Genomic DNA, 109,732 nt, shown 5'->3' on the forward strand with positions numbered 1-109,732 from the left:
AGCTGACACCGAAGGTGTCATCCCGGGGCGATGCGCAGCATCGAACCCGGGATCTCGCGCTACAACTTCGAGATTCCGGGTTCGCGCTATCGCGCGCCCCGGAATGACGAGCCAGAATCAAATGCCACGTCCCTCATGCAGGGACGTGGCATTTGTACATTCGCCTCTCCCATGCGACAGACGTTCATCCGCCATTCAGCCGCCGCCGGCTGATATCGGCCGATCTCGCCTCGCGTTTCTCACCGGGACTTCCTCGTGACTTTTATCGTGGCTTGGCGCCGCTTCGCGTTCGCGCTTCCGCTGCTGGCGTTGCCGCTGGCCGGCGCGAGCGTGGCATCTGCATCCGATACAATCGAACTCGCGCAGGTACAGCCGCAAGCGCAGCCGGCACCCGCGCCCTCCCCGACGCCATCGGCCTCGCCGACACCGGCCGCGGAGGCGCAGCCCGCCACCGTCGAGCCGATCGGCAACGTCGCGACCGTGACAGGAATCGCGACCGTGATCCGCGACAAGAACTCGTACCCGCTGAAAGTCCGCGACGACATCTATCTCAACGACACCGTGCAGACCTCGTCGAAATCCTCGCTCGGCATCACCTTCAACGATGCGACCACCTTCAATCTCTCCGCCAGCGCAAAAATCACCATCGACAATTACGTCTATGAGGACGGCGGCAAGCAGAATTCGGCGATCGTCGACATCGGCAAGGGCACGGTCGCCTTCGTCGCCGCGGCGGTGGCGAAGACCGGCGACATGAAGATCACGACGCCGACCGCGACGCTCGGCATCCGCGGCACCACCGGCGTCGTCGACGTGCCGGAAGGCGCAGCCGCGAGCAGCGCCAACAACGTCAACATCAAGCTCTATCCCGATGCCGACGGCCGCGTCGGCCACATCGACGTCGACGACCGCAGCAGCGGCACGCGGCTCGGCGCGCTGACGCAAGGCGCGAGCGGCTTTGCGATCCGCCCCGGCGCGGGCGCCGCCGGCGCCATGCGCTTCGCCGCGGTGCCGATCACGATTCCACCGCAGCAGATCGCGCGCGACCGCGGCTTCGTCAGCCAGGTGCATCTGGCGCAGACCACGGGGCGCCAGATCGTCACCGAGCAACGCGACTTCCGCCGCGCCAATCCCGGCGCGAGCAGCCGCATTCCGCGCCCGCTCCAGCCGCCGCAGCAGCAGCAATTGCGGCCGGCCACCCCGCCGGGACAACAGCGGCCGAACGGCCAGCCGGGGCTGAACAACCGTCCAGGTCAGCAGCAGCCGGGCGCGCCGAACCGCCAAGGAACGCAGCCAGGCGCGCAGCCGCCGCAGCGGCAGGGTCAAGGCGGCGCCGTGCAGCCGGGCACGCCGCGCGCCGGCCAAGGTCAGCAGCAAGGTGCGGGGCGTCCGGCTGGCGCGCCGCGCAGCGGACCAGGCACGCAGCCGGGCGGTGCATCGCAGGCGCAACCGCCGCACGGTGGACAGATTCCGGCGCGGCCCGGGGCAGCGACGCCGCCTCAACCGGGCGGAACGCCGCAACCACAAACGCCGCGCACCGGATTGCAGCCCGGTCAGCCGCCTGCAGCCCAGCAACCAGGCGGCATTCAACGCCAGGGCGGATTCCAGCAGCGCCTGCCGGGCGCGCAGCGCCCCGCAGCACCGCGCAAGCCGGCGCCCGCTCCGAGGGAGAAGAAGGAGCGGCGGTGAAGTCTAGCGTGTGCGTCGACGCGCTCGGTGCGCTCCCTCGCCCCGCTCTTGCGGGGAGAGGTGAAAAGCGAGCTCACGCCTCGCCGCGCAGCCACGCTCTCACCTTCTGCAGCAGGCCATGCCGCAGTTCGTCGACGGAGGCGGCTTCGGCCGGTGTCAGGGTCTGCAAGGCGGCGTCGACGTCGTCGCGTGCGAGCGGCGGTGTCGCGTCCGCATCCGCCGGCGCGAGCCCGGCGGCAGCGATCGCGATCGGTCCGATCTGCACCAGGAAGGCGCGCTCATATTCACGCGACAGGCGCGCGATCGCATCCTCCAGCGTCAGCCAGTCGACCGCCTTGATGTCGTTCATCAGCTTGCGGACCGGCCCGCCCTCGGCCTCCATGCGCCAGAAGTGCACGGCCTTGGAGCGCCCGCCAGACTGGTAGACGAGTGTGCCCAAAAATTCGTGGATGGCGACGTCGTGGCCGGTCTCCTCCAGCACCTCGCGGTGTGCGGCTTGCTTTGGCGTCTCGCCGTCGTCGAGCTTGCCCTTGGGCAAAACCCATTCGTTACGCTTGCGCTGACGCACGACCGCAACCAGCGGCGGCGCGCCCCGCCGCAACACAATACCACCCGCCGCCAGAACCGGCGCCCGCGCCATCGAAAAGTCTCGCCGTGTCGAACCGTCCCCGCGGACGATATAGGCGGCGGAGACGGCGGATTGAAGGCTAGTTTTTTCTCAACAGTGCTTGACCGGCGTGGATGCGCGTGCCCTCGGCGATGCCGTCGCAGAAGGTGAAATCGCCGGGCGCCAGGATGATGATGGTCGAGCCGTGCTCGAACCAGCCGAGCTCCTCGCCCTTGGTCACATTGACATCGCAGGGAAAGTTGACCGGCCCCCTGGTCTGCGCATTCAGCACCATGTCGAGGAAGTGCAGCCGGATGCTCGCGACCAGGATGGCTGCAACCGGCACCAGTGTCACGGCCTCGCCGGTCGACAGATGGGTACGGATCACTGCGCGCTCGTTCTTGCAGAACAGACGCTCGACCCGCTTCAGCGCGATCGGGTTGACGTTCCAGACGTCGCCATGGATCAGCGTGACGCGTTCGATGTGTGCATCGTAGGGCGCGTGGAAGCGATGATACATGCTCGAGGTCAACCGCAGCGTGACGAAGCTTCCGTTGCGGTGCTGATCCACCAAAGCAGAATCGCCGAGCAGGTCGAGCAGCGAATAGGGCGCGCCCTTGACCTGGAACAGCTCGGTGTCGGCGATCCGGCCATGGGCGCCGACGATGCCGTCCGACGGGCTGGCGACAATGCAAGGGTCCGGATCAAAGGGCCGCAGGCCCGGCTTGAGCTCCCGGGTGAAGCAGTCGTGCAGGCTCTTGAAATGGGTCTTCTTCGCCTCCGACAAATCGAGGTCGGAGAATAGCTTCCACAGCGCGATCGAGAAGTCCCGCACGAGCGGGTTCTCGATCTTGGAGAACCAGCCCATGAAGCGGGTCAGCGCGGCGCGGGGGATGCGGTTGGTCAACAGGAAGTTGAGGTCTTCCTGCTGGGTGAAAGAGGCGATGAGGGCTTTGACTGTCATGAATCTGTCAGCTCGCAGTATTAGCGCTTGTTGTCATGGAAACGACACTCCCGATTCTCTCATTTTCCGTGGCCGCCGCAGCGTCCGCTGCCGCCGCCTTCCCGAAGATCAAGGCGCGGATCGAACTCTCCCGCGCCAAGCACCGGTCGCTCGCCGGACACTCCAAGATGTCGCGCCGGGTGGCGCGGCTGCTCCCGTTCTACGAGTTCGAAGGCGACAAGTACTTCGGCTGCGACGGCGCGCCCGCAAACATCGTGGCCCAGCGCAAGGACGCCTTTTTCCGCCTCGCCAAGCTTTACGCCGAGCGCTACCCCAAGGGCCGCGCGATGACGAAGGAGGCGGCGGAGACGATCTCCGACCTGAACTTCACCGAGACCTACCGCGTGCCGTTCCAGTTCTCGCGCCTGGTCCGCGAGCATCTGGGCACCTCGACCTTCATGGAATCGTCCAGCGGCGTCACCGTCACGGATGTCGACGGCAACACCTCCTACGACCTCACCGGGTCCTACGGCGTCAACATCTTCGGCAACGACTTCTACAAGGAGTGCATCGAGGGCTCGGAGAAGCGGGCGCACGCGCTCGGTCCGGTGCTCGGGCCCTACCATCCGGTCATCCTCGAGAACGTACAACGGCTCTGCCAGATCTCGGGCCTCGACGAGGTCTCGTTCCACATGTCCGGCACCGAGGCCGTGATGCAGGCGGTGCGGCTCGCGCGCTACCACACCAAGCGCACGCATCTGGTCCGCTTTGCCGGCGCCTATCACGGCTGGTGGGGCGACGTGCAGCCCGGCGTCGGTAACCCGATTCCCGCGCACGAGACCTACACCCTCGCCGAGATGTCGGAGAAGACGCTGCACGTGCTGCGCACGCGCAAGGACATTGCCTGCGTGCTGGTCAACCCGTTGCAGGGCCTGCATCCGAACGGCAACGCGCCCGGCGATTCCTCGCTGGTCGACAGCTCCCGCGGCGGCAACTTTGACCGCGCGGCCTACACTGAATGGTTGAAGAAGCTGCGCGAAGTCTGCACCGAGCGCGGCATCGTGCTGATCTTCGACGAGGTCTTCGTCGGCTTCCGTCTCGCTGCCGGCGGCGCCCAGGAATATTTCGGCGTCAAGGCCGACATGGTGACCTACGGCAAGAGCCTCGCCGGCGGCCTGCCGGTCGGCGTGGTCTGCGGCAAACGCGAGCTGATGCGCCGCTTCAACGACGATCGCCCGGCCGATATCTGCTTCGCCCGCGGCACCTTCAACTCGCATCCCTACGTCATGACGGCGATGGACGAGTTCTTGAGCCGGCTCGCCAGCCCGAACTTCCGCGCCATCTATGACGGGCTGGACGCCACCTGGAACGGCCGCGCCCAAAAGCTCAACCAGATGATGACGGACGCCGGCCTGCCGGTGCGGTTCGCCAACTTCTCGTCGATCTGGACGGTGAAATACACCACGCCGTCCCGCTATAATTGGATGCTGCAATATTACCTGCGCGCCGAGGGCCTGTCGCTGAGCTGGGTCGGGACCGGCCGGCTGATCTTCAGCCTGAACTACACCGACGCCGATTTCACCGAAGTCGCCGAACGCTTCGTCCGCGCCGCCGAGAAGATGAAGGCCGACGGCTTCTGGTGGCATGACGGCGTGCTCACCAACAAGAATATCAAGCGGCAGATTTTGAAAGAGATGCTGGCCAAGCGCTTCGGGCGCTGAGGCCGGTTCTCTCAACACAGCCACCGTCATTCCGGGGCGGTCCGCAGGACCGAGCCCGGAATCTCGAGATTCCGGGTTCGATGCTACGCATCGCCCCGGAATGACGGCGTTTGCGGCGCCGCTCGATCCAATCTCCCCGCACGCGGGGAGAGGCGAAGGAAGCACCGCGTTCGGAGCCCCCAAGACGTGGATGCCCGGCACAAGGCCGGGCATGACGCAACCATCGGACATCGGAGTGCTTGCTGTGAGGCGCGCGCTCAGGCGTGCTGCTCTTCCAGCGTGGGCTCGCCGATCAAGCCCAGCGTGTGCTCGGGATTGAGGTGCAGGCCCGGATCCATCAGCTCGCCGCGCATCAGCGCCAGCGGAGCGCTGCGATAGAGCATCAGATCGTGGAAGGGGTCGGTCAGGATCTTGGTCATCCAGACGAGGCCGGTCTCGACGTCGCGGATGAAGAACAGGTGCACGGTGCGGAACAGGAGGCCGCCGCCGCCGATCACAAGCCAGATCTTGGCGACCTGACGCATGAAGTCGGTCGCGCTGGCCCAGGGCGTGAACAGGCCGAACAGCGTGGGATCGACAACCAGCACCAGCGGCGACAGCGCCCAGATCGCCATCAGCACCACCTTGCGCTGAAGGTTGTAGCCGACCTTGATGTCTTCCTTGTACTCGTGCGTCGCCTGGTTGATGTGGTCGTAATCGTGCGGTTCGAAGAAGAAGTGACCGGCCTGGCGCGAGGTCATCGAGACCAGCCAGCCGACCAGCGCCGAGACCATGGGATCGACGAACAGCCAGACATAGGCAAACAGGAAGCTCAGCGCGCTGACGAAGTGCAGGCTCTGGTTGATGCGGCTGTGGTGATAGTAGCGATGGTCGTCCCAGCGCTGGATCCGCAGCTGCTCGAGATAATTCTTGATCATGCTCTCCCCCAAAATGCTTTCGGGTACGGGATTTACAGGGATTCGGTGTACGCCGTGTGACATCATCATTTTGTCATGTGACGATGTGCAGCGGCGCGATGACGCACGCAACGCGTGAGCGGGAGCTCAGGCCGCCTTGGCGACGTCCACCTTGCGGAAGCGCACCAGCGAGAAATGGCCGAGCGGCGGAATCAGGCGGCGCTCGGCGAGCTCGATGCCGTTGGCGCCGGCGAGCCACTTCACATAGCGCGACCAGGCGAACTCGGCGGTGCGGAAGCCGAGCGGACGCACCACCGGCTGGAGCTTCTGCTCGATGAAGCGGCGCATGCCGGCGTCCGCGCTGACGCGGGTGAGGATGATCAGCTCGCCGCCGGGACGCAGCACGCGGGCGAATTCGTCGAGCGCGGCCTCCGGATTCGGCACCGCCGTGACGACGTACTGCGCCATGACGACGTCGAAGGAATTGTCGGGGAATTCGAGCTTCTCGGCGTCCATCACCGCGAGGCCCTCGACGTTCTTCAGCTTGCCCTCGGCGACGCGCTGGCGCGCCTTGTCGAGCATCGCTTCCGAAATGTCGGTGCCGAAGATGCGCAGATGCGGCGCGTAGAGCGGCAGCGAGATGCCGGTGCCGACGCCGACCTCGAGCACACGGCCGCCGATCTTGTTGGTGGCCGCGATCGCCGCCTGCCGGCCCTTGGCGAACACGCCGCCGAACACGAGATCGTAGACGGGCGCCCAGCGATCGTAGGCCTGCTCGACCGTACCACGGGTGAGGTCGAGCTGCTGGGTGCCGTCAAGGTTCATGATCTTAGCCATCGATGAGGTTCTCGCTGTGGGTCAAAGGGTCGATCAGCCGCGCACCGGCCGCCGCGCCATGCGAGGCGAGGCGCGCAGGATGCGGCTGGGCTGGAGTGAGGTGAGGTTTCCGACGAACTGGCGCGCACTGTTTTCCCAGGAGCGCTCCAGCGCGAAATTGCGGCAGGTCTCGCGCGACATGGTCAGTGCGCGCAGGCACGCGGTGCGCAGATCATGGTCGATCGCACCGATCGGATGATCGGCAATGACATCCTTCGGGCCCGTCACCGGAAACGCCGCCACCGGCGTGCCGCAGGCGAGCGCCTCGAGCTGCACCACGCCGAAGGTGTCGGTGAGGCTCGGGAAGACGAAGACGTCGGCGGCGGCCAGATGCGCGGTGAGGTCTGCGCCCTTCTTTTCGCCGAGGAAGACGACGTCCGGATATTTCTTTTCGAGCTGCGCCTTCTGCGGGCCGTCGCCGACGACGACCTTGGTGCCGGGAAGATCGAGCGAGAGAAACGCTTCGAGATTCTTCTCCACTGCCACGCGTCCCATCGTCATGAAGATCGGACCGGGCAGGTCGAGCCTGGCCGGGGAGTCCGGGTGGAACAGTTCGGTATTGACGCCGCGCGTCCAGAACCCGAGCCGCTTGAAGCCGCGCTCGGAGAGCTCCTGCCGCAGCGACGGCGTCGCCACCATGGTCATGGCCGCGGCATCGTGGAAATGGCGCAGCACGGCATAGCCGGCGGCGGCGGGAATGCCGGTCCGCACCGAGACGTATTCCGGAAAGCGCGTCGTATAGGATGTGGTGAAGGCGAGCCGGTTGCGGCGGCAATAGGCCCGCGCCGCCCAGCCGATCGGGCCTTCGGTCGCGATGTGCAGGGCTTCCGGCGCAGCCTTCTCGATCCGCCGCGCGATCTCCTTGCCGCTCGGCAACGCGATCCGCAGGCCCGGATAGGTCGGCAGCGGCCATGACGGAAAGCCGTCCGGCGTCAGGAAGTCGATCTCGACGTCGAGCGCCTTGGCGGCAGCGGTCAGCGAGGTCAGGGTCCGGACCACACCGTTAACCTGCGGATGCCAGGCGTCAGTCGCGATTAATACCCGCATGGGGAAATCCCGAGAGTTTGATGATTCTCGGCTTACGACCATCAACCACGGATATTTCAGGCGTGTGACGTCATATAAGTGTCCGCCCGCTGTTTTGTTCGTTAACGAGTCCGCGCGGCCACGAAACTGTCATGAAACAATCCTTGCCGCGACGAAACCGTTTTCGGTTTTCCGCGCAAACGTCCCGAAACTTTTTGCCGTTAGTGATTTAGGCAACGGAGCACCGGTAGCGGTGCCGCGGTGAGCAAAAACACCGAGCAAACAGGGGCGATCAAATGTTCAATCTGGGCACGTTCAAGACGTATTCGCGCGCCGTTGCTTTGAGCGCAATGGCTGTTACCGCAATCGCATTCGCCGGCCCGGCCAAGGCCGCGCCCGTGCAGCTTTTCCCCTTCTTCCAGCCGCTGCCGCCGATGGCGGCGCCGCAGCCGATCCAGCCCTATCAGCCCTACCAGGCGACGCCTTACCAGGCAGCTCCCTCCGAGGACCAGGACGCGGTCGAGATGCCGGCGCGCTTCCGCCGCCAGACCGTCGCCTACGCGACGCGCGAGGCGCCGGGCACCATCATCATCGATACGCCCAACACCTATCTTTATTATGTGCTCGGCAATGGTCAGGCCGTCCGCTACGGCATCGGCGTCGGCCGCGACGGCTTCACCTGGTCCGGCGTGCAGTCGGTGACCAAGAAGGCCGAGTGGCCGGACTGGACCCCGCCGCCGGAGATGATCGCCCGCCAGCCCTATCTGCCGCGCCACATGGCCGGCGGCCCCGGCAACCCGCTCGGCGCCCGCGCCATGTATCTCGGCGGCACCATCTACCGCATCCACGGCACCAACGCGCCCGACACCATCGGCAAGCACGTCTCCTCGGGCTGCATTCGCCTGACCAACGACGACGTCACCGACCTCTATTCCCGCGTCAACGTCGGCACCAAGGTGATCGTGCTGCCGATGACGGAACGCCGCGCGGATCTCGGCGCCGCCACGCGATAAAGCGACAGGACATTCTGACGCAAACGGCCCCGGAACCCACCGGGGCCGTTTTCGTTTGCATCATGCTCTCCGGGCGACCTCGCCTCGAGCAGCGTGAGCGCGATCCTCATGGAGGCGCAGATGCGATCGGTCCGGCAAACGTCGCCAAGCCCATGGCTGCGCTCGATCGCCGGCGCCGGAGCATTGACGCTGCTCCTGTTCGCGCACTCCTCGCTCGCCCAGCAGCCGGCGAACGACGAGGCAGCTCAGCAGGCGTTCAACAATTCCTGCCGCACGTGTCACTCGGTGAAGGAGGGCGACAATCGCCTGGGCCCCAACCTCAGCAAGATCGTCGGACGGAAGGCAGGCTCGCTGCCCGACTACAACTACTCTCCGTCGATGAAGGAAGCCGGCTTCGTCTGGGACAAGGACAAGCTCACCCGCTTCATGGTCAAGCCGGATGAAGTCGTGTCGGGCAACAAGATGCAGCCCTATGGCGGCGTCTCCGCGGACGAAGCGCCCAAGGTTGTTGCGTATCTGCAATCCGTGGCCGGCCAGCCATAGGATCACTGCCGGTCATGATCCCGCAGCCTCATATCGTCGCTCGACATGGAACGATTTCGCCGTGATCAGCCAGGCGTCATTGATACGGTGATACGCCAGATAGTCGACATACTGGAGCACATCGATCCGGACCCGGACCTTCACCAGCGCTTGTACGGGCGATGCCAGATCGATCAGCAATATCTCCTGAAGGCGCGGTGCATCTCTGGATTTCGGCGACGGGGTCGCCGCCAGCATCGTCCTGTAGTCATGAGCCGGCAATGTCCGCAATTCGGCGTCGCGACATCCGTGGAGCTGCGCGGTCGCCGCAAAGACGCGATCGAACTGCGACACGTCGTTGTCGTACATCAGCGTGAAGTAGCGCGCGACAGCCTCCAGCAGCGGCGCAACGGTCGGGCTTTCGGTCATGGCTCACTCCATTGGTGACGGGGTCGGCGCAATCCATCCCATGGAAAGCGGAGGCATGTCCTTGCGAAGTGAGCTAGTCTTGCCGCTCCCGGCGCAACATTGCGCCCTCTTCGATCAAACGGGATGCGCTTTATGCCAAAATGCGAGCTGGATGCGATCGACCGGCGCATCGTCGCCGAACTCCAGACCAATGCGCGACTGAGCAATATCGAACTGGCGGATCGGGTCGGCCTGTCGCCCTCGCCCTGCCTCCGCCGCACGCGGCGGCTGGAGCAGGACGGCTATATCGACGGCTACCGCGCCTCGCTGCGGCGCGGCCGCATCGGGCTCGGCTTCTCGGCCTTTCTCGGCGTCAAGATCAACGGCCACGCCAACCAGCAGGCGCTGGCGTTCGAGCACACGGTCGTGGCGATGCCCGAAGTGGTCGCCTGTCACCTCGTGTCCGGCGAGGTCGACTACCTCCTCGAAATCGTGGTGCCCGAGCTCGAGGACTACCAGCGCTTCCTGGTCGACAAGCTGCTCAATCTGCCCATCGTGCGCGAGGTTCGCAGCAGCATCGCGATCCAGACGCTGAAGGCGGGTGCGCCCCTGCCCCTCTCGCATTTGGCAGCACCATGACGCAGGCAATTCTCCGATATCGCGACAGCATCGCAGAACTTCAGGGCGTCCTCGTCACCGACGCAGCCGCAACCGCCCGAGGTCCGGGCATCGTCCTGTTCCCCGACGCCCGCGGCATCGGCAGCCATGCGATCGCATGTGCGGAGCGGTTGGCCGGACTTGGCCTTGTCGTGCTGGTGGCCGATCTCTACGGCGGCGGCAGAACGGCTCCCGACGTGCCGCAGGCGATCGAGTTGATGAACGGTTTGCGCGCCGACACCGCGCGCTGGCGCGAGCGGGCGGAAGCGGCGCGCACCGCCCTGGCGGGGCAGCAGGCGGTTGACGCCACGCGGCTCGCCGCCATCGGCTATTGCTTCGGCGGCACGACGGCACTGGAGCTGGCGCGGACCGGCGCCGATCTCGCGGCCGTCGTGAGCTTCCATGGCGGTTTCCCGAACGAGCGGCCGGAGGATTCAGCGAATATCAAGGCCAGGGTGCTGGTGTGTCACGGTGCCGCCGACGCCCTCGTATCCCTCACGCAGCTCGCCAATTTCGAGCGGGACATGCGCGCGACCGCCGTCGACTGGCAGGCTCATGTCTATGGCGGTGCGGCGCATTGCTTCACCAATCCCGAGCTCGTTGGTCAGGACGTGCCGAACCATGCCTATCACGAAGCGGCCGAGCGCCGCTCCTGGGCCGCGATGCTCAGCCTGCTCGAGGAAGTCTTCGGGCTGAGACTGCGCTAGCAGATCCCGATGGACGTCACCGCCCGCCGCGGCCTCTCCGCTCCGACATCAGCCTCAGCCACGCCGACGCATGAAACGCACTCATCAGGAGATACATCGGGACCATTCCGCCGAGAGACAATCCGCCTCCGGCGGAGCAGAGCATGTCCGCCGGGCCGCCGCCGAGCACGGCCGTCAGCACGGCCATGATCGCGAAGGTCGGCGTGGCCGCGAGCGCCAGCCATCTGGCGAGGCGATGCGCGGCCACACGGCTGGTGCCGGCGGCCGCGCCGACGGAGCAGATCTCGGTCACGCGCCCGCCTCGCGGAGCGCCTTCTCGCCGGCGTCCGACACCTCGACCCACCGCTTGTCGGGCGCCGCACCTTCCGCGTAGCTGTCGTGCCAGTTCCACCATTTGTAGGTCGGGGTCTGCGGATAGCCTTTCGGCGAGTCCTCCCAGACCTCCTGCCGGCCGAGCGGCGTGATGTCGAGATAGTTCCAGGTGCCGCCCATCTGCTCGTCGCCGCGGCTCTTGACCAGATACGTGCGGAAGATGCGGTCGCCGTCGCGATAGAACACGTTCGTGCCGTGCCATTCGTCCACGCCGAAATCGGCGTCAAAACTGTCCGTGACGGTGACCCATGGCATGGTCCAGCCCATCCGCTTCTTCAGCCGCGCGATATCCGCCTGGGGCGCACGCGAGGCGAAGACGAGCGTGGTGTCCCGCGCGTTCAGGTGCGAGACATGGGCGACCTGATCGGCCACCATCGAGCAACCGCGGCACGCCTGATCGGGCCAGCCGAACACGCCCGGCTCGAAGAAGGCCCGGTAGACGATCAGCTGCCGCCGGCCCTGGAACAGATCGAGCAGACTGATCTTGCCGCCGGGCCCCTCGAACGCATAGGTTTTGTTGACGGCCATCCACGGCATGCGCCGGCGCTCGGCGGCCAGCGCGTCGCGGGCACGGGTATGCGCCTTTTCCTTCACGAGCAGTTGCTGACGGGCTGCCTCCCAGTCCTGCGGCGACACCACCGGCGGTGTTTGCATGGCGGCCTGTCCGTTAGTTCCTGCGTTGTCTGCTGAAGTCATCATCGCTCTCCAAACCTGTTGCCTTGGCGGTCGTTCCGCGTTGCGCTACGACGGACGCGGAACTGCCCGCCACTCACCGCACATTGTCGGCCGTCAACGATTTCTGGCACCAAGCGGTTGCGCGGTGGGAGTAACAAGTGTGGCGGGATTTGAATGGAATCGCTGATCACGGCTGCCGCGCGCGCGCTCGAAGCCGGCGATCCGCTCGGCGCCTTGAACCGTGTTGCGTTGCGCAACGATGCACCTTCGCTGGCGCTGCGCGGGATCGCGATGGCACAGCTCGGCGATCTCGCGAAGGCGAAGTCGCTGCTGCGAAGCGCGGCGCGCGCCTTCGGTCCGCGAGAGGCCGTGGCGCGCGCAAGATGCGTGGTGGCCGAAGCCGAGATCGCGCTCGTCTCACGCGACCTGAACTGGCCGGTGAAAACCCTCGCAGCCGCGCGGGCGACGCTCGAAAAACACGGCGATCTCGTCAATGCCGCCCATGCCGGTCACATCGAGGCCCGGCGCCTCCTCCTCGTCGGGCGCCTCGACGAGGCCGAGCGTACGCTGGCCGAACTCGGCGCATCACCACTGCCGCCTGCATCCCAGGTCGTCCGCGAGCTCGTGGTCGCCGGCATCGCGATCAGGCGGCTCAGATCGAAAGACGCGCGCGCGGCGCTCGACCGCGCGGCCAACGCGGCGCGGTCAGCCGGGATTCCGGCACTCACGGCCGAAGTCGAAAGCACGAGCCTCGTCCTCGACACGCCCGCGGCGCGCCTGATTGCGCGCGGCAAGGAGCATCCGCTGTTGCTTGGACAAGTCGAAGCGCTGGCGGCGTCCGAGGCGCTTGTCGTGGACACGTTCCACCACACCGTTCGCAAGGGAGGCATCGTCGTGTCGTTCGGAACCCGGCCGGTGCTGTTCGCGCTCGCCCGCCCCCTGGCGCAGGCGTGGCCCGCGGACGTGTCCCGGGAGGCGCTGATGACCGCGGCATTTCAGGCGAGGCACGTCGATGAATCGCATCGCGCCCGGTTGCGGGTCGAGATCGGGCGGCTCCGCGCGAAGCTCAAGCCTCTCGCCGATGTGAGCGCGACGAAGCAGGGCTTTGCGCTGACACCGCGCAAGACGCGACAGGTTCTGGTGCTGGCACGGCCGGTCGAGGAGAAGCACGCTGCCGTGCTCGCCGTCCTCTCCGACGGCGAGCCGTGGTCGAGCTCGGCGCTCGCGCTGGCGCTTGGAACGAGCGCGCGTACGGTGCAGCGGGCACTCGACGAGCTGGCCCGGTCGAACAAGGTGCAGTCCTTCGGACACGGGCGGGCGCGGCGCTGGATCACCCCGCCCGTCCCGGGTTTCCCGACAGGCTTGTTACTCCCCGGACCGCTCCTGAAGACGTAAGGTGGCATCACCACACAGGGATCGAGCACATGAAACGTTCAGCCGCCGAGATCGTCAGGGAGTACGGGCCTTTCGCGGGCGTCGAGGCCGTGCATGGCGTCACCTATGACGGCGCCCATGTCTGGTTCGCATCCGGCGACAAGTTGAATGCGGTCGATCCGGACAGCGGCAAGATCGCACGCTCGATCGATGTCGCCGCACATGCGGGGACGGCATTCGACGGCAAGCACCTGTTCCAGATCGCCGAGGACCGCATCCAGAAGATCGACGCCGCGACCGGCCAGGTGCTCACCACCATCCCCGCACCGGGCGGCGGTGGCGACTCCGGACTGGCCTGGGCGGAGGGTTCGCTCTGGGTCGGTCAATATCGCGAGCGGAAGATCCATCAGATCGATCCGGAGACGGGGACGGTTCTGCGCACCATCGAAAGCAAGCGCTTCGTGACCGGGGTGACCTGGGTCGACGGCGAGCTCTGGCACGGCACCTGGGAGGGCGACGACAGTGACATCAGGCGGATCGACCCGGAGAGCGGCAAGGTGCTGGAGCAGCTCGACCTGCCCGCAGGGACGATGGTCTCGGGGTTGGAGTCCGACGGCGGCGACCGCTTCTACTGCGGTGGCGGAGATCGCGGCAATGTGAGAGCGGTCCGCCGTCCCCGGCGCAGCTAGGCCCGCGATGACGGCCGGAATAAGCGGCAACGGCACGGCCGCAGCCGTTAACCCATTCGCCCCAATTCCACCCCACCGGTGCGCTCTAGCGCCCTCCTCGCCCGCCCTGTAAAATCCATCCCCGGGCGGCCTGGGGGATCGATGCGTCTGACGTTGAACTTGAAGACTATCCTGATCGCGGTCGTGGTGATTGCGGCGTCGTTTTTCATCAGCCTGAAAGCGATGGACTGGCTGTCGCCGCGGGGGACGACCTCCGCGCCGCCGGTCGCGCAATTGCCGCCGCTGCCGCCGGCCTCGAAGAGCTCGATCGTGGTCGCGCCGGTCGCGATTGCGATCTCGGCGATCCGCGAGCAGGCCGAAAAGGCCGCGCCGCGCAATTTCGCCGGGAAGGCCGACAACCCGATCTCGCAGATTCTGGAGAACGCCGACATCGGCTGGTCCGCCGTGCGCGGGCCGATGGCGGCTGCCGGCGACAAGGACGTGCTGACCATCTCGACTCCGCTCACCGGCAAGCTGAACGTGACGGGCTCGCTGTCATCGAAGGCGACCGGCGCGCTCGGCGACGCGCTCAGCGGCGTGCTCGGCGGCGTGCTCGGCGGCGACGCGGCGAAACGGATCGGCGCCGTCAACATCAAGAACCTGAATGCCAGCGCCGAGATCAAGGGCAACGTGGTCGTCACCTCGCGCCCGAAGCTCGCGGCGAACTGGCATCTCGAGCCCAATCTCGGTGCCCAGGTCAATCTCGGCGACACCAACCTCTCGGTCGCCGGCGCCAAGGTCAACGTGCCCGCACAGGTGAAGCCGCTGATCGACAAGACGGTCGGCGAACAGCTCAACGTGGTCTCCGAGCGCATCCGCAACGATCCGTCGCTGCGGGAGAATGCGAAGGTGCAGTGGGCCAAGGCGTGCCGCTCGATCCCGCTGCAAGGCACGGGATCTACCGCCGCGCTGCCGCCGCTCTGGCTCGAGATGAAGCCGGTGCGGGCGATCGCGGCGCAGCCGCGTGTCGACGCACAGGCCGTGACCTTGCTGCTCGGCCTGGAGGCCGAGACGCGCGTCACGACGACAGCGACCAAGCCGGACTGCCCGTTCCCCGACAAGATTTCGATCGTGCCGCCGACCGGCACCGGCGTGAGCATCGGCGTGCCGATCGACGTGCCCTTCACCGAGATCAACAAGCTCATCGCCGCGCAGATGGTCGGCCACACCTATCCCGAGGACGGCTCCGGCCCGGTCGACGTCACCGTGAAGAGCGTCAACGTGATCCCGTCCGGCGACCGGCTCCTGATCTCTCTGCTGGTGCGTGCCAAGGAGAAGACGAGCTGGCTCGGCCTCGGAGCGGAAGCCACCGTGCACATCTGGGGCCGGCCGATGCTCGACCAGGCGCAGCAAACGCTGCGGCTCGCCGACATCCAGCTCGCGGTGGAATCCGAGGCCGCCTTCGGCCTGCTCGGCGCGGCGGCGCGCGCCGTGGTGCCGAAGATGCAGCAGGCGCTGCTGCAGAAGGCGACGCTCGACCTGAAGCCGATCGCCGCGAACGCCCGCGAGAAGATCGCCGCCGCGATCGCCGACTACCAGAAGAGCGAGGACGGCCTCAAGGTCGAGGCCAAGATCGACAGCCTGACCCTCGCCGACATCGCCTTCGACTCCAAGACGCTGCGCATTGTCGCCGAGGCCGGCGGCTCGCTGAACGTGTACGTGACGAAGCTGTCGGGGATGTAGCGCGCCCTCACGCGCCGGGCCCGTGCGCGCGTCGCTTGCACCGCTGGCATTCTCATCGGAGGATGCTAAGCTGTTCGTCGCAACCTCGGACGAGGTCCTGACAGCACTGTAGCTGATAACGCGAGGATGATATGGAAGCCGGCATGGTCACGCCTGCGCCGGCACTGGTGCGCTTTTCCGGCATTCAGAAGACCTACGATGGCGAGCACCTCGTGGTGAAGAACCTCGACCTCGACATCAGGAAGGGCGAGTTCATCACTCTGCTCGGCCCGTCCGGCTCGGGCAAGACGACCACGCTGATGATGCTGGCTGGCTTCGAGGTTCCGACCCATGGCGAGATCTACCTCGCCGACCGGCCCATCAAGAACGTGCCGCCCCATAAGCGCGACATCGGCATGGTGTTCCAGAACTATGCCCTGTTCCCGCACCTGACAATCGCGGAGAACATCGCCTTCCCGTTGTCCGTTCGCAACACGAACAAGGCGGAAGCGCAGGAGCGCGTCAGGGCCGCGTTGCGCATGATCAAGATGGAAACCCTGGCGCACCGGCGGCCCGGGCAGCTGTCCGGCGGTCAGCAGCAACGCGTGGCGCTGGCCCGCGCGCTGGTTTTCAATCCGCAACTCGTGCTGATGGACGAACCCCTGGGCGCCCTGGACAAGCGCCTGCGGGAGCAGATGCAACTGGAGATCAAGCAACTGCACGAGACGATGGGCATCACCGTCGTCTATGTCACCCACGATCAGAGTGAAGCGCTCACCATGTCGGACCGCATCGCCGTGTTCAACGACGGCATCGTGCAGCAGATCGACAGGCCCGACGCGCTGTATGAGCATCCGGTGAACAGCTTCGTCGCCCACTTCATCGGCGAGAACAACGTGCTGGCCGGCACCGTCGAGACGATCGAGAAGGAATATTGCCGCGTCGCGCTGGCGGGTGGCGGCGCCGTGACCGCACGGGCGGTCAACGTATCAGGCGCGGGCGCATCGACCTCCCTGTCGGTGCGGCCGGAGCGGATCGCCATTGTCCCGGATGGCACCTCCAGCGAGGGACCCAACCGACTGCCGGCCAGGGTGCAGAACACCATCTATCTCGGCGACCACGCGCTGGCCGTGCTCGATGTCGCCGGCAACGGGGAGTTCATGGTCAAGCTTCAGCCGGGAGCGCATGACAGTCTGAGACCTGGCAACCTGAGACATGGCAACCTAAGACCTGGCAACCTAAGACCTGGCGAGAACGTATTCATCACCTTCCGTCCCGAGGACTGCCTGGCCCTCGATCCCGTCTGATCCGGACCGGCATCGATCAACCTCAACGCAACGCTCATGAAGAAGGAACAAGGACCATGCTGAAGCGCAAGATTGGCAAGATTGCTCTCGGTTTCGCCGCGGCGTTCAGCGCCAGCGCTGCGCTGGCGACGCTCGCGCAGGCGCGTGACCTCACCGTCGTGTCGTGGGGCGGCGCCTATCAGGATGCCCAGAAGAAGGTCTATTTCGAGCCGTTCAAGAAGGCAGCCGGTGTTGCGATGAACGACGAGTCCTGGGACGGCGGCGTCGGCGTGTTGCGCGCCAAGGTGCAGGGTGGCGCCGCCACCTGGGACGTCGTGCAGGTCGAGAGCGACGAACTGGCGGTCGGCTGCGAGGAAGGCCTGTTCGAGAAGCTGGATTATTCCAAAATCGGCGGCGAGGCCGCCTATATCCCGCCGTCGGTCAATCCCTGCGGCGTCGGCGCCATCCTCTACGATTTCGTTCTCGGCTACGACAAGGACAAGCTGAAGGACGCGCCTGCCGGCTGGGCCGACTTCTTCGACACCAAGAAGATTCCGGGCAAGCGCGCCTTGCGTCAGGGCCCGAAGACCACGCTGGAGATCGCCCTCATGGCCGACGGCGTTCCGCCGAAGGACGTCTACAAGGTGCTGGCGACCGACGAGGGCGTCGATCGCGCGTTCAAGAAGCTGGACACCATCAAGGGCGACCTCGTCTGGTGGAAGGCCGGCGCCCAGCCGCCGCAATTGCTCGCCTCCGGCGAGGTCGCGATGACCTCGGTCTACAACGGCCGCATCGACACCGCGAACAAGAACGAGAAGAAGAATTTTGGCATGGTGTGGGACGGAGCGCTCTTCACCCTCGACAGCTGGGTCATCCTGAAGGGCAGCCCGAACAAGGACGCGGCCTACAAGTTCCTGGACTTCGCAGGCAAAGCGGAGAACCAGTCAAAACTGTCGGAGAACATTGCCTATGGCACCTCGAACAAGGACGCAGCCGCTCTGCTCGCGCCCGCCGTTCTGAAGGACCTGCCGACGGCGCCTGACAACATCAAGAACGCGGTCGAGATCAACGTTGGCTTCTGGCTCGAGAACATCGACCGCCTGACCGAGCGCTTCAACAAATGGGCCGCGAAATAACGCGTCCCGCAAGGCTCGACCCAAGGCTCGACCAATGACGAATGCGCGCTTGACCGGCGCCGATGCATCGACCGAAGTGCCGCTCAAGCGCCGATTGAGGCGTGCGGAGCGGACACGCCAGGTCAAGGCATTGGCGCTGGTAGCACCGCTTCTCGTCTTCCTGCTCTTCACCTTCGCAGGCCCGATCGCCGGCATGCTGTGGCGCGCCGTCGATGACCGGGAGGTGCGTCAGGTTCTACCTCAGACAGTCGCCGCTCTCGCGAGTTGGGACGGCAAGGACCTGCCGGACGAAAAGGCCTACGCGGCGCTGGCAAGCGACATCCTGGCGGCGCGCGCTTCCGCCACCATCGCCATCGCGGCCAAGCGTCTCAATTACGCACTCAACGGCTTCCGCACGATCCTGACCAGCACGGCCCGCAATCTGAAGGCGCAGCCCGAGCGAGGGGCGGCCAAAGAGACGCTCGGCAAGATCAACCCGGCCTGGCGCGAACGCGCCACCTGGACCACGATCAAGGACGCCAGCGGCCCGGTGACCGGCTTCTACCTTCTGGCGGCGCTCGACCTGACGCGGAACGTGGACGGCGCGATCATCGCAGCCCCGGCGGATCAGGCGATTTACCGCAACATTTTCGCCCGCACCTTCCTCATCAGCCTCAGTGTCACGGTACTCTGCCTGATCCTCGGCTTCCCGGTCGCTTACCTGCTGGCGACGCTGCCACCCGGCCGGTCGAACCTGCTGATGATCTTCGTCCTGCTGCCGTTCTGGACGTCGCTTCTGGTCCGCACATGCGCATGGATCGTGTTGTTGCAGAGCAAGGGCGTCGTGAACGACAGCCTGCACTGGCTTGGCATCATCGACGAGCCGTTGCGCCTGATCTACAACCGCTTCGGTGTCTGCGTGGCCATGACTCACGTTCTCCTGCCGTTCATGATCCTGCCGCTGTACAGCAGCATGAAGGCGATCTCGCCTGCCTACATGCGTGCCGCCGCCTCGCTCGGTGCGCCACCACACACCGCCTTCCTGCGGATCTACCTGCCCCAGACGCTGCCCGGCATCGGCGCGGGAGGCCTGCTCGTCTTCATCCTGGCGCTCGGCTACTACATCACACCGGCACTCGTCGGGGGCGCCGCCGATCAAATGATGAGCTACTTCATCGCGCTCTATACGACCGAGACGGCCAATTGGGGCCTTGCCTCGGCGTTGGGGGCGGTGCTGCTGCTCGCCACTGTTCTGCTCGCTCTCGTCTACGGCAAGCTGGTGCAGGGACAGCAGGTCACGGGAGGAATGAAGAATTGAGCGATCATTCTTCCCTCCGCACGCCCAGCCAGCGCATCGCGTGGACCGCGACCATCATCGTCTCCACGCTGGTGTTCATCTTCCTGATCGCGCCGATCCTTGCGATCATGCCGCTGTCCTTCAGCTCGGGCTCGTACCTCACCTATCCGCTGCCGGGCCTCTCCTTGCGCTGGTACGACGACTTCATCAACTCGCCGCGCTGGATGAATTCGCTGAAGAACAGCATGATCATCGGCGTTGCCTCGACCCTGCTGTCGATGGTGCTTGGCACGCTGGCCGCGCTGGGGCTGGCGCAGTGGAAGAGCCGCTTCAAGCCGCTCGTGCTGGCTTTCGTGCTGTCACCGGTCGTCGTGCCCGGCGTCATCACCGCGGTCGGTCTGTATTTCTTCTTCGCGCCGATCGGACTGACCGGCAGTTATCTCGGCTTGATCCTGGCCCACACCGCGCTGGCGACGCCCTTTGTGGTGATCACGGTCGGCGCGACGCTGCAAAGCTTCGACACCAATTTGGCACGCGCCGCCGCCTCGCTCGGCGCCTCGCCGCTTTATGCGTTCCGCCGCGTGATCCTGCCGCTGATCCTGCCCGGCCTGGCGTCGGGTGCGCTGTTCGCCTTCGCGACCAGCTTCGATGAGGTGGTGATCGTGCTGTTCATGGCAGGTCCCGAGCAGCGCACCCTGCCGCGCGAGATGTTCAGCGGCATCCGCGAGAACATCAGCCCGACCATCACGGCAGCGGCGGTGATCCTGACCACGGTATCGGTCATCCTCCTCGCCACCCTGGAAGGCCTGCGCCGCCGCAACGAACGGCTCAAGGGCAGCAGCGCCTGACCGGTGGTGTAACTTCTTCCTCTCCCCGCTTGCGGGGAGAGGCGAAGGAAACACCGCCGCCCCCTGCTTATTTCTCCACCCCCTCACGCATCTTTGGCTTAGCTGCCGCGACCGTTTGTCGCTAGAACAGTCCCCGCAACAAAGCCCAAACAACAACGCAAAGGGAGAAAAACAACATGCAAAAACTCATCGCCGCGGTTGCGGCCGGTCTCGCTCTCGCTGCTTCCAGCGGCGGCGCGCAGGCGCAGATTTCCGACAATGTGGTCAAGATCGGCGTGCTCACCGACATGTCGAGCCTCTATGCGGACGCGACCGGCAAGGGCTCGCTCGCCGCGGTGCAGATGGCGGTCGCCGATTACGGCGGCAAGGTCGCCGGCCTGCCGGTCGAGGTGGTCGCCGCCGACCACCAGAACAAGCCGGACGTCGGCGTCAATATCGCGCGCAACTGGTACGACAACGACAAGGTCGATGCGATCTTCGACGTGCCTACCTCCTCGGTGGCGTTGCCGATCTCGGCGCTCACCCGCGAGAAGAACAAGATCAACATCAATTCCGGCGGCGGCTCATCCGACATCACCGGCGTTGCCTGCTCGCCCAACACCGTGCACTGGACCTATGACACCTATGCGCTGTCGAACGTCGCCGGCAAGGCGATGGTCAAGCGCGGCGAGGACACCTGGTTCTTCATCACCGCCGACTACGCCTTCGGCATGGCGCTGCAGCGCGATGCCGCAAACGTCGTCAAGGAAAGCGGCGGCAAGGTGCTCGGCGAGGTGCGCCATCCGCTCAACTCGTCGGACTTCTCCTCCTTCCTGCTCCAGGCCCAGGCCTCGAAGGCCAAGGTGGTCGCGCTGGCCAATGCCGGCGGCGACACCACCAATGCGCTGAAGCAGGCCGCCGAGTTCGGCCTGACCCAGGGCGGCCAGAAGATGATCGCGCTGTTGCAGGAGATCACCGACACGCATTCGCTCGGCATCAAGGCGACGCAGGGCCTGATCGTCACCGATGCGTTCTACTGGGACATGAACGACGAGACGCGCGCCTTCTCCAAGCGCTTCAACGAGAAGGTCGGACACATGCCCACCATGATCCAGGCCGGTCTCTACTCGGCGACGATGCACTATCTGAAGGCGATCGAGGCGATCAAGAGCGACGAGGCGCCGAAGGTGATGGAAAAGATGCGCGCCACGCCGGTCAACGACTTCTTCGCCAAAAACGGCAAGATCCGCATCGACGGCCGCATGGTCCACGACATGTATCTGTTCGAGGTAAAGAAGCCCGAGGAATCCAAGGGCGAGTGGGACCTCTACAAGCTGATTGCCACCGTCCCCGGCGACGAGGCGTTCCGTCCGCTCGACAAGGGCGGTTGCCCGCTGGCGACGCACTGAGTTTCTTCTCCCTCTCCCCGCTTGCGGGGAGAGGTGAAGCAGGCACGACAGCGCGCCCGGTGAAAACCGGGCGCGCGTCGTTTAAGTCGTCAGACGAACCGCATTACTCCGCATACTTGAACTCGGGCATGTTCTTCAGCTCGTCCTTGGACGCATTGAACACGGCGTGGTCCGGATACCACTTCGACGAAGGCGTCACGGTGGTCGTCGTGGACTTGTCCATGCCGGTCGCAGCACCCGTGGTCGTGGTCGCCGGCTTGGCGTTCGGGTTCGTGCCGGTGCCGGTATAAGCAACGGCCTCATTGACGAACTTCAGCTTCTCGAAGGGCACGGCGACCAGATGCTCGCCCAGGCCGAGGAAGCCGCCGACGCCGATCACCGCGATCTTGATATCTCCGTTCTTGTCCATCAGGAGTTCGTTGATCGAGCCGATGTTCTCGTTGGCGTCGTTATAGACCTTGAGGCCCGACATCTTCGAAGCACGCCACTGGCCAGACGCCGAGGTGGTGGTCGTCGTTGCAGTGGCTGCGGTCGGTGCCTTGTCGGTGGTGGCGGTCGGTGATTGTGCGAACGCAACGGTCGCAAGCAGCGCGGTGCCGGCAAGGCCGGCGGCGATCGATTTCATCAACATGTTGTCCTCTCCTTCGACAGAAAACTCGTGTGGAGAGAACCGCGCCGAACAAGGGCAGTTCCTAAGTCGCGGCAATTTCGCTGCGTAATGATGGCGCTGCACTGCGACGAAGGTTCCGCGGGAACGTTCGAGATGCACGGTTCCCCGCCGGCGATGATGCCCTGGGAAGAAGCATCATCGCGGCGAGGACCGCGCCGACCCGCGTCGCTCAGGTCAGCTCTTGTAGTCGATCAGAAGCGCCGAGAAATCCGCACTGCTCGACGAGCTCGTCGAACTGCCGTTGGCGCCGTAGGACGAAGTCGACGATTGCGACTGTTGCAGCGCCTGGAGAAACTGCTGGAGGATCTCCGCCGTGGTGGACTCGCTCGACGTGCTGCTGGTCTGGTCCGTGGACGACGACGAATCCGAAGAGCTGTCATCCGGCGGCGGGCCGGGCGGAGGGCCGCCGGCGCCGCCGGGACCGCTGGCGAAGGCGGACTGAAACACGCCCTTGAGTTGTTCGGCCTGATCCGAGGTCAGCGTTCCGTTCGAGACCTCGTTGGAAATGAGGTCGTCGATCTTCGACTTCATGTCGTCCTTCGAGGGCCGCGTGCCGCTCGACTGGTCGCTGGACCGGCTCTGCTGGAGCGCTGTGTCGATGTCGGTCAGCGCCGTCGAGAGCGCGGACTGGTCCGACGACGAGATCGTGCCGGCGGAGACTTCCGATTGCAATTCCTGCTGCAGCCGCTGCAGCGGCGACTGGTAGTTACCGGCGGAGGCCGCCGAAATCGAGGTCATGATGGCTCCGTGGGTTTTGCGGGGTTTCCTGTGTGACCACGCCACGGTATGGTTAACGGACTTAACGAGACCTTGCCGCTCCACGGCCCGGCTATTGCAGGGTGTTGCGAGAGGTCACCCGGAAACAATCTGAAACAAAAATCTTCGCCATTTGGCCCGAATCTTGGACAAACAAAGCTCATGGCCATTCCCAGTCCCAACATCCTGGTCGTCGAGGACGACCGCGAAACCCGGACGTTGATTGCGAAGTACCTGCGCAACAACGCCTGCAACGTCACCGCCGTGAGCGACGGCCGCGAGATGTCGCGCGCCATGGCCGACCATCGCGTCGACCTGATCATCCTCGACGTCATGCTGCCCGGCGAGGACGGCTTGAGCCTGTGCCGCAAGGTGCGCTCCGAGACGCAGACGCCGATCATCATGCTGACCGCGCGCGGCGAGGACGTCGACCGCATCGTCGGCCTCGAGATGGGCGCGGACGACTATCTGCCGAAACCGTTCAACCCGCGAGAGCTGCTCGCGCGCATCAACGCGGTGCTGCGCCGCCAGGCGTCGGCACAGGCCGCAAGCTCGATCGAGGGCGCCTCTACGCTCGCCTTCGAGGGCTGGCGCATCGACCTGCGCCTGCGCGAATTGCGCAATCCCGACGGCGCGCGCGTCGCGGTGACCAGCGCCGAGTTCGATCTGCTCAGGACGTTCTGCGAGCGGCCCGGCCGCGTGCTGTCGCGCGACAGCCTGCTCGACCTCACGCAGGGGCGCAACACCGGCTCGTTCGAACGCTCCATCGACGTGCTGGTCAGCCGCATCCGCCGCAAGATCGAGCCCAATCCGCAGGATCCGACCATCATCAAGACGGTGCGCTCCGGCGGCTATCTGTTCACGCCGAGAACTGAAGCGGTTGCGGCCTCCCTGAGCAGCTAAAGGGGCGCCGACGATGAAGCCGTTCGGGTTCTTCCACCTCAAGGGTATCGGCGGGCAGATCGCCGCGCTGGTTCTGGCTTCGACCGTCGCGCTGCATCTCGTCGTCACCACCGCCTTCCTGATCAGCCGGCCCGACCGTTCGGACGCGCCGCCGGATGGCGCTCGTCAATTGACCGATGCCGCGCTGCTGCTCGGCTCGGCCGACGCCGGCGAGCGGCCGCGCCTCATCGCGGATCTCGCGCGCGCCTTCCCGAAGCTCAACATCGAGACGCCGGCGCCCGGCACTGCGAGCGTCGTCCAGGAGAGCGAGAGCCAGCACCTGCACGGGATCCGCCGCCACCTCGGCCGCGGCTACAAGGTGGTGCAGCTCGACCCCGAGGGCGGCACGCACCGCATCGGCGTGCAATTGCCCGACGGCACCATGATCGCCGGCCGTGTCGAGGGCGGGCCTCGGCCGTGGTTCTGGGGCGCGCCGTGGCTGATGACGCTGATGTCCGCCTTCATCTGCGTCACCGTGCTGGGCCTGTGGGCCGCGCGGGCGCTGACCGCGCCGCTGTCGTCCTTTGCCAGGGCCGCCGAAAATTTCAGCCTCGACGGCGCCGCCGAGCCGCTGCCCGAGCGCGGCCCGGAAGAGATCCGTTCGGTCGCGCGCGCGCTCAACCGCATGCATGAGCGGATCGCGCGGCTGATGTCGGATCGCACCAGGATGCTCGCTGCGATCAGCCACGATCTGCGCACGCCGATCACGCGGCTTCGCTTACGCGCCGAATTCATCGAGGACGAGGGCAACCGCAAGCGCATGCTGATCGATCTCGACCAGATGCGCTCGATGCTGGAATCCGTGCTGTCGCTGCTCCGCAACGACCGCAAGATCGAGGCAGTGACGCTGGTCGACATCGCGAGCACGCTACAGCTGATAGCCGACCAGTTCGGCGACATGGGCCATGTCGTGCACTATGAAGGGCCGGCCTCGGCGACGGCCGCCGCGCGGCCTGACGATCTGCATCGCGGCGTCACCAACCTGGTCGAGAATGCGGTGCGCTTCGGCGCCGAGGTGACGATCCGCCTCGACGTCGCCGGCACAAAGCTCACCATCGACGTCGAGGACGACGGACCCGGCATCTCCGATGCGCGCAAGCAGGAGATGCTGGAGCCGTTCGTGCGCGGCGACGAAGCGCGCACCATGGACGAATCCACCGGCTTCGGGCTCGGCCTGTCGATCGCGCACGCGATCGCGCTCGCCCATGGCGGCGATCTGTCGCTGCACGACCGCGAGCCGCACGGGCTGATCGTGCGGATGCAATTGCCGGTGTGGCAGCAGCCGCGGCTGGCAGCCTGATGCGCCTCACCTCTCCCCAACGGGGAGAGGCGAAAGAAATCGCGATGTAACCAGCGGCTCAGGCCGCGAGCGGCGGGTGCTCGACTGCGGATTGATCAAAGATCGCCACCGCCTCGAAGCGATAGTTGCAGGCCCGGCATGTCCAGAGATAGGAGATGCGTCCCTCGCCCGCCTCGATCCAATCGGGTTTTGGGATCGGCGTGCCGCATTGCGCACAGGGATTTTGTCTGGGGATGTCGCCGATGTGTGCCTTCGCCACGTTTGTTTTTGTCATGGCACCTCTCCCGATTTGCCGCGCTTACATACTCGCTTTCGCGTCTGCGCGCGAATAGACAGGTTTGCTGTCGCGTGGTTGCTTATCCGCCTGAAGGAAGCCTACGACAGCTTTGCGTCGTAACAGCGGCTCGGCGCCGCAAAATCGCGAGCGGCGGCGTTTGGTCACATCATCGCCGCGTTCCGGAGTCCTAACGGCAGCCGGGCGCAGGTCACTCAGGGATATCTGATGAAAATTTTACGCGTTGCCGCGTTCATCGCGGCCGGACTGATGTCGCCGCAGACTGCATTCGCCGGCGAAGCGGACTATGCCGAGATGGTCGCCGCCCATGCGCGCGCCAACGGCGTGCCGGAGGCGCTGGTCCACCGCGTCATCATGCGCGAGAGCCGCTACCAGCCGCAGCTGATCGGCCATGGCGGCACCATCGGGCTGATGCAGATCAAGCTCGCGACCGCCCGCGGGGTCGGCTACACCGGCGATGCCGCGGGCCTGCGCGACCCCAATACCAACCTCACCTATGCCGTGAAATATCTCGCCGGCGCCTATCGCGCCGCCAATGGCGACCACGCCCGAGCCGTGCGTTATTTCGCGGGCGGCTATTACTACGTTGCAAAGCGCCAGCGTCAGGAAATGGTGCAGCAGGCCAGCAACGAGACGTGGTTGGAGCCGAACGGCAATCCGCAGCCGGTGTTCGGCACAGCCCCGCACCGGAAGCTCGCCCAGCGCGTCCGCAACGCCCGGGCGCAGGTTCCCGGGAACATGCGTTGACACCAGCCGTCACTGGCCTACATTAGAGCCGTTCCGAGGGGTGCTCCGAGGAGGAGCTGAGATAYCGCTAAATGGGCAAGACCGCCCAGGACCGCGGTGACCCTTTGAACCTGATCCGGGTCATGCCGGCGAAGGGACAGGGATGTTGCAGACCACCAAGCGACCGGATTCCCCGGTATCCATCATCGGCGCAGGCATTGCGGGAGCCTGGCAGGCGCTGCTCTTCGCGCAGGCCGGCCACGCCGTGACGCTACACGAGCGTGGTGACGCCGCAATGACCGACGCCACCAGCCATTGGGCCGGCGGCATGCTGGCGCCTTATTGCGAGGCGGAGGTTTCCGAACCAATCATCAGCCGCCTCGGCCTGCGCTCGCTCGACATCTGGCGCCGCGAGCTGCCGGACACCCCGTTCAACGGTTCCCTCGTCGTCGCCCATCCGCGCGAGCGCAACGACTTTGAGCGCTTTGCCCGGATGACCGAGGGCCATCGCCGGCTCGATGCCGCCGGCCTCGCCGAGATCGAGCCGTCGCTGGAGGGCCGCTTCCGCGACGCGCTGTTCTTCCCGGCCGAGGGCCATGTCGAGCCGCGCCGCGTGCTGCCGAAGCTGCATGAGCGCATCCTTGCTGCCGGCGGCACCATCAAGTTCGAAAGCGACGTCAGCGCCGCCGATCTCGACGGCCTCGTGATCGACTGCCGCGGCCTTTCCGCGCGCGACCAGCAACCGGCCCTGCGCGGCGTCAAGGGCGAGATGATCCTGATCGAGAGCAGCGAGGTGGAGCTGGCGCGCCCGGTGCGGCTGATCCATCCGCGCTGGCCGCTCTACGTGATCCCGCGCGAGCAAGGCCTGTTCATGCTCGGCGCCACCTCGATCGAGGCCGAGGACACCGGCGTCAGCGTCCGCTCGGCGCTGGAGCTTTTGGGCGCAGCCTATGCCGTGCATCCGGCCTTCGGCGAAGCGCGCATCGTCGAGTTCGGCTCCGGCCTTCGCCCCGCCTTCCCCGACAATCTGCCGCGCATCGCGGTGCAGGGCCGCAACATCGCGGTCAACGGGCTCTACCGCCACGGCTTCCTGATCGCGCCGGCGCTCGCCGAGTTGACGCTTGCCTTTGTCGAGCGCGGCCAGATCGACAACGAGGTGATGCAATGCGCGTGATCGTCAATGGCGAGCAACGCGAGGTGAACTCGGTCAGCGTGGACGCGCTGCTCAGCGAGCTCGACTACGAAGGCACCCATTTCGCGATCGCGCTGAACTACGACGTGGTGCCGAAGAGCCGCTGGGCCGAGACCAGCCTCAAGGCTGGCGACGAGATCGAGATCATCACGCCGCGGCAGGGAGGGTGAGGTGATGGCAAGCTCTCTCCATTCGTCGTCCCGGCGAAGGCCGGGACCCATAACCACCGCGCTTCATTGGGACGGAAGGTCTCTGCCACCCTGCCTCAAGCCACATCACGCGGTATGGGTCCCGGCCTTCGCCGGGACGACGGCTATCTCTGAGGAGACACCCTCGCCATGGTGACCTTCTACGGCAAGACCTTCGCCTCCCGCCTGCTGATCGGCAGCGCGCTCTATCCCTCGCCCGCAATCATGCAGGCGGCGATCCGCGCCTCCGGCTCGAACATCGTCACGGTCTCGCTGCGGCGCGAGGCCGCCGGCGGCAAGACTGGGGACGCGTTCTGGAATCTGATCCGCGAGCTCGACGTCACCGTGCTGCCGAACACCGCCGGCTGCCGCAGCGTGCGCGAGGCGGTGACGACCGCAAAGCTCGCGCGCGAATTGTTCGGCACGTCCTGGATCAAGCTGGAAGTGATCGCCGACAACGACACGCTGCAGCCCGACGTGGTCGGCCTGGTCGAGGCCGCCACCATCCTGATCAAGGACGGTTTTGAGGTGTTCCCCTATTGCACCGAGGATCTCTCGGTCGCCAACCGCCTGGTCGATGCCGGCTGCAAGGTGGTGATGCCGTGGGCCGCGCCCATCGGCAGCGCCAAAGGCATCACCAACCGCGACGCGCTAAAACTGTTGCGCGAGCGGCTGCCGGACATCACGCTGGTGGTCGACGCCGGCATCGGCGCGCCGAGCCATGCGGCCGCAGCGCTCGAGCTCGGCTATGACGCCGTGCTGCTCAACACCGCGATCGCCAAAGCCGCCGATCCCGTCGCGATGGCAAGCGCCTTCCGCCTCGGCTGTGATGCCGGCCGCACCGCTTACGAAGCCGGGCTGATGAACGCCCGCGATTTCGCCTCCCCCTCCACCCCTGTCGTTGGGACACCGTTCTGGCATGCCGTATCCTGATCGCTTCTATCCCGTCGTCGACAGCCTCAATTGGGTCGAACGCCTGACCAAGCTCGGCGTCGGCACGATTCAATTGCGCGCGAAGGATCTCGACGACGCGCAGGCCTTGCAGATCGTCACCGACGCGCTGGCGATCACGAACGGCACGCAGGCCAAGCTGGTCGTCAACGACTATTGGCGCGCGGCGATCGTCGCCGGCGCAAGATATCTGCATCTCGGCCAGGAGGATCTGGCCGACGCCGACCTGAAATCCATCCGCGAGGCCGGCCTGTCGCTTGGCGTCTCCACCCATGACGACGCCGAGCTCGCGACCGCGCTCGCCGCCAAGCCCGACTACGTCGCGCTCGGCCCGATCTTCTTCACCACGCTGAAGTCGATGCGCTTCGAGCCGCAGGGCATTGCAAAGATCACGGAATGGAAGAAGCGCATCGGCTCCATCCCGCTGGTCGCGATCGGCGGCATCAAGTTCGAGCACGCCGCGGAGATCTTTGCCGCCGGCGCGGATTCCATCGCCGTCGTCAGCGACGTCACGCAGAATGCCGACCCGGATGCGCGGGTGCGGCAATGGCTCGGCCTGTCCGCGGAGGCGGCGTGATGCGCCCTCTCTCCACTCGTCATTGCGAGCGCAGCGAAGCAATCCAGAGTCTCTCCGCAGAGACAGTCTGGATTGCTTCGTCGCAAGGGCTCCTCGCAATGACGGAGCAAGATTTCACCGCCGTCGCTCAAACGCACGCACACCAGAATTAACCGGAGGATCCCATGAACATCCGCTCCAACCCCGACAAGACCGTCCCCGCCGTCACCACCGGCCCGCTGCCGTCCTCGCGAAAGATCTTCGCATCGCCCGATGCCGCGCCCGACCTGCGCGTGCCCTTGCGCGAGATCATCCTCTCCGAAGGTGCCGGCGAGCCGAACCTGCCGGTCTACGACACCTCCGGCCCCTACACCGATCCCAGCGTCACCATCGACGTCAACGCCGGCCTGCCGCGCAACCGCAAGGCCTGGGTGCTGGAGCGCGGCGGCGTCGAGCAATATGAAGGCCGCCAGATCAAGCCGGAAGACAATGGCAGCGTCTCCGCCGACAAGGCCGCGCGCGCCTTCTCGGCCTATCACCAGCCGCTGCGCGGCCTCGACGGCCACAAGATCACCCAGCTCGAATTCGCCCGGGCCGGCATCATCACCAAGGAGATGATCTACGTCGCCGCGCGCGAGAATCTCGGCCGCAAGGAGCAGCTTGAGCGCGCGGAGGCAGCCCTTGCCGACGGCGAGAGTTTTGGCGCCTCCGTGCCCGCCTTCATCACCCCGGAGTTCGTCCGAGCTGAGATCGCGCGCGGCCGCGCCATCATTCCCTGCAACATCAACCACTCAGAGTTGGAGCCGATGATCATCGGCCGCAACTTCCTCACCAAGATCAACGCCAATATCGGCAACTCGGCGGTGACCTCGTCGGTCGAGGAAGAGGTCGAGAAGATGGTGTGGGCGATCCGCTGGGGCGCCGACACCGTGATGGACCTCTCGACGGGCCGCAACATCCACACCACCCGCGAATGGATTTTGCGCAACGCGCCGGTGCCGATCGGCACCGTGCCGATCTACCAGGCGCTGGAGAAGTGCAACGGCGATCCGGTGCAGCTGACCTGGGAGCTCTACAAGGACACGCTGATCGAGCAGTGCGAGCAGGGCGTCGACTATTTCACCATCCACGCCGGTGTGCGCCTGCAATACATCCACCTCACCGCCAACCGCGTCACCGGCATCGTCTCGCGCGGCGGCTCGATCATGGCGAAGTGGTGCCTGGCGCATCACAAGGAGAGTTTTCTTTACACCCATTTCGACGAGATCTGCGACCTCATGCGCAAGTATGACGTCTCGTTCTCGCTCGGCGACGGCCTGCGCCCGGGATCGATCGCCGACGCCAACGACCGCGCGCAGTTCGCAGAGCTGGAGACGCTCGGCGAGCTCACAAAAATCGCGTGGGACAAGGGTTGCCAGGTCATGATCGAAGGCCCCGGCCACGTGCCGATGCACAAGATCAAGATCAACATGGACAAGCAGCTCAAGGAGTGCGGCGAAGCGCCGTTCTACACGCTCGGGCCCCTGACCACCGACATYGCGCCCGGCTACGACCACATCACGTCAGGCATTGGCGCGGCCATGATCGGTTGGTTCGGCTGCGCCATGCTCTGCTACGTCACGCCGAAGGAGCATCTCGGCCTGCCCGACCGCAACGACGTCAAGGTCGGCGTCATCACCTACAAGATCGCCGCCCACGCCAGCGATCTCGCCAAGGGCCACCCGGCCGCCCAGCTCCGCGACGACGCGCTCTCCCGCGCCCGTTTCGACTTCCGCTGGAGCGACCAGTTCAACCTCGGCCTCGACCCCGACACCGCCAAGAACTTCCACGACGAAACCCTGCCGAAGGAAGCCCACAAGGTCGCGCATTTCTGCTCGATGTGCGGCCCGAAATTCTGCTCGATGAAGATCACGCAGGACGTGCGGGACTATGCGGCGACGCTGAACGACCCGAACTCGATCGGCATGTCGCTGAGCGGCACCGCCGAGGACGGCATGAAGCAGATGAGCGCGAAGTTCAAGGAGATGGGGTCGAGCGTTTATCTGGATGCGGAGAAGGTGAAGGAGAGTAACCGGGTGTTGTGAGGGCACCCGCCTCGTCATGCCCGGGCTTGACCCGGGCATCCATCCGAAAATGAAAGGCCGGGCAGATAGCCCGGCTTTTTTTTGCGAAACTTCGCTTCAAGAAACCGTCTTCTTCAACAACGGCTGATCCTCTTTGACAGCGGACGAGCATTCCGCTTCCCAGGGGAAACGCCGATTGACGTCCTGCCAGATGACCTGGAGGCAGGGGAATGCGCGCCGCGATTTCCGGTAGAACCAGATCGCTGTGCCGAGATACTCAGGGTAGACCCCGAATGGCACCTGCCAGAAGCCGAGCTTGTAGCCGTTCTCCAGCATCTCGTCGGAGATATCGCCATCGACGAATTTATGCCCTGCCGCGACGCGATCGCGGATAAGGTTGATGATGGCTTGCGCGTTTTCGCCGCTTTGGCCGAAGATGACGAGTTCGGGGTGGCCATAGTTCAGAAACAGGCCGATTGAAAATGCAAACGGCGGATTGGCATCGGGTATTCCTACGATATGGCAGCCATGGTTGCGGACGTTACGCAAAATGACCTTGTCGGCTTCGTGCTCGGGCTCGGGCCACTCGAACTGGTCTTGCATCTTCACCCCGACGAACCTGATGGGCAGTTCTTAGTCACCTTGGCTCACCCTACAACAGCAAGCGTAGCCCGGATGAGCGTAGCGACATCCGGGGTCTTTGTCGTCCCGCATATCGCTCCGCTCATGCGGGCTACAGCCGCGGATAATTGACTTGCCCGACACCTCCCTCCACCGCCTCCCCGACCAGCTCCGCCCCGACCTCCGCCTGGTCTTCGTCGGCACCGCCGCCTCTACGCGCTCGGCCGAGGTCGGGCACTACTACGCCCATCCCGGCAATCGCTTCTGGCGCGCGATCCATGAGGCCGGGATCACGCCGCGGCGCTATCAGCCGGGCGAGTTTGCCGCGCTGCTCGATCTCGGGATCGGCTTCACCGATCTCTCGAAGTCCGGTGCCGGGATGGATCACCAGATCGCGGCTGAGACGATCGACGTGCCGGGGTTCAGGGCCAAGATCGAGAAGTATCGGCCGCGGACTATTGCGTTCACGAGCAAGAAGGCTGCGAGCTTGTTTTACGGCAGGCCGTCGAGCGTGATTGCGCTGGGGCGGCAGCCGCGGGATGGAAGCCTGCCGGAGATATTCGTGCTCCCCTCGCCGTCTGGCGCGGCGTCCGGGCATTGGACGTTGGAGCCGTGGCGCGAGCTTGCGAAGTGGATCGGTTCGTAGGGGGCCCCGCACTCAGTTGTCGTCCCGGCGTAGGCCGGGACCCATACCGCGAGGTCTGTCGGTGGCGATGAAAGTCGTACCGGACCACCAGTCTTCGCCAAACCACTCCCTGGGGTTATGGGTCCCGGCCTTCGCCGGGACGACAGCGGGGGTTTGGCAGCACGGTGCGCTCTACCCAGCGCCCAGAAAAACGCGAGAGCTTGTCGGAATCTCTGCCGGTGGTTCGTCCTCCGGGTACAAAGCGCGAAAACCGGATGCCCGTCGCGCCGGCACCACGCACCACCCGGAGCCTCCCGATGATCCCCACCATCACAGCCTTCGAAAACTCGCCTGACCGCGGCAGGGGACAGGCGCGCGACATGCGGGTGCGCTGGGCGCTCGAGGAGGTGGGCCAGCCTTACGACGTCCGCCTGGTGTCGTTCGGCGCGATGAAGCAGCCCGCGCATCTTGCGCTGCATCCGTTCGGGCAGATTCCGACCTATGAGGACGGCGACCTCGCCTTGTTCGAGTCCGGCGCGATCGTGCTCCACATCGCGGAGCGCCATGCCGGGCTGCTGCCTGACGAGGCGAATGCGAGGTGCCGCGCGATCACATGGATGTTTGCCGCGCTCAACACGCTGGAGCCCCCGATCGTCGAGCTCGGAATGGCCATGCTGTTCGAGCGCGACAAGAGCTGGTACGCGGCGCGCCTGCCTATGCTGCAGGATCGCGTCCGTATCAGGCTCGGCGAATTGTCCCGTCGGCTGGGCGGTGCCGAGTGGCTCGACGGCGCGTTCAGCGCCGGCGACCTCATGATGGTGACGGTGCTGCGCCGGTTGAACGCATCGGGCCTGTTGAACGAATATCCTGATATCGCCGCCTATGTCGCCCGCGGCGAAGCGCGGCCGGCGTTCAGGCGCGCGTTCGAGGCGCAATTGGCGGTGTTCACCGCCGCATCACGTTCGTAGGGTGGGTTAGCCCCGCGGCTGCGCGAAGCGCAGTCCGCGCGGCGTAACCCACCGCTTCTCTCTCACAACATCGACTGCCGCCGTGGCGTGGTGGGTTACGCCTTGCGCCGTCACGTGTTGACGGACTGCGTTTGTGAACGGCTAACCCACCCTACGCACCGTCCCCATTGCGTCCGCCCCAGCGCCCCTGCATGCTGGCCTCCGCAACACGGAGGAGCCCGCCCATGCTGACGCTCTACTCCTACCCAAAGCTGTTCGGCGTCGCCGACAACAACGGCTACGGCCTCAAGGTCTACGCTTTCCTGAAGCTCGCGGGCGTGCCGTTCGTCCATGAGCACATCTTCGATGCCTCCGCCGCGCCGCGCGGCCAGCTGCCCTATGTCGTCGACGACGGCGAGACCATCGGCGACAGCGAGACGATCATCGCGCATGCGATCGCAAAATACCGCCTGACCATCGATGCGGCGTTATCAGCGGAGCAGCGCCGAACCAATCTCCTCGTCACGCGCATGCTCGACGATCTCTACTGGGTGATGTCCTATTCGCGCTGGAAGGACGAGCGCTTCTACCCGGCGTTCCGCGACGCGTTCATTGCGCAGCATCCGCAGATCGACGCGGCCGGGTTCGAGCAAGCGAAGGCCTACAATTCGCAGCGCTATCATTTCCAGGGCATCGGCCGCTACGCGCCCGATCAAGCCTATGCGCGGGGCCTCGCCGATTTGCAGGTGCTGGCCGAGATCGTGCCCGCAACGGGCTTTGTCCACGGCGCGGCGCCGACCAGCTGTGATGCCGGCATCTACGGCTTCATCGCCAACATTTTCTTCTTTCCGATCCCGACGCCGCTGAAGGTCTTCGTCGATGCGCAGAAGAATCTCGTCGCGCATTGCGAGCGGATTCATGCGGCGGTGAGTGGATCGTAGGGTGGGTTAGCGCAGCGTAACCCACCACTTCTGTCACCGCGGACACCAAGAAGGTGGGTTACGCCCAACGGACTGCGCTTCGCGCAGCCGCTGCGCTAACCCACCCTACGCAGCGCTACCGCATCGTGATCGCGAGCCCGCTGAGATCCGCATTCGCCATCAGGCCGACCTGCGTGCCCGTCAGCTCCAGCACCGCGCCCTTCTGGTTGGTCAGCACGATGGCACGGGCGCCGCGGCCGACCGCGAGGCCAGCACCGGCGGCGCCGTAGACGCCGGCCACGTCCGAGGGACGGTTGATGTTGGAGACGCGGCCGCGCAGCACGGTCTTGGAACCGCCGAAGACGAGGCCGTAATCGAGCCCGCCGGTCGAGAGCGAATAGGAGCGGCCGCGGAAGTTCAGCACGCCCGAGCCGCCGGAACCGCCGATGATCCAGCCCGCCTTGTAGATCGTCAGCGTCACCGTGCCGCCGTCGGCCTGCGCCGCGGTCGAGAGGCCGGCAAGGGCGGCGATGGCGACCAGCGCGGCGCGCAAGGTGGATGCGATCTTCATGGGGCGTCTCCGGGGGCTATTTTTCAAGGGTGGAATCGAATCAGACGAGGCAATCTACCCGATCGATCGCGGCGGCAACATGATGGGATGGGCGGGAGTCGTGGTCTGTAGCAACACACTCAACTGTCATCGCCCGGCTTGACCGGGCGATCCAGTATTCCAGAGACGGCGGTGGTTGAACCGAGAAGCCGCGGCGTACTGGATGCCCGGTCAAGCCGGGGCATGACGGCGGAGTTTGGCGCGACAGGACGCTCAACCACCACCATGCCATTCTGCCCCTGTTTTGCCCGACGGAGCAAAGGATTGTTTTGCTTTTCCCGAATTCAAAGAAAGATCAATGATTTCTGCTCGATGCCTACTGTGCATGGGGTTGTTTTCGCATTTTTGTTTCCACCCCCCCTCTCCGAATGCCGATTGCAAGTCCCTCGCATGTCGCTACGCTCATGCGCCTCAGCCCTTCGTCCGAGGTGGACCCCATGCCGATCCAGCATTTTGCGCCCCCGCCGCATGTCAAGGCGCCGCCGCTCTCCTTTGCCGCGCGGGTCGGCGACCTCCTGTTCATCTCCGGTATTCCCGGCTTCGATGCCAAGGGCGCGCTGCCCGACGGGTTCGAGGCCCAGTTCGCCAATGTCGTCGTCAACATCAGGCGCGTGCTGGACGAAGCCGGCGCCACGATGCGCGACCTCGTCAAGGTCAATGTGCTCCTGACCCGCGCCGCCGACGTCGCCGCGATGAATGCGCTCTATGCCGGCGCGTTCGGCCCGCCGCCCTATCCCGCACGCACCACCTGCGTGGTGCAGGCGCTGCCCGACCCGAAGATGCTGATCGAGATCGAGGCGGTGGCCTCGCTGGCGAAGTGAGCCACTGCTTGCGCGTGTGACTTGCCGGGCACGCGGCCAAACCAAGTGCCCGCCCCACTCTGACATATCCGTGAAACGGCCGCTCCTCGGCTTGCAAAGGACCTGCTTTTACCGCACGAATTTTCGGGTCACCCTTCCCCCACAGGAGATATTCATGCGTCGCGTTCTCGCCCTCTGTGCCGTTGCCGGCATCGCCACCTCCGTGTTCGCCGTGCCCGCGTCCGCGGCGCCCAGCTATTACGTGATCCGCTGGGACAACACCGGCATCTGCCAGGTCTGGAACGAGGACCTGAAGTACAAGCCGTTCCAGTGGGGCGTTTCGACCTACAAGGTCGTCAGCAAGCCGCAGCCCACCTTCACCGCGGCGTCGGATCTCCAGATCAAGCTGCGCGCGGATCGCCGCTGCACGCTCTGAGCCGGTTCACGGCAGATCGAATTCGAGGGCGGGTTGCGCGAGCAGCCCGCCCTCATTTTTTGCGGGGCAGCCGTATTTTTCGGCCGGATTTCGGGCATTTCCTCCAAGCCGGCTTTGAACCTGTCGCCGCCTGCGGCCTACTCACATCTTGTCCGGGGCGCACCCCAAGCGTCCCGCACCACCCCTCCCCATCATTGTCGGGAGGCGCATCACATCTTTCATTTGAGGAGCTGATCATGCGTCGTATTTCCGTGCTGTGCGCTGTCGTGGGTCTCGCCGTCACCGCCTTCGTCGCCGCGAGCCCGGCCGAAGCCGGCTATCACCTGATCCGCTGGCAGGACACCGGCTTCTGCCAGGTCTGGGACGAGAGCATTCCGACCACGCCGTGGCCCTCCGACTACGCCCGCGTCAGCGCGACCGTTCCGACCTTTCTCGATGCGCTCGTGCTGAAGGACCAAGCGTTGAAGGGCGGCCACTGCACCTGGTAGGATTTCGATCGGCGGACGACAAGGGTCGGGCAAGGATGCGATGCTAGCGTCCTTGCCCGCTCGCGTTTCCATCCAGTCCCTGCGGGATCAATCGATGCGCACGCTCACCACGACAGTCGCCATCTTCACTGTGTCGCTCGCGCTCGTCTCCGTAGGCCGCGGGCAGGCGCCGCAATCGTTCCGCGTGATCTCGCCGATTTTCGGCCAGCTCGTCTCCTTCGCGATGCCGTCGAACTTCGCCGTGGTGTTCGAGAACACCAAGGGCGGCCACTACATCCGCGAAGCCGTGCTGAAGGGCGAGACGACCGAGCGCTGGACGCAGATGATCACCGTGACCGGCGAGAAGGGCATGACGCTGGCGCCCGGTGCATCGCCGGAGACGTTCGCGGGCTCAATCGCGGGCGGCTTCCAATCGGCCTGTCCCGACAGCTTTGCCGCCAGGTCGCTCGGTGCCATGACGTTCGGCCGCTTCGAAGGCTTCGTTGCCGTGATAGGCTGCGGCCAGGTCGACAGCGGACCGACCCGGCACAGCGAGACCGCGCTGCTGATCACGCTCAAGGGCACGACCGACTACTACACCATCCAATGGGCCGAGCGCGGCGTGGAGAGCGACATGCCGCCGGTTGGCGACGAGCGCTGGCAGGCGCGCCTGCGCGAGCTCAGCCCGATCGACCTCTGCCCGATCGTCCCCGGCGAAGCCGCGCCCTATCCGAGCTGCGTGAACAGGAGCTGAGGTAGCCTTCGGCTCAGACTAGGTAGGGTGGGCAAAGCGAAAGCGTGCCCACCACTTCCATCGCGATATCCGGCGACATGGTGGGCACGGCGCAGTGCGCCTTTGCCCACCCTACGAGATCTCTGTGGCTCAGCCTCACGCGTCCTTGTGCGCGCCGGGGTGGATCAGGATGTCGCGCGCGGCGGCGAGGTCGATGAAGGCCTGCGCGCTGCCGCCCTGGTCGGGATGCTTGCCCTTGGCGGCGCGGCGATAGGCCTGCTGGATATCGTCGCAGGTGAGCTGCACGGCGAGCGGCAGGCCAAGCATCCTGCGCGCGCGATCCTCGCTGGAAAGCTTCTTCGGCATGGCGTTGCGGCGGCCGAAGCGCGGCGCGGTCAGATCATGGATGACCTCGAGGATCACACCGAGGCGGCGCTGGGCTGCCAGCGTGACGTTGTGATCGTCGTTGTCGGCGGCCTGGCGCAGCACGGGAAGCGCCTGATCGGCCGCCTGCCGCAGCGTGGCATCGGTGCTCATCCGCACGATCTCGGCCACGAGCCGGCCGGCCTCGGGCCAGTCGGCGGACGACCGCAGGCGCTCGAGCGCCAGTTTCCAGGATTCAAGCCGTTCCATCATGCGCGCAACGTTTAGCAATCAGGATCAGTATGCCAAGGCGGCCGTTTCCGCCCCCTTAATTTCGAGTTAGCCTTTCATGAAATTTAGAAACGAATCCGGGAGGAAATGTCATGGCTTTGCTCGCAGACCACATCGCTGTCGTCACGGGCGCGGGTTCCGGCATCGGCCGGGCGATTGCGGCCGGCTACGCGCGCGAGGGCGCGCAAGTGGTGCTGCTCGACGTCAACGCCGACACGGTGGCGGAAGCCGCCGGGGAGATCCGCAAGGCCGGCGGCAAGGCCGAGAGCTTTGCGCTCGACGTCACCAGACGCGACGACTGTTTTGCGCTGGCCAAGCAGGTCGCCGACAAGGTCGGGCAGGTCTCGATCCTCGTCAACAATGCCGGCATCACCCGCCGCAACGCCTTCACCGCTGACACGGAGACGGTGGCGAAGGACTGGAACGACATCATCTCGCTCAATCTCAACGGCGTCTTCAACATGACGCAGGCGTTTCTCGCGCCGCTCCGCGCGAGCAAAGGCCGCATCGTCAATATCGGCTCGATCCAGTCCTTCGTGCATCTGCGCACGCCAAGCTCAGCGGCGTATACGACCTCGAAGCACGGCGTGCTCGGTTTCACCAAGGCGCTTGCGGCCGAGCTCGGCAAGGAAGGCGTGCGCGTCAACGCGATCGGGCCGGGCTTCATCGAGACCAATATCAACGCCAGTGTGCGCGCCAGCAATCCGGCGCTGGTGCAGGCCTTCGTCGATCACACCCCGCTGGCGCGCACCGGCAAGCCCGAGGACATCGTCGGGCCTGCGATCTTCCTCGCCTCGGATCTGTCGGCCTACGTCACGGGAACGATCGTGATGGTGGACGGCGGATATCGCACGGTGTGAGCGGCGACTCTCCCTCTACTTGCTCAGTGTCATCGTCCGCGAAAGCGGACGCTCCGGTCGTCCAGAGGCGGTCGTGAGATACGGAGAAGCCGCAGCGTACTGGATGCCCCGCTTTCGCGGGGCATGACACCTGTTTTGGCGCGCGAGATGTGTCCGCATCACTATGCATCTCGTGCCAATCGCGGCGCCTTCGCGGCAATCCCAAGGTCAATTGGTGCGATCGCCGGCGATTAACCGTTCATTAACCAAACCCGACCACCGTGGATCTACGGCTTGGGGGTCGTTTGTTCTCGATCCGCTTCCAACCATGGAAGCGGGCGTTGGTCGGGAGGTGTATTGATGACCACTGTTCATGTCGCCGCGCCGCAGGGCGCAGAATTCCTTGCTCCAAACCAGATCGTTCCGCTTCTGATCGGCGCGACTGTCGACGAGGTCGAGCGCGAGCTCGTGCTTCAGACGCTCGCCCGCTGCGACGGTAACCGAACGCGCGCTGCACGCGTGCTCGGCCTGTCGGTGCGCACGCTGCGCAACAAGATCAGGATCTACGCCGCCTCCGGCATCGTCGTGCCTGCCTATCAGGATTAGTGCGTGACGGCGCAAGGTCGATCAGTCCGCTTGCGACACGCGGCGCGACGATGCATTGCGGGACCAGCGACGCAGCGCGTGCCGCAGGTACCCACCGGCGAGAACCGCAAGCGCGATGATCGCGACCGCGGCCGCGATCAGCTCGATCGCGCGAAGGAAGAAGGCGGTCATGACGGCCCATGCCGCCTGCGGCTCTTCGGCAAAGGCGACCGGCACGATGTCGGGCACGAGCAGGTGGGCGAGGCCGAGTGCCGCCGCAAGGACGAGCGCGAACAAGGCGAAGATTTTCCACGCTGCGCGCATCGGTCGCTCCTCGCGAGATTCTGGCGGTGCGCCATTCAATGACACGGTGCGCCTTGCAGCCGATTGATGTTGATCAAGCCGGGCGCGATGCGCGCTCGCAATTGCTGCTGTCGTCAAACACCGCTAAGTAGCTTGCTTCCGCAGAGGGAGCAGTGGCGTGGCAGACGAACAGAGACGGCAGGGAGCCCAGGGTCCGCGCGGGCGGCAGGGCGAACCAGGGCGACCGGGTCCGCAGGGTCATCCGGGCAAGCGCGGGCCGGACGGGGCACGCGGCAAGCCGGGGCCGCAAGGCAAGCCTGGAGTGGCGGGCAAGGCCGGGCCGCAGGGCAAGGCCGGCCTGCCGGGCAAGCCAGGCGAGGCCGGTGCGCGGGGGCCCGCAGGACCGCAGGGGCCGCAAGGCCCGCGTGGCGAGCCGGGTCCGGCCGGCCAACTGCCGCCGATTGAACAAGTGTTGCCGTGGCTGGAGCAGCTCTTCGACGCCTGGGACGAACGCCGCCGCCAGCGCGAGCAGGAAGCCGCAGAGCGCGTGGCACTCGAAGCAGCCGTGCATGAGGCTGACGATGCCATCGCCGATGACGAGGGCGACGACAGTGAAGGCGACGAGCACAGGAAGAAGAAGAAAAAGAAGAAGCACGGCCACAAGGATTAGCCGCGTGCTCCTGCCCCGGACGCAGCGCGGCACGCAATGCTGCGCTGCCGGGCCGGGACACGCGCCCGGATCAAGTCGTTCGCGATGAATCATCCTTGCGCGGCACCATGCCCATGCGCTCGAACTGCCAGCGCATCGCGCGATACCAGAGATAGCCGACCGCCGTTCCGCACAAGGCCAGGATGACGACGTTGGCGCTGCTGAACGAGCCGCCCCACCACATCATCCACGCCGTCCACAGCAGCGTGAAGACGAGGGCACCTGCTTTCAGCGGAAGAAGGGGGCGGCTCATGGTCGTGCTCCGGGTTGTCAAAACCCCGGCGAACATCATCGCGTACCGAGATGTCTCCTTCCGTGAGCCAGATCACGGAACGGCTTCGCTGAACCGCTAACCGAAACGCAGCCGCGAGCGCTCCTTGGCCTTTTCAGCCTCGACCTCGCGGTCGCGCGCCGGCACATGGGTGTGCAGCGAAGTCAGGAGGCGCCGCGCGGCGTCCGAGACCTCCACCACCGCGCGGTCGAAAGCCTCCTGATTGGCCTGCGACGGCTTGTTGAAGCCGGACAATTTTCGCACGAATTGGAGTGCACTGGCATGGATCTCGTCCTCCGTCGCCGGCGGCTCGAAGTTGAACAGCGTCTTGATGTTGCGGCACATGCACCTGCTCCCGATGTTTCCCTCAAAGACGATCGGCGGGGCCTAAATCCTACATCCTTCCCGACGGTTCTGCTAAGGTCCGCCGCAACGCGGCCGCCGAATACGAGCCGCATGGGGAGAGAAACATGAGAGCTTCTTGCGCGGCGCTGTCGGCCATCCTGCTGTCCATCTCGGCGTCGGCGATGGCCGCCGAATATCCGACACCTATGCAAGGCGACTGGATCGCCAAGGATTTCAAATTCCACACCGGCGAGGTCATGCCGGAGCTGCGGCTGCATTACACCACCATCGGCGAACCGGGCGGCCAGCCCGTGCTGGTGCTGCACGGATCGGGCGGCTCGGCCGCGAGCATGCTGAGCGCGAGCTTTGCGGGCGAGCTGTTCGGCGCCGGCCAGCCGCTCGACGCCGCCAAATACTACATCATCATCCCCGACAGCATCGGCCACGGCAAATCGTCGAAACCTTCCGACGGGATGAAGACGAGCTTTCCCAAATACGATTACGACGACATGGTCGAGGCGCAGTACCGCCTGGTGACGGAAGGGCTCGGCGTCAAGCATTTGCGACTCGTCATCGGCAATTCGATGGGCGGCATGCACACCTGGCTGTGGGGCGAGAAATATCCGAAGGCAATGGACGCGCTGATCCCGATGGCCTCGCAGCCGACCGAGATGGCCTCGCGCAACTGGATGCTGCGGCGGATCATGCTCGACACCATCCGCGACGATCCCGACTACAATGGCGGCAACTACACGAGCCAGCCGCGCATGATGAAATACGCCATCACCGCCTATGGCATCGCGAGCATCGGTGGAACGCTGGCTTATCAGTCGCAGGCGCCGACAGCCGCCAAGGCCGACAAGATCGTCGACGAGCGGCTGGCGACACCGGTCACGGCGGATGCCAACGACTTCATCTACCAGTGGGAGGCCTCGCACGACTACAATGCCGCCGACAGGCTGGAGGGAATCGAGGCGTCGCTGCTGCTGATCAATTCCGCCGACGACGAACGCAACCCGCCCGAGACCGGCATCACGGACGCTGCGATGAAGCGGGTCAAGAACGGCCGCCTGTACCTGATCCAGGCGAGCACCGAGACACGCGGCCACGGCACCACCGGAAACGCAAAATTCTACAGCGAGCAGATCCGGCAATTGCTGCAAACCGCGCCGCAGCGGACGATGTAGAACGGCGGACCGCACCCCTGTTATCGCAACGCATCATATGCGGCGCCTCCACGCCGCATATTATTTGAGCATGCAATGCGCTGACAGCTCGGGCTTAATTGCACCAACGATACGAATCGACGCGCGGGGCAATCGCGCGAGAATGGCGCGACACGCGATGAGGAGGATCGCATGTACAGGCTCGCACTGTGTGTTTGGCTGGCCGCGACGACAGCGCTGACGGGCGCCGCCTTCGCGTTCGACAACGGCCAATATGACCACGTTCCGCCGGACATCCGCGCCTGGTTCAAGAGCGTGATGGCGCCGAACGGCGTGCCCTGCTGCGACATCTCCGACGGCCATCGCACCGAATACGACGTGCGCAACGGCAGCTATTGGGTGCCGATCGAGGGGCAGTGGATGGCGGTGCCCGAGCGCGCCATCATCCGCGATCGCGGCAATCCGGTCGGCCAGGCCGTGGTGTGGTACGTCCACCACCGCGGCACCATCATCATCAGTTGCTTCGTGCCGGCGGACGCAGTGTAGCAAACGGCAGGCCGGATTTCGTTGGCTGGAGACGGCCCGATCCGGTAGTTTGACGCGGAGCTGAAGTGGAGACACGCCGTTGACCGACCTTTGCGCCGAAGACCTCGCCACCATCTACGCCAAGCCGAGCCCGCGCGTGATCGCGAAGGCGCGTCCCGCGATCGATGCGCATGCAAAGAAATTCATCGAGATGTCGCCGTTCTGCGTGCTCGCGACATCGGGCGCCGATGGCAGCGTCGACGCCTCGCCGCGCGGCGGGAGCATCGGCTTCGTCCACGTCGCCGGCCCCAATCAACTGCTGATGCCCGACCGTTCCGGCAACAACCGGATCGACAGTTTCCGGAATGTCGTCGAAGGCTCGGGCTTCGTGCATCTGTTGTTCTTCGTGCCCGGCATCGACGAAACGCTGCGCGTCGGCGGGCGCGGCACGCTGTCGGCCGATCCGGACCTGCTCGCATCCATGGTGGAATTCGGCAAGCCGCCGCGCGCGGTGCTGAACATCGCCGTCAGCGAAGTCTATTTCCACTGCGGCAAGGCGCTGATGCGCTCGAAGCTGTGGGCGCCGGAGAAGGTGCAGCGCTCGGTGATGCCGAGCATCGTCGAGGTCATTCATGACCAGACGGGCTTGGGCGAGCCGGAGAGTCAGGAGATCGTGGAAGAGCGCTACAAGCAGCAGCTGTAGCTGGCTCATCTAGCTCGGTGTCGTCCCGGACAAGCGCAGCGAAGCGGAGCGCTGATCCGGGACCCATAACCACAGGGAGTGGTTTGGCGAAGACTCGGAGTTACCTGCATCGCACCGCACTACTCCCTGTGGTTATGGGTCCCCGCCTTCGCGTCGCCTTCGCGGGGACGACAGCGGAGTGTGCGGCTGACACCGGAGCTTAATGGCCCTCGCCCTCGAGCCCGCCGACGTGCTTCTGGGTGTAGAGTTCGAGGCCGATGCGGCCGATCAGGTCGAGTTGGGTTTCGAGGAAGTCGATGTGGTGCTCCTCGTCGCTCATCAGCTTCTCGAACAGGTCGCGCGTGACGTAGTCCTTGACGCTGTGACAGTAGGTGGCCGCTTCCTGGTAGAGCGCCCGCGCGCTCATCTCGGCGGCGAGATCGCACTCGATGATCTCCTTGACGTTCTGGCCGATGCGCAGGGGATCGAGCACCTGCATGTTCGGGAAGCCGTCGAAGAACAGGATCCGCTCGGTGAGCTTGTCGGCATGCTCCATCTCCTCGATGGATTCCTTGCGCCAGACCTTGGCCATGTCCCGCAGGCCCCAATTGTCGAGGAAGCGGTAATGCAGCCAGTACTGGTTGATCGCAGTCAGTTCGTGACGCAGTGCCTTGTTGAGATAATCGATAACTTTTGCGTCGCCCTGCATGATTCACTCCAGCTCTTGCGGCAAAATCGGTTGTAAGCCGAATTTAGAATGCTTCTAAATCAGTTCGCGGACGAGAGCAACCCGCTACGGGGACGCAGCCGGGGAAAAGCTCAGCCGACGGTGGAGGGTTCAGCAGGCCGCGAGAGCGAACTGGGCGGGCTCGGCCGTCTCGTCATTGGCGGCCACGGTGTGGCTGTGCGGGCAGCCGGAGCAGCAGGACTGGGCACAGGGGCCCAGCGCTTCGTCGATAATGGTCTTGATGGTACGGGCGCAGCGGCCGCATTCGGCGCTACAGCCGAGGCATCCATAGACCTGCTTGGCATGACGCACAGCGTCGTCGGACTCGGCGACGGCGGCGCGGATGTCGTCATCGCTCAGCACGTTACAGGAACAGACGATCATGGAAAGCAGCAGGCCCTTTGGTGATGCGCCACTATCGATATTTAAGGGGCCGGCCGGATGCAAAAGGAAAAACCGGTATTTGAAGCTATTCCAAACTGGCCCGGAACCAGCCTAGAACGGCTCTAAAATACGGCGTTGCGCTGGATCAAGATTAGGCTGACCTAGTCGCCGCCACCGCCCCCACCGTCGCCGCCTCCGCAATCCCCACCTCCGCCGCTGTCGCTGCTGGAGCAGCTGCCGCTGTCGGTCGAACTGGTCGAGCTGTCGCTCGAAAACCAGCTCCCCAGCGAGAAGCCGTCACTCGTCCCCGAATAGCTGGTGCCGCTATCCCCGCCCGCAGCGGCGCGCGAGCGCCGCTGGCCGCGGTTCTGGACATGGGTGATCCAGCCATAGCCAATGGCGAAGATGACCCCAGCCGCAATCAGGGTGTTCACCAGCATACTGCCCATCATCGCCTCCGTGGCGGAGCTACTTCCCGTATTGATTGGTCGCACCCGGCAAAGGTGCCGTTCATTGATCATTCAAGCGAAGTATGGAACTTTAGCCGCAACAGTTCCGTGTTCCCGTGTGTGAAAGGTCGAGACTATGAAGAAATCGCTCCTGGCAGCCGCTGCCGCCGCCGTGCTGGCCCTCTCGGCCGCAGGACCCGCCCACGCGCAGCGCGGCGTCGCTGCGGGCGTGGCCGCCGGGATCATCGGCGGCGCCATTGTCGGCGGCGCCCTGGCGTCCCCGTATTATTACGGACCCGGCCCCGGCTACGCATATGGTCCGGGCTACGGCCCCGGCTACTACCCGCCGCGCTACTATGCGCCGGGTCCGGGCTACGTCGCTGACGACTATTACGGCGACGGCTGTGTCTGGCAGAGGCAGCGCTTCTGGGATGGCTACGCCTGGCGCGTCCGTCGCGTCAGAGTCTGTGGCTGACGCTGCAGGCCGGTTCATTACGGATGCGCCGTTCATCTCGGGGCCTGAAAAAGACCGCTTTTTCTCGTCACAGCTCCGTGTGCGTTTACCGTGGATTGACCATTTGCGCGCTTCCTAGCTGCAAGGCCAATTCCATCAGCGTGTGCGTGAACCTTTGAAACCCGGGCGCCTCTAACAGAGTGAGCCCATTCTCTCAGGAGAGCCAAGAGCATGAAGAAGACTTTAGTTGCCGCCCTCACGGTTGCGACGGTCGCCGGTTCGCTGGTCACCGCCACTCCGTCTGCCAAAGCCGGTGACAACATCGGCGCCGGAATCGCAGCCGGCCTGATCGGCGGCGCCATCGTGGGCGGCGCCATCGCGTCGAGCCGCCCGGCCTATGGCGGCCCCGTCTATGTCGCCGAGCCCGGCCCGCCGCCCCCGCCCTGCTACTGGCAGCGCCAGCGCTACTGGGACGGCTACGGCTGGGTCGTTCGCCCGGTTCGCGTCTGCTACTGATCTGATCGCACGGCGCCTACGCGCCGCGATCGAAGCCCGGCCGAGCCTCTCGGCCGGGCTTTTTCTTTTGGCGCGCGCTCAGCGCGCAGCCTGGATCGAGCGCAGCACCTCTTCGCTCGGCCAGCAATCGACCTTGAGGCCCGCCGACTTCTGATAGGCGCCGAGCGCGGCGCGGGTCTGCATGCCGGCCTTGCCGTCGATCTTGTCCTTGTAGAGCCCGACGCGCGTGAGCCCGCGCTGCATCGCCTCGACATCCTTCGTCCGCATTTGCTTCGAGGCCGACCACGGCGTCGCGAACGGCAGCGGGCTCGTCATGCGGTCGCTGAGATGGCCGACGAACAGCACGTAGAGGTCGGAGAAATTGTATTCCTTGATGACGAAGTAGTTCTTCGTGGTCAGGAACGACGGACCGTAGATGCCTTCCGGCTGTAACAGCGAGGCCGGCTGCGCCTGCTCGGCGGCACTCAGCTTTTGTCCGCGCACCGGCACAAAGCCCTCGCGCAGCCATTGTCCGATCGGCTTCGTCACCTCGGGCACGCCGCTGGTGCAATCGACCTTGGCCGGCGCCTGCACCTCATAGGCCCAGCGCACGCCGCTCTGCCAGCCCTTGTTGACGAGCTGCTGCGCGGCGGAGGCCAGCGCGTCCGGCACCGAGTGCCAGATGTCGATGCGGCCGTCGCGGTCGAAATCGACGCCGTGCTTGTAATATTCGGACGGCAGGAATTGCGTGAGCCCGGTGGCGCCGGCCCAGGACGAGCGCATGTCCTTGCGCGTCACCACGCCCTCGCCGAGAATCTTCAGCGAGAGAATGAACTCGTTGCGATAGGTGTCCTTGCGGCGGCCGACATAAGCCTGTGTCGCCAGCACGCGGACGAGATCGTAAGGCAGCGTGTAGCGGCCATAATCGGTCTCGCGACCCCAGATCGCCAGCATGACCGTTGCCGGCACACCGGAGCTCTTCTCGATGTCCGTCAGCGCCGGACGATATTTTTGCAGCAGCCGCTGCCCCTCGCCCGCAAGGCGTGCGATCGAGGCGTCCCTGACGTAATCCGCAGGCACCTGCACGAACTCGGCCTGCGACGGCGCGCCGGTCGCGGGCCGCCCGGGCAGGATCAGGTCAGGCAGCTTGTAGTCGGGCTCGAGCCCGCGTGTCTGCTGGTCGAACGTCGCGCGCGACACGCCGGCAGCCTGCGCCTCGGGCCAGAGCGAGGCGATGAACTGGGTGAAAGCCGCGTCGGCGGCGCGGGCGGGCGACAAGCTGCACGTGACAAGGATCACCGCAGCGATGAGCGCCCCCCGCATCATGCCGCCATCACCGCGTCAGCTTCTTGTACTTGACGCGATGGGGAATGATGCTGTCCTGGCCGAGACGGCGCATCTTGTCCTTCTCGTAGTCCTGGAAGTTGCCCTCGAACCATTCGACATGGCTGTCGCCCTCGAAGGCGAGGATGTGGGTCGCGATGCGGTCGAGGAACCAGCGATCATGGCTGATGATGACGGCGCAGCCGGCAAAATCCTCCAGCGCCTCTTCGAGCGCGCGCAGCGTGTCGACGTCGAGGTCGTTGGTCGGTTCGTCGAGCAGCAGGACGTTGGCGCCGGACTTCAGCATCTTGGCGAGATGCACGCGGTTGCGTTCACCGCCCGAGAGCGCGCCGACCTTCTTCTGCTGGTCGGCACCCTTGAAGTTGAACGACGAGCAATAGCCGCGCGAGTTCACTTCCTTCTTGCCGAGCAGGATCAGCTCGTTGCCGCCGGAGATTTCCTCCCACACGTTCTTGCTGCCATCGAGCGCGTCGCGCGACTGGTCGACATAGCCGAGATGCACGGTCTCGCCGACCGTGATGGTGCCGTTGTCCGGCGTTTCCTGCTTGGTGATCATCTTGAACAGCGTGGTCTTGCCGGCGCCGTTGGCGCCGATCACGCCGACGATGCCGCCGGGCGGCAGCTTGAAGGTGAGATCGTCGATCAGGAGGCGATCGCCAAAGCCTTTGCTGAGGCCCTCGAAGTCGACCACATTGGCACCGAGCCGCTCGGCGACGGGAATGATGATCTGCGCGGTCTGGGTCTGCTTCTCGCTCGCCTTCTTGAGCAGATCCTCGTAGCGCTGGTAGCGCGCCTTGGATTTGGCCTGACGTGCCTTCGGCGATGAGGCGACCCACTCCTGCTCGCGGGCGAGCGTCTTCTGGTGCGCGGCGTCCTCACGGCCTTCCTGCTCCAGCCGCTTCTGCTTCTGCACCAGCCAGGACGAGTAGTTGCCCTCGTAGGGAATCCCCTTGCCGCGGTCGAGCTCGAGGATCCAGCCGGTGACGTTGTCGAGGAAGTAGCGATCGTGGGTCACGATCAGGATCGCACCGGGATAGTTGCGCAGATGGCCTTCCAGCCACGCCACCGACTCGGCGTCGAGATGGTTGGTCGGCTCGTCGAGCAGCAGGAGCTCGGGCTGGTCGAGCAGCAGCTTGCACAGCGCGACGCGGCGGCGCTCACCGCCGGAGAGTTTCGTCACATCGGCATCATCGGGCGGGCAACGCAGCGCGTCCATGGCCTGGTCGACCTTGCTGTCGAGATCCCAGAGGCCCTGGGCCTCGATCTCGTCCTGCAGCTTGGTCATCTCGTCGGCGGTCTCCTCGGAATAATTCATCGCCAGCTCATTGTAGCGATCGAGGATGGCCTTCTGCTTGGCGACGCCCAGCATGACGTTGTCGCGCACGGAGAGCGTCGGATCGAGATGCGGCTCCTGCTCGAGATAGCCGACGCGGGCACCCTCGGCGACCCAGGCCTCGCCGTTGTACTCCTTGTCGAGGCCGGCCATGATCCTGAGCAGGGTCGACTTGCCCGAGCCGTTGACACCGAGCACGCCGATCTTGGCGTCCGGGTAGAACGACAAGTGAACGTTATCGAGCACCTTGCGGGTCGGGTAGCTCTTGGTCAGGCCCTGCATGAAGTAGACGAATTGGCGCGCCATCGGTCCCGAAAACCTTCGATTTGAGGAAATTTGCTTGCCGCCGATGTAGCGATCCCGCCCCCAAAGGGCAATGTTTTCCCTCCGTTCACCACGGATGAATACGGGACGGACACCATGCTGACGCCAATCCGGACAATTGAAACCATTTTTTAATAAAGCAGGCCAAAGCTCGTTCACGGCGCCGGAAAAGACGCCACCCGCGGCAGAAGCGGCGGGGAGAACAGCGAGGCCGCACCATGGCTCTGACCGAGACCAATTCCTTTCCCGTTCCGGCAGAAGCCGGCAGCACCTCCGCGCTCGTCACGGAGCTCAAGGGCTTCTGGAAGCGCTTCTTCACCACGGCCTTCAATCCATACCGGCCCGAGCTGCACTACATGCGCGGCCCCGGCCCCGCCTGGCGCGCCAAGCACGGCATGGATGCGCCGGTCCGCCTGAAGCCGCGCGACCTCTGAACCCTTCGTCCCTAGCGGATTTTTGAAACGTCGGCGGCTTGCGCGCAGGTGTGATTGCGCGCAACCATGGCCCAGTTCCAATGATGGCGCTCCCGCCTGCGCCACCCCTTGCCCTGGATGAACGCTGATGACGCGGTTGCGCTGTGCAATTCTCGACGACTATTTCAACCTCGCCCTCGACGTCGCCGACTGGTCGAAACTCTCCGACCGCCTCGACGTCACCGTGTTCAGCCATCCCTTCGCCTCCGAGCAGGCGGCGGCCAGCGCGCTCGCCGATTTCGAGATCATCTGCGCGATGCGCGAACGCACCGCATTCCCCAGGAGCCTGTTCGAGGCGCTGCCGAAGCTGAAGCTGCTGCTGACCTCCGGAATGCGTAACGCCTCGATCGACATGGACGCCGCGAAGGCGCGCAATGTGGCGATCGGCGGCACGCAATATTCCCGCGACCCCACCGCGCCGCTCGCCATGGGCCTGATCCTGGAACTGACCCGCGGCATCGGCCGCGAGAACGCGCGCATGCATGCGGGCGAGCCCTGGCAGACCTTTGCCGGCACCGAGATCGAAGGCCGCACGCTCGGCATCGTCGGGCTCGGCAAGCTCGGCAGCAAGATGGCGGGCATCGCGAAAGCGTTCGGCATGAACGTGATCGCCTGGAGCCCGAACCTGACGCCGGAGAAGTGCAAGGAGGCCGGCGTCGGCTACGCCAGCAAGGAAGAGCTGTTCACAAAGGCTGATATCATCACCATCCACGTCGTGCTGAGCGAGCGTTCGCGCGGCCTGGTTGGAGCTGCCGATCTCGCGCGGATGAAGCCGACCGCCTTCCTCGTCAACACCGCGCGCGGGCCGATCGTGGACGAGGCGGCGCTGCTGGCGGCGTTGCAGCAGAAGAAGATCGCGGGCGCCGGCATCGACGTGTTCTCGGTCGAGCCGTTGCCGGTCGATCATCCGTTCCGCAAGCTCGACAACCTCGTGCTGACGCCACATCTCGGCTACGCGACGGAGGACGGATTGCGCATTCATTACGGCCAGATGGTCGAGGCGATCGACGCCTGGACCAAGGGCGGCGAGCTGCCGCGCAAGCTGGCCTGAACGACAAAGGGCGTGCCGACAGCACGCCCTTTTGCAAACTGAGTTTTCGCGGAACGCCTAGCGCACGGTGACCGGCGCGGGCAGCGGCGGCACCACCGTCGGCTGCGTGCCCGGGACCGGACCAGCCTGGGCAGCCATCGGAGCCGGACCAGCAGCACCGGGCACGGGCGCAGCGGACGCGGTCGCCGTTCCCGGCGGCGGGCCACCCGGCATCACCACCACGCGGGTGCCGACCTTGACCCGATCAAAGAGGTCGGAGACGTCCTCGTTCAGCATGCCGATGCAACCGGAGGAGACGAACTTGCCGATCGTCGAGGGCTGATTGGTGCCGTGGATGCGGTACACGGTCGAGCCGAGATACATCGCGCGGGCGCCGAGCGGATTGCCGGGACCGCCGGCCATGAAGCGCGGCAGATAGGGCTGGCGCTCGATCATCTCCGTCGGCGGATGCCAATCCGGCCACTCGGCCTTGCGGGTGATCTTCTGCACGCCGGTCCAGGTGAAACCGTCGCGGCCGACACGGACGCCGTAGCGGATCGCACGGCCATTGCCGAGCACGTAATAGAGGTAGGTGTTCGGAGTATCGACGATCAGCGTTCCGGCCGGCTCCTTGGTCGCCAGCGAGACTTCCTGACGGCGCAGGTTCTGCGGCAACTGCGCCGGAGCGGCGTCGGGCTGCTCCTCGGGCGGCAGCGAAGCAATCGACATCGGCCGGCCATCGGCGCCAAGGGCGGGCTGCTGCGAGACCGCTCCGGTCGCGGCCGGGCCACCGACGGCCTCCGGCGGTCGCAGGCCGTCGCTGCCAGGCGCCTGGCCCGGACGGTCGGCATAGATCACCGCCGGCGGACCGGCGGGGCGGCCATAGCGGGGATCGTCCGGTGACATCACCGGGCCCTGTGGCGGGGCGGCGGAATAGACGGGGGCGCCGGCAGGACGGCCGTAACGGGGATCATCCGGCGACATCACTGGGCCCTGCGGCGGGGCGGCGGAGTAGACGGGAGGGCCAGCCGGGCGGCCATAACGCGGATCATCGACCGGACCGGGCGGCGGCAGCGCCGCCTGCGGCATGCCGTCGTCGTCATCTTCCAGCGCGTCGAAATTCGGGGTGCGGTCGCCGGGGCGATATTCGGCCGGGGCGCCATAGCCCGGCGCCTGCTGGACCGGATAGCTCTGGGCGTGAGCGAGCGAGGTTCCCGCCGCAGCGACTGTTGCGGCAGCGCATATCGTCAGAAAATGTTTGATCATCATCGCTCTTGTATAGTCCCCGGGCCCCGTCCGGACCGTTAACGGCCAGATGACCGAAGATAGCGGCACATTCAAGACATGACAGGCCGATTTGGCCCGATTTAGCGATTTGTGATGCAAGCTCACACCGTTGCTCCGTTGCATCACGGGGGCGGAAATCGCATCGGGCCGTAGATTGCCGGAGTCCTGGCCCCGAATTTAGGGGAACGGCACGGAATCGTTGCGGTATGTTCGAATCAGCCTGATTCGCCTCCGCTTTGAGCTTCGATCCCCGCGTGGCGAACGCGGCAATCAGTACCGTCACCGCGTTCAGATGGCTCAAGGGCCCCAGCCACCACCCGCCGGGGCGGAAATTCGTAACCCGTCGATGCTTCCCGGCTTTCGCTTCCTGTTTGCCGCGATCCTGCTGTCAACCTCCATCCTGGTGTTCGGCCTCGGCGCCGCCGCGCTGCTGCGGGCGACGCACGAGCAGTACGTCACCAACCCGTCCTGGCGGAATGGCCCGCAGGAACAGGTGTTCGCGCAGGCGTCCGAACCGGCACAGCCGGTGCTTGCGGCCTTGCGCGCGGAGCCGGAGGCGGCCGCGCCAGCCCCGTCGCTGCGGGACCAGGTTCCGACCATCGCGCTGCCGGCGAGCGAGCCCGAGCAGGCCGCTACGGTGACCACCGAGACGACCGCACAGGCCGAGCCGCAAGTCACTGAGGCCACGCCGGCAGCCGAACCGGCAACGACGGAAGCCGCCGCGCCAGCCACGACCGACACGCTCACCGTCGCCGACACCACGGCATCCATCCCCGTGGACAAGGTTGCGGCTGCCGCCGCCGGCGAACCGCCGTCGACTGAGACCAGTGCCGCCTTGGCATCTTCAGCACTCGACATGGCGAATGCCAGGTTCGCCACGTTCAACGATCCGGCGACCACGGCCTGGAAGGATCCACCGGAGAAGGCCAAGGCCGCCGCCAGCGCGCCGGAGAGCAAGGCGACCAAGCGCAGTGCGAAGGCGAAGAAGCGCCGCCACATCGTGCGGCGCCCGCCGCCACCGGTTCAACAGACCTACGATCCGTTCGCGCCGCAACAGCCCGCGCTCGCCGCGACGGCGCGCGCGCGCTGACGCCGCTTAACCTCTCCCCGCAAGCGGGGCGAGGGAGCGCACCTTCGCCTGCGGCCGCTATTAACGCCTCACGCCGGCCCGGTCGCGACCGGGGGGCCGCCGGCCTGGCCCCATTCCGACCATGAGCCGTCATAGAGCGCGGTGTCGGTGATGCCGAGGCGATAGAGCGCGAGTGTCAGCACGCCGGCCGAAACGCCGGAGCCGCAGCTGGTCACRATCGGCGCGTCGAGCTTGACGCCGGCGCTCGCGAAAGCGGCGCGCAGATCATCGAGCGGCTTCATCGTGCCGGTCGCAGCATCGAACAGCAGATTGTAGGGCACGTTGCGCGCGCCGGGGATGTGACCGGAGCGGATGCCGGCCCGCGGCTCCGGCGCGCGGCCCTCGAAACGGTCGGCGGCGCGCGCGTCGATCACCTGCTCGGCGCGGCTTTCGACATTGGCCACGAGCTGCTGCATGCTGCGCACGCGGTTTGAATCGTAGCTCGCCTTGAAGGTCGCCGGCTTCGGCCTCACCTCGCCGCTCTCGATGGGACGCCCCTCGGCGCGCCACTTCTTCAGGCCACCGTTGAGGATGCGCACATTGCCGTGGCCGAAAGCCAGGAACATCCACCACGCGCGCGGCGCCGCAACCCAGCCGCCGGCATCGTAGATCACGACGGTGTCGGTATTGGCGATGCCGAGTTGGCCTGCGTCGCGGCCGAACTGCTCGGCGCTCGGATACATGTGCGGCAGCGGGTTGGAATGGTCCGACACCGCATCGACGTCGAAGAACACCGCGCCCGGCAGATGGGCTGCGAGATAATCGTCCTTCGGCAGCGGCAGCACGCCCGGCAGCTTGAAGCTGGCGTCGAGCACTTTGACGTTGGCGTCACTGATGTGGGCGGCGAGCCATTCGGTGGAGACGAGGGGATCGGTGGGGGTCATGGGATGTCTTTCTTGTCGTTCCGAAGTTGAAGCAATGCGCATCAAACTCCGCTGTCATCGCCCGGCTTGACCGGGCGATCCAGTATTCCAGAGGCGGTTGTGATTGAGCGGATGGGCCGCGGCGTACTGGATTCCCCGCTTTCGCGGGGAATGACAGCGGAGATCGGAGCGACAGCGAAGCACCCCTCACCCCTTCTTCTTCGGCTCCCATTGCTCCACCGGCCCGCCGGCGTCGCGCCAGGCGGCGTAGCCGCCGGCGATGTGGGCGACGGGCTTCAGGCCCATGTCCTGCGCGGTCTTGGCGGCGAGCGCGGAGCGCAAGCCGCCGGCGCAGTGGAACACGAACTTCTTGTCCTCCTGGAACACCGGCTTGGCATAGGGGCTCTGCGGATCGATCCAGAATTCGAGCATGCCGCGGGTGCAGGCGAACGCGCCGGGGATACGGCCGTCGCGCTCGATCTCGCGGGGGTCGCGGATGTCGACGATGACGACGTCGCCGTTCTTGGAGATCTCGATGGCGTCCTTGGCGGTGAGCGTCTCGATCTCGGCATTGGCCTCGTCGATCAGCGCCTTGATGCCGCGGGTGATGGTCTGGGGCATGGGTCTTCCCTTCTTCTCTTCCGTCGTTCCGGGGCGATGCGAAGCATCGAACCCGGAACCTCGAGATTCCGGGTTCGCGCTGCGCGCGCCCCGGAATGACAGCAGCGCTAGTGCGTCAATTCCTTCATCGCGCCTTCCAGACCTTCGATCGTGATCGGGAACATGCGGTTGGTGAAGATGCGTTTGATGATGGTGGTGGATTCCGAATAATCCCAGTGCTTCTGCGCGACCGGATTGAGCCACACCGAATGCGGATAGGTGCGGATGATGCGGTCGAGCCAGACCGAGCCGGGCTCCTCGTTGACATGCTCGACCGAGCCGCCGGGCACCATGATCTCGTAAGGCGACATCGAGGCGTCGCCGACGAACACGACCTTGTAGTCGTGCGGGTATTTGTGCAGCACGTCCCAGGTCGGCGTGCGGTCGGTGAAGCGCCGCTTGTTCTGCTTCCACACGCCCTCATAGAGGCAGTTGTGGAAGTAGAAATACTCCATGTGCTTGAACTCGCTCTTCGCCGCCGAGAACAATTCCTCGACCTGCTCGATATGCGCGTCCATCGAGCCGCCGATGTCGAAGAACACCAAAAGCTTCACCGCATTGCGCCGCTCGGGGCGCATGTGGACGTCGAGATAGCCGTGATTGGCGGTCTCGCGGATGGTGGTGTCGAGATCGAGCTCGTCCGGCGCGCCGGTGCGGGCGAACTTGCGCAGGCGGCGCAGCGCCACCTTGATGTTGCGGATGCCGAGCTCGACATTGCCGTCGAGATCCTTGAACTCGCGCTTGTCCCACACCTTCACGGCGCGGTTGTTGCGGTTCTTCTCCTGGCCGATGCGGACGCCTTCGGGATTGTAGCCGTGGGCGCCGAACGGCGAGGTGCCTGCGGTGCCGATCCACTTCGAGCCGCCCTGGTGCCGGCCCTTCTGCTCCTCGAGCCGCTTCTTCAGGGTCTCCATGAGCTTGTCCCAGCCCATGGCCTCGATCTGCTTCTTCTCTTCGTCGGTCAGGTATTTCTCGGCGAGCTTCTTCAGCCACTCCGCGGGGATCTCGGCCCCCTCCATGGCCTCGAGCAGGCTTTCCAGCCCCTTGAACACGGTGCCGAAGACCCGGTCGAACTTGTCGAGGTTGCGCTCGTCCTTCACCAGCGAGGCGCGCGACAGATAGTAGAAGTTCTCGACCGTGTAGTCCGCGAGGTCGGCGTCGAGCGCCTCCATCAGCGTGAGGTATTCGCGCAGCGTCACGGGGACCTGCGCGTCGCGCAATGAGGTGAAGAATTGCAGGAACATGAGTGACAGATTGCCCGTCGGGTGGCCGGCGTCAAGGGGCGCCAGCGACGGCGGAGGCCTAGACCGGCAGGGTTTTTGCTCTAGAATTGCCGGACTTGTGACTTTCTTTTTGGGGGCGTTTTCGATGGGAATTATCGCGGCACTGGTCATCGGCGCGATCGCAGGCTGGCTCGCGGGCAAGATTGTCCATGGGGCGGGATTTGGCCTGATCGGCAATATCGTGGTCGGCATCATCGGTGCGCTGGTTGCAGGCTGGGTGCTGCCGCAGCTTGGCGTCAGCCTCGGCGGTGGCATGCTCCGCGACATCCTCAGCGCCACCATCGGCGCGGTGATTGTGCTCGTCATCCTTTCGCTGATAAAACGGGCCTGAAAGCCTGACCGAACCAGGAACGGCCGCCTCGGGCGGCCGTTCCCATGTCGCGACCAGGGCGTTGCCTCGGCCGACGACCAACAAGGACGTGCGATGAAATTTACCGGCACCAAGGACTATGTTGCAACCGACGATCTCAAGGTCGCGGTCAATGCCTCGATCGTGCTGGAGCGCCCGCTGCTCATCAAGGGCGAGCCCGGCACCGGCAAGACGGTGCTGGCCGAGGAAGTGGCGAAGGCGCTGAACGCGCCGCTGCTGACCTGGCACATCAAGTCCACCACCAAGGCGCAGCAGGGCCTCTATGAATACGACGCGGTGTCGCGCCTGCGCGACAGCCAGCTCGGCGATGCGCGGGTGTCCGACATCAGGAACTACATCAAGCGCGGCAAGCTGTGGGACGCCTTCACCGCCGAGCAGCGCCCTGTGCTGCTGATCGACGAGATCGACAAGGCCGACATCGAATTCCCGAACGACCTCTTGCTCGAGCTCGACCGCATGGAATTCCATGTCTACGAGACCGGCGAGACGATCAAGGCCAAGCAGCGCCCGATCATGATGATCACCTCCAACAACGAGAAGGAGCTGCCCGACGCGTTCCTGCGCCGCTGCTTCTTCCACTACATCAAGTTCCCCGACGCCGACACCATGGGCCGCATCGTCGACGTCCACTTCCCCGGCATCAAGAAGCGCCTGGTGGAAGAGGCGCTGCGGATCTTCTTCGAGGTGCGCGAGGTGCCCGGCCTGAAGAAGAAGCCCTCGACCTCCGAGCTGCTCGACTGGCTGAAGCTGCTGCTCAACGAGGACATGAGCGTCGAGCAGCTCCGCGAACGCGACCCGCGCAAGCTCATTCCGCCGCTGCACGGCGCGCTGCTCAAGAACGAGCAGGACGTGCATCTGTTCGAGCGGCTGGCGTTCCTGAGCCGGCGGGAAGTGTAGGTCTCTCGTGTCCCGGACGCGCTGCAGCGTGCAACGCTGCTGCGCAGAGCCGGGACCCAGAAGGCGACACGAATTGCTCGGAGACATGGGCCCCGGCTCTGCAGCGCACCGCTGAAGTAGCGCTGCGCTGCGTCCGGGGCACGAGAGCGGAGTTTGGCGCGAGACCTCCTCCACCTCGTCATTGCGAGCGCAGCGAAGCAATCCAGAATCCCTCCGCGGAAAGACTCTGGATTGCTTCGCTGCGCTCGCAATGACGGAGCAAGTGGCATCGCCGCCATCCTTCAACTCGCACCCTTATCGCAGACACACCTTCGCATCCTCGCGGCTGATCCCGCCCGAGCTTTGCTTCGATCTCTCCACCCTCTTCAAGCAGAGGGCGCAGGGAAGGCCGGATGCCGGCTGGCACCCACGGTCCGCTGTGCGAAAGCACACGCAGAAAAACTGCACAGCGGCATACAGGTGAAGCCGTACACACGGCCTTCCCTGCGCGGTGGTTGGACGGCTTATGCCGTGCTCTCCCGGGAGCCGAGTTCCTTCTGGCCTCCCTCGCCCCGCGAATTGACGATGCCGTCTGCCCGGTTGGGCTCGCGCACATCTCCGCGAAAGGCTTGACCGTAGCAACGACGGCCAGGACCACACGGTTTTGCCGTACGCGCTCAGCGCCGTCCGTCTACACGTGGCCGCGGACTCACAGGGACTACCCGCCCTGCCCGCTACCTCTCGTGCCGACGCTGCCGCGTCCACCGCAACCCGGCCCGCGTTTCGAACGACTCGCGAACCGCCCCTCTTCGTGGGCCGGGCTGTTTCGATGTATGCCGCAATTCCGAATTTCGATAAAGTGGAATATTTTCGCGCGAAGGGGTTGACGAGCGGCGGGATGTTTTGCCCGACGGGCCACGTAGCCGGGATGGAGCGCGGCGCAATCCGGGGAAGTCGTGCAAACCGAGCGTAACGAAACCCACCTCGCCCGCGCGACGTTGGACCAGTTCAGTTCGACGCTTCCCGTTCGAGCGAAGATCAGTACTTCGCGACCAGCGGGCCACCCCAGCGGTAGTTCACGCGAACCAGGCCGATGTCGACGTCCTGGCCAATACGTGCGGTTCCCGCAAAAGCGCCCGCCGCAAGACCAAAGGTCCCGGTGAAGTGGAAGTTCACGTCGCGATGATCCATGAACAGGTGATCGTATTCAACACCGACCGACCAGTTCGGAGCGAAGCCAAATTCGAGACCGGCCCCGACCGCGCCACCCCAGCGGGTTTCACTCGCATTGTTGATCGTCAGCCCGGTCGGAATATCGAAAGCACGGTATTTGTCGCTGACAACTGCGGCGCCACCCTTCACATAGAGCAGCACGTTATTCCAGGCATAGCCGACTTGGCCCGTGAACAGGCCGAACGCATCAATCTTTGATTCATCCTGGACGCCCGCGAAGACGGAGTTGGCGTTGGCCCCCCTGAAATCGGCCCAGTTGCCCTGTGCCTCCACGCCGAACACCCAACCCGCTGTCTGCCAGCGGTAGCCGATCTGACCGCCGGCCGTGCCCCCTGTCGCATCGTGGCACCCCATGGAAACGGCCGGAGCGACAACCGCGCCACCGATATTGACCAGGTCCCAGCACTTGCGGGCAGAGCCGCCGCCACCATTGATGCCGATGTAGAAGCCGCTCCAGTCGTAGAACGGAACCGTTGGAGGAGGCGCTTTGGTGTACGGCCGCGCCGCCAGGTCAGCGGCCGAGGCAGGAGCGACGAGCGCGAGGAGGGCAACCGTGCCCAGCAAGATCTTCTTCATTGTGTCGACCCCGAATCGAAATCTACTGCGGAGCCCCCACATGCAACCTATCATTGCTTTCTGAAATTCATGTCACCTGAGCGCAACACTGGAGACCAAAGGGCCTATCAACCTGACGCTGGTTCCGGGGAACGGCGTGCGGGCGGATGCGATCATCCCGGATTGCGCTTCGCTCCATCCGGGCTACGAAGTATCGGATTCAAATGCAGACAAGCTTTCAGGTCGTGGCAGCACAGACGGCGCATCGCCCGCCAAGCCGAAGACTTCGATGCCTCTCAGCAAGCCGCCGCTCGAAAAGATGAAAATACCGCTGGGGTGGCCGCCTCGATTGATCAGGAAGTCACCGAGAATACGGACACCGGGCGGTGGCTCAGCATGTCCCCTGATCTGGAAATTGATGCTGGCGCACCCGCACAGACATTTCCAGGGTGTTACTTCAGCCAACTCGAGCTGATCGAGATACTGCCTTGCCTCTTCCGTGCCGTGCTCCAGCATCCAGCGGGCAAGATCACGCTCGGCATCCGTGAGTGGACGATTTTGCTCTGCGCTCAAGTGGCTACGACGCCTTCAGCTCGTAGGGTGGGTTAGCGTCAGCGTAACCCACCTCTTTTGTCTCCGCATCGAAAGAAGTGGTGGGTTACGCTTCGCTAACCCACCCTACGCAGATCACGCCACCGCTGCGTCCGGAATGCGCGCGGCTTCCATCGGCACCTTGCCGCGGATCAAATCGGAAGCGCGGTCGGCGATCATCATCGTCGAGGCGTTGAGGTTCGCCGAGATCATGCGCGGCATCACCGAGGCGTCGATCACGCGCAGGCCCTGGAGGCCGTGGACGCGGAGCTGGTCGTCGACCACCGCCCAGGTGGAATCCGCCGGGCCCATGCGGCAGGTGCAGCCGGGGTGGAAGGTGGTGGTGCCGCGTTCGGTGGCGGCGGCGAGGAATTCGTCGTCGGTGTTGATGTTGGGGCCGGGGAAATCCTCGTAGGCGTAATAGGGCGACAGCGGCGCGCTCTTCAGCAGGCGTCGCGCGAGCTTCATGCCGCCAACGATGACGCGGCGGTCGAGCTCGGCGTCGAGATAGTTGGTCTGGATGATCGGCGGCGCAAACGGATCGGCCGAGCGGATGCGGACATAGCCGCGGCTTTCCGGGCGCTGCTGCCAGGACGCCACCGTCATGCCGGGCTCGTCCTCGAGCTGGCCCTGCACGCCTTCCTTGTAGCTGGCCGGCGTGAAGGTGAGCTGCAGGTCGGAGCTGTCGGCGCTCTCGCCGGAATGCCAGAAGCAATAGACCATGGTCGGCGACAGCGACAGCAGGCCGCGGCGCGTGGTGGCCCATTTCAGCGCCTCGATCCACAGCGAGAAGCCGCGGCGGAGCTCGTTGATGGTCTTGATGTCCTTGACGCGCGCCACCGTGCGCGGCGCGTAGTGGTCCTGGAGGCCCTCGCCGACCGGCAATGCGTGACGCACGGCGATGCCGTTGGCCTGCAACAGATCCGGCGAGCCGATGCCGGAGAGCTGGAGCAGCTGCGGTGAATTATAGGTGCCGCCGGAGAGGATCACCTCCTTGTTGGCGCGAACCTCCACCGGCGTGCCGCCGCGGCCGCCCTTCATGTAGCGCACGCCGACGGCGCGCTTGCCTTCGAAGATGATCTCGGTCGCGTGCGCATGCGTATGCACATGCACGTTGGGCCGCTTCATCGCGGGCTTGAGGAACGCGGTCGAGCCGGAGACGCGCAGGCCCTTGTCGATGGTGCGCTGGCAGTAGGAGACGCCTTCCTGGGTCTTGCCGTTGTAGTCGGGATTGCGCGGGATGCCGAGCGAAACCGCGCCTTCCATGAAGGCTTCGCAGAGCGGATCGCGCCACTCCATCGTGGTGACGATGAGATTGCCGTCGCGGCCGCGATAGGTGTCCTCGCCCTCGCCGACCCGCTTCTCCAGCCGCTTGAAGTAAGGCAGCACGTCGGCATAGCCCCAGCCGCGATTGCCCATCTGCGCCCAGGTGTCGAAATCCATGCGCTGGCCGCGGTTGTAGATGTGCCCGTTGATCGAAGACGAGCCGCCGAGCGTCTTGCCGCGCGGCGCGTAGATGCTGCGCCCGCCAGTGTAAGGCCCCGGCTCCTGCTGGTAGGCCCAGTTGATGCTCTTCATGTGGAAGGTCTTGATGAAACCCGCCGGCAGATGGATGTAGGGATGCCAGTCGCTGGGGCCCGCCTCGAGCACGCAGACGCTGACGTTCGGATCTTCGCTCAGCCGGCTGGTGAGCACGCAACCGGCCGAACCCGCGCCGACAATCACATAATCAAATCTGTCCATCTTGCCTCGGCGCCTATCAGCGCGGCTTGTCGTTGAGTTGATATTCGAGATGCGTCCGCACCGTCGGCCATTCGGCGGCGGTGATGCTGTAGACCACGGTGTCGCGCAGCGTGCCGTTCGGCGCGACCTGGTGGCTACGCAGGATGCCGTCCTGCTTGGCGCCGAGGCGCTCGATGGCGCGGCGGCTCTGGTGGTTGAAGAAGTGGGTGCGGAACTCGACCGCAATGCAGTTCAGCGTCTCGAAGGCGTGGGTGAGCAGCAAGAGCTTGCATTGCGTGTTGAGCGGCCCGCGCTGCGCGCTCTTGCCATACCAGGTCGAGCCGATCTCGACGCGGCGGTTGGCGGCATCGATGTTCATGTAGGTGGTCTGGCCGACGATCTTGCCGCCGGCGTCGAACACGGTGAAGGGGAGCATGGAGCCTGCGGCCTGGAGGCCCAAGCGGCGGTCGATCTCCTTGGCCACGTTCTCCGGCGTCGGGATCGCGGTGTACCAGATCGTGTAGAGCTCGCCGTCCTTCACGGCCTCCACCAGCCCCTCGCGGTGCTGATGCGACAGCGGCTCGAGACGGGCGTGCTGTCCGCGCAGGGTGATGGGGTCGGGCCAGGGCATTGTATCGTTCCTCATGAATGTCATTCCGGGGCGGTCCGCAGGACCGAACTATGGTGCGCAATTGCGCACCTGAGAATCTCGAGATCCCGGGTTCGGCTCTCCGAGCCGCCCCGGGATGACGATGGCGTACTACGCCATCGTCACTTGTTCAAAAAGTTCAACGGCAATCCGCCGCGCGGCCAGTCCATGGCGATCAGTTCGCCCTTGCCGGACAGCGTGATGTAGGCGGTCTTGAGCTCAGGGCCGCCGAAGGCGATGTTGGTGGTGACGCGGTCGCCGGTCGGGACCTGCTCGACCAGCGTGCCGTCCGGCGCGATCACCGAGATGCAGCCGGAGACCAGGGTCGCGACGCAGACATTGCCGTTCGCCTCCACCGCGAGCGAGTCGAACATCTGGTAGCCGCCGAGGCCGCAGATCGGTTTGCCCCGCTCGCCGCGATAGATCACGTCGGCCGGCTTGAGCGTGCCGGGCGCGGAGAGCCCGTAGGCCCAGAGCCGTCCCGTCGGCGTCTCCGCGATGTAGACGGTGTTCTCGTCCGGCGAGAGCCCGATGCCGTTCGCGGGCAGTATGCCGTGCACGACCTCCACGATCTCGGTCATGCCGGGCTTGAGGTAGTACATGCCGCCGACGTCCATCTCGCGTGCGCGGCGTTTTCCCAGATCGGAGAACCAGAGGCCACCGTGCTTGTCGAAGACGAGATCGTTCGGTCCGCGCAAATCGTGCTCGCCGCATTTGGTCACGACGGTCTCGACCTTGCCCGATTGCAGATCGACGCGCTGGATCGAGCCGCCGAGATAGTCGTTCGGCTGCGGGCCGGGCATGATCATCTTGCCGGCCGGAATCCAGGAGAAGCCGCCATTGTTGCAGATGTAGATCTTGCCGTCGGGGCCGAGGGCTGCGCCATTCGGGCCGCCCGGCACCTTGGCCACGATCTCCTTGCGCCCGTCGGGATAGACCCGGGTCAGGCGTGCCCCTCGGATTTCCACCAGCACCACCGAGCCGTCCGGCATCACGACCGGCCCTTCGGGAAATTCGAGGTCGGTGGCGAGAACGCGGACGTTGGACATGTCTGGACCTCCCGGCGCTTGTTATGGCTTGCGCGGGATGTCCGGCACGGGCCTCGCACGCAAGATTTGCATGCGGTTATGGCAAAGTCGCCGAGGCTTGCCAAGCAAGCGGGACGGTATGCCAGCGTTGCGTGTTACTCGCGCACTGGTATCCAAATTTCGAAACCGCCATTGCCGGTGGCGGGATCGAATTTTTCGTCATAGCGCTCGAAGCTCGGCGCATCCGCGGCCTTCTGGCCGGAGGCCGGCAGCCACTGATTCCAGATCGTGTTGACGGTGCGGCGGATCGAGGCGACGTGGTCGGTGTGGGTGAACACCGCATAGCGCTGCTCGGGGATGCGGATGCGGCCGAAGCGGCGCGGCAGGTCGGAGAAATCGGCGACCTCGACGCCGGCGATATAGTCGAAATTGCCGGAATCATCGCCGTTGCAACAGACGCCATAGGCAACGCCACCGATGCGCGCAGGGATGTCGGCAACCTCCTGATGGAAGCGGTGCCACAGGCCCGGAATGGCGGCGCCGTTGTCGCAGGAGATGCGCTCGCTCGGGCCGGCGACGAGGAAGGCCTTCGCGGTCTCGAACCGCGGGGCCGCGAGATGGTCGAGCATGGTGGAGTCCATGAGGATCGGCTCCTGAAGCTTGAGGTCATTGACGCACGCCGCCGCCCTCACCGCTTCGGGCGTGGTGCCGAACTGGTCGCGGAACGCGCGGGTGAATGCTTCGTGGGAGCCGTAATCCGCCTCCAGCGCCAGCGACAGAATGTCCGGCGCGCCGTTCGCGAGGCTGCGCGCCGCTTCCGTCAGCCGCCGCGCGCGCACGTAGCGCATCACCGGAAGTCCGGTGGCTGCGGCAAACGCGCGCACGACGTGGAACCGCGACACGCCGGATATCGCAGCGATCTCGTCGAGCGTCATCGGCTCGGCCAGATGGCTCTCGATATACCAGAGCGCGCGCTGGGCTGGGTTCATGACGTCAAAGGCCCTCGTTCGAAGCCTGGCGATGATGCGCCGATCACCACCGCCTCGCTTGATCGGCATTGCTGTCCTCGCATGAGGATAGTCCGGCAATAGCCACTGGCAACGCCCCGGCATTGGCAGCTACACTCATTGAAACCGCTCACGAGAAAGAGGAACCGCGTCATGGAGATCACCGATGTGCGGGCGCACCATATCCGCATCCCCTATGACGCCGGTGTCGCGAGCTTTCGCCAGGGCGCGTCCGCAATCTCCGCGCTCGACATGGTGCTGGTCGAGGTCACGACCGACGCCGGACTGACCGGCTGGGGCGATGCCTTCGCCTATGTCTGCCCGCGCACCACGCGCAATGCCGTCGAGGAGATGATCGCACCGCAGGCCCGCGGGCTGAAGGTGCCTGATGCCGCCGGCATTCCCGCGGTCATGGAGCAGATCCAGCGCAACCTGCATCTGTTCGGCCGCTACGGCATCACCATGTTCGCGATCTCCGGGCTCGACATCGCGTTGTGGGACCTCGCCGCGAAGATCGAGGGGGTGCCGCTGCACCGCCTGCTCGGCGAGACCAGGCGCACAGCCATTCCCGCCTATGCGAGCCTGCTGCGGATCGGCTCGACCGAGAACATCGGCGCCGAATGCAAGAAGGCGCTCGCGCTCGGCTACGGCGCCATCAAGCTGCACGAGACCACGGTGCCGGCAGTGTTTGCCGCCCGCGAGGCGATCGGCCCCAACATTCCGCTGATGGTCGACATGAATTGCCCGCTCACCGGCGAGCAGGCGATCGCGTTCGCAAAGGCTTGCGGGGACGCACGGCCGATGTTTCTGGAGGAACCGGTCTGGCCGCCGGAGGATTTTGCCGCGCTCGCCGAGGTGCGCAGCAAGGGCGGGCTCGGCATCGCCGCCGGCGAGAACGCCTGCACGGAATATCAATTCCGCCAGATGATGAATGCAGGCGCGGTGACCCACGCCCAGCCGTCAGTGATCAAGGTCGGCGGCATCACGGAGTTTCTCAAGGTCGCGGCACTCGCAGATGGGCTCGGCGTCAAGATCGTCCCGCATTCGCCGTATTTCGGCCCGGGCCTGCTGGCGACGCTGCATCTCCTGGCGGCGCGCGAGGACGGGCTCGTCGAGATGTTCTACCTGAAGCGCGAGGCATGCCTCTGGGACGGCCGCGCCGATGTCGATGCCACCGGCCATGTTGCGGTGCCGACCGGCCCGGGTCTCGGCCTTGAACCCGATCGCGGCGTGATGGAGCGATATCGCGTCACGTGAGCGCCGCGCCTATTTCGGCGCATCCTTGGCCGCGGGCTGCGCGTCCTTGGAGTCGGCCTTCTTCTTTGCGTCCTCCGCCGTCTTCGCCTGCACGGCCTGGAGATCGCCGAGCGTCTTCTGCAAGCCGGCGACGCTCGTCTTCAACGCGTCGATCTGGCGATTGGCCGCATCGAGCTTCTGCTGGTGATCGAGGGTCAGCTTGGTGATCGTCTTCTGGAGGAAATCGACGTTGCTCTGGAGGCAGCTCGTGCGCCGCTCCATGGTCTTCTCGACCGTGCAGATCTCGATGCCGGGCACGTCCTGCGCGCGGAGCGGGAGAGGCGCCAGCGTGGCGAGCGGCAACAGTGCGAAACAGACGCCGGCGCCTCGAAGCAGCATGCAGGTTCCTCATCAGATAATCACGTCAATTTGCGCTGATTGAGCGCGGCGGCCGAAGGCTACCACACTCGTACCGCATTCTCGCGTTGAGCTTGCATCCGTTCCCTGGACGGGGAGCGATGATCGGGATGGATGCGGAGAAGTGGGCGCTCTGCCGCCTTCCGACTTTCATTAGGGGAGATTTTTGGAATGGCAACGCGCGACAGACGTTTGGCGGAATTCGACGGCGCCGGAGAACCACCACCGGGTCTGCCGGTCGAAGTGCTGTGCGAGGACCATAGCGGAACGTATCAATTGCCGTTTGCCTGCCGCTATGTCGAGGGACGCTGGCAGAACCACGAGGCGGGGATCGCGGTGGAAGCAACCGTCATCGGCTGGCGCCTGCCGCGCATGAAGCATAGCGGGGCGGCCTGACACGTCATTTCTGTCTCAAAATGCAACGGGGCCGCGCGCCGTCTTAATCTTCGGAACGCGGCCCGAACGAATCACGTCCGAATCAGCCGAAAGGCCCTGTCCACGCCTGTTCACGGCTAGATGTCGAAGCCGTCCCGCTCGCACGTACCATATCTGCAACGTGCCCCCGGGGGCCACGCGCCGGCAGCGGCACCAAACGTTAACTGCTGAAGCGCGGCTTGCGCGCCCCTCGATTCCGCCGCCGAAACGGGCAGGGCGAACGACATCTGCCTAATATTCGACCTCGAGCTCCTCGATCTCGGCCGGCTCCTCCTTGGCCGCCGCGATCCACTCCTTCAGCTCCGGCATCGCCATGATGGTATCCGCATAGGCCTTGAGCCGCGGCTCGAGCTTGACGTCATACGTCACGAAGCGCGTCACCACGGGCGCGTACATCGCATCCGCCATGGTCCGCTTCTCGCCGAACAGGAACGGACCGCCCGACCGCTCCAGGCAGTCGCGCCAGATCGCCCAGACCCGGTCGATATCGGCCTGGGCGCGCGACCAGATCTTGAAGCCGGGGAAATGCCCCTTCAGATTGACCGGCAGCGAGGCGCGCAGCGTGGTGAAGCCGGAATGGATTTCGCCGCAGATCGAGCGGCAATGCGCCCGTTGGACCCGGTCGGCGGGCAATAGCCCGGCGTCCGGCATCACCTCGTTGAGATATTCGGCGATCGCCAGCGTGTCCCAGACGGTGGCGCCCTCGTGCCGCAGGCACGGCACCAGGATCGAGGAGGACAGCAGGAGAATCTCGGCGCGCGCGGAGGCGTCGTCCGGCGCGGTGACGATCTCCTCGAAATCGAGCCCGGAAAACTTCGTCAGCAGCCAGCCACGCAGCGACCAGGACGAGTAGTTCTTGCTGCTGATGGTCAGTGTCGCTTTCGCCATTTGCCCCTTCCCTCACGCCTGAAACCGGCACCCCGCCCGGCCCGCCGGCGTGCCCATTACCTGTGCTTCCCGTGTGTACACCCGGGTTGATGAGCAAGCGATGTGCCAGTTTTCCGGGCGGTTTGACTCGGCTTTGGCTTCGATATTGCATGGCAGCATGGGACAGGTGGGCACTTCAGTATGATGTCGATGTATTATCAGGCCTTTCAAAACCAGATGGACCTGACGGCGCCGTGGCGGGCGGGAGCCTCGTCCGCGCTCAAATTCCTCAATCTGGTGCCCCAGGGCATGTCGGATCAGGTCGTCAACCGGCTCTCGGCGGCGCTGGAACTGATCTCGCGCTCCACCCTCACCTATCACCGCCCGGCCTACGGCATCGACAGCGTCATGGTCGGAAACCGCGAGGTCGCCGTCACCGAGGAGATTGCCTACGCCACCCCGTTCGGCTCGCTGCTGCACTTCAAGAAGGCGGATGCGCCCGGGCAGCCGCGCATGCTGCTGGTGGCGCCGATGTCCGGCCACTTCGCGACGCTGCTGCGCGGCACCGTGAAGACGCTGCTCCAGGACCACGACGTCTACATCACCGACTGGCACAATCCGCGCGACATCCCGCGCAGCGAGGGCCGCTTCGGGCTCGACGACTACACCGAGCATCTCATCGACTTCCTCGGACAACTCGGTCCGCGCCCGCACATGGTCGCGATCTGCCAGCCGTCGGTCTCGGCGCTCGCGGCCGCCGCGATCATGTGCGAGGACAATCATCCGTCGCGGCCCGCGACGCTGACGCTGATGGCGGGGCCGATCGACACGCGCATCCAGCCGACCAGGGTCAACGAGTTTGCCAAGAGCAGGCCGATCGACTGGTTCGAGAGCAATCTGATCAACTACGTGCCGGTGCAGTGCCGCGGCGCGCTGCGCAAGGTGTATCCGGGCTTCGTGCAGCTAACGGCTTTCGTCTCGATGAATCTCGAGCGGCACATCAAGCAGCACATGGACCTCGCCAATCACATCGCCAAGGGCGAGAAGGAGAAGGCGGCGACCATCAAGACCTTCTACGACGAATATTTCGCGGTGATGGATCTGCCCGCGGAATTCTACATCGAGACCGTGCGGGACGTGTTCCAGGAGCATCTGCTGCCGCAGGGCAAGCTGATGCATCGGGGACGGCCGGTGAACACCAAGGCCGTCAGCCGCATGGGGCTGATGACGGTCGAGGGTGAGAAGGACGACATCTGCTCGATCGGCCAGACCCTCGCGGCGCAAGACCTTTGCACCGGCGTGCGCGCCTATCGCCGGGTGCACCACATGCAGGCCGGCGTAGGCCATTACGGCGTGTTCTCGGGCAAGCGCTGGAACAACGAGATCTATCCGCTGCTGCGGGATTTCGTGCACGTGAATTCGTAACCCGTCATCTCCTGGCGCGGACCGACGGCCAGCCGGAGAAACGGCACCTGCCTAACGCTCTTGCCTGAGCAGCTCTTTCGCTGCTTCGACTTCGGGAAGATTTCGCTCCGCATCGAACTCAGCGAGGACGGGCGCGAGCACCTCGGATACCGCGCCCGCTCGGCCGTTTGTCCTGTGCAGGCGTGCAAGTCCAAGGGCGCAGCGCAACTCGAAGGTCTTCGTCTGTTGGTGTCGTGCGATTTCCAGCGCGCGTTTGAGAGCAGTTTCGGCACCGGATTCGTCGCAAGGGTCATGGCGCGACAAGAGTTCGCCGTGGACGCGATGCAGCTCGGCATCAAGCCAATGCTGACCGGATTGCCCCGCCCATGCGATCAATTCGCCCAGGATGTCCAGCCCGTTGTCGAGTTGGCCCGACTCTGCGGCCGCCATGGCGACATGCATCCCCCAAAACGGTTCACAGAGATAGCAGTCATTCTCGTGCAGCAAGGTCCAGCCGCGGCGCATGTCCGTCAGTCCGGTCGTTCGGTCGCCGGCACGCCACTTGGCCAGGCCATCCAGGTAGGTGCCGGCGGCCACATACAGCGGCATCGTGTGGTCGCGCGCGAGACCGAGCGCCAGGATCGTCTCCGTTTGCTGCAACATGCCGCCGCATAGTCCGTCGAACACAGCGCGATGAACCAGCGCATTGGCCTGGGACAGCGCCCGTTTTTCTCCCGACGCACTCACCGCTTCGGCGGCGAGCCGGCGCGCGCGCGCGATCCTGCCGAGCGGCCACAGCACCAGGGCAAGAAATCTCATGATCACGAACGGAAGATCCAGCGCCGAAGCCCTGAACGTCGCGGGATCCGGCTCGGCACCATAGATCTCCAGCGCATGCTCGAGATGCACTCTCGCGTTCAGATAGTCGCCCCCGAACCAGCAGGTAACCCCGCCGGTCCAATGGGCCACGACGGCGGCCACCGGCGAGTCCGGCCGTCGGTCAGCAGCGCTCCTGATGGCATCCGCCAGCTCCCGCATCGGCGCGAGTTCGCCGTGTGTCAGGCAGGCATTGAAGAGGCCCGAATGGACCGGCGCAAGTTCAACCGGATCATTGATGTCGGCCGCGAACTGCCGGGCGCGCGTCCATGCGGCTACCGTTTCGGGAGCGCTGTGCCCGAGGCCGCCCCGCAATGCGCGGCCATAGGCAATTTGCAAATGAAGCCTGCTCATCATCCGGTCGGGCGCATCGGGCAATTCATCGGCGGTGGCAACCGCCTTGCCGAGATGCGCAATCGCCTCGGAATAGGCCGAGCGCTTCAGCGCCTGCTGTCCCGCCTTGCGCCACCACTCGAGGGCGACCTGGTTCAGCCCGGCCTCGGTGAAGTGGTGCGCCAGAACTTCCGGCTCGGTCTCGGCCACGACCGGAAACTTCTCGCGCAGGACATCGCCGATACGCGTGTGAAGCACCTGCCGCTTGCTCTTGAGCAGGCTCTCGTAGGCCGCTTCCTGGACAAGAGCGTGCTTGAAACTATAGTTTGCGTCGGGCGGAGCCCCGCGACGCACCAGCAGTTCGGCCTCTTCGAGTTGCTCCAGCGCAGCGGTCAGCGTCAGGTCATTGCGTCCCGCCACATATTTCAGCAGCGCGTAGGAGAAGTCGCGGCCGATGGCGGCGCCGATCTGCGCCACCTCCTTGACTGGAGCAAGCCGGTCGAGCCGCGCCATCAGCGAATCCTGCAGCGTCGCGGGAATAGCGAGCGGTGGGAGCGGACTACCGAGGCGATAGCGCCCGGCATCCTCGACGAGCAGTCCGGACTCCAGCACCATCTTGGTCAATTCCTCGACGAATAGCGGGATGCCATCCGTCCTGTCGATGATCTGCTTCATCATCTCGCGTGGCAGCAGGCGACCAACGGTCACCTGCTCGACCAGCGCGCGCGTGTCCTGCCGATCGAGCCGGTCGAGCCGCAACAGACCGACATTGGCCAGGCCCGACCAGGATGGCTCGAACTCCGGCCGGGATGTCATCAGCACGAGTATCGGTAGTCCCCTGATCCGGTCGACCGCGAGATCGAACAGTTCAAGTGTCGTGGCATCGGCCCAATGCATGTCCTCGCAGACAATCAGCAGGGGTTGCTCTCGCGCCAACCCCTCGAGCTGATCGAGAAGGGTGGCAAACGTCTGCCGCCGCTGCTGCGCCGGGCTCAAACCGAGCGGCGGACAATGGTCTCCGGTTGGGATCGAAAGCAGCGCCGCAATGAGCGGTGTCGCTTGGGCGACCTGCTGTGTTCCCAGCGCCAGCATTGCTTCGAGCTTGTCGAGCTTCTGCCCGGGCGAGTCGTGCGAGCGGATGCCGGCGGCGCGCTCGAGCTGCGCGACAAAGGGATGAAGCGCGCTGTTGGTGTGGTAAGGCGAACACTGATATCGCACCCGCCGGTGCGCCCCCAGCGAGGGGCTTTCGGACAGCGTTGCGACAATGCGCGACTTGCCGATGCCCGCTTCGCCGGAAATCAATACCATCTGGCCCTGCCCCTGCCATGCCCGTCGCTGGCGCGAGAGAATGAATTCGATCTCGTCCTTGCGGCCGACAAAGCCGATCGAGCGCGCCGCGTGGACCGCCTCGAAGCGACTCTCGGATGCGGTCGCCCCCTCCACCGCCCAGACTGCGATGGGTTCGGCTATTCCCTTGACCTCACGGCGGCCGAGATTGCGGAAAGCGAAGAGATCACCAAGCAGCCGGCGCGTCGACGAAGCAACGACGACCGCGCCGGGCTCCGCCAGGCTCTGGAGCCGGGCAGCGAGGTTCGGCGTATCGCCGACGGTTGCGTACTCCTCTGACGCTTCTCCGCTGATGAGGTCGCCGACCACCACGAGCCCGGTTGCAATCGCGATCCGCAGTTCAACCCGTTCGTCGGCGCCTGTCTTGAGTTGCCGAATTGCGGAGATGGTGTCGAGGCCCGCTCGCACCGCGCGCTCCGCGTCATCCTCGTGGGCGCGAGGATAGCCGAAATAGACGAGTATTCCGTCGCCGACAAACCTGGCTATCCTGCCGTCATAAGCAGCAATGACGCTCGCGCAGGCCGCGCGGTAGGCCCGGATCACTTCCCACATATCCTCGGGATCGAGACGCGCCGAGAGCGCAGTCGAGCCGACCAGATCGCAAAACATGACGGTGAGGTGGCGCCGCTCGGCGTCGTGAGGAGGAGCCGGCGATGCGATCAACGCGGCTGGATCGAGGTCGGCAATAGCACGCAGCATTTTGCGGCGATGGCCGAGCAGGACTCCGAGCTTGTCAAAGTCCTCGCCCATCAGTTCGGGAAGGACGCCCACGTCGATCCCATTTTGGGCAAAACGCTCCGCGTATTGCCCAAGCCCCAGCTTCTCGAGCCACTCCGCAATCTGCATTGGCTCCACCGATCGTGTGGTTGGCGGTTAGCAGAATTTTGGACCACGGCGCGGGGACGATATCCCAACATCGCCATGATGGCACGTCTTGTTTGGTGCGCGATGATTTAGGTTACTCAGTACCGACACGGCTTCCAGGCGAGGTCACGGCCCGATGCGAACGACTGCGCTACCAAAAATCGTCTGCACGCAGCGTTGGACGTCAGAGGTTGCGATGAGTCGTCACAGCTCGCTCCAGACCTGAAGCCGACTCCAACGCTGTGGCCTGTGCTCACGTCACGACGCCAAGCAGACGTTTTTCCGCGAGCACAGTCCCGTCATTGCTTGTCCATGCGCGCTTCGTAGTTGCGAGCCATCGTGCCCGCCGCAACTTGAAGCGAAGAACCCACCACCCAGCAGCCGGCAACAAAGGCGATCAGGCCATTGGCGGGGTTTTGATCAAGGACAAGAATGCTGACGGACAGAGTTGCGGCAATCGCGGCGCCGAAGGTTCCGGCCGCACTCATGATCTCAGCCGACTCGGAACCGGTCCATTCTTCCGAGATGCTCGAACTCGACTTCCGTGCGACACTGCGAGACAAATCAATTCCGACATAATAGCTGAGAGCTCCGTAGAGCATCGTTAGCAGCACGATCCAGCCGCTTTCAAACAGTCCGTCTTTCTCACGCAACAGGGTCGCCCCCACATAGAGGCCGCAAGAGGCCCCAACGGCTGCGAGCCCAATCCTTTCAAGAAGATGGGCCGACTTGATCAGACTGGAACGAGCGATCCCAAGATTACCGGCGTGTCTCGTCAGGGAAAATGCGCTGGAAACTGCATTGCTGATCTTCATTGGAGTCTCCCTCTTAGGTCAGTAGCGGCCTACCGGCCGACCCCGAATAGAGGCTGCCTGGTGGACCCGCTTTGCGATTCCCTTGATTCCAATTTCTGAAAAATCTGTGCTGAGTGATGGGGCTGGCTTGCTCGTGAGCAAGACGAGAGCCAATCCAAAGCTGCGAGCACGCGGCTGCGCAGGCATTGCATCTCACCCGTGTCTGTCAGTTAGGTCCGGGTGCGGCAATTTCTTGCGGGAGTGATAGCTCGAAAAAGAGTGATGAAATATGAGGCGGTTCACATAGCGCGGTTCCCTGTCGCTCGATCCGGTCACGTTTTCCGGAGGACGCGTCTGCATCGTCGCGATGCCGGGAGCGCGGGAGCGGAGGGCGCCGTTGGTTCGCCAGCTGGCCCGCGATTTCGCCGGCGTCCGATCTATCCGCTCTTTGCGGTGCTTCGTGTCCGTCAATTCGCGAGGCGCAGCGTCATTCTTTAGGTGGCCATCAGCCGGATATGCGCGGCTGTCGGCTTGCGACCGGCGCCGTTGATCGGCGTGATGTCCTGCGGGCAGGCCGAGAAGACCACGTAGCAATCCCGGACAGCTCGCAGCACGACATAGTCGCCTGCCCTGCTCACGGGCTCACCCTGCGTCAGGCTCAGGTCGTCGTTGACCGGGATGTTCATGAACAGATTGAGCGGCTGCGGCACATGGCTCGCCTGCAGGCCGATCTCGTCCATGGCCTCGACCATGTTGTCGGCGCAGTTGCGATGATAGTCCGTGCAACCCAGATGCTCATAGCGCCAGCGATCGCATGCCGCCATCAGGGTATCGTGGATGCCGGGCGATGTGTCCTGCTCCAGCACCAGGATCGGCTCGCGTTTGTTGGTGAAAAGCGTCTGCCCGGCGGCCGGCATCAGCCGGCCGTTCTCGACCCTTGTATGCTCCATCGACATGTGGTGTCCGAGATCCTCGATGCAGAACGCCCAGGTGTCCACGACCTGAGAGCCATGGGTGTTGATGATTTGGACGGCCTGCCCCTTGCCCAGCCGAACGGCCTTGCCGCGCGTGGCCGGAATGACGTCGAGTGTTCCATTCATGATGTTCTCCTTCAAGCGGCGAGACGGGCGCTGCGGCGCGCCACCCAGCGCGGCTGGGCGCAGATGTGCCCCAGGAACTCGATGACGGTCAGCGCGCCAAGATAGGCGGTGACGCCGGTGCCGACATCGAGCGGCGGATTGACCTCGACGAAGTCGAAGCCCGCGATGTCGTGCCGCTCTGCGATCGCCTTCAGGCTGTCACGCAGCTCGACATAGCTCATCCCGTTGGGCTCGGCAGAGACGCAGCCCGGGACCAGCGACATGTCCATGGCGTCGACGTCGATGCTGACATAGACCCGTGAGCCCGCAGGCAGCAGATCGGCGACGCCTTGCGGGCCGATCTGACGGAACGCGCCCATCGGAATGACGCGGTTGCCTGCGGCAATGACATCCTCCACCTGCGCCGGCGAGTGGCGCAGGCTGCGGATGCCGACCTGGGTCAGACTCAGCGCATTCTCCATCCCCGCGATGTGGCGAAACGCATGGCTGTTGGTGATGGTCAGGTCATTTTCGAACGGCGCGTAGTCGGTGTGGGCGTCGAAGTGGATGACATGCAGCTTCTCGTCGAAGGCACGGAAGATCGGATAGGTGATCGAGTGGTCGCCGCCGAGCACCACGGGCAGCGCACCGCGGTCAAGAATCCCGCGCACCGTAGCCGTGATGTTCTCGAAGGTGCGAGGCGCGTTGGCCGGATGAATGTCGACATCGCCCACGTCGGCGATCAGGCGCTGCGACATCTCTTCGACAAGATATTCGCGCCGGGTCTCGGGGTCGTAGTAGCCCTTGCCGCTGCCATAGAAGCGCAAGGAATGCTCGCGCAGCGCGCGCGGCGCAAGGCGACTGCCGGGCATGAAGGGTGAACCCTCGTCGAACGGCACCCCGAGCACCGCGATGGCGGCGTCGAGCTGTGAAAGGTCCTCGCAGATGCGCGACCGTAGAAACGAGGGAATGCCGACATAGGGCCGGTTGACGCGGGACATGTTCTTACTCCGTTGTGTCGATTGTCGTGCCGGGATTGTCGTGGCGGCGGTTTGCCATCACCAGATCGAGGAAATTGCGCAGCCGCGGTTCTTTCGGCGCGGCGATGATGTCCCGCGCCGGCCCCTCCTCGATAATGCGACCGTGATCCATGAAGGCGATGCGATCGGCGACGTTGGCGGCAAAGCCGATTTCGTGGGTGACGACCAGCATCGTCATCCCGATCTCCGCCAGCGAGCGCAGGACGGCGAGCACATCGCCGACCAGTTCGGGATCGAGCGCCGACGTCGGTTCGTCGAACAGCATCAAGGCCGGGTCCATGGCGAGCGCGCGGGCGATCGCAACGCGCTGTTGCTGTCCGCCCGAGAGCGCACGCGGATAGCGGTCCATGCGCTCGGCGAGCCCGAGACGCTCCAGCAGGTCCTTGCCGCGGCGTACCGCCTCCGCCCGCGGCCGGCCCAGCACCACCTCTTGCGGGCGCACCACGTTTTCGAGCGCGGTCAAATGCGGCCAGAGATTGAACTGCTGAAACACGATGCCGATCTTCGGGCGCAGGGCGTCGATCTCCCGCCGCCCCTGACGACGTACGACACCGCCGCTCGTCAATTCGCGTCCGAATGGCTTGCCGGCGACCTCGATGAAGCCGTCATCAGGCTGCTCGAGCCAGGTCAGGCAGCGCAGCAGCGTGCTCTTGCCGCAGCCGCTCGGGCCAATCAGCGCGACGATCTCGCCCGCGTGCACATCGAGATAGAGATCATCGACGGCGGTGGTGCCGGAAAAGCGCTTGGTCAGGGCCGACACGCGGAGCACGGGCGGCGCGGTCATCATGCCCTCCGCGCCACGAGCGAGAGATAGCGCTCCGCGATCCTGTTGCGGCTGGCGCCTTCGACCTGTGCGGCGCCGACGCGGCGCTCCAGCCGCCTCGACAGATCCGCGATCACGATTGCAATCAGCCAATAGATCGACGCGACCGCCGCGAATACCTCGAACGGCGCAAAGGTGTTCCCCTGCACGACGAGGCCCTGGTAGGTGAGTTCCGGCACCGTGATGGAGGACAGCACGGCCGACTCCTTCATCATCGTCAAAGTCATATTGGTGGAGGGCGGCACCAGCGCCCGCAGAATCTGCGGCGCCACCACATGCCGCATCGCCTGGGCGGGAGACATGCCGATGGCGCGCGCGCTTTCGAACTGCCCGCGCGGCAGCGCGAGAATCGCGGCACGGACGATCTCGGCATAATAGGCGCTGACAAACAGCGCGAGCGCCAGGGTGCCGGCAATGTAGGCCGGCAGGCGGATGCCGGAGAACGGCAGCCCGTAATAGACGACGAAGATCAGGATGATGAAGGGAATGTTACGCAGTGTTTCGACGTAGAGCCCGGCGGCAAGCCGCGGCAGCCAGCCCGGCATCAGCGCGACCATGGCGACGGCAATCCCCATGGCATAACCGATGATCAAGGCCGCCGCCGAGACCTGGACGGTCAGCCAGGCGCCCTGCAGCAGGAGCGGCCAATAGTCGAGAAGAAGGGCTGGATTGAAATGCATCGCTCAGATCCGCGGCTCAGATCCGCGCCTTGGCGAACCGGGCTTCCGCGAGCTTGCCCGACAGGCTGAGGACGAGATTGATGACCAGAAAGACCATAGCGGCGCCGATCATGGTCTCGAACGGCCGATAGCTCGAACTCGCGATCTGCTGCGCGCGGCGCAGCACCTCGACGACGGTGATGACCGACAGCAGCGCCGTGCCCTTCACCACGATGGTTGACTCGTTGATCAGCACCGGAACGATGCGGCGAAACAGCTGCGGCAATACAACCTTGAGCCAGATGGCGTGTGGTGGCAGGCCAAGCGCGGTCGCGGCCTCGATCTGGCCCGGATCAATGGTGGCGAGGCCGCCGCGCATGCTCTCGCTGATGAACACCATGCTGTTGAAAGCGATGGCCGCGACGCCCGCCACCTCCGGCGACAGGTCGAGGCCGACCGCCGGAAGCACGTAATAGGCGATGAAAATCTGAATCAGCAGCGGCGTGCCGCGCACGAAACTGATGACGACGGCGATGCAGGCGTTCACCGGCACGATCTTCAGGGAGCGTACCACCGTGAGGCCGGTACCGAGCGCGAGCGCCAGCAGCATGATGGCGAACGCCAGCCGTATGTTCACCGCCGCGGCGCTCACGAGATCGGGAAGGATCGACAACAGATATGCGAAGTTGAAACCCATCGCCGGACCTTTCGTCCTGGAACCTGCCGTATCGCCCGATCCCTGCCCGCAAACGCCTACATCGCACCGGGCGGCAGATAACCGTCGTCCGGAATCTTCATTTCGAAGCCGAACCACTTCTTTTGCAGGGCCGCGAGGCGGCCATCGTCGCGCATCTTGCGAATGACGACGGAGATCGCGTCGCGCAGGTCCTTGTCATCGGGCCGCGCCACCCATGCCAGATAAGGGAAGCCGCCTTCCATCGGCGTCGGCGCCAACAGTTCGAACACATCGGACTTTTCCTTGACGAGGGCGGCGAGACTGGGCAGCGACTGGATCACTGCATCGACTTCGCCGTTGGCCAGCGCCACGTAACTCTCGGGAAACGCGGTAAAGAGCTTCAGCTCCTTGAAGCCTGTCCCGCCCGCGGCCTTCAGCTTGGCATCGAGTGCGCGGGCGACCGGCTCTGTCGATGATGCAAGCTGGGTGCCAACAACTTTGCCGTTGAGATCTTCCACCTTGGCGAGCTTGTCGCCCTTGCGCTTCATCGCGTAGGGCACGCCGTCGGCGATCGGCATTGTGTAGGCATAGCGCTTGGCGCGCTCGGCATTGATGCCGACGGTGGTGGCGACGAAGTCGAACTTGCCGGCCAGCACACCGGGGAGGATGCCCTGCCAGGGCAGGTCGAGCTGGTTGAGCTTCTTGACGCCGAATTCCTTCACCACTTCGGCCAGGATGTCGGAGCCGTAACCCACGATCTTGCCGTCCTTGACGAATTCAAAGGGTGGGTAGGCCGCTTCGGTACCGACCGTCAGTTCGCCGGTGCGCTTGATTTTTTCCAGGGTCGTCTCGGCGAAGGCCTGCTGGCTCGTGACGGCAACGATACAGACGCCGCCAGCCAGAAGGCCGAGCGCTCCGCGATAGATTCGCATCATGGAAGTATCCCCTATCTGTTTCGGAAACGGTGCAACTTCAAACCGGCGGCGCGTCGAAATAATTCGCCCTCACCGCCGCGCCGATCAGATTCACGATCAGGCGGCCGGCCGTGATGCAGGTGATCATGTTGACGTCGATGGACGGCGTGATCTCCACGATGTCCATGCCGACCACCCGCCCCTTGCGCACCAGGCCGTGGATGAGCTTGCGGACCTGATGGAAGGTGAGCCCGCCCGGAGCCGGGCCCTCGACCGCAGGCATCACGGTCGGATCGAGGCCATCGGCGTCGATGGTGATGTAATACTGGCCGCCCTCCGGAATCCGCTCGAGCACCGACTCCATGCCCTTGTCGTGCACCTCGAAGGCCGGAATGATGTTGGAGCCGTAGGCGGCCGCCGCCTCGACCTCTTCGGTCCGCGCGCTGCCCGAGGAGCGGATGCCGATCTGGAAGATCTCACCGATGTGGGGCATTTCGGAAGCCCGCCGGATCGGGCTCGACAGGCCATCCCGAACGCCGTTCACCTCATCGCGCCAGTCGATATGGGCATCGACCTGGATCAGCGTGATCGGTCCATGACCCTTGAAGGCGCGCAGAATCGGGATCGGGATGCCGTGGTCGCCGCCGATGGTGATGGGCATGGCGCCAGCGGCAAGGATCTTGCTTACCGCTTCTTCGGCGCGGACAGAATGGCTGCGGAGATCGGTCATGTCGGCAGGCACGTTGCCGACATCGACCACTTTCAAGGCACGTCCGCCGTAGATCGGGCCACCGACGTCGAAATCGTAGCGTTCCAGGCCGCGACAGATGCGATCGGTGACCGAGCGGACAGCATCGGGTGCCTTCGACTGGTCGTTGGTGATCGTGCCGGCATGGTAGGCGCTGCCGTAGGGAATGCCGAGGATGGCAATGTGCGCGTCGAGAGCGTCGAGATCGGTGCAAATAGGCGACCAGAGCAGGCTCTGGTGCTTCAGCGAAGGCGGCACCGTCAGGGGCAGAACCATACGTCCTCCAAGTCACGTTCCAGGTCACAGCAGTCTGGTCTTGCCGAACAAATCGGCATCCGACCACCAAGCGAGCGGTCTGCGTATCGCTCGGATGTTCAGCAACCGTAGCGTGGACCGGACAACGCCCGGAATGACGTTTCCCGAAACCATGCTTGTAGGAACCGCAACATGAAGCACGTCGCGCCAGCACCCGTTCCGCATCTCACCGAAGCCGATCTCAGATTGTTGCGGATCTTTCGCGCCGTCGCTGAGGCGGGTGGCCTGACCGCAGCGGAAGCCCAGCTTGGGATGGAGCGATCGACCATCAGCCGGCATCTGCTGGCGCTGGAAACACGGCTCGGCAGCCGGCTCTGCTTTCGCGGCCCCTCCGGGTTCGAGTTGACCGATTTCGGCCGCAAGGCTCTGCAGGCCAGCATCGCAGCCTGTGATGCGCTTGAGATGGTGCATCACGAGCTCAATCTGGCTCGCAACATCCTGTCGGGCGAACTGAAGATCGGCATCGCCGACAACTGCCTGTCCAACCCGCATTGCCGGTTGGCGGGCACGCTGGCTCAGTTTCGCATGGCCGCCCCCAATGTCACCCTGAACATTGCGATCGGCCTGCCGAGCGCGCTCGTCGAGGACGTGCTGGAGCGACGACTGCATCTCGCCATCAGCGGGCAGCCTGCCGTCAACAGCAAGCTGGAATACGTTTCACTGTTCACTGAGGAGTTTCGGCTTTACACGGCGGCAGCCAGGCCGCTCGCGCTCGACGCCGTGCGCGACGGCGGTGTGGTTCTGGTGACGCGAACAAACGATCGACGCACGCAAAACCTTGCTCGGCGGCTTCACATCAAGCAACGCGCTGTCGCCTTCGGGCTGGAAGCGGTTGCGACAATGCTGGTCGGCGGCGGGTTTGTCGGCTTTTTGCCGCGACATTATGTCGAGATGCTGAGACCGATCCATCGACTCGAGGAAGTCTCGGGCGCCGAGGCGTTTCGCTATACGACCCAATTCTCGCTGATCTCGGCGATCAACCGGCCGCTTCCACCGAGTGGCCGGCTGCTGGCCAAACTGCTGACCGATCCAGAGAGCGCGGCCTGAACCAGGTCTCGGACACAAGCTGGCTGCTGCGAGTCTCCTTGCGTCTCGTTCTCACGACCAGCTCCCCTCGTCCCAGATCTGGACGACGTGGCCCGCCGACACTTCGCGATATTGCCGGACCGGAGGCTGGTAGTCCGGGGCGCGCACGGGGCTTCTGATCTCGTCGTTTGAGACCTCGCGTTTGGTGCCGCGCCGCGCGGGGTCGGGGACCGGCACGGCGGCCATCAGCTTCCTGGTATAGGGATGCTGCGGATTGCCGAACACGTCCGCGCGCGAGCCGATCTCGACGATCTCGCCGAGATACATCACCGCGACGCGATGGCTCATGCGCTCGACCACCGCGATGTCATGGGAAATGAAGAGATACGCAAGGCCCATGCTGGCCTGAAGGTCGAGCATCAGATTGACCACCTGCGCCTTGACCGAGACGTCGAGCGCGGACACCGCCTCGTCCGCGACGATCAGCTTCGGCCCGAGCGTGAGCGCCCGCGCAATGCAAATGCGCTGGCGCTGGCCGCCGGAAAATTCGTGCGGAAAGCGCGCGGCCATGTCGGCGGTCAGCCCGACGCGAACGAGGAGGTCGGCGACCTTCTCTCGCGCCTGCGCCGCGGAGGCGAGCCCATTGGCAAGCAGCGGCGCTGCGACCGCCGTTCCCACCGACATGCGCGGATTGAGGCTTGCGAACGGATCCTGGAACACGATCTGCATCTGCTTGCGGCAGTCGCGCAAGGTACGGCCGTTCATGCCGAGAACATCCTGGCCGTCGAGCAGAACCGTTCCGCTGTCCGGCTCGACCAGCTTGAGGATGGAGCGTCCCGTCGTCGACTTGCCGCAACCGGACTCGCCCACCAGCGCCAGCGTCTCGCCGGCGCGCAAGGTGAAGGAGATGTTCTCGACCGCGTGGACGCGGCCCGAGACCTTGCCGAACAATCCGGAGCGGATCGGAAAGCGCGTGGTGAGGTTCGACACTTCGAGCAGCGGGCGCTCGGCGGTCGAGACCGTATCCGGCGTCTCCGTCGGATCGTCCGAGGTTCCCGTCACCTTGTCGACGATGGGAAAGCGCATCGGCCGCGGGCGACCATCCATCGAGCCGAGGCGCGGCACGGCCGCGAGCAGAGCGCGGGTGTAGGGATGTGAGGGTGCTGCGAAGATGCGCGCCGTCGCGTCGGTCTCCACCGCCTGCCCATTGTACATCACCACGGTGCGGTCCGCGATCTCGGCCACCACGCCCATGTCGTGGGTGATGAAGAGGATCGACATCCCCTCCTCCTGCTGGAGCTCCTTCAACAGCTCCAGGATCTGGGCCTGGATGGTGACGTCGAGCGCGGTGGTCGGCTCGTCGGCGATCAGCAGCTTCGGCTTGCAGGCCAGCGCCATGGCGATCATCACGCGCTGGCGCATGCCGCCGGAAAACCGATGCGGATGCTCGTGGAAGCGCGATTTCGCCGCGGGAATGCGGACCCGGTCGAGCAGGCGAACGGTCTCGGCTTCGGCGGCAGCGCGCGACAGGCCGCGGTGATAGATCAGCGCCTCGGCGATCTGGAAGCCGATGGTGAGCACCGGATTGAGGCTCGTCATCGGCTCCTGGAAGATCATGGCGACCTCGTTGCCGCGCACGTCCTTCATGCGCGGCTCGGGCAGCGTCAGCAGATCGCGCCCCGACAGCATGACGCGGCCTTCGATGCGGCCGTTCTCCTTCGGAATGAGCCGCATGATGGACAGCGCGGTGACGCTCTTGCCCGATCCCGACTCGCCGACGATGGCGACGGTTTCCCGGGGCGCGATGGCGAATGACACGTTGCGGACAACGGGTATCCATTGCCGTTCGCGCATGAACGACGTCGTCAGGCCTGTAACCGACAACACGGGCGCTTGTGCGTTGGCGATGACCTGATCGGGTGCGTTTGCGCTGATGCTCATGCGAGAGCCCTAATAGCCGCGACTACGGTCGACGCGCCCCGGCAGGTCTTCGCCGCGGCGATGACGCGCGATGACATCGAGCACATAGTCGACGGCCGTGTCCGGCGTCGTCATGCTCGCATTGTGTGGAGTTACCAGGATGCGCGGGTGGCTCCAGAACGGATGGCCCGCGGGTAGCGGCTCGGGCTCGGTGACGTCGAGCACCGCGCCCGACAATGCGCCGCTGTCGAGCGCCGCGAGGACATCGGCTTCGACCAGATGCGGGCCACGCCCGACATTGACAAGGGAGGCACCACGCGGCAGGCGCGCGAACAGATCGGCATTCAGGATGCCGCGCGTCTCGTCGGTCAGCGGCAGCAGACAGACAAGAATATCGGTCTGCGCAAGGAACTCCGGCAATGCGTCCGCGCCCGCATAGCAGGTCACACCCTCGATATCCCGCGGCGAGCGATTCCAGCCGGCAAGCGGAAAGCCGAACGCCTTGAGCCGTTCGAGCACGGCCTGGCCGAGCTGCCCGAGCCCCATCACGCCGACGCGACGACGTTTGGCCGGCGTGATCCGGATCTCGCGCCACACCTGCTCCTTCTGCTGGGCCATGAAGTCCAGGAGATCGCGATGCAGCGCCAGCACGGCCATGGTGACGTATTCCACCATGGTCTCGGCGATGCCGGGCTCGAGCATGCGCACCAGCGGAATATGCAGCGGAACTTTGGTGGCGTCGAACTGGTCGACGCCGGCGCCGACCGAGAAGACGAGCTCGAGATTTGGAAACGTCGCCGCGATGTCATCCGGCGGCACCCACGCCACGAGATAGCGCACCTCGGCGGGATCGCCGATATCGGGCCAGAGCCGGAACGGCAAATGCGGCGCGCGCTCGGCGAAGAAGGTCGCCCATTCCGCGCCGCGCACCATGTTGGCCTTGTAGAGAACCGTCATACCGCCACGCTCTCAGAACGGGCTGACCGGCGCGAGCCGGCGGCCGTCGATCATGCGCTTGTGGCTGTAGGCCACCGGGTCGACCAGCGGCGTCGAGCCCGTCACGATGTCGGCGGCGAGCTTGCCGGCCGCGGGGCCAATGCCGAAACCGTGGCCGGAAAAGCCGGTCGCAAGGAAGAAGCCGGGCAAGGCATCGACCGGCGAGATCACCGGAATGGTGTCGGGCGTGCAGTCGATCGTGCCGCCCCAGGCTTCCGCGATCTCGATATCCTTCAACTCGGGGTTCGAGTTGATCAGCGACGCGAGCGCCGCATTGACCAGCGACATGTCCGGCTCCGGATCGCGCACGCGTTCGGTCTCGAACGGCGACGGTTTGTCGAAGCTCCAGCTCGTGCCACGCACCATCTGGTCGAAGAACGACTTGCCGAACGACAGCTTCAGCCCGTTGCGGCGATGCAGATAGGTCGGCCAGAACGTCCGCGCGTAGCGGAACAGATCGGGCGACAGCTCCACCGTGCCGCGGTTGCGCAGCGCCAGCGTGAAGCCGCCGTCGAGGCGGCGGCGGATGCAGTAGAAATCGGTGCCGAGCGCACCGGAGGTGATTTCCGGCCCCGGCGTGGTCCGGCACGCGGTGGCGTTGACGAGGCCGATCGGCAGCTCGATGCCGTGGCGCCGGCAGAACAGCGACGACCACGCGCCGCCCGACAGCAGCACGGATTGGGTGCGAATGGTGCCCTTCTCGGTGACGACGGCGCTGACCCGCCCGCCTTGGGTCTCGAGCCCGCGCGCGGCGCAGCCCTGGTGAATGGTGACGCCGTGCTTGCGCGCCGCGCTGGCGAGCGCCGGCACCGCCATCGACGGCTCGGCGCGCCCGTCACTCGGCGTGTGCAAACCGCCGACCCATTTGTCGGCGCTGCCGGGCAGGCGCTCGGCGACCTCGGCCGGCGTCAGGACCGTGGAGTGAACCTGCTGCTCGCGCGCCATCGCCGCCCAGCGCTCCCAACTCGCGAGCTCGTCCTTGCTCTTGGTCAGGAACAGCACGCCGGTGCGGCGGAAGCCGGCATCGACACCGGCGTCGTTCTGCATGTCCTCCCACAGCCGCAGCGCCTCTCGCGCAAGCGGGATCTCCTCGCGGGCGCGGCCCTGCTGGCGGCACCAGCCCCAATTGCGGCTCGACTGCTCGCCGCCGACATGTCCCTTTTCGACCAGCGCGACGGAAAGACCCTTCTTCGCCAGATGATAGGCCGCGGAGACGCCGATGACGCCGCCGCCGATGACGACGGCGTCCACCTGCGCCGGCAGGCGATCGTCGCTATTTATACGGTTGAGCGGCGGGGACATGGGACACTCCGGATATTCAGTTCGGTCGAAGCAGGTTTGCGCGTCATGGGATGTTCATCCGCGGATCGAGCGCATCGCGCAGGCCGTCGCCGAGGAAGTTGAAGCTCGTCACCGCGAGGGTGATGGCGAGGCCCGGCGCGATCGCGAGCCACGGCGCGCTGGTCAGATAGATCTGGGCGTTGTTGAGCATGTTGCCCCAGCTCGCCGCCGGCGGCTGGATGCCGTAGCCGAGATAGCTGAGATAGGATTCGAGCAGGATCGCCTTGGCAACGTTCAGTGTCGCCGCCACCACGATCGGCGCGATCGCATTGGGCACGAGCTCGCGGAACATGATCCGCAGGTTCGACGAACCGAAGGCGAGCGCGGCAACGGCGAATTCGCGTTCTCTGAGCGATCGCACCTGGGCTTCGACGACGCGGGCCACCCACATCCAGGCAGTGGCCGCGATCAGCAAGGTGGTGGTGACGAAGCCGGGCTCGATAAGCGCTGCGAGCACAAGCAGCAGGAAGATGGTCGGAAAGCACAGCACGGCATCGACGAGCCGCATCAACACGGCGCCGACCACGCCGCCATAAAACCCGGCAAAGGCGCCGACCACGACACCGACCACCATCGCGATCACCATCGCGACGATGCCGATCGACAACGACACCCGCCCGCCCATCATCAGCCGCGCCAGCACGTCGCGGCCGAGCTCGTCGGTGCCGAGAATGTGCGCGCCCGAGAGCGGCGGCGCGAACCGCTTCATGATGTCGATATAGGTGTCGTCGAACGGAAGGAGATAAGGACCGAGTGCCGAACCCAGGACAAGGACGAGAATGATCAACGCGCCGGCGAGTGCCAGCCGGTGGCGGCGGAATCGCAGCCAGGCAGCCTGGCCGGGCGCGAGCTGGTCTGTGGAGAGAACCGCCGTCGTCATCGCCTAGCCCACCCGGATGCGCGGATCGACGACGGCATAAAGGATGTCGGCCAGCAGCGAGCCGATCAGCACCATCGTCGCCGAGAACATCAGGATGCCCATCACCACGGGATAGTCGCGATAGCCGATGGAATCGAGGAACAGCCGGCCCATGCCGGGCCAGGTGAACACGGTCTCGGCCACCAGCGCGCCGCCGAGCAGCGTGGGAAGCTGGAGGCCGGCCACCGTGATCATCGGCAGCAGTGCGTTGCGCAGGGCGTGCACCGTGAGGATGCGCCATTCCGGCATGCCCTTGGCGCGCGCGGTGCGGATGTAATCCTGGTTGATGACCTCCAACATGGACGAGCGCATGAAGCGGCCCCACATCGCGGTCTCGACCAGCGCCAGCACGATCGCCGGCGCGATCAGATGATGCAACAGGTCGAGGAAGGAGCCGTCGCCGACGGTCTCGCGGTTGCCGGCCGGCAACCAGCCGAGCGTCACCGAGAACACGTAGATGATGACGAGGCCGAACCAGAATGTCGGGATCGACAAAGCGATCATGGCGCCGACGGTTGCGAGCATGTCGAACAGCGAATAGCGCCGCAGCGCGCCAAGGATGCCGATCCAGCAGCCGAGCAGCACCGCGATGATGGTCGCCGTCGCCATCAGCTCCAGGGTGGCGCCGAGATGCGACGAGATCACGGACAGCACCGCCTCGCTGTCGCGATAGGAGCGACCCCAATCGCCCTTGAGCATGCGGCCGAACCAGTCGAGATACTGGATCGGCAACGGCCGATCGAGGCCGAGCTGCTTGGTTACGCGGTCGAGATCCTCCTGCGTCATCTGCGCGGAGGCGGCGAACTGCGAGAGCGGACCGCCCGGCGCCAGATGCAGGATGGCGAAGCCGATCGCCGAGACGATCACAAGCAGCATGATCGCCTGCGCCAGGCGATTGGCGACGTAACGGGCCATCTCAGGCGATCCAGCGAGCCGGAGACATCAGGCCCAATACCATTCGCGCATGTTCCAGCTGTTGATCGACATGTTGATGTTGGGACGGAAGCCTTGCAGCCCCTCCTTCACGCCCTCGGCGATGAAGCTCTGGAACAGCGGCAGGATAGCGAGGTCGTTGCGGATGAGCTTTTGCAGCTCGCCATAGGTCGCCTTGCGCTGCGCCAGGTCGAATTGCTTGGCGCCTTGGGAAAGCAGCCGGTCGGCCTCCGCGTTCTGGTATTGATAAGTGTTGTAGCCGCGGCCGCCCTTGGCGGGAATGGCACCGGAGCCGAAGCGCGGCGTCACGTCGGGGTCGCTGCCCAGCATGAAGTTCACGCCGACGATCACCGAATTGAACTTCGATTGCTGCCAGAAGTCGCCCCAGATCACGGCCGCCGGCATGTTGTTGACGCGCATCGTCGCGCCAATGGCCCGCCAGTCCTGGATCAGGAGCTGCTGGCACTGCTCGCGCACGGCACTGCCCGCTGTCGTCGAGTTGGTGAATTCGAGCTTGACGCCGCCCTTCTCGCGAATGCCGCTGGAGCCGCGGACCCAGCCCGCAGCATCGAGCAGCGCATTGGCCTTGGCAGGATCGTATTTGTGCTGCGGCAGCCCTTGCTGAAACGACCAGGCCTGATTCGGCACGAAGCTCTCGGTCTGCGTCGGCAGGCCGTAATAGAGCGCGTCGATGATCGCCTGCTTGTTGATGCCGAGATAGAGCGCCTCGCGCACGGCGCGGTCGGCAAAGGGACCGAATTCCAGGTTGGGCGCGATATGCTCCACCGAGGAGGTCGAGGAGACGAAGATCTTGCGGCCCTTCAGCGTCTTCGCCTCCTGCACGAAGTTCGGCAGGATGCCCGCGAGGCCCGTATAGTCGACCTGGCCGGTGCGGAACTGCGTGTAGAGCACGGTGAGGTCGGGAATGTATTTGAACACCACGCGTTCGACGTACGGCCCCTTGCCGTGGTAGCCGGTGTTGGCGTTCAGCAGGATGTGGTCGCCGGGCACGCGCTCGCCCCAGCGGAACGGGCCGGTGCCGACCGGCGCATTGTGGAATGGCGAAGCGTTCGGATCGGACACCTTCTCCAGGATGTGCTTGGGCACGATGAAGGTGAACGACCCCAGGATCGACATATAGGGCGAGTAGGCCGCTTCCATCCGCCAATGGATCTCGTCGGGCGCCACGACCGTGATGTCCTTGACGAGGCTATGGCCGACCCGGCTGCGCGCGCGGAAACCGGGATTGTTGATCAGCTCGATGGAGAATTTGACGTCCTCCGCCGTGAACGGCGTGCCGTCGTGCCACTTCACGTCGCTGCGCAGCTTGATCTTCCAGGTCAACCCGTCGGCCGACAGGCCGCCATTCTCGAGGGTCGGCACTTCGCGGGCGAGGTCGGGAACGAAATTCCCGTCGGGATCGATGTACCAGAGCGGCGAAAACACCTGCCAGCAGATGCCCTGATCGACCTCGATGTTTGGCATCAGCGGATGGAAGACGGTCGGCTCCTGCGACAGCGCCGCGATCACCTGCCCGCGCGGCTTGTCCGGCGGATTGGTCGGGCGCTCGGTCTGCGCGAAGGCGCTGCCTGCAAGGCTCCATCCCGCGGCGGCGCCGGCCCCGAGCTGGAAGAACTGACGGCGATTCGGAATGCCGAGTTGCAGTGCCCCAACGCCGAACTTGCCGGTGTCGTCTGCCATGACCACTCTCCGTTGTCGCACGCGGCACCGTCTCCCGCGCCCCCAGACCCCGGCAAGGGACAGGAGTGGGCTTTAGTGCTTCTAAATTTTTCTATCAAAAGTTCATCATGACTAAATACAGCTGTCAATCACATTGCTAGTATGCGCGACCTTTTCACTCTGACTAATCCCTCGGACCGATGTGGTCCGGCGGCGCGATGATGCATGGGAGAGCGACATGGATGGTCGCGGCGACACCAACGGTCCGAAGGACACCCCGACGATCGACAACGACGACGCCGTCGATCAGCGCCTCGGCGAGACCGTCCGGCTGCTGCGTCAGCGCGCCGGCCTCTCGATCCAGGACGTCGCCAACCGTACCGGGCTCTCCAACGGCATGATCAGCCAGCTCGAACGCGCGCGCGCCATGCCGTCGATACGCACGCTGCGCCTGCTCAGCATCGCCCTCGACGTTCCCATTTCCTATTTCTTCGAGACCAGCGATCCCAGCGACGTTCAGCACTACATCGTACGCAAGAACAACCGGCGGCTGCTGCGGCTCACCGCCAGCGGCGTCGTCAAGGAAGCCCTGACGCCGGAAGGCAAGGGCCAGCTCGAACTCTACGAGCTCACGCTCAATCCCGGCGCCTCGTCCGGCACCGACTTCCTGCAGCACACCGGCGAGAAGGCCGGCTATATCCTGTCCGGCAGCCTGCGGCTGTGGCTCGACAACCAGGCCCATCTGCTCGAGGCCGGCGACAGTTTCCGTTTCCCGAGCATCGTGCCCCACATGTTCGACAATCCCACCCAGCAGGTGGCCCGCGTGATCTGGGTGACGACGCTGCAGCAGACCGATTCGCCCGCAGGTTGAGCCCGCCGGGCCCTGTTCGCCGGCCCGCCGCGCCGCAAAATTGACCCTCGACCGAGACACGGGCAGTCTATAGCCCAAATGAAGCGCCCCCTCGACAGGGCGGGCCCGCGGCTGGCGTCTTGGGTGCAAGACCATGAAACTCAGGGGGATCGTGACATTTGCGATGGCCACGCAGGTCATCGTGACCGCCGCGATCCTTCTCGCCTCCTATGCCGGGGCCGGCACCGGCCCGCACGGTTTCGGCACGGCCCAGATCCTCGCCCTGCTGGCGAGCGGTGTCGTTGCGGTGCTGCTCGCGCATCTGTGCACGCGCGCGATCGAGGCGTCGCCGGCGAAGCGGGCCGCGCAATCGGCCGATCCGGCGCAGGCCGGCGCGGATGGCGCACGGATGGCGCAGGCCATCATCAAGGCCGCGCTCGATGCCTTCCTCCAGACTGACGAAACCGGGCTCGTCGTGGAATGGAGCGCCCAGGCCGAGGCTCTGACCGGATGGACGCGACGCGAGGCTGTTGGCGCCGACGTCGTCGACCTCGTCGTCGCCGAGCCCCTGCGCGACGGTTTCAGGCGACGCATGACGCGGCTGGTGCCGGAATTATCGGTCGCGCCGACCGGCATGCGCTTCGAAGTGACGTTGATCCACAGGAACGGCGATCGGATCCTGACCGAAGCTTCCAGCACCGCGCTGCGGCTGGGAGAGCGTTACGTCGTCAGTACCTTCGTGAGAGACATCACCCAGAAGCGCGCCGCCGAGGAGCAGCTGATCCAGGCCCAGAAGATGGAAGCGGTCGGCCAGCTCACCGGCGGCATCGCGCACGAGTTCAACAACATGCTCACGGTGATCACGGGGACGATCGAGATCCTCGCCGACGCCGTGAAGGACAATCCGCCGCTTGCGACCATCACCAAGCTGATCAGCGAGGCGGCCGACCGCGGCGCCGCGCTGACCTCGAGCCTGCTCTCCTTCGCGCGCAAGCAGGCGCTGAAGCCGGCCGAGATCGACGTCAACGAGCTGCTCGAAGAAATCGCAAAGCTGCTGCTCGCGACCTTCGACAAGAAGATCGAGATCGTGACGAAGCTCGATGGCAACATCTGGCTCGCCCTCGTCGACCGCGGACAATTGAGCTCGGCGCTGCTCAATCTCGCGATCAATGCGCGCGACGCGATGCCCGAGGGCGGCAAGCTCACGCTGACGACGCGCAATGCCGTGTTCGGCGTCCGCGAAGCCGTGGCGGTCGGCGTCGGCTATGCCGGCGACTACGTCGAGATCGAGATCGCCGATACCGGCACGGGCATTCCACAGGCCATTCTCGAGCGGATCTTCGATCCCTTCTTCTCGACCAAGGAGGTCGGCAAGGGAACGGGGCTCGGACTCAGCATGGTGTTCGGCTTCGCCAAGCAGTCCGGCGGCGGCATCAAGGTCTCCTCCGCGGAAGGCCGCGGCACGACATTCGCGATCTATTTGCCGAAGGCAAATGCCAGCGCGCTTCGCCCCGCGGGCTATGACAATCGCAAGGTCGTGGGCGGGAGCGAAACCATCCTCTGCGTCGAGGACGACCGCGACGTCCGCCAATACGTCACCGTCCAGCTCGAGAGCCTCGGCTACAAGGTCGTCGCCGCCGGCAACGCGACCGAAGCCCTCGCCATCGCCGCCGAAGGCACGCCGTTCGATCTGCTGTTCACCGACATCGTGATGGCCGGCGGCATCAACGGCCGGGAGCTTGCCGGGCAATTGGTCGCGGTGCGGCCGTCATTGCGTGTCCTGTTCACGTCCGGATACGCCTACGACTCGCTCCATGCGCAGGGACGCGCCGGGCATGGCGCGCCGCTGCTGACAAAACCCTACCGGAAGGCCGAGCTGGCGCGCATGCTGCGCCGATGTCTGGACACCGCGGTCGATTCCGTCGGCGATCCGATTCCGACGCCCTATTCGGTGCAGGCCGATGTCGAGCGCTTCTTGCGCAAGCAGGCGACTGAAGACGACGGCGCGACGCGATCGCGCAAGTAGGTTTTCCCTGCGCCACTAGCTCATCCGCCGCCGCAGCGTCGCTGACGGAGTCTCGCCGAACTTTTCGCGATAGGCGCCGGCCATGCGGCCGAGATGGGTGAAGCCGAGATCGAAGGCGATCTCGGTGATCGAAATGTCCAGCTCGGCTTGCGCGAGCCGGGTATGGAGACTGGCGAGGCGCATGTCGAGCAGCATCTGCGAGATCGACACGCCGAAATGGCGGCGGAAACCGAGCTGTAGCGCGCGGATGCCGATCCCGGACACACAGGCGAGGTGCGCAAGGTCGAGCGGCTCGCAGGCATTCGCCGCGAGGCAGTCCCGCGCGGTGTGCAGCGCGCGCGGCAGACGCTCGCCCTGGCCCGAGAACGTTCTGATCGCGTCGGACAGGCCATGGCGCTGGCCGCCGAGGAGGTGATGGAGCAGCGCCTCGCGCCAGCCCGCGGTCGCAGCCGGTGAAAGCCGGCCGGACGGTCCGAGACCTTCGGCGAGCATCATCAGCTCGACGATCTTCGCCGCGAGGCCGCGCGCGGCCGGCGCGTTCAGGTCGAGCGCCGGGTCGAACTCGACCGCGCCGGTCGCCCTGCCCGACAACGCGGCTGCGCGCTGCTCGACCATGCGGCGGTCGAGCAGCAGGATCGCTTGCGCAGAGTCGGTCCAGACCATCCGGGTCGGGATCGTCGGCGACAACAGCGACGCCGTCCGTGCCGGCGCGGTCTCGAGCGCGCAGGCGCCGGCACGAATGTGGGCCGTGCCCCTCAGCGGGATCTGCACCAGGAAGAAGCGCTCGAGGCAGCCGGGATCGATGGTGACGGATCCGCCATAGGCGACATAGTTGATGGAAAAGCCGTCGAAGTCGGCACAATTGTGCCTGGCCGAGAAACCCGACGTCCGCATCGGCGTCAGATCATGCGGGCAGAAGATGCGCCCGACCTGCTCGGCCGCCTCGTCGGCGTCGTCGGTGGTGACGCGGGCGAAAGCCGCGAGCCTTTCGGCCGCGGAGCGAGGCGCGCTCATTTCCAGCTCGGCTGCGGGCATCGTCGACCACGCTTCGCATCACGGAATATTTTAAACCTATAATAATTCCCCGTCCCCGGAAAGAGCCCTGTCGCAAAAACGTCGCGCCGCACGGCAGCGGACGTGTTCGGATTCGTTTAGCGGATAGACAGCCGCCCGCGCCTGACCGAAGCTCCCCCCTCGTCGGGATCCACGATGGAGGCGAGCCATGACTGCACTCGAGAAGGGCATTACCGCGAACGGCACCGGCTATGGCGGCAAGACCTGGAACATTCTGGGCCAGGTCTATTTTCCCAAGGCCGTCACCGATTCCACCTTCGCATTCGAGACCAACAGCGAGCCGGGCCAGTTCGTGCCGGTGCACATCCACCCGACCCAGGACGAGTTCATCCTGGTGCAGGAGGGTGTCCTCGATCTCAAGCTCGACGGCCAGTGGGTCAAGGCCAAGGCCGGCGACCTCGTGCGCATGCCGCGCGGCATTCCGCACGGCTATTTCAACAAGTCCGACAAGCCGTGCCGCGCGCTGTTCTGGGTCTCGCCGATGCAGAAGCTGGAGGCGCTGTTCAACCAGCTGCACGATCTGACGGACCCGGCCGAGGTGGTGCGCATCTCGGCCCTGCACGAGGTCGACTTCCTGCCGCCTGAAGCCAACGACTAGGCGGCCGGCCTCCCCCCATGTCCGTCTCGTCGCAGGTCCAGCGGCCGCGCAGCGCGGCTGAACGCGGCCTGCTGCACCCAGAACATTCGAGCTCGCGAGCAATCCCATGGTCAGTCCAAAGCATGTCTGCGTGATCGGCGCCGGCGTCTCCGGCCTTGCCGCCGCAAAGGCGTTCTCGACCCGCGGTCACCGGGTCACCATCATCGAACGCAGCGCCGATCTCGGCGGCGTCTGGGAGCCGGCGCGCTCCTATCCGGAGGTGCAGACCCAGAGCCCGAAGGAGCTCTACCGCTACACCGACCGCGCCATGCCCGAAGCCTATCCGGAATGGCCGACCGGACCGCAGGTCCACGCTTACCTCACCGACTACGCGCGAAGTCATGGCCTCGACCGCATGCTGCGTTTCAACACCAGCGTGTCGGACATGGCGCGGCGCGCCGACGGCAGACCGGGCTGGACGCTCGCGCTCTCGGACAAGGACGGCGCGTCCTCGAGCGAAGATTTCGACTTCGTCGCGGTCTGCACCGGACAGTTCAACGAGCCGCGGGAGCTGCGCTGCCCCGGCGAAGACGGCTTTGTCGCGCAGGGCGGGCAGATCCTGCATTCATCGAAATACAACGATCCTCACCTGGCGAAAGGACGGCGCGTCGTCGTGCTCGGCGGATCGAAATCGGCCACCGACATCGCGGTGAACGCGGTGAAGGCGGGCGCACGCGAGGTGACGATCGTGATGCGCGAGCCGGTCTGGCGCATTCCTTACTTCATCGGCGGTCTCGTCAACTTCAAGCGCATCCTCTACATCCGCGCGCAGGAGGAGATGTTTCCGGGATGGGGCATCAGCGCGATGGCACGGCTTGCGCATCGCATTGCCGCGCCCTTGGTGTGGGCGAATTGGCGCGGGCTGGAGAGCCTGTTGAAGGCACAGCTCAAGCTGAAGCAATGCAACATGGTGCCGAAAGAGCGGATCGAGGATGGCGTCAACTGCTCGGTGCCGATCGCAACGCCCGGCTTCCATCCGATGGTGGCCGACGGCCGCATCAAGGCCGTGTTCGGCAGCTTCGACCATTACGACGGCGACACCATCGTGATGAGCGGCGGCGAGCGGGTGGCGGCCGATGTCGCGGTGCTCGCGATCGGCTACAAGCTCGGCGTGCCGTTCCTGCCCGACGCGTACCAGGCCAAGCTGGTCGATGCGGACGGGCAGTACCGGCTCTATCGCCTGATCGCCAATCCCGACCTGCCGGAGCTCGGCTTCGTCGGCTTCAACTCTTCGTTCTGCACCGTGCTCTGCGCCGACCTCGCCGCCAACTGGCTGGTCCGTTACGCCGACGGACAGCTCGCACGCCAGCCGAGCGCGCAACAGATGCGCGACAACATCGAGATGATGCTGCACTTCAAGCGGGTCGAACGGCCGGCCGCCGGCGTCTATGGCGGCCTCTGCGTCGCGCCCTATCACTACCGTCATTTCGACGAGCTGATGGCCGACATCGGCGCCAGGGAGCAGAAGCGCGGCGGGCTCGCGGGCCGCTTCCTGCCGCCGGATGCAGATGCCTATGCGCGGTTTCTCGCCTCCGCGCCGGATTACCAGGCGGCGTGAGGCGGCGAATTCGGGCCGCGTGGGAATTTGCCGCTCGCCAGCCCTCGCCTCCGATGCTTACGATCCCCCTGGCCATCGAATCGACAGGCCCAGGGAACCGGCCATGAGAGCACGATATCACGCCGCCGCAATCATAGCGGCGCTTGGGCTGATCCTCGCATCGCCCGCCGTGAGCCAACCGGGCCCGCTCACGACGAAGCAATCCGATGCGGTTGCCGCCTATGATCGCGCGCTCGGCGATTTCAAAGCCATCCTTGCCGAGCGGCGCGGCCAGATCGAGGCGAAGCAGCCGCTGCCGAACCTGCCGGGACAGGCCATCTATCTTGCCCGCGTCGCGGTGATCAGTGCTTACAAGGATCTCACGGACGTCATGCCGTCGAGGATCGGCCGACCCAACAAGTTCGAGATCCCTCCAGCCTATTTCGATGCCGACATCGAACCTCTGATCGACGAATACGGAAAGCTGTTCGACCTCATGGAGGCGCCGCCCGCCGGCGCGCAAGCCTCGGCCACGCCGTTCAAGGACGTCGTCGATCTCGCCAGCGCGATCGCGCGGGTCAAGGGGCTTGCGCCGGTGCACGCCGAAGCGGCGGGGCGGATCAGCCTCGGGCTGTTCTTTGCGGAGACCAACGGCAAGCAGAATGTCCGCAACGGCCGCTCGAACACCTATATGGGCAGCTTGCAAACCGGCCCGTCCGAAGACCGGAACGGGCGCAGGAAATGGGAGGCCATCAAGGCAGAGATCGCGGCGGCCGATCCCGAACTGAACGCGCGCGACGACAAGGAAGAGGCGCGGGCCCGCGGCACCGATCACCGCTTCAATCACTGGACCAACGTGCGCGACGGCCTCATGAATGCGCATGCGGACGTCTTCCGCGAAATCCCAGCGATCGTGAAGACGCTGCCAGACCCGATCGACCAGATGAAGCTGTTCGAGCTGATCCAGATCATTCCCACGCCAACGCGGTCCGCACTCAAGTCAGGCGATCTGCTCGACTACAGGGTGTCCAGTCCCACGATCATGAAACATCTGCGCAACAACAGCATCTTCGCCTTCGGGCAGGCCGACCGGGCGCGAACCTCGGCGAGCTTCCGCGAGATTCTTGGCGCGATGTGGTTGTTCAACCGGAAGTTCGAGAAAGCGATGACGAAATACGCAGAGATCAAGCCGCGCTGAGGGGCGGTACGCAATGTTGGGTCATCAGTTCTCCAGCCTGTAGCCGTCCGTCAGCGTCTTCAGGAACGCGATGATGTCGGCTTCGTCCTGCTCCGTCATCGCCGGCTTGTCGCCGGGGTGCCGGTCGAAGGGCGGATCGGTGACGTCGACATTGGCGTGATATTTTTGCGGGAGGTCGTTGTACTTCTGAACCGCGCCGTCGGCCGCACGCGGAAACACCCTTTCCGGATTGGTGTCGCGGAAATTGTAGAAATCCAGCACCTCGTCGAGGGTCTTGAAGACGCCGTTGTGGAAGAACGCGCGGCGGATCGCCGTGTTGCGCAGCGTCGGCGTCAGGAACATGCCGCAATATTGCGTCTGGTCGGAAATGTCGGTGCGGTGCGGGCCGCAGACGCCGAGATCGAAGTAATTCGGGTCGCGATTGGCGGCGAGCGCGGCATTGCGCGGCGCGCCGAGCGCCTCGTACTGGTGGTCGGTGAACAGCGGCGGCAGGCCATCACGGGTCGGCGCCGAGGTATGGCAGCCGGCGCAATTGGCCTTGTCGGGATCGTTGAACAATTGCAGGCCGCGCAGCTCGCTTTCGCTCAGCCGCGCCTTGCCCTCGAGCCAGTAGTCATACTTGCTGGTGTAGGGATGGAAGCTCGGCTCCTCCACCTGATAACGCGCCACCGCAAACATCGCCTCGGCGATCAGGAGCCTCTGATTTTTGAGCACACCTGCGCCGAACAGCTCGACGAAACGCTGCACGTAAGGCGCGCGGCGCAGCTTGTCCGCGACGATCTCGGCGCTGCCGCCGTCCATCTCGTTGGGGTCGAGCAGCGGGAAGAGCGCCTGATCCTGAAGCGTGTCGGCGCGGCCGTCCCAGAACAGGCCGCCCTGCGGCACGATGTTCGCAGCCGACGCCGCGGTGCCGCCCGCGGTTTTCGTCGCGCGTGCGGCCTGCTGACCGAGCGCGGCCATCTGCGCGAGATCGATGACGTTGTCGTCGTCGCCCTTGTCGGGGCCGATGCTGAAATTCGGGTGGCGATCGAGATATGTCAGCGACGGCACCGCGCGTGCGCCTTGCCGCGACAAGCTCGCGCCACCGAGCATCACCGGCCCGTCATTGGGTGGACCGTAGGCATGATCCTGACTGTGGCAGGACGCGCATGACAGCGTGCCGGACGAAGACAGCGAGGCGTCGAGGAATATCTCCCTGCCGAGCTGCGCCATCGCGGACAGCGGAGCTGTGGGCGGACGCATGAGACGAACCGGATTGGGGTTCGCGCCGGCCGAATTCGCCTCCGCGAAGCCTTGCGTCTCGGCGGCAAAGACGGCGCCGGCCAGCGCGAGCAGGCCGACGCCGAGAAGCCACATGGTGCGGCTGTTCATAAGTTGTCCCGTTGGACTAGTGGTGGTGGTGCTCGTCCGGCGGGCTGACAATGACCGTGCCGGAGGTCGGATCGAGGAACAGAGCGTCCATCCGGAAGTCGTGGCGATGGTCCTGATCGAAGTCGAACAGGTCCATGATCGATCCGGCGGAGGCGTCGAACGAACCGCCGCCCAGACGCCGGCCGCGCAGCCAATTGTCCTCGATGAACCGCACCACGGAGGCCTGCGAGATATAGGTGTGGCTGACGAAATTCGACTTGGCGTAGGGCGAGACCACGATGAAGGGCACGCGCGTGCCGGGACCGCAGCGGCCGTTCACCGGCTGGCCGCCGAGGCCCTTCGGCGCTGGCTGTTTCTGCGGACCGAGGCCGCACAGGCCGGGGCCGTTGACCTGATCGGCGGTCGGATCATAGGAGGCGTTCTTCGGCGCAACGTACTGATGGTCGTACCAGCCGTCGGAGTCGTCATAGGTGATGATGACGGCGGTCTCGCGCCACTCCGGCTGCTTCTGGAGGAAGTTGATCAGTTCGACATTGCCGACCTGCTCGTCGAGCGGATCGGAGTTGCCGGCATGACCGTCCTGGAAGGCCGGCATCTTGATGTAGGAGACGGCCGGGAAATTGCCGGCCTTCACCGCCGCATAGAAGTCCTCGAGATCGTAGCCGTGGTTGGCCGGATCGAGGGTCTTGCCGTCCATCGCGTAGGTATGGCCGACCGCATGGACCGAGCTCGGCCGCGCATGGGTCGGGTTGGCGGTGGACTTGAAGTACTGGAAGAAGGCGTGGTGCGGGCTGTAATCGACGATGGTGCCGTTGACGTTGCTCGAGAAGGTGCTGCGCCCGCAACCGGTGGTGCCGTTGGCGTTCTTGAGCGTCAGGTCGAAGCCGCCCATGAAGCTGCCCCAGCTGATGTGCTCGTCGTTGAGGAGATCGCCGACGTTCTTGCCGGTCATCAACATGGTGCTCGTCGTGCTCGAGCATGAATCGTAGCCCGGGTCGGTGTCGCCGATCAGCGTCAGGCCGCCCTGGCCATCGGCGATCGACGCCGACGTGCCGACGATGTTCTGCACGCCGTTGGTCTGGCCCGAGACCACCTCGAGCATGCCGGGCGTCGACGGGCCGAACGTGTCGGTCCAGTGATTGTCGCTCATGGCGAAGTGCTGGGCGTAGTTCCAGAACGCGGTGACGGTGTTGCCGTCGAAATAGCCCATCACCTGGCCGTTGGTGCCGAACGCGCCGGCGCCGCCGGCGGTGCCGCGGCCGGTGAATTTCGGGAACAGGTCTTCCTTGCCGTTGTCCACGGCCTGCTGCTCGGGCGTGTAGGAGTGGTTCTGCGAGCGCGTGTTGGCCTGGGTGCGGTCGAGCCGGAACGGATCGGTCGCGCCGGTGCCGTTGGCCGGGCTGTTGTTCGGGTTATGGACCAGCAGATTCGCCGTGACGAGGTTGTTGACCTTCGGCGTGTGCGGCTTGGGCACGAAGGGGATCGAGCCCGACGGATTGGCCGCGTTCGGATAGGTCGCAAAGTAATGATCGAACGAGCGGTTTTCGTTGAAGATGATGACGAGATGCTTGATCGGCGTCTCGGTGTGGATGTCGTGCGGATGGCGATGATGATCGCGATCATGGTCATGATCTTGATCCTGCCCCCGACCGAAATCGTCTGCGAGGACCGGAATGCTGCACGCAAGTGCCGTCGCGGCCGCGAAAATCGCGGCCGTCGCAAGAAGTCTGGATTTCATCGTTTTTGCCCCGAAGGAATGACGCCGACCTTCGGGACCTTAGCGAACACGGGTGACAGAGCTGTGTCAGTTTGACGCAAGCGACAATTTGCGCAATTGCTCCGACAAGATTTTTCACAATCGCAAAGACGATCCGGACACCGCCGCGCCACCACGAGACCGCGGCGCAAGGTCCAGATTCGACAGCGTTATTCCGTCCGGATCGGCGTGTCCTTCAGGCCGTTGTTGTCATAGGCCTTGCGCAGCGTGCCATTCGTCACCGCCTCGTTCATGAACCTGGTTACGAAGGTCAGCGCCTGGCTGTGGCCGAGCGGCACGGCGACGGCAGTCACCGTCTTCTTGAACGTCTCGTCGAGGACGCGCGAGCCGGGAATCTTCTGCGCCATCTTGTTGAGCTGGTCGCGCGACAGCGCGAAGGCGTCGATCTCGCCGCTCTTCAGCAGGCTGAAGATCTCGTCATAAGTCTGATAGCCCGTGACCTTCGCATGCTTCAGATGCGCGATCGCACCGCGCATGGTGGTCGTCGCGTTGACGGCCGCGACCTTGATGCCGGGCTGGTCGAGCGTGCCGAAACTGGTGATGCTCGAGCCAGGCTTGACAATGTAGGTGGCGTCCGCGACCTCGTAGATCGGGCCGAACATCATTTTGGTCTCGCGCTCGGGATCCTTGGGCAGCCAGGTCACATCCCAGGTGCCTTTCGACGCCGCGTCGGTGATCTGTCCGGAATTCTGGTGCACGACATATTCGACGGGCACGCCGAGTTGCGCGGCCATCGCCTTGCCGAGATCGACCGGCACGCCGGCATAGCCCGCTTCCGTCTTGGTCGACCAGAACGCACCACCCGCGGGGCTGATCGCGATCGCGACGCGCAGTTTTCCGGTCGGCGCGATGTCCTCTTTCAGGCCATCAGCTAGCGCGGGCATGGCAACCACCGCTGCGAGAACGAGGCCGGCGAGAGCCGACCGGAGTGGCATTGGCATGTCATTTTCTCCTCGCGTTTCTTCTTATCTTGTCCGCTTATCTTGTCTGCTTCTTTTCCGTCCGCCTCACGCCCGTCGCGCGGCCTTCGACAATTCTGGTCGATCGTGCGCGCGATGAAAAGCCATTTGTCATGACAAACCTGTCAAAGGCCACGCTGCCGTTTGCAGTGCAAGGCCCGCGACTGCCATGGCTATGGTGTTCCACGCCCGGTCATTTGTTGCTAGCCTGCCGCACCGACAGACAGCAATCGGGGGCCATCGAATGACCTGCGCGAATTCCGCATCTCCCGCACAACGCAATGGAGAGTGGAGACGTATCGGGCGGGCGCTGGCCGCCGCGGCGACGCTGATCGCGCTCGCCGGCTGCGAGGACAAGAACAGTTTCGTGGCGCCGCCGCCGCCCAAGGTGGACGTCGCAGCGCCCGTGCAGCGCGCGGTGACCCGCTATGTCGAGGCCACCGGCACCACCGCGCCGATCAAGAGTGTCGATCTCGTGGCGCGCGTGCAGGGCTTTCTGCAATCGATCGACTACACGGACGGCACTTTCGTCAAGCAGGGCACCCAGCTGTTCACGATCGAGCCGGACACCTACAAGCTCAAGCTCGAGCAGGCGCAGGCGGCCGAGGTCGGCGCGCAGGCCACGCTCAAGCAGGCCGAAGCCGATTTCAAGCGACAGGTCGATCTCGTGCAGCGCCAGGCGGTTTCGCAGGCGACGCTGGACACCTCGACCTCGACCCGCGACAACGCCCAGGCCAGTCTCCAGCAGGCCCAGGTCAATACGAGGCTCGCCGAGGTCAATTACGGCTACACCAAGGTCAGCGCGCCGTTCGACGGCATCGTGAGCGCGCACCTGGTCTCGGTCGGCGAACTCGTCGGCGTCTCCTCCCCGACCCAGCTCGCAACCATCGTCGCGATGGATCCGATCTGGGTGAACTTCACGGTCAACGAGCAGGATGTGCTGCGCATCCGCGCCGAGGCGCAGCGGCGCGGACTGACGCCGGTCGATCTCAAGCAGTTTCCGATCCAGGTGGGCCTGCAGACCGAGACCGGCTATCCGCATGAAGGACACCTCGACTACGTCGCGCCGACCCTCAATACATCGACGGGCACGCTCGCGGTGCGCGGCGTCTTGCCCAACGACAAGCGGGCGCTGCTGCCCGGCTATTTCGTCCGCGTCCGGGTGCCCTTCGACCAGGACAAGAGCGCCCTCCTCGTTCCCGACACCGCGCTCGGCAGCGACCAGGGCGGCCGCTATCTCCTGGTGGTCAACAGCGACAACATTGTCGAGCAGCGCAAGGTGCAGATCGGTCCCCTGGACAACGGCCTGCGCGTGATCGAGAGCGGCCTGAAGCCGGACGACCGCGTCGTCATCGCAGGGCTGCTCCGGGTGATCCCTGGCCAGAAGATCGACCCGCAAGTCACGAAGATCGAGCAGCCGCAGGCGTCGGCCAAGTGATCTGCCAAGTGATCTGCCAAGTGAGGGGCCGCCGGCCATGATCTCAAAATTCTTCATCGAGCGCCCGGTCCTCTCGAACGTCATCGCGCTTCTGATGATCCTGATCGGCGGCGTGGCGCTGTTCAACCTCGCGATCGCGCAATATCCGGACGTGGTGCCGCCGACGGTGCAGGTGACGACGCGCTATCCCGGCGCCAGCGCCAAGACCGTGATCGACACGGTTGCCTTGCCGATAGAACAACAGGTCAACGGCGTCGAGGACATGCTCTACATGCAGTCCTACAGCGGCTCCGACGGCACCTATACGCTGACCGTGACCTTCAAGATCGGCACCGACCTCAACTTCGCGCAGGTGCTGGTGCAGAACCGCGTCTCCAGCGCGCTGTCGCAGCTGCCGACCTCCGTGCAGAACCAGGGCGTCACCGTGCAGAAGAGATCGACCTCGATCCTGCTGTTCGTGACGCTGACCTCGCCGGATTCCAGGTTCGACAGCCTCTACCTGAGCAACTACGCCACCATCAACATCCGCGACGAGCTCTCCCGCCTGCCCGGCGTCGGCAACGTCACGGTGTTCGGCGCCGGCCAGTATTCGATGCGGGTCTGGCTCGATCCCAACAAGCTGCAAGTCCGTGGCCTCGTGCCGCAGGACGTCATCAACGCAATCCAGCAGCAGAGCCAGCAGGTCTCGGCCGGCCAGGTCGGCGCGCCGCCGACGCCGCCGGGCCAGGCGTTCCAGTACACGCTCAACGTCAACGGAAGGCTCGACGACACCACCCAGTTCGAGAACATCATCGTCAAATCAGGCACCAGCGGCGACGTCACGCGCGTGCGCGACGTCGGCTGGGTCGAATTGGGCGCGCAGACCTACAGTCAGATCTTCTCGCTGAACAAGCAGCCCGCCACCGGCATCGGCGTGTTCCAGTCGCCCGGCGCCAATGCGCTCCAGGTCGAGCAGGCCGTCGAGAAGAAGATGGCGGAGCTCGCCAAGCGTTTCCCCGAAGGCATCAAATACGACACCCCGTTCGACACCACCAAGTTCGTGCAGGCCTCGGTGCACGAGGTCTACATGACGCTGATCGAGGCTGGCCTGCTGGTGCTGGTCGTGATCCTGGTGTTCCTGCAGGACTGGCGCGCCATGCTGGTGCCGGCGACCACGGTGCCGGTGACCATCATCGGCGCCTTCGCCGCAATGGCGGCGCTCGGCTTCACGATCAACATGTCGACGCTGTTCGCGATCGTGCTGGCGATCGGCATCGTGGTCGACGACGCCATCGTCGTGGTCGAAGGCGCCGCCCACAATATCGAGCAGGGCATGAACGGCCACGACGCCGCGATCAGGGCGATGGACCAGCTGTTCGCGCCGATCGTCGGCATCACCCTGGTACTGATCTCGGTGTTCCTGCCGGCATCGTTCCTCGCCGGCCTCACGGGCCGCATCTATTCGCAGTTCGCGCTGGTGATCGCGGCAACCGCGCTGCTCAGCGCCATCAACGCGGCGACGCTGAAGCCGACGCAATGCGCGCTCTGGCTGCGGCCGGCGGTGCCGCCGGAGCAGCGCAACTTCTTCTACCGGGGCTTCAACGCCGTCTACAACCGCGTCGAGCGCGGCTACATCCGGCTGATCGGATTCCTGGTCAGGCACGCCACGGCGTCGGTTGCGGTTGCACTGGTCCTGATCGGGATCGGCGGCTACGGCCTGTCGCGGGTGCCGACCGGCTTCCTGCCGATCGAGGACCAGGGCTATCTGATCGCCGCCGTGCAGCTGCCCGACGGCGCCTCGCTGGAACGGACCCAGAAGGTGCTCGACCGGGCCAGCGAGCTCATCAAAGAGACGCCGGGCGTCCAGCAGGTCATCACCATCGCCGGCATCTCCGCACTCGACAACAGCGCCAGCCTTGCCAATGCCGGCGTCGCCTACATCATCCTGAAGGACTGGGACGCGCGCAAGGGACCCGGCGAGGACCTGCGTTCGCTGGTGTACGGGCTGAACGACAAGCTCGCGGTCATCATGGAAGCGCGCACCCTGGTGCTGCCGCCGCCGCCGATCCAGGGCATCGGCAACGCGGCCGGCTTCTCGATGCAGGTCGAGCTGCGCGACGGCAACAGCGATTTCGCAAAGCTCCAGGCCATCACCGGCGCAATGGTCTCCAACGCCCAGAGCCAGAGCGCGCTGCAGCGCGTCCAATCCTCGTTCCGCTCGTCGGTGCCGCAATTCAATGTCGAGATCGACCGCATCAAGACCCAGACCCTGCACGTGACGACGGACCAGGTGTTCGCGGCGCTCTCGACCTATCTCGGCTCGTCCTATGTCAACCAGTTCAACAAGTTCGGCCGCGTGTTCCAGGTCTATACCCAGGCCGATCCGGCGTTCCGCGTCACCGAGCGCGACATCGCCAACATGCAGGTGCGCAACTCGAACGGCGACATGATCCCGACCGGCACCGTCGCCAAGATCACGCCGGTCACGGGCCCGTCGCTGATCAGCCTCTACAACCTCTATCCGTCCTCGACCATCATCGGCCTGCCGGCGCAGGGCTATTCCTCCGGCCAGTCGCTGCAACTGATGGAAGAGATCGCGGACAAGACGCTGCCGCCGGGCACCGGCTATGAATGGACCGCGATGTCCTATCAGGAGAAGGCGGTCAGTAACCAGATCTACTGGGTGTTCGGGCTCGCGATGCTGCTGGTCTATCTCGTGCTCGCCGGCCAGTACGAGAGCTGGTACGCGCCGATCTCGGTGATCCTCGCGGTGCCGTTGTCGCTGATCGGGCCGATGCTGATCCTCAACGCCTTGAAGATCGACAACAACCTCTATTGCCAGATCGGCCTGATCCTGCTGATCGCGCTGTCGGCCAAGAACGCGATCCTGATCGTCGAGGTCGGGCTCGAGCTGCATAACCGCGACGGCAGGCCCGTGCTGGAATCCGCGATCGAGGCGGCGCGCGCCCGCTTCCGCCCGATCCTGATGACCTCGTTCGCCTTCATCCTCGGCGTGGTCCCGCTGGTGATCGCGACCGGTGCCGGCGCCAGTGCCCGCAAATCGATCGGCATCACGGTGTTCTCGGGCATGCTGGCCTCGACCTGCCTCGCGGTGCTGTTCGTGCCGGCCTTCTTCGTGGTGGTGCAGCGGTTCGAGAATTGGCGGGCGTCGAAGAAGGCGCCGAAGGCGCAGCCGGTCGCGGAGGTGAAGTCCTAGCTGGACGGAAGCCCCCTCCGACAAAAAATGCGCAAACAACCCCATGCACAGTAGAGATGGGGTTGAAAAGACTTGAGAAATTTCGGCCTTGCCGAAATGACTTGCTCCGTCGGGCAAAACACCGGCATGATGGCATCATGGGTGGCGTGCATGGCGTATCGCGACGTCCGCCGTCTCCCCCGTCATTCCGAGCGTCTCTTCCCGTCATTCCGGGGCGCGCCGACAGGCGCGAGCTATGATGCGCAATTGCGCATCTGAGAATCCATCGAGCAACAGAGACCGCGGAGAAATGGATTCCGGGCTCGTCGCTACGCGACGCCCCGGAATGGCGGCAGGGTTGAATCCCCTCACACCGCCTGCGGCGTCCTGATCTCGCGCGGCAGGATGAGCGCGGCGGCGATCGCGAGCAGGCAGAGTGCGGCAAACGCGTGCAGCATGGTGACGAAGCCGCCCTGCTCGTAGAGCCAGGCGACCAGGCCGACGGAGGCGCCGGCCGCGGTGAAGCCGACGAAATAGCGCACCGCATAGGCACGCGAGCGCCACTCCTCGGTGGTGTATTTGCCAACCATGGCGTCGTTGACCGTGACCTGCCCGAACGCACCCATGACGATGCCGATCGAAACCAGAATCAGCGGCAGGTTGGACAGGCTCGCCGCCAGATACAAAAACGGCGCCAGCATGAAGGACAGCGGCAGCGCCACCGCCTTCAGCGAATAGCGGTCGAGCAGCCGGCCGATCGTGTACTGGGTCATCGCGCCGAACACGTAGACGCAGGCCGCGATGACGCCGAGCAGCGCCGGACTTTTCGTGAGGTCCGCGAGCCGCTCCGCGAACAGCTTTGGCAGCGCGACGGTCACCGCGTTGAAGGTCGTGGAGATCGCGATCACCACGATCAGCAGCGCCAGGATCACGCGCCACATGTCCTGCTTCGCCACCCGCGCCTGCGCCGCGGCCTGCTTCGAGCCCTTGCGGTCCTCATGCACGACCATCATCGCAAACGCGATGCCGATCAGGATCGTCACCACGCCGGGAACGATGAAGGCGAAGCGCCAGCCGAGATATTGCCCGATCACGCCGGTGACCAGTGCGGACGAGGCAACGCCGAGATTGCCCCAGACGCCGTTCAGCCCCATCTCGCGGCCGAGCTTGTCGGCATAGGACACGATCATGGCGGTCCCGACGGGGTGGTAGATCGAGGCGAAGATGCCGATCGCGAACAGCGCCGCGCCGAGCTGCGGCGGCGTCTGCACGAAGCCGACCGAGATCATGGCGGCGCCAATGCCGATGAAGAAGATCAGCATCATGTGGCGGCGGCTCCAGCGGTCGCCGAGCCAGCCGGTGAGCAGCGAACCCGCGCCGAAGGCGATGAAACCCGGCGTCGCATAAGGCAGCAGTTCCGAATAGGCCATGCCGAGCGCCGGCCCCATGATGATCACGGCGGCGGCGAAGATCAGCATCGCATAATGGTCGATGAAATGGCCTGCGTTGACGAAGCCGATCACCCGGCCGGGACTGTTCATTCCGAATCCTCTCCTGCTCCGAAATGAGTTATATGTCCTGGGCATGACGGGATGCTGCCAATGACTGTCGTCGAAACGCCAATCCTGCGGGAGGTCCGGAGCAACCATCGCTCGCCCGCGGGCGTGCACCTGGTCGCGCGCGACTACCCCAAGGGAATGCGGCTCGACCCGCACATGCACCGCGAGGCGCAGCTGGTCTATGCGGCCAAGGGCACGATGCAGGTGACGACGCCCAAGGGCCGCTGGCTGGTGCCGCCGGACCGCGCGGTCTGGGTGCCGGCCGGGCTCGAGCATGCCATCGATCTGCTGGCCGACATCGAGTTGCGCACGCTGTATTTCGACCTGCCGTGGCTGAAGCGCGAGCAGCGCCTCAAGAGCCTGACCAAGGAATTCGTGGTGCGGGTGTCGCCGCTGCTCAACCAGGCGATCCTCGCATTGTTCGACGCCCGCAACACTGAGGAACGCACCGAGCTGCTGGTGCGCCTGGTGATGCTGGAATTGCACCAGGCCGAGGATTCCGCGACCTTCGTGCCGCTGCCGCGCGAGCCGCGCTGCCGGCGCGCCGCCATGATCGTGCTCGACGATCCCACCGGCCTGCACGACATCGACACGCTGGCGCGCGAGGTCGCAACCTCCGCGCGCACGCTGTCGCGGCTGTTCTCGACGGAGACGCAACTGAGCTTCAAGAGCTGGTGCCAGCGCGCCCGCATCGCGGCCGCCATCGAAAGGCTGTCGACGGATGCCAATGTCTCGGTCAAGCAGCTCGCCGCCCAGCTCGGCTATGCCAGCGTTCCCGCCTTCTCGGCCGCGTTCCGCCAGGTCACGGGGCGGACACCGACGGAGTTTGCGGGGAAGGGGTAGCGGCCGCTCCGAACTCGCGGCGATTGCCGCGACACACGCGGTGTCATCGCCCGGCTTGACCGGGCGATCCAGTACTCCGAGACGGCGCGGCTAGAATCGAAAAGCCGCGGGGTACTGGATGCCCCGCCTTCGCGGGGCATGACAGTGGGGCATGACAGTCTCCGCGGGGCATGACAGCCTTCGTGGGATGCATGGCACAGCTAAAGATGCAGAATACGACTGCTTGATTGTGATCGGCTTCCGCCTAAATCCCGTGTAAGCTTCCGCAACGCACAAACCGGAATCGAAAAAAGCCCAGATGGCCAACGCCTTCTTCTCCGACCTGCTCGCCACGATTTCCGAGCGCGGCCGCACGCTGCTTCGTCGCGGCGATACCTCGGATACCAAACAGGACGCCGACGGGCTGATCGAGCTCTGCGGCGCGCTGCTCTCGGGCCGGGGGGAGGCCTCCGGCACCGCGATGGCGCGCGAGGTGCTCGATCTCTACCAGGAGCTGGATGCGACCGGACGCCGCGCCTTCTTCGAGGCACTGGTGCGCGACTTCGGGCCGGACCGGGAACGGCTGTCCAAGGCCATCGAGAAATGGCGCGCCAAGCCCAGCGACGAGGACGCGAGCTCGCTGCATTTCGCTTCCGAGCCGCGCCGGCAGGAGCTGATCCGCCGCCTCAACCGCGCGCCCGGCGGCACCGGCGATCTCGTCAACATGCGCGCCGATCTGCTCGGCATGATGAAGGGGCACACCGATTTCGCCGCGCTCGATCGCGACGTCTCACATCTTCTCTCGTCGTGGTTCAACAGGGGGTTTCTCGTGCTGCGCCGGATTGACTGGTCGACCCCGGCCAACATCCTCGAAAAGATCATTCGTTACGAAGCAGTCCACGAGATCAGCGACTGGGACGATCTGCGCCGCCGCATCGATCCGGTCGACCGCCGCTGCTACGCCTTCTTCCATCCGGCGATGGTGGACGAGCCGCTGATCTTCGTCGAGGTCGCGCTGACCGAGACCATCCCCGGCGCGATTCAACCCCTGCTCGCGGTCGACCGTCAGTCCGTCGCGATCGAGCGCGCCCGCACCGCCGTGTTCTACTCGATCTCCAATACCCAGCGCGGTCTCGGCGGCATCTCCTTCGGCAGCTTCCTGATCAAGCAGGTGGTCGAGGAGCTGCGCCGCGAAACGCCGAAGCTCGACACGTTCGTGACGCTGTCGCCGGTGCCCGGCTTCATGCAGTGGGTGAAGCAGGACAAGGACCTGCCGCTGTCGGACGAGGATCGCGAGCTGCTGAAGCGCCTCGACGAGCCGAAATGGTTCGAGGATGCGGACGCGACCGCGCAGTTGCGCAGCGTGATCGAACCGCTCGCCGCCCACTACTTCCTGAAAGCACGCACGCCAAAGGGCAAGCTGATCGATTCCGTCGCCCGTTTCCATCTCGGCAACGGCGCCCGTCTCGAGCGCATCAACTGGCTCGGCGACCTCTCGCCGAAGGGCCTGCGCGAATCGGCCGGCGTGATGGTCAACTACCTCTACCGCCTCGACGACATCGAGAAGAACCACGAGGCCTATGCCAATGACGGCGAAGTCGTCGCCTCGAGCGCGGTGAAGAAGCTGCTGAAGGGCGAAGGCCGGCGGCTGCTGGATATGCGGTTGTCGTGATCGCGAGAACGCTGCCTCCTCAACGTCGTTCCGGCGAAGGCCGGGACCCATAACCACAGGATTAGGTTTGGCGAAGATTCGGAGTTACCAGTTCGCCCCATAACTCCTCCCTGGGGTTATGGGTCCCGGCCTTCGCCGGGACGACACTGAATAATTGGCGCGGCCTTCGCGCTCCAACCCTACTCCGCCAGCGCCTTCATCTCCTTGTAGAGGTCCGACTTGCCCTCGAAGCCGATGCCCGGCAAATCCGGCATGGTGATGTGGCCGTTCTCGACGCGGACGCCGTCGGGGAAGCCGCCGTAGGGCTGGAACAGGTCGGGGTAGCTCTCGTTGCCGCCGAGACCGAGGCCGGCCGCGATGTTGAGCGACATCTGGTGGCCGCCATGCGGGATGCAGCGGCTCGGCGACCAGCCGTAGGTTTTCAGCACCTCCAGCGTGCGCTGGTATTCGCACAGGCCGTAGGACAGCGCGCAGTCGAATTGCAGCCAGTCGCGGTCCGGGCGCATGCCGCCATAGCGGATCAGATTGCGGGCATCCTGGTGGCTGAACAGGTTCTCGCCTGTCGCCATCGGGCCCGGATAGAATTCGGCGAGCGCAGCCTGAAGCGCATAGTCGAGGGGATCGCCGACCTCCTCGTACCAGAACAAGGGATAATCCCGCAGCATCTTGGCGTAGGCGATGCCGGTTTCCAGGTTGAAGCGGCCGTTGGCGTCGACGGCGAGCTGCGCGTCCCCGCCGATCTCCTTCAGCACCGCCTCGATGCGGGTGCGGTCCTCGTCGATATCAGCGCCGCCGATCTTCATCTTCACGACGTTGTAGCCGCGGTCGAGATAGCCGCGCATCTCGCCACGCAGCATCGAGAGATCCTTGCCGGGATAGTAATAGCCGCCGGCGGCGTAGACGAACACGCGCGGATTGGCTTTGACGCCGTGACGCTCGGCGAGCAGGCGGAACAGCGGCTTGCCGGCGATCTTCGCCACCGCGTCCCACACCGCCATGTCGATGGTGCCGACCGCGACCGAGCGCTCGCCGTGGCCGCCCGGCTTCTCATTGGTCATCATCGCGGCCCAGACCTTGTCGGGGTCGAGATTGTTAGCGGCCGCATCCAGCAGCGACTTCGGATCGGCCTCCAGAATGCGCGAGGCAAAGCGCTCGCGGATCAGGCCGCCCTGCCCGTAGCGGCCATTGGAATTGAAGCCGTAACCGACAACGCGCCTGCCATCGCGCACCACATCGGTGACGACGGCGACCAGGCTCGTCGTCATCCTGGTGAAGTCGATATAGGCGTTGCGGATCGGCGAGGAGATCGGCTTGGTGATCTCGCGGACGTCGACGATGCGGACGGACATGGGATTGGCTCTCGATTTGTTAGCGCGTCATTCCGGGATGGTCCGAAGGACCAGACCCGGAATCTCGAGATTCCGGGTTCGATGCTTCGCATCGCCCCGGAATGACGGCTTCGCCGTCATTTCTTATCCCGAAAATACGGCTCGACCGGGCCATGCACCTTGATGGTCAGCGGGTTGCCGTGGCGGTCCTTGGCGTTGCCGGCGGTGACGCGGACCCAGCCTTCGCTGATGCAGTACTCCTCGACATTGGTCTTCTCGACGCCCTTGAAGCGGATGCCGACGTCGCGCGCCAGGATGTCCGCGTTGTAGTACGGGCTGTTCGGATCGACCGACAGGCGGTCGGGAAATTCGTCGCTCATGATCGTCTCGCTCATAACAGGGTCTCGATTTGCTGCCGCAATCCTTCGGGCCGTGCGGTCGGCGCGTAGCGCGCGATCACCTTGCCGGCGCGGTCCACCAGGAATTTCGTGAAATTCCATTTGATGGAGGCGCCCAGCAGTCCGGATTGCTGGTGTTTCAGATACTCATACAGGGGATGCGCGTGGGCGCCGTTGACGTCGATCTTCTCGAACAGCGGGAAGGTGACGTCGTAATGGGTCGAGCAGAATTCCTGGATCTCGCTCGCCTGCCCCGGCTCCTGCGCGCCGAACTGGTTGCAGGGAAAGCCCAGCACCGAGAAGCCGCGCGGCGAGA

General features: G+C 65.1%; 112 protein-coding genes and 1 riboswitch (1 of these 113 cut by a window edge). Of the genes, 55 read left to right on the forward strand and 57 right to left on the reverse strand.

Going from position 1 to position 109,732, the window contains the following annotated elements:
• Positions 1-264 precede the first annotated feature (264 nt).
• On the forward strand, positions 265-1,689 hold the full coding sequence (locus ACXJMY_RS02965; protein ID WP_456618091.1) for a FecR domain-containing protein: 1,425 nt from the start codon (positions 265-267) through the stop codon (positions 1,687-1,689).
• A gap of 73 nt (positions 1,690-1,762) precedes the next feature.
• On the opposite strand, the gene ACXJMY_RS02970 is transcribed toward ACXJMY_RS02965, so the two are convergent.
• The gene (locus tag ACXJMY_RS02970) at positions 1,763-2,329 is read right to left on the reverse strand and encodes an NUDIX hydrolase (protein ID WP_456617835.1); all 567 of its coding nucleotides are present in this window, start codon (positions 2,327-2,329) and stop codon (positions 1,763-1,765) included.
• Positions 2,330-2,396: 67 nt separating this feature from the next.
• A complete protein-coding gene (gene asd, locus ACXJMY_RS02975; RefSeq protein WP_456617836.1) occupies positions 2,397-3,260 on the reverse strand; it encodes an archaetidylserine decarboxylase in 864 nt (287 codons plus the stop codon).
• Positions 3,261-3,295: 35 nt separating this feature from the next.
• Between asd and ACXJMY_RS02980 the strand changes: the two genes are divergently transcribed.
• The gene (locus ACXJMY_RS02980; protein WP_456617837.1) at positions 3,296-4,960 is read left to right on the forward strand and encodes an aminotransferase class III-fold pyridoxal phosphate-dependent enzyme; all 1,665 of its coding nucleotides are present in this window, start codon (positions 3,296-3,298) and stop codon (positions 4,958-4,960) included.
• A gap of 257 nt (positions 4,961-5,217) precedes the next feature.
• On the opposite strand, the gene ACXJMY_RS02985 is transcribed toward ACXJMY_RS02980, so the two are convergent.
• The 3 genes from ACXJMY_RS02985 to ACXJMY_RS02995 form a co-directional block, all read right to left on the reverse strand.
• Positions 5,218-5,877: a hypothetical protein gene (locus ACXJMY_RS02985; RefSeq protein WP_456617838.1), complete on the reverse strand. Its 660-nt coding sequence runs from the start codon at positions 5,875-5,877 to the stop codon at positions 5,218-5,220.
• Between the two features lie 126 nt (positions 5,878-6,003).
• The gene (locus ACXJMY_RS02990; RefSeq protein ID WP_456617839.1) at positions 6,004-6,693 is read right to left on the reverse strand and encodes a methyltransferase domain-containing protein; all 690 of its coding nucleotides are present in this window, start codon (positions 6,691-6,693) and stop codon (positions 6,004-6,006) included.
• Positions 6,694-6,726: 33 nt separating this feature from the next.
• A complete protein-coding gene (locus ACXJMY_RS02995; RefSeq protein ID WP_456617840.1) occupies positions 6,727-7,779 on the reverse strand; it encodes a glycosyltransferase family 4 protein in 1,053 nt (350 codons plus the stop codon).
• A gap of 275 nt (positions 7,780-8,054) precedes the next feature.
• Here ACXJMY_RS02995 and ACXJMY_RS03000 point away from each other — a divergent pair, with 275 nt between their 5' ends.
• Both ACXJMY_RS03000 and ACXJMY_RS03005 read left to right on the forward strand, forming a co-directional pair.
• Positions 8,055-8,771 (forward strand): L,D-transpeptidase, encoded by a 717-nt coding sequence (locus tag ACXJMY_RS03000; protein WP_456617841.1) that lies wholly within the window; start codon positions 8,055-8,057, stop codon positions 8,769-8,771.
• A gap of 120 nt (positions 8,772-8,891) precedes the next feature.
• Positions 8,892-9,314, forward strand: a complete 423-nt coding sequence (locus ACXJMY_RS03005; RefSeq protein ID WP_456617842.1) for a c-type cytochrome — start codon at positions 8,892-8,894, stop codon at positions 9,312-9,314.
• A gap of 12 nt (positions 9,315-9,326) precedes the next feature.
• Here ACXJMY_RS03005 and ACXJMY_RS03010 read toward each other — a convergent pair whose 3' ends face one another.
• Positions 9,327-9,722, reverse strand: coding sequence for a nuclear transport factor 2 family protein (locus ACXJMY_RS03010; protein ID WP_456617843.1), 396 nt, complete (start codon positions 9,720-9,722; stop codon positions 9,327-9,329).
• A gap of 132 nt (positions 9,723-9,854) precedes the next feature.
• On the opposite strand from ACXJMY_RS03010, the gene ACXJMY_RS03015 reads away from it, so the two are divergent.
• Together ACXJMY_RS03015 and ACXJMY_RS03020 are read left to right on the forward strand one after the other, a co-directional pair.
• A complete protein-coding gene (locus ACXJMY_RS03015; protein ID WP_456617844.1) occupies positions 9,855-10,340 on the forward strand; it encodes an Lrp/AsnC family transcriptional regulator in 486 nt (161 codons plus the stop codon).
• Positions 10,337-11,065 carry a dienelactone hydrolase family protein gene (locus tag ACXJMY_RS03020; protein ID WP_456617845.1) on the forward strand — a complete coding sequence of 243 codons (729 nt, stop codon included), beginning with the start codon at positions 10,337-10,339 and terminating at the stop codon, positions 11,063-11,065. Before ACXJMY_RS03015 ends, ACXJMY_RS03020 begins: the two co-directional genes overlap by 4 nt.
• Before the next feature lie 16 nt (positions 11,066-11,081).
• Here ACXJMY_RS03020 and ACXJMY_RS03025 read toward each other — a convergent pair whose 3' ends face one another.
• Both ACXJMY_RS03025 and ACXJMY_RS03030 read right to left on the reverse strand, forming a co-directional pair.
• The gene (locus ACXJMY_RS03025) at positions 11,082-11,357 is read right to left on the reverse strand and encodes a hypothetical protein (protein WP_456617846.1); all 276 of its coding nucleotides are present in this window, start codon (positions 11,355-11,357) and stop codon (positions 11,082-11,084) included.
• Complete coding sequence (locus ACXJMY_RS03030) at positions 11,354-12,136, reverse strand: DUF899 domain-containing protein (protein WP_456617847.1); 783 nt, start codon at positions 12,134-12,136, stop codon at positions 11,354-11,356. The genes ACXJMY_RS03025 and ACXJMY_RS03030 overlap by 4 nt, the downstream gene beginning before the upstream one ends.
• A gap of 150 nt (positions 12,137-12,286) precedes the next feature.
• On the opposite strand from ACXJMY_RS03030, the gene ACXJMY_RS03035 reads away from it, so the two are divergent.
• The 8 genes from ACXJMY_RS03035 (at position 12,287) to ACXJMY_RS03070 (ending at position 21,810) form a co-directional block, all read left to right on the forward strand.
• Positions 12,287-13,507: a helix-turn-helix domain-containing protein gene (locus tag ACXJMY_RS03035; protein WP_456617848.1), complete on the forward strand. Its 1,221-nt coding sequence runs from the start codon at positions 12,287-12,289 to the stop codon at positions 13,505-13,507.
• A 29-nt stretch (positions 13,508-13,536) separates the two neighbouring features.
• Positions 13,537-14,175 (forward strand): Vgb family protein, encoded by a 639-nt coding sequence (locus tag ACXJMY_RS03040; RefSeq protein ID WP_456617849.1) that lies wholly within the window; start codon positions 13,537-13,539, stop codon positions 14,173-14,175.
• A gap of 141 nt (positions 14,176-14,316) precedes the next feature.
• On the forward strand, positions 14,317-15,897 hold the full coding sequence (locus tag ACXJMY_RS03045) for a DUF4403 family protein (RefSeq protein WP_456617850.1): 1,581 nt from the start codon (positions 14,317-14,319) through the stop codon (positions 15,895-15,897).
• Between the two features lie 131 nt (positions 15,898-16,028).
• On the forward strand, positions 16,029-17,183 hold the full coding sequence (locus ACXJMY_RS03050; RefSeq protein ID WP_456617851.1) for an ABC transporter ATP-binding protein: 1,155 nt from the start codon (positions 16,029-16,031) through the stop codon (positions 17,181-17,183).
• A 56-nt stretch (positions 17,184-17,239) separates the two neighbouring features.
• Positions 17,240-18,298 (forward strand): ABC transporter substrate-binding protein, encoded by a 1,059-nt coding sequence (locus ACXJMY_RS03055; RefSeq protein ID WP_456617852.1) that lies wholly within the window; start codon positions 17,240-17,242, stop codon positions 18,296-18,298.
• A 34-nt stretch (positions 18,299-18,332) separates the two neighbouring features.
• Positions 18,333-19,595 carry an ABC transporter permease gene (locus ACXJMY_RS03060; RefSeq protein ID WP_456617853.1) on the forward strand — a complete coding sequence of 421 codons (1,263 nt, stop codon included), beginning with the start codon at positions 18,333-18,335 and terminating at the stop codon, positions 19,593-19,595.
• A complete protein-coding gene (locus ACXJMY_RS03065; protein ID WP_456617854.1) occupies positions 19,592-20,422 on the forward strand; it encodes an ABC transporter permease in 831 nt (276 codons plus the stop codon). The genes ACXJMY_RS03060 and ACXJMY_RS03065 overlap by 4 nt, the downstream gene beginning before the upstream one ends.
• A 176-nt stretch (positions 20,423-20,598) precedes the next feature.
• Positions 20,599-21,810, forward strand: coding sequence for an ABC transporter substrate-binding protein (locus tag ACXJMY_RS03070; protein ID WP_456617855.1), 1,212 nt, complete (start codon positions 20,599-20,601; stop codon positions 21,808-21,810).
• A 103-nt stretch (positions 21,811-21,913) separates the two neighbouring features.
• On the opposite strand, the gene ACXJMY_RS03075 is transcribed toward ACXJMY_RS03070, so the two are convergent.
• Both ACXJMY_RS03075 and ACXJMY_RS03080 read right to left on the reverse strand, forming a co-directional pair.
• On the reverse strand, positions 21,914-22,441 hold the full coding sequence (locus ACXJMY_RS03075; protein WP_456617856.1) for a PRC-barrel domain-containing protein: 528 nt from the start codon (positions 22,439-22,441) through the stop codon (positions 21,914-21,916).
• Positions 22,442-22,654: 213 nt separating this feature from the next.
• On the reverse strand, positions 22,655-23,218 hold the full coding sequence (locus ACXJMY_RS03080) for a hypothetical protein (protein WP_456617857.1): 564 nt from the start codon (positions 23,216-23,218) through the stop codon (positions 22,655-22,657).
• Positions 23,219-23,398: 180 nt separating this feature from the next.
• Here ACXJMY_RS03080 and ACXJMY_RS03085 point away from each other — a divergent pair, with 180 nt between their 5' ends.
• Together ACXJMY_RS03085 and ACXJMY_RS03090 are read left to right on the forward strand one after the other, a co-directional pair.
• A complete protein-coding gene (locus ACXJMY_RS03085) occupies positions 23,399-24,139 on the forward strand; it encodes a response regulator (protein WP_456617858.1) in 741 nt (246 codons plus the stop codon).
• 13 nt (positions 24,140-24,152) lie between these two features.
• Positions 24,153-25,478 carry an ATP-binding protein gene (locus ACXJMY_RS03090; protein WP_456617859.1) on the forward strand — a complete coding sequence of 442 codons (1,326 nt, stop codon included), beginning with the start codon at positions 24,153-24,155 and terminating at the stop codon, positions 25,476-25,478.
• A 58-nt stretch (positions 25,479-25,536) separates the two neighbouring features.
• On the opposite strand, the gene ACXJMY_RS03095 is transcribed toward ACXJMY_RS03090, so the two are convergent.
• On the reverse strand, positions 25,537-25,752 hold the full coding sequence (locus ACXJMY_RS03095; protein ID WP_456617860.1) for a hypothetical protein: 216 nt from the start codon (positions 25,750-25,752) through the stop codon (positions 25,537-25,539).
• A 228-nt stretch (positions 25,753-25,980) separates the two neighbouring features.
• Here ACXJMY_RS03095 and ACXJMY_RS03100 point away from each other — a divergent pair, with 228 nt between their 5' ends.
• The 6 genes from ACXJMY_RS03100 (at position 25,981) to thiC (ending at position 31,470) form a co-directional block, all read left to right on the forward strand.
• Entirely contained in the window at positions 25,981-26,520 is a 540-nt protein-coding gene (locus tag ACXJMY_RS03100) for a transglycosylase SLT domain-containing protein (RefSeq protein ID WP_456617861.1), read from the forward strand.
• A gap of 26 nt (positions 26,521-26,546) precedes the next feature.
• A riboswitch (TPP riboswitch) is annotated at positions 26,547-26,675 on the forward strand.
• Positions 26,663-27,673: an FAD-dependent oxidoreductase gene (locus ACXJMY_RS03105; RefSeq protein ID WP_456617862.1), complete on the forward strand. Its 1,011-nt coding sequence runs from the start codon at positions 26,663-26,665 to the stop codon at positions 27,671-27,673. It overlaps the preceding riboswitch by 13 nt.
• Complete coding sequence (gene thiS / locus ACXJMY_RS03110) at positions 27,664-27,861, forward strand: sulfur carrier protein ThiS (RefSeq protein ID WP_456617863.1); 198 nt, start codon at positions 27,664-27,666, stop codon at positions 27,859-27,861. The genes ACXJMY_RS03105 and thiS overlap by 10 nt, the downstream gene beginning before the upstream one ends.
• 168 nt (positions 27,862-28,029) lie before the next feature.
• Positions 28,030-28,812 (forward strand): thiazole synthase, encoded by a 783-nt coding sequence (locus tag ACXJMY_RS03115; RefSeq protein ID WP_456617864.1) that lies wholly within the window; start codon positions 28,030-28,032, stop codon positions 28,810-28,812.
• Complete coding sequence (locus tag ACXJMY_RS03120; protein ID WP_456617865.1) at positions 28,799-29,407, forward strand: thiamine phosphate synthase; 609 nt, start codon at positions 28,799-28,801, stop codon at positions 29,405-29,407. The genes ACXJMY_RS03115 and ACXJMY_RS03120 overlap by 14 nt, the downstream gene beginning before the upstream one ends.
• 164 nt (positions 29,408-29,571) lie before the next feature.
• Entirely contained in the window at positions 29,572-31,470 is a 1,899-nt protein-coding gene (gene thiC, locus ACXJMY_RS03125; RefSeq protein ID WP_456617866.1) for a phosphomethylpyrimidine synthase ThiC, read from the forward strand.
• 96 nt (positions 31,471-31,566) lie between these two features.
• On the opposite strand, the gene ACXJMY_RS03130 is transcribed toward thiC, so the two are convergent.
• The gene (locus ACXJMY_RS03130; protein ID WP_456618092.1) at positions 31,567-32,052 is read right to left on the reverse strand and encodes a DUF4262 domain-containing protein; all 486 of its coding nucleotides are present in this window, start codon (positions 32,050-32,052) and stop codon (positions 31,567-31,569) included.
• Positions 32,053-32,203: 151 nt separating this feature from the next.
• Here ACXJMY_RS03130 and ACXJMY_RS03135 point away from each other — a divergent pair, with 151 nt between their 5' ends.
• The 3 genes from ACXJMY_RS03135 (at position 32,204) to ACXJMY_RS03145 (ending at position 34,583) form a co-directional block, all read left to right on the forward strand.
• Positions 32,204-32,716: a mismatch-specific DNA-glycosylase gene (locus tag ACXJMY_RS03135; RefSeq protein ID WP_456617867.1), complete on the forward strand. Its 513-nt coding sequence runs from the start codon at positions 32,204-32,206 to the stop codon at positions 32,714-32,716.
• 296 nt (positions 32,717-33,012) lie between these two features.
• A complete protein-coding gene (locus ACXJMY_RS03140) occupies positions 33,013-33,663 on the forward strand; it encodes a glutathione S-transferase family protein (RefSeq protein ID WP_456617868.1) in 651 nt (216 codons plus the stop codon).
• 224 nt (positions 33,664-33,887) lie between these two features.
• Positions 33,888-34,583 (forward strand): glutathione S-transferase family protein, encoded by a 696-nt coding sequence (locus tag ACXJMY_RS03145; RefSeq protein WP_456617869.1) that lies wholly within the window; start codon positions 33,888-33,890, stop codon positions 34,581-34,583.
• 115 nt (positions 34,584-34,698) lie between these two features.
• On the opposite strand, the gene ACXJMY_RS03150 is transcribed toward ACXJMY_RS03145, so the two are convergent.
• Positions 34,699-35,133: a hypothetical protein gene (locus ACXJMY_RS03150; protein ID WP_456617870.1), complete on the reverse strand. Its 435-nt coding sequence runs from the start codon at positions 35,131-35,133 to the stop codon at positions 34,699-34,701.
• 476 nt (positions 35,134-35,609) lie between these two features.
• Here ACXJMY_RS03150 and ACXJMY_RS03155 point away from each other — a divergent pair, with 476 nt between their 5' ends.
• The 4 genes from ACXJMY_RS03155 to ACXJMY_RS03170 all read left to right on the forward strand — a co-directional run bounded on the left by ACXJMY_RS03155 (position 35,610) and on the right by ACXJMY_RS03170 (position 37,629).
• On the forward strand, positions 35,610-35,993 hold the full coding sequence (locus tag ACXJMY_RS03155) for a RidA family protein (protein WP_456617871.1): 384 nt from the start codon (positions 35,610-35,612) through the stop codon (positions 35,991-35,993).
• Positions 35,994-36,147: 154 nt separating this feature from the next.
• Positions 36,148-36,408 carry a hypothetical protein gene (locus tag ACXJMY_RS03160; RefSeq protein ID WP_456617872.1) on the forward strand — a complete coding sequence of 87 codons (261 nt, stop codon included), beginning with the start codon at positions 36,148-36,150 and terminating at the stop codon, positions 36,406-36,408.
• Between the two features lie 236 nt (positions 36,409-36,644).
• Positions 36,645-36,896 carry a hypothetical protein gene (locus ACXJMY_RS03165; RefSeq protein WP_456617873.1) on the forward strand — a complete coding sequence of 84 codons (252 nt, stop codon included), beginning with the start codon at positions 36,645-36,647 and terminating at the stop codon, positions 36,894-36,896.
• A 94-nt stretch (positions 36,897-36,990) separates the two neighbouring features.
• The gene (locus tag ACXJMY_RS03170) at positions 36,991-37,629 is read left to right on the forward strand and encodes a hypothetical protein (RefSeq protein ID WP_456617874.1); all 639 of its coding nucleotides are present in this window, start codon (positions 36,991-36,993) and stop codon (positions 37,627-37,629) included.
• Positions 37,630-37,764: 135 nt separating this feature from the next.
• Here the strand turns inward: ACXJMY_RS03170 and ACXJMY_RS03175 are convergent, their stop codons facing one another.
• Complete coding sequence (locus tag ACXJMY_RS03175; RefSeq protein ID WP_456617875.1) at positions 37,765-38,244, reverse strand: J domain-containing protein; 480 nt, start codon at positions 38,242-38,244, stop codon at positions 37,765-37,767.
• A gap of 110 nt (positions 38,245-38,354) precedes the next feature.
• Between ACXJMY_RS03175 and ACXJMY_RS03180 the strand changes: the two genes are divergently transcribed.
• The gene (locus ACXJMY_RS03180) at positions 38,355-39,122 is read left to right on the forward strand and encodes an SDR family NAD(P)-dependent oxidoreductase (RefSeq protein WP_456617876.1); all 768 of its coding nucleotides are present in this window, start codon (positions 38,355-38,357) and stop codon (positions 39,120-39,122) included.
• A 339-nt stretch (positions 39,123-39,461) separates the two neighbouring features.
• Entirely contained in the window at positions 39,462-39,707 is a 246-nt protein-coding gene (locus tag ACXJMY_RS03185; protein WP_456617877.1) for a helix-turn-helix domain-containing protein, read from the forward strand.
• 21 nt (positions 39,708-39,728) lie between these two features.
• Here the strand turns inward: ACXJMY_RS03185 and ACXJMY_RS03190 are convergent, their stop codons facing one another.
• A complete protein-coding gene (locus tag ACXJMY_RS03190; RefSeq protein WP_456617878.1) occupies positions 39,729-40,010 on the reverse strand; it encodes a hypothetical protein in 282 nt (93 codons plus the stop codon).
• Positions 40,011-40,167: 157 nt separating this feature from the next.
• Between ACXJMY_RS03190 and ACXJMY_RS03195 the strand changes: the two genes are divergently transcribed.
• The gene (locus ACXJMY_RS03195; RefSeq protein ID WP_456617879.1) at positions 40,168-40,659 is read left to right on the forward strand and encodes a collagen-like protein; all 492 of its coding nucleotides are present in this window, start codon (positions 40,168-40,170) and stop codon (positions 40,657-40,659) included.
• Positions 40,660-40,729: 70 nt separating this feature from the next.
• Here ACXJMY_RS03195 and ACXJMY_RS03200 read toward each other — a convergent pair whose 3' ends face one another.
• Complete coding sequence (locus ACXJMY_RS03200) at positions 40,730-40,951, reverse strand: hypothetical protein (RefSeq protein WP_456617880.1); 222 nt, start codon at positions 40,949-40,951, stop codon at positions 40,730-40,732.
• Between the two features lie 96 nt (positions 40,952-41,047).
• Positions 41,048-41,314: a DUF2277 domain-containing protein gene (locus ACXJMY_RS03205; RefSeq protein ID WP_456617881.1), complete on the reverse strand. Its 267-nt coding sequence runs from the start codon at positions 41,312-41,314 to the stop codon at positions 41,048-41,050.
• 125 nt (positions 41,315-41,439) lie between these two features.
• Here ACXJMY_RS03205 and ACXJMY_RS03210 point away from each other — a divergent pair, with 125 nt between their 5' ends.
• The 3 genes from ACXJMY_RS03210 to ACXJMY_RS03220 all read left to right on the forward strand — a co-directional run bounded on the left by ACXJMY_RS03210 (position 41,440) and on the right by ACXJMY_RS03220 (position 43,708).
• Positions 41,440-42,501: an alpha/beta fold hydrolase gene (locus ACXJMY_RS03210; protein WP_456617882.1), complete on the forward strand. Its 1,062-nt coding sequence runs from the start codon at positions 41,440-41,442 to the stop codon at positions 42,499-42,501.
• 171 nt (positions 42,502-42,672) lie between these two features.
• Positions 42,673-43,026: a hypothetical protein gene (locus ACXJMY_RS03215; protein WP_456617883.1), complete on the forward strand. Its 354-nt coding sequence runs from the start codon at positions 42,673-42,675 to the stop codon at positions 43,024-43,026.
• A gap of 79 nt (positions 43,027-43,105) precedes the next feature.
• On the forward strand, positions 43,106-43,708 hold the full coding sequence (locus ACXJMY_RS03220) for a pyridoxamine 5'-phosphate oxidase family protein (protein WP_456617884.1): 603 nt from the start codon (positions 43,106-43,108) through the stop codon (positions 43,706-43,708).
• Positions 43,709-43,907: 199 nt separating this feature from the next.
• Here the strand turns inward: ACXJMY_RS03220 and bfr are convergent, their stop codons facing one another.
• The 3 genes from bfr to ACXJMY_RS03235 all read right to left on the reverse strand — a co-directional run bounded on the left by bfr (position 43,908) and on the right by ACXJMY_RS03235 (position 45,247).
• On the reverse strand, positions 43,908-44,396 hold the full coding sequence (gene bfr, locus ACXJMY_RS03225) for a bacterioferritin (protein WP_148750586.1): 489 nt from the start codon (positions 44,394-44,396) through the stop codon (positions 43,908-43,910).
• A gap of 129 nt (positions 44,397-44,525) precedes the next feature.
• Positions 44,526-44,798: a (2Fe-2S)-binding protein gene (locus ACXJMY_RS03230; protein ID WP_212246987.1), complete on the reverse strand. Its 273-nt coding sequence runs from the start codon at positions 44,796-44,798 to the stop codon at positions 44,526-44,528.
• A 161-nt stretch (positions 44,799-44,959) separates the two neighbouring features.
• Positions 44,960-45,247: a hypothetical protein gene (locus tag ACXJMY_RS03235; protein ID WP_456617885.1), complete on the reverse strand. Its 288-nt coding sequence runs from the start codon at positions 45,245-45,247 to the stop codon at positions 44,960-44,962.
• Between the two features lie 136 nt (positions 45,248-45,383).
• On the opposite strand from ACXJMY_RS03235, the gene ACXJMY_RS03240 reads away from it, so the two are divergent.
• Both ACXJMY_RS03240 and ACXJMY_RS03245 read left to right on the forward strand, forming a co-directional pair.
• On the forward strand, positions 45,384-45,722 hold the full coding sequence (locus ACXJMY_RS03240) for a hypothetical protein (RefSeq protein WP_456617886.1): 339 nt from the start codon (positions 45,384-45,386) through the stop codon (positions 45,720-45,722).
• 210 nt (positions 45,723-45,932) lie between these two features.
• On the forward strand, positions 45,933-46,217 hold the full coding sequence (locus tag ACXJMY_RS03245; protein ID WP_456617887.1) for a hypothetical protein: 285 nt from the start codon (positions 45,933-45,935) through the stop codon (positions 46,215-46,217).
• Between the two features lie 78 nt (positions 46,218-46,295).
• Here ACXJMY_RS03245 and ACXJMY_RS03250 read toward each other — a convergent pair whose 3' ends face one another.
• Together ACXJMY_RS03250 and ettA are read right to left on the reverse strand one after the other, a co-directional pair.
• The gene (locus tag ACXJMY_RS03250; protein WP_456617888.1) at positions 46,296-47,522 is read right to left on the reverse strand and encodes a lytic murein transglycosylase; all 1,227 of its coding nucleotides are present in this window, start codon (positions 47,520-47,522) and stop codon (positions 46,296-46,298) included.
• A gap of 7 nt (positions 47,523-47,529) precedes the next feature.
• On the reverse strand, positions 47,530-49,179 hold the full coding sequence (gene ettA / locus ACXJMY_RS03255) for an energy-dependent translational throttle protein EttA (RefSeq protein ID WP_456617889.1): 1,650 nt from the start codon (positions 49,177-49,179) through the stop codon (positions 47,530-47,532).
• A gap of 236 nt (positions 49,180-49,415) precedes the next feature.
• Here ettA and ACXJMY_RS03260 point away from each other — a divergent pair, with 236 nt between their 5' ends.
• On the forward strand, positions 49,416-49,631 hold the full coding sequence (locus ACXJMY_RS03260) for a hypothetical protein (protein WP_456617890.1): 216 nt from the start codon (positions 49,416-49,418) through the stop codon (positions 49,629-49,631).
• Positions 49,632-49,758: 127 nt separating this feature from the next.
• A complete protein-coding gene (locus ACXJMY_RS03265) occupies positions 49,759-50,721 on the forward strand; it encodes a D-2-hydroxyacid dehydrogenase family protein (protein ID WP_456617891.1) in 963 nt (320 codons plus the stop codon).
• Between the two features lie 57 nt (positions 50,722-50,778).
• Here the strand turns inward: ACXJMY_RS03265 and ACXJMY_RS03270 are convergent, their stop codons facing one another.
• Positions 50,779-51,966, reverse strand: coding sequence for a L,D-transpeptidase family protein (locus ACXJMY_RS03270; RefSeq protein ID WP_456617892.1), 1,188 nt, complete (start codon positions 51,964-51,966; stop codon positions 50,779-50,781).
• Positions 51,967-52,333: 367 nt separating this feature from the next.
• Here ACXJMY_RS03270 and ACXJMY_RS03275 point away from each other — a divergent pair, with 367 nt between their 5' ends.
• A complete protein-coding gene (locus ACXJMY_RS03275) occupies positions 52,334-53,077 on the forward strand; it encodes a hypothetical protein (protein WP_456617893.1) in 744 nt (247 codons plus the stop codon).
• A 68-nt stretch (positions 53,078-53,145) separates the two neighbouring features.
• Here the strand turns inward: ACXJMY_RS03275 and sseA are convergent, their stop codons facing one another.
• From sseA to ACXJMY_RS03290, 3 genes are all read right to left on the reverse strand, one after another.
• Entirely contained in the window at positions 53,146-54,000 is an 855-nt protein-coding gene (gene sseA / locus ACXJMY_RS03280; protein WP_456617894.1) for a 3-mercaptopyruvate sulfurtransferase, read from the reverse strand.
• Between the two features lie 186 nt (positions 54,001-54,186).
• Positions 54,187-54,600: a rhodanese-like domain-containing protein gene (locus ACXJMY_RS03285; RefSeq protein ID WP_007613708.1), complete on the reverse strand. Its 414-nt coding sequence runs from the start codon at positions 54,598-54,600 to the stop codon at positions 54,187-54,189.
• Positions 54,601-54,707: 107 nt separating this feature from the next.
• Positions 54,708-55,883: a vWA domain-containing protein gene (locus tag ACXJMY_RS03290; RefSeq protein WP_456617895.1), complete on the reverse strand. Its 1,176-nt coding sequence runs from the start codon at positions 55,881-55,883 to the stop codon at positions 54,708-54,710.
• Positions 55,884-56,007: 124 nt separating this feature from the next.
• On the opposite strand from ACXJMY_RS03290, the gene ACXJMY_RS03295 reads away from it, so the two are divergent.
• Together ACXJMY_RS03295 and ACXJMY_RS03300 are read left to right on the forward strand one after the other, a co-directional pair.
• A complete protein-coding gene (locus ACXJMY_RS03295) occupies positions 56,008-56,253 on the forward strand; it encodes a GlsB/YeaQ/YmgE family stress response membrane protein (RefSeq protein ID WP_456618093.1) in 246 nt (81 codons plus the stop codon).
• Between the two features lie 93 nt (positions 56,254-56,346).
• Positions 56,347-57,189: an AAA family ATPase gene (locus ACXJMY_RS03300; protein ID WP_063981465.1), complete on the forward strand. Its 843-nt coding sequence runs from the start codon at positions 56,347-56,349 to the stop codon at positions 57,187-57,189.
• Between the two features lie 1,017 nt (positions 57,190-58,206).
• On the opposite strand, the gene ACXJMY_RS03305 is transcribed toward ACXJMY_RS03300, so the two are convergent.
• From ACXJMY_RS03305 to ACXJMY_RS03330, 6 genes are all read right to left on the reverse strand, one after another.
• On the reverse strand, positions 58,207-58,977 hold the full coding sequence (locus ACXJMY_RS03305) for an outer membrane protein (protein WP_456617896.1): 771 nt from the start codon (positions 58,975-58,977) through the stop codon (positions 58,207-58,209).
• Positions 58,978-59,160: 183 nt separating this feature from the next.
• Positions 59,161-59,529 (reverse strand): hypothetical protein, encoded by a 369-nt coding sequence (locus ACXJMY_RS03310; RefSeq protein ID WP_456617897.1) that lies wholly within the window; start codon positions 59,527-59,529, stop codon positions 59,161-59,163.
• A 114-nt stretch (positions 59,530-59,643) separates the two neighbouring features.
• Positions 59,644-61,290, reverse strand: coding sequence for a GMC family oxidoreductase (locus ACXJMY_RS03315; RefSeq protein ID WP_456617898.1), 1,647 nt, complete (start codon positions 61,288-61,290; stop codon positions 59,644-59,646).
• A 16-nt stretch (positions 61,291-61,306) separates the two neighbouring features.
• The gene (locus tag ACXJMY_RS03320) at positions 61,307-61,900 is read right to left on the reverse strand and encodes a GNAT family N-acetyltransferase (protein ID WP_456618094.1); all 594 of its coding nucleotides are present in this window, start codon (positions 61,898-61,900) and stop codon (positions 61,307-61,309) included.
• A 140-nt stretch (positions 61,901-62,040) separates the two neighbouring features.
• The gene (locus ACXJMY_RS03325; protein ID WP_456617899.1) at positions 62,041-62,967 is read right to left on the reverse strand and encodes an SMP-30/gluconolactonase/LRE family protein; all 927 of its coding nucleotides are present in this window, start codon (positions 62,965-62,967) and stop codon (positions 62,041-62,043) included.
• A 134-nt stretch (positions 62,968-63,101) separates the two neighbouring features.
• A complete protein-coding gene (locus ACXJMY_RS03330) occupies positions 63,102-63,935 on the reverse strand; it encodes a GyrI-like domain-containing protein (protein ID WP_456618095.1) in 834 nt (277 codons plus the stop codon).
• A gap of 171 nt (positions 63,936-64,106) precedes the next feature.
• Here ACXJMY_RS03330 and ACXJMY_RS03335 point away from each other — a divergent pair, with 171 nt between their 5' ends.
• Positions 64,107-65,210 (forward strand): mandelate racemase/muconate lactonizing enzyme family protein, encoded by a 1,104-nt coding sequence (locus tag ACXJMY_RS03335; RefSeq protein WP_456617900.1) that lies wholly within the window; start codon positions 64,107-64,109, stop codon positions 65,208-65,210.
• Between the two features lie 9 nt (positions 65,211-65,219).
• Here ACXJMY_RS03335 and ACXJMY_RS03340 read toward each other — a convergent pair whose 3' ends face one another.
• On the reverse strand, positions 65,220-65,588 hold the full coding sequence (locus ACXJMY_RS03340) for a hypothetical protein (RefSeq protein WP_456617901.1): 369 nt from the start codon (positions 65,586-65,588) through the stop codon (positions 65,220-65,222).
• Positions 65,589-65,777: 189 nt separating this feature from the next.
• On the opposite strand from ACXJMY_RS03340, the gene ACXJMY_RS03345 reads away from it, so the two are divergent.
• Positions 65,778-66,002 (forward strand): hypothetical protein, encoded by a 225-nt coding sequence (locus ACXJMY_RS03345; RefSeq protein WP_456617902.1) that lies wholly within the window; start codon positions 65,778-65,780, stop codon positions 66,000-66,002.
• Positions 66,003-66,272: 270 nt separating this feature from the next.
• Here the strand turns inward: ACXJMY_RS03345 and ACXJMY_RS03350 are convergent, their stop codons facing one another.
• Entirely contained in the window at positions 66,273-66,929 is a 657-nt protein-coding gene (locus ACXJMY_RS03350) for a glutathione S-transferase family protein (protein WP_456617903.1), read from the reverse strand.
• Positions 66,930-67,109: 180 nt separating this feature from the next.
• Between ACXJMY_RS03350 and ACXJMY_RS03355 the strand changes: the two genes are divergently transcribed.
• The gene (locus ACXJMY_RS03355; protein WP_456617904.1) at positions 67,110-68,333 is read left to right on the forward strand and encodes a polyhydroxyalkanoate depolymerase; all 1,224 of its coding nucleotides are present in this window, start codon (positions 67,110-67,112) and stop codon (positions 68,331-68,333) included.
• 51 nt (positions 68,334-68,384) lie between these two features.
• Here ACXJMY_RS03355 and ACXJMY_RS03360 read toward each other — a convergent pair whose 3' ends face one another.
• The 9 genes from ACXJMY_RS03360 to ACXJMY_RS03400 all read right to left on the reverse strand — a co-directional run bounded on the left by ACXJMY_RS03360 (position 68,385) and on the right by ACXJMY_RS03400 (position 78,741).
• The gene (locus tag ACXJMY_RS03360; protein WP_456617905.1) at positions 68,385-71,714 is read right to left on the reverse strand and encodes an adenylate/guanylate cyclase domain-containing protein; all 3,330 of its coding nucleotides are present in this window, start codon (positions 71,712-71,714) and stop codon (positions 68,385-68,387) included.
• A gap of 317 nt (positions 71,715-72,031) precedes the next feature.
• Complete coding sequence (locus ACXJMY_RS03365) at positions 72,032-72,547, reverse strand: hypothetical protein (RefSeq protein ID WP_456617906.1); 516 nt, start codon at positions 72,545-72,547, stop codon at positions 72,032-72,034.
• A 473-nt stretch (positions 72,548-73,020) separates the two neighbouring features.
• Positions 73,021-73,626 carry a DUF1989 domain-containing protein gene (locus ACXJMY_RS03370; protein WP_456617907.1) on the reverse strand — a complete coding sequence of 202 codons (606 nt, stop codon included), beginning with the start codon at positions 73,624-73,626 and terminating at the stop codon, positions 73,021-73,023.
• A gap of 11 nt (positions 73,627-73,637) precedes the next feature.
• The gene (locus ACXJMY_RS03375) at positions 73,638-74,606 is read right to left on the reverse strand and encodes an arginase family protein (RefSeq protein ID WP_456617908.1); all 969 of its coding nucleotides are present in this window, start codon (positions 74,604-74,606) and stop codon (positions 73,638-73,640) included.
• Between the two features lie 4 nt (positions 74,607-74,610).
• A complete protein-coding gene (locus tag ACXJMY_RS03380) occupies positions 74,611-75,429 on the reverse strand; it encodes an amino acid ABC transporter ATP-binding protein (protein ID WP_456617909.1) in 819 nt (272 codons plus the stop codon).
• Complete coding sequence (locus ACXJMY_RS03385; RefSeq protein WP_456617910.1) at positions 75,429-76,148, reverse strand: amino acid ABC transporter permease; 720 nt, start codon at positions 76,146-76,148, stop codon at positions 75,429-75,431. The genes ACXJMY_RS03380 and ACXJMY_RS03385 overlap by 1 nt, the downstream gene beginning before the upstream one ends.
• A 16-nt stretch (positions 76,149-76,164) precedes the next feature.
• The gene (locus tag ACXJMY_RS03390) at positions 76,165-76,824 is read right to left on the reverse strand and encodes an amino acid ABC transporter permease (protein WP_456617911.1); all 660 of its coding nucleotides are present in this window, start codon (positions 76,822-76,824) and stop codon (positions 76,165-76,167) included.
• A 56-nt stretch (positions 76,825-76,880) separates the two neighbouring features.
• Positions 76,881-77,738 (reverse strand): transporter substrate-binding domain-containing protein, encoded by an 858-nt coding sequence (locus tag ACXJMY_RS03395; protein WP_456617912.1) that lies wholly within the window; start codon positions 77,736-77,738, stop codon positions 76,881-76,883.
• A 37-nt stretch (positions 77,739-77,775) separates the two neighbouring features.
• Complete coding sequence (locus tag ACXJMY_RS03400) at positions 77,776-78,741, reverse strand: agmatinase (protein ID WP_456617913.1); 966 nt, start codon at positions 78,739-78,741, stop codon at positions 77,776-77,778.
• Between the two features lie 171 nt (positions 78,742-78,912).
• On the opposite strand from ACXJMY_RS03400, the gene ACXJMY_RS03405 reads away from it, so the two are divergent.
• Positions 78,913-79,827, forward strand: coding sequence for a LysR family transcriptional regulator (locus ACXJMY_RS03405; protein WP_456617914.1), 915 nt, complete (start codon positions 78,913-78,915; stop codon positions 79,825-79,827).
• 51 nt (positions 79,828-79,878) lie between these two features.
• Here the strand turns inward: ACXJMY_RS03405 and ACXJMY_RS03410 are convergent, their stop codons facing one another.
• The 6 genes from ACXJMY_RS03410 to ACXJMY_RS03435 are packed head-to-tail and all read right to left on the reverse strand — an operon-like array spanning position 79,879 to position 87,616.
• Positions 79,879-81,747 carry an ABC transporter ATP-binding protein gene (locus ACXJMY_RS03410; RefSeq protein WP_456617915.1) on the reverse strand — a complete coding sequence of 623 codons (1,869 nt, stop codon included), beginning with the start codon at positions 81,745-81,747 and terminating at the stop codon, positions 79,879-79,881.
• A 9-nt stretch (positions 81,748-81,756) separates the two neighbouring features.
• Positions 81,757-82,683: a 2-hydroxyacid dehydrogenase gene (locus tag ACXJMY_RS03415; RefSeq protein ID WP_456617916.1), complete on the reverse strand. Its 927-nt coding sequence runs from the start codon at positions 82,681-82,683 to the stop codon at positions 81,757-81,759.
• 12 nt (positions 82,684-82,695) lie between these two features.
• Positions 82,696-84,024 (reverse strand): NAD(P)/FAD-dependent oxidoreductase, encoded by a 1,329-nt coding sequence (locus tag ACXJMY_RS03420; RefSeq protein ID WP_456617917.1) that lies wholly within the window; start codon positions 84,022-84,024, stop codon positions 82,696-82,698.
• A 43-nt stretch (positions 84,025-84,067) separates the two neighbouring features.
• A complete protein-coding gene (locus tag ACXJMY_RS03425) occupies positions 84,068-84,943 on the reverse strand; it encodes an ABC transporter permease (RefSeq protein WP_456617918.1) in 876 nt (291 codons plus the stop codon).
• A gap of 3 nt (positions 84,944-84,946) precedes the next feature.
• Entirely contained in the window at positions 84,947-85,897 is a 951-nt protein-coding gene (locus tag ACXJMY_RS03430) for an ABC transporter permease (protein ID WP_456617919.1), read from the reverse strand.
• A gap of 27 nt (positions 85,898-85,924) precedes the next feature.
• Positions 85,925-87,616 carry a peptide ABC transporter substrate-binding protein gene (locus tag ACXJMY_RS03435; RefSeq protein ID WP_456617920.1) on the reverse strand — a complete coding sequence of 564 codons (1,692 nt, stop codon included), beginning with the start codon at positions 87,614-87,616 and terminating at the stop codon, positions 85,925-85,927.
• A gap of 217 nt (positions 87,617-87,833) precedes the next feature.
• On the opposite strand from ACXJMY_RS03435, the gene ACXJMY_RS03440 reads away from it, so the two are divergent.
• The gene (locus ACXJMY_RS03440) at positions 87,834-88,466 is read left to right on the forward strand and encodes a cupin domain-containing protein (protein ID WP_456617921.1); all 633 of its coding nucleotides are present in this window, start codon (positions 87,834-87,836) and stop codon (positions 88,464-88,466) included.
• A gap of 133 nt (positions 88,467-88,599) precedes the next feature.
• Positions 88,600-90,471 carry an ATP-binding protein gene (locus ACXJMY_RS03445; protein WP_456617922.1) on the forward strand — a complete coding sequence of 624 codons (1,872 nt, stop codon included), beginning with the start codon at positions 88,600-88,602 and terminating at the stop codon, positions 90,469-90,471.
• Between the two features lie 15 nt (positions 90,472-90,486).
• On the opposite strand, the gene ACXJMY_RS03450 is transcribed toward ACXJMY_RS03445, so the two are convergent.
• Positions 90,487-91,506, reverse strand: a complete 1,020-nt coding sequence (locus ACXJMY_RS03450; protein WP_456617923.1) for an AraC family transcriptional regulator — start codon at positions 91,504-91,506, stop codon at positions 90,487-90,489.
• A gap of 187 nt (positions 91,507-91,693) precedes the next feature.
• On the opposite strand from ACXJMY_RS03450, the gene ACXJMY_RS03455 reads away from it, so the two are divergent.
• From ACXJMY_RS03455 to ACXJMY_RS03465, 3 genes are all read left to right on the forward strand, one after another.
• Positions 91,694-92,143 carry a cupin domain-containing protein gene (locus tag ACXJMY_RS03455; RefSeq protein WP_456617924.1) on the forward strand — a complete coding sequence of 150 codons (450 nt, stop codon included), beginning with the start codon at positions 91,694-91,696 and terminating at the stop codon, positions 92,141-92,143.
• A 106-nt stretch (positions 92,144-92,249) separates the two neighbouring features.
• Positions 92,250-93,740, forward strand: a complete 1,491-nt coding sequence (locus ACXJMY_RS03460; protein WP_456617925.1) for a flavin-containing monooxygenase — start codon at positions 92,250-92,252, stop codon at positions 93,738-93,740.
• Between the two features lie 103 nt (positions 93,741-93,843).
• Positions 93,844-94,917 (forward strand): hypothetical protein, encoded by a 1,074-nt coding sequence (locus ACXJMY_RS03465; protein WP_456617926.1) that lies wholly within the window; start codon positions 93,844-93,846, stop codon positions 94,915-94,917.
• Between the two features lie 24 nt (positions 94,918-94,941).
• On the opposite strand, the gene ACXJMY_RS03470 is transcribed toward ACXJMY_RS03465, so the two are convergent.
• The 3 genes from ACXJMY_RS03470 to ACXJMY_RS03480 all read right to left on the reverse strand — a co-directional run bounded on the left by ACXJMY_RS03470 (position 94,942) and on the right by ACXJMY_RS03480 (position 99,006).
• The gene (locus ACXJMY_RS03470) at positions 94,942-96,288 is read right to left on the reverse strand and encodes a cytochrome-c peroxidase (RefSeq protein WP_456617927.1); all 1,347 of its coding nucleotides are present in this window, start codon (positions 96,286-96,288) and stop codon (positions 94,942-94,944) included.
• A 16-nt stretch (positions 96,289-96,304) separates the two neighbouring features.
• Complete coding sequence (locus tag ACXJMY_RS03475) at positions 96,305-98,026, reverse strand: phospholipase C (protein ID WP_456617928.1); 1,722 nt, start codon at positions 98,024-98,026, stop codon at positions 96,305-96,307.
• Between the two features lie 188 nt (positions 98,027-98,214).
• Positions 98,215-99,006: an ABC transporter substrate-binding protein gene (locus ACXJMY_RS03480; RefSeq protein ID WP_456617929.1), complete on the reverse strand. Its 792-nt coding sequence runs from the start codon at positions 99,004-99,006 to the stop codon at positions 98,215-98,217.
• A gap of 262 nt (positions 99,007-99,268) precedes the next feature.
• Between ACXJMY_RS03480 and ACXJMY_RS03485 the strand changes: the two genes are divergently transcribed.
• The gene (locus ACXJMY_RS03485) at positions 99,269-100,462 is read left to right on the forward strand and encodes an efflux RND transporter periplasmic adaptor subunit (protein WP_456617930.1); all 1,194 of its coding nucleotides are present in this window, start codon (positions 99,269-99,271) and stop codon (positions 100,460-100,462) included.
• Positions 100,463-100,499: 37 nt separating this feature from the next.
• Positions 100,500-103,658 carry an efflux RND transporter permease subunit gene (locus ACXJMY_RS03490; RefSeq protein ID WP_456617931.1) on the forward strand — a complete coding sequence of 1,053 codons (3,159 nt, stop codon included), beginning with the start codon at positions 100,500-100,502 and terminating at the stop codon, positions 103,656-103,658.
• A gap of 347 nt (positions 103,659-104,005) precedes the next feature.
• Here ACXJMY_RS03490 and ACXJMY_RS03495 read toward each other — a convergent pair whose 3' ends face one another.
• Positions 104,006-105,178 carry an MFS transporter gene (locus ACXJMY_RS03495; RefSeq protein ID WP_456617932.1) on the reverse strand — a complete coding sequence of 391 codons (1,173 nt, stop codon included), beginning with the start codon at positions 105,176-105,178 and terminating at the stop codon, positions 104,006-104,008.
• 51 nt (positions 105,179-105,229) lie between these two features.
• Here ACXJMY_RS03495 and ACXJMY_RS03500 point away from each other — a divergent pair, with 51 nt between their 5' ends.
• Positions 105,230-106,039: an AraC family transcriptional regulator gene (locus tag ACXJMY_RS03500; RefSeq protein ID WP_456617933.1), complete on the forward strand. Its 810-nt coding sequence runs from the start codon at positions 105,230-105,232 to the stop codon at positions 106,037-106,039.
• A 298-nt stretch (positions 106,040-106,337) separates the two neighbouring features.
• Entirely contained in the window at positions 106,338-107,690 is a 1,353-nt protein-coding gene (locus ACXJMY_RS03505) for a malonyl-CoA decarboxylase (protein WP_456617934.1), read from the forward strand.
• Positions 107,691-107,869: 179 nt separating this feature from the next.
• Here the strand turns inward: ACXJMY_RS03505 and tarD are convergent, their stop codons facing one another.
• From tarD to ACXJMY_RS03520, 3 genes are all read right to left on the reverse strand, one after another.
• Positions 107,870-109,039 (reverse strand): D(-)-tartrate dehydratase, encoded by a 1,170-nt coding sequence (tarD, locus tag ACXJMY_RS03510; protein ID WP_456617935.1) that lies wholly within the window; start codon positions 109,037-109,039, stop codon positions 107,870-107,872.
• Positions 109,040-109,155: 116 nt separating this feature from the next.
• Positions 109,156-109,413: a DUF3297 family protein gene (locus tag ACXJMY_RS03515; protein WP_018318553.1), complete on the reverse strand. Its 258-nt coding sequence runs from the start codon at positions 109,411-109,413 to the stop codon at positions 109,156-109,158.
• Positions 109,410-109,732 carry the 3' portion of a glutathione peroxidase gene (locus ACXJMY_RS03520; RefSeq protein ID WP_456617936.1) on the reverse strand. 154 nt of this gene lie beyond the right edge of the window, so 323 of the gene's 477 nt are visible here — the last part of the coding sequence; the start codon falls outside the window, past its right edge — the gene reads right to left on this strand; the stop codon is at positions 109,410-109,412. The genes ACXJMY_RS03515 and ACXJMY_RS03520 overlap by 4 nt, the downstream gene beginning before the upstream one ends.

This window comes from Bradyrhizobium sp. P5_C12 (assembly GCF_054049735.1).

Excerpts from the sequence above, each read along its gene's own strand:
- ACXJMY_RS02970 (WP_456617835.1), bottom strand. The coding sequence starts at position 2,329 with ATGGCGCGGGCGCCGGTTCTGGCGGCGGGTGGTATTGTGTTGCGGCGG.
- asd (WP_456617836.1), bottom strand. The coding sequence starts at position 3,260 with ATGACAGTCAAAGCCCTCATCGCCTCTTTCACCCAGCAGGAAGACCTC.
- ACXJMY_RS02980 (WP_456617837.1), top strand. The coding sequence starts at position 3,296 with ATGGAAACGACACTCCCGATTCTCTCATTTTCCGTGGCCGCCGCAGCG.
- ACXJMY_RS02985 (WP_456617838.1), bottom strand. The coding sequence starts at position 5,877 with ATGATCAAGAATTATCTCGAGCAGCTGCGGATCCAGCGCTGGGACGAC.
- ACXJMY_RS02990 (WP_456617839.1), bottom strand. The coding sequence starts at position 6,693 with ATGGCTAAGATCATGAACCTTGACGGCACCCAGCAGCTCGACCTCACC.
- ACXJMY_RS02995 (WP_456617840.1), bottom strand. The coding sequence starts at position 7,779 with ATGCGGGTATTAATCGCGACTGACGCCTGGCATCCGCAGGTTAACGGT.
- ACXJMY_RS03000 (WP_456617841.1), top strand. The coding sequence starts at position 8,055 with ATGTTCAATCTGGGCACGTTCAAGACGTATTCGCGCGCCGTTGCTTTG.
- ACXJMY_RS03005 (WP_456617842.1), top strand. The coding sequence starts at position 8,892 with ATGCGATCGGTCCGGCAAACGTCGCCAAGCCCATGGCTGCGCTCGATC.
- ACXJMY_RS03010 (WP_456617843.1), bottom strand. The coding sequence starts at position 9,722 with ATGACCGAAAGCCCGACCGTTGCGCCGCTGCTGGAGGCTGTCGCGCGC.
- ACXJMY_RS03015 (WP_456617844.1), top strand. The coding sequence starts at position 9,855 with ATGCCAAAATGCGAGCTGGATGCGATCGACCGGCGCATCGTCGCCGAA.
- ACXJMY_RS03020 (WP_456617845.1), top strand. The coding sequence starts at position 10,337 with ATGACGCAGGCAATTCTCCGATATCGCGACAGCATCGCAGAACTTCAG.
- ACXJMY_RS03030 (WP_456617847.1), bottom strand. The coding sequence starts at position 12,136 with ATGATGACTTCAGCAGACAACGCAGGAACTAACGGACAGGCCGCCATG.
- ACXJMY_RS03035 (WP_456617848.1), top strand. The coding sequence starts at position 12,287 with ATGGAATCGCTGATCACGGCTGCCGCGCGCGCGCTCGAAGCCGGCGAT.
- ACXJMY_RS03040 (WP_456617849.1), top strand. The coding sequence starts at position 13,537 with ATGAAACGTTCAGCCGCCGAGATCGTCAGGGAGTACGGGCCTTTCGCG.
- ACXJMY_RS03045 (WP_456617850.1), top strand. The coding sequence starts at position 14,317 with ATGCGTCTGACGTTGAACTTGAAGACTATCCTGATCGCGGTCGTGGTG.
- ACXJMY_RS03050 (WP_456617851.1), top strand. The coding sequence starts at position 16,029 with ATGGAAGCCGGCATGGTCACGCCTGCGCCGGCACTGGTGCGCTTTTCC.
- ACXJMY_RS03055 (WP_456617852.1), top strand. The coding sequence starts at position 17,240 with ATGCTGAAGCGCAAGATTGGCAAGATTGCTCTCGGTTTCGCCGCGGCG.
- ACXJMY_RS03060 (WP_456617853.1), top strand. The coding sequence starts at position 18,333 with ATGACGAATGCGCGCTTGACCGGCGCCGATGCATCGACCGAAGTGCCG.
- ACXJMY_RS03070 (WP_456617855.1), top strand. The coding sequence starts at position 20,599 with ATGCAAAAACTCATCGCCGCGGTTGCGGCCGGTCTCGCTCTCGCTGCT.
- ACXJMY_RS03075 (WP_456617856.1), bottom strand. The coding sequence starts at position 22,441 with ATGTTGATGAAATCGATCGCCGCCGGCCTTGCCGGCACCGCGCTGCTT.
- ACXJMY_RS03080 (WP_456617857.1), bottom strand. The coding sequence starts at position 23,218 with ATGACCTCGATTTCGGCGGCCTCCGCCGGTAACTACCAGTCGCCGCTG.
- ACXJMY_RS03085 (WP_456617858.1), top strand. The coding sequence starts at position 23,399 with ATGGCCATTCCCAGTCCCAACATCCTGGTCGTCGAGGACGACCGCGAA.
- ACXJMY_RS03090 (WP_456617859.1), top strand. The coding sequence starts at position 24,153 with ATGAAGCCGTTCGGGTTCTTCCACCTCAAGGGTATCGGCGGGCAGATC.
- ACXJMY_RS03095 (WP_456617860.1), bottom strand. The coding sequence starts at position 25,752 with ATGACAAAAACAAACGTGGCGAAGGCACACATCGGCGACATCCCCAGA.
- ACXJMY_RS03100 (WP_456617861.1), top strand. The coding sequence starts at position 25,981 with ATGAAAATTTTACGCGTTGCCGCGTTCATCGCGGCCGGACTGATGTCG.
- ACXJMY_RS03105 (WP_456617862.1), top strand. The coding sequence starts at position 26,663 with ATGTTGCAGACCACCAAGCGACCGGATTCCCCGGTATCCATCATCGGC.
- thiS (WP_456617863.1), top strand. The coding sequence starts at position 27,664 with ATGCGCGTGATCGTCAATGGCGAGCAACGCGAGGTGAACTCGGTCAGC.
- ACXJMY_RS03115 (WP_456617864.1), top strand. The coding sequence starts at position 28,030 with ATGGTGACCTTCTACGGCAAGACCTTCGCCTCCCGCCTGCTGATCGGC.
- ACXJMY_RS03120 (WP_456617865.1), top strand. The coding sequence starts at position 28,799 with ATGCCGTATCCTGATCGCTTCTATCCCGTCGTCGACAGCCTCAATTGG.
- ACXJMY_RS03130 (WP_456618092.1), bottom strand. The coding sequence starts at position 32,052 with ATGCAAGACCAGTTCGAGTGGCCCGAGCCCGAGCACGAAGCCGACAAG.
- ACXJMY_RS03140 (WP_456617868.1), top strand. The coding sequence starts at position 33,013 with ATGATCCCCACCATCACAGCCTTCGAAAACTCGCCTGACCGCGGCAGG.
- ACXJMY_RS03145 (WP_456617869.1), top strand. The coding sequence starts at position 33,888 with ATGCTGACGCTCTACTCCTACCCAAAGCTGTTCGGCGTCGCCGACAAC.
- ACXJMY_RS03150 (WP_456617870.1), bottom strand. The coding sequence starts at position 35,133 with ATGAAGATCGCATCCACCTTGCGCGCCGCGCTGGTCGCCATCGCCGCC.
- ACXJMY_RS03155 (WP_456617871.1), top strand. The coding sequence starts at position 35,610 with ATGCCGATCCAGCATTTTGCGCCCCCGCCGCATGTCAAGGCGCCGCCG.
- ACXJMY_RS03160 (WP_456617872.1), top strand. The coding sequence starts at position 36,148 with ATGCGTCGCGTTCTCGCCCTCTGTGCCGTTGCCGGCATCGCCACCTCC.
- ACXJMY_RS03165 (WP_456617873.1), top strand. The coding sequence starts at position 36,645 with ATGCGTCGTATTTCCGTGCTGTGCGCTGTCGTGGGTCTCGCCGTCACC.
- ACXJMY_RS03170 (WP_456617874.1), top strand. The coding sequence starts at position 36,991 with ATGCGCACGCTCACCACGACAGTCGCCATCTTCACTGTGTCGCTCGCG.
- ACXJMY_RS03175 (WP_456617875.1), bottom strand. The coding sequence starts at position 38,244 with ATGATGGAACGGCTTGAATCCTGGAAACTGGCGCTCGAGCGCCTGCGG.
- ACXJMY_RS03180 (WP_456617876.1), top strand. The coding sequence starts at position 38,355 with ATGGCTTTGCTCGCAGACCACATCGCTGTCGTCACGGGCGCGGGTTCC.
- ACXJMY_RS03185 (WP_456617877.1), top strand. The coding sequence starts at position 39,462 with ATGACCACTGTTCATGTCGCCGCGCCGCAGGGCGCAGAATTCCTTGCT.
- ACXJMY_RS03190 (WP_456617878.1), bottom strand. The coding sequence starts at position 40,010 with ATGCGCGCAGCGTGGAAAATCTTCGCCTTGTTCGCGCTCGTCCTTGCG.
- ACXJMY_RS03200 (WP_456617880.1), bottom strand. The coding sequence starts at position 40,951 with ATGAGCCGCCCCCTTCTTCCGCTGAAAGCAGGTGCCCTCGTCTTCACG.
- ACXJMY_RS03205 (WP_456617881.1), bottom strand. The coding sequence starts at position 41,314 with ATGTGCCGCAACATCAAGACGCTGTTCAACTTCGAGCCGCCGGCGACG.
- ACXJMY_RS03210 (WP_456617882.1), top strand. The coding sequence starts at position 41,440 with ATGAGAGCTTCTTGCGCGGCGCTGTCGGCCATCCTGCTGTCCATCTCG.
- ACXJMY_RS03215 (WP_456617883.1), top strand. The coding sequence starts at position 42,673 with ATGTACAGGCTCGCACTGTGTGTTTGGCTGGCCGCGACGACAGCGCTG.
- bfr (WP_148750586.1), bottom strand. The coding sequence starts at position 44,396 with ATGCAGGGCGACGCAAAAGTTATCGATTATCTCAACAAGGCACTGCGT.
- ACXJMY_RS03230 (WP_212246987.1), bottom strand. The coding sequence starts at position 44,798 with ATGATCGTCTGTTCCTGTAACGTGCTGAGCGATGACGACATCCGCGCC.
- ACXJMY_RS03235 (WP_456617885.1), bottom strand. The coding sequence starts at position 45,247 with ATGGGCAGTATGCTGGTGAACACCCTGATTGCGGCTGGGGTCATCTTC.
- ACXJMY_RS03240 (WP_456617886.1), top strand. The coding sequence starts at position 45,384 with ATGAAGAAATCGCTCCTGGCAGCCGCTGCCGCCGCCGTGCTGGCCCTC.
- ACXJMY_RS03245 (WP_456617887.1), top strand. The coding sequence starts at position 45,933 with ATGAAGAAGACTTTAGTTGCCGCCCTCACGGTTGCGACGGTCGCCGGT.
- ACXJMY_RS03250 (WP_456617888.1), bottom strand. The coding sequence starts at position 47,522 with ATGATGCGGGGGGCGCTCATCGCTGCGGTGATCCTTGTCACGTGCAGC.
- ettA (WP_456617889.1), bottom strand. The coding sequence starts at position 49,179 with ATGGCGCGCCAATTCGTCTACTTCATGCAGGGCCTGACCAAGAGCTAC.
- ACXJMY_RS03260 (WP_456617890.1), top strand. The coding sequence starts at position 49,416 with ATGGCTCTGACCGAGACCAATTCCTTTCCCGTTCCGGCAGAAGCCGGC.
- ACXJMY_RS03265 (WP_456617891.1), top strand. The coding sequence starts at position 49,759 with ATGACGCGGTTGCGCTGTGCAATTCTCGACGACTATTTCAACCTCGCC.
- ACXJMY_RS03270 (WP_456617892.1), bottom strand. The coding sequence starts at position 51,966 with ATGATCAAACATTTTCTGACGATATGCGCTGCCGCAACAGTCGCTGCG.
- ACXJMY_RS03275 (WP_456617893.1), top strand. The coding sequence starts at position 52,334 with ATGCTTCCCGGCTTTCGCTTCCTGTTTGCCGCGATCCTGCTGTCAACC.
- ACXJMY_RS03285 (WP_007613708.1), bottom strand. The coding sequence starts at position 54,600 with ATGCCCCAGACCATCACCCGCGGCATCAAGGCGCTGATCGACGAGGCC.
- ACXJMY_RS03290 (WP_456617895.1), bottom strand. The coding sequence starts at position 55,883 with ATGTTCCTGCAATTCTTCACCTCATTGCGCGACGCGCAGGTCCCCGTG.
- ACXJMY_RS03295 (WP_456618093.1), top strand. The coding sequence starts at position 56,008 with ATGGGAATTATCGCGGCACTGGTCATCGGCGCGATCGCAGGCTGGCTC.
- ACXJMY_RS03300 (WP_063981465.1), top strand. The coding sequence starts at position 56,347 with ATGAAATTTACCGGCACCAAGGACTATGTTGCAACCGACGATCTCAAG.
- ACXJMY_RS03305 (WP_456617896.1), bottom strand. The coding sequence starts at position 58,977 with ATGAAGAAGATCTTGCTGGGCACGGTTGCCCTCCTCGCGCTCGTCGCT.
- ACXJMY_RS03315 (WP_456617898.1), bottom strand. The coding sequence starts at position 61,290 with ATGGACAGATTTGATTATGTGATTGTCGGCGCGGGTTCGGCCGGTTGC.
- ACXJMY_RS03320 (WP_456618094.1), bottom strand. The coding sequence starts at position 61,900 with ATGCCCTGGCCCGACCCCATCACCCTGCGCGGACAGCACGCCCGTCTC.
- ACXJMY_RS03325 (WP_456617899.1), bottom strand. The coding sequence starts at position 62,967 with ATGTCCAACGTCCGCGTTCTCGCCACCGACCTCGAATTTCCCGAAGGG.
- ACXJMY_RS03330 (WP_456618095.1), bottom strand. The coding sequence starts at position 63,935 with ATGAACCCAGCCCAGCGCGCGCTCTGGTATATCGAGAGCCATCTGGCC.
- ACXJMY_RS03335 (WP_456617900.1), top strand. The coding sequence starts at position 64,107 with ATGGAGATCACCGATGTGCGGGCGCACCATATCCGCATCCCCTATGAC.
- ACXJMY_RS03340 (WP_456617901.1), bottom strand. The coding sequence starts at position 65,588 with ATGCTGCTTCGAGGCGCCGGCGTCTGTTTCGCACTGTTGCCGCTCGCC.
- ACXJMY_RS03345 (WP_456617902.1), top strand. The coding sequence starts at position 65,778 with ATGGCAACGCGCGACAGACGTTTGGCGGAATTCGACGGCGCCGGAGAA.
- ACXJMY_RS03350 (WP_456617903.1), bottom strand. The coding sequence starts at position 66,929 with ATGGCGAAAGCGACACTGACCATCAGCAGCAAGAACTACTCGTCCTGG.
- ACXJMY_RS03355 (WP_456617904.1), top strand. The coding sequence starts at position 67,110 with ATGATGTCGATGTATTATCAGGCCTTTCAAAACCAGATGGACCTGACG.
- ACXJMY_RS03360 (WP_456617905.1), bottom strand. The coding sequence starts at position 71,714 with ATGCAGATTGCGGAGTGGCTCGAGAAGCTGGGGCTTGGGCAATACGCG.
- ACXJMY_RS03365 (WP_456617906.1), bottom strand. The coding sequence starts at position 72,547 with ATGAAGATCAGCAATGCAGTTTCCAGCGCATTTTCCCTGACGAGACAC.
- ACXJMY_RS03370 (WP_456617907.1), bottom strand. The coding sequence starts at position 73,626 with ATGAATGGAACACTCGACGTCATTCCGGCCACGCGCGGCAAGGCCGTT.
- ACXJMY_RS03375 (WP_456617908.1), bottom strand. The coding sequence starts at position 74,606 with ATGTCCCGCGTCAACCGGCCCTATGTCGGCATTCCCTCGTTTCTACGG.
- ACXJMY_RS03380 (WP_456617909.1), bottom strand. The coding sequence starts at position 75,429 with ATGACCGCGCCGCCCGTGCTCCGCGTGTCGGCCCTGACCAAGCGCTTT.
- ACXJMY_RS03385 (WP_456617910.1), bottom strand. The coding sequence starts at position 76,148 with ATGCATTTCAATCCAGCCCTTCTTCTCGACTATTGGCCGCTCCTGCTG.
- ACXJMY_RS03390 (WP_456617911.1), bottom strand. The coding sequence starts at position 76,824 with ATGGGTTTCAACTTCGCATATCTGTTGTCGATCCTTCCCGATCTCGTG.
- ACXJMY_RS03395 (WP_456617912.1), bottom strand. The coding sequence starts at position 77,738 with ATGATGCGAATCTATCGCGGAGCGCTCGGCCTTCTGGCTGGCGGCGTC.
- ACXJMY_RS03400 (WP_456617913.1), bottom strand. The coding sequence starts at position 78,741 with ATGGTTCTGCCCCTGACGGTGCCGCCTTCGCTGAAGCACCAGAGCCTG.
- ACXJMY_RS03405 (WP_456617914.1), top strand. The coding sequence starts at position 78,913 with ATGAAGCACGTCGCGCCAGCACCCGTTCCGCATCTCACCGAAGCCGAT.
- ACXJMY_RS03410 (WP_456617915.1), bottom strand. The coding sequence starts at position 81,747 with ATGAGCATCAGCGCAAACGCACCCGATCAGGTCATCGCCAACGCACAA.
- ACXJMY_RS03415 (WP_456617916.1), bottom strand. The coding sequence starts at position 82,683 with ATGACGGTTCTCTACAAGGCCAACATGGTGCGCGGCGCGGAATGGGCG.
- ACXJMY_RS03420 (WP_456617917.1), bottom strand. The coding sequence starts at position 84,024 with ATGTCCCCGCCGCTCAACCGTATAAATAGCGACGATCGCCTGCCGGCG.
- ACXJMY_RS03425 (WP_456617918.1), bottom strand. The coding sequence starts at position 84,943 with ATGACGACGGCGGTTCTCTCCACAGACCAGCTCGCGCCCGGCCAGGCT.
- ACXJMY_RS03430 (WP_456617919.1), bottom strand. The coding sequence starts at position 85,897 with ATGGCCCGTTACGTCGCCAATCGCCTGGCGCAGGCGATCATGCTGCTT.
- ACXJMY_RS03435 (WP_456617920.1), bottom strand. The coding sequence starts at position 87,616 with ATGGCAGACGACACCGGCAAGTTCGGCGTTGGGGCACTGCAACTCGGC.
- ACXJMY_RS03440 (WP_456617921.1), top strand. The coding sequence starts at position 87,834 with ATGGATGGTCGCGGCGACACCAACGGTCCGAAGGACACCCCGACGATC.
- ACXJMY_RS03445 (WP_456617922.1), top strand. The coding sequence starts at position 88,600 with ATGAAACTCAGGGGGATCGTGACATTTGCGATGGCCACGCAGGTCATC.
- ACXJMY_RS03450 (WP_456617923.1), bottom strand. The coding sequence starts at position 91,506 with ATGCCCGCAGCCGAGCTGGAAATGAGCGCGCCTCGCTCCGCGGCCGAA.
- ACXJMY_RS03455 (WP_456617924.1), top strand. The coding sequence starts at position 91,694 with ATGACTGCACTCGAGAAGGGCATTACCGCGAACGGCACCGGCTATGGC.
- ACXJMY_RS03460 (WP_456617925.1), top strand. The coding sequence starts at position 92,250 with ATGGTCAGTCCAAAGCATGTCTGCGTGATCGGCGCCGGCGTCTCCGGC.
- ACXJMY_RS03465 (WP_456617926.1), top strand. The coding sequence starts at position 93,844 with ATGAGAGCACGATATCACGCCGCCGCAATCATAGCGGCGCTTGGGCTG.
- ACXJMY_RS03470 (WP_456617927.1), bottom strand. The coding sequence starts at position 96,288 with ATGAACAGCCGCACCATGTGGCTTCTCGGCGTCGGCCTGCTCGCGCTG.
- ACXJMY_RS03475 (WP_456617928.1), bottom strand. The coding sequence starts at position 98,026 with ATGAAATCCAGACTTCTTGCGACGGCCGCGATTTTCGCGGCCGCGACG.
- ACXJMY_RS03480 (WP_456617929.1), bottom strand. The coding sequence starts at position 99,006 with ATGCCAATGCCACTCCGGTCGGCTCTCGCCGGCCTCGTTCTCGCAGCG.
- ACXJMY_RS03485 (WP_456617930.1), top strand. The coding sequence starts at position 99,269 with ATGACCTGCGCGAATTCCGCATCTCCCGCACAACGCAATGGAGAGTGG.
- ACXJMY_RS03490 (WP_456617931.1), top strand. The coding sequence starts at position 100,500 with ATGATCTCAAAATTCTTCATCGAGCGCCCGGTCCTCTCGAACGTCATC.
- ACXJMY_RS03495 (WP_456617932.1), bottom strand. The coding sequence starts at position 105,178 with ATGAACAGTCCCGGCCGGGTGATCGGCTTCGTCAACGCAGGCCATTTC.
- ACXJMY_RS03500 (WP_456617933.1), top strand. The coding sequence starts at position 105,230 with ATGCTGCCAATGACTGTCGTCGAAACGCCAATCCTGCGGGAGGTCCGG.
- ACXJMY_RS03505 (WP_456617934.1), top strand. The coding sequence starts at position 106,338 with ATGGCCAACGCCTTCTTCTCCGACCTGCTCGCCACGATTTCCGAGCGC.
- tarD (WP_456617935.1), bottom strand. The coding sequence starts at position 109,039 with ATGTCCGTCCGCATCGTCGACGTCCGCGAGATCACCAAGCCGATCTCC.
- ACXJMY_RS03515 (WP_018318553.1), bottom strand. The coding sequence starts at position 109,413 with ATGAGCGAGACGATCATGAGCGACGAATTTCCCGACCGCCTGTCGGTC.